This is a genomic window from Hymenobacter sp. BT18 (genome assembly GCF_012273015.1).
Classification (GTDB): Bacteria; Bacteroidota; Bacteroidia; order Cytophagales; family Hymenobacteraceae; genus Hymenobacter; species Hymenobacter lutimineralis.
On record NZ_CP050954.1, the window covers coordinates 2,210,001 to 2,323,181 of the forward strand.

107 protein-coding genes (2 of these 107 running past the window's edge) are annotated in these 113,181 nt (G+C 59.4%); 52 read left to right on the top strand and 55 right to left on the bottom strand.

Translation table 11 applies throughout. From position 1 onward, the window contains the following. A protein-coding gene (locus tag HER32_RS09240) for a BamA/TamA family outer membrane protein (protein WP_168681672.1) crosses the window boundary here: on the bottom strand, nt 1–402 show its start. 1,458 nt of this gene lie to the left of the window's left edge; the window shows 402 of its 1,860 coding nt (coding positions 1–402); its start codon is at nt 400–402; its stop codon lies off the left edge, out of view. Nucleotides 403–527: 125 nt separating this feature from the next. On the opposite strand from HER32_RS09240, the gene hemW reads away from it, so the two are divergent. From hemW to HER32_RS09260, 4 genes are all read left to right on the top strand, one after another. Next, nucleotides 528–1,667, top strand: a complete 1,140-nt coding sequence (gene hemW, locus HER32_RS09245) for a radical SAM family heme chaperone HemW (RefSeq protein ID WP_149071271.1) — start codon at nt 528–530, stop codon at nt 1,665–1,667. A 142-nt stretch (nt 1,668–1,809) separates the two neighbouring features. Continuing rightward, complete coding sequence (locus HER32_RS09250) at nt 1,810–2,286, top strand: hypothetical protein (protein WP_168681673.1); 477 nt, start codon at nt 1,810–1,812, stop codon at nt 2,284–2,286. A 12-nt stretch (nt 2,287–2,298) separates the two neighbouring features. Next, a complete protein-coding gene (locus tag HER32_RS09255; RefSeq protein ID WP_168681674.1) occupies nt 2,299–3,024 on the top strand; it encodes an alpha/beta fold hydrolase in 726 nt (241 codons plus the stop codon). 30 nt (nt 3,025–3,054) lie between these two features. Further along, nucleotides 3,055–3,834: a cyclase family protein gene (locus HER32_RS09260; protein ID WP_168681675.1), complete on the top strand. Its 780-nt coding sequence runs from the start codon at nt 3,055–3,057 to the stop codon at nt 3,832–3,834. Nucleotides 3,835–3,899: 65 nt separating this feature from the next. Here HER32_RS09260 and rpmA read toward each other — a convergent pair whose 3' ends face one another. Together rpmA and rplU are read right to left on the bottom strand one after the other, a co-directional pair. Continuing rightward, a complete protein-coding gene (gene rpmA / locus HER32_RS09265; RefSeq protein WP_149071267.1) occupies nt 3,900–4,202 on the bottom strand; it encodes a 50S ribosomal protein L27 in 303 nt (100 codons plus the stop codon). A 99-nt stretch (nt 4,203–4,301) separates the two neighbouring features. Continuing rightward, nucleotides 4,302–4,607 (bottom strand): 50S ribosomal protein L21, encoded by a 306-nt coding sequence (gene rplU, locus HER32_RS09270; protein WP_149071266.1) that lies wholly within the window; start codon nt 4,605–4,607, stop codon nt 4,302–4,304. A 431-nt stretch (nt 4,608–5,038) separates the two neighbouring features. On the opposite strand from rplU, the gene HER32_RS09275 reads away from it, so the two are divergent. Beyond that, complete coding sequence (locus HER32_RS09275; protein ID WP_149071265.1) at nt 5,039–6,001, top strand: ribonucleoside-diphosphate reductase small subunit; 963 nt, start codon at nt 5,039–5,041, stop codon at nt 5,999–6,001. 145 nt (nt 6,002–6,146) lie between these two features. Here the strand turns inward: HER32_RS09275 and HER32_RS09280 are convergent, their stop codons facing one another. Continuing rightward, entirely contained in the window at nt 6,147–6,431 is a 285-nt protein-coding gene (locus HER32_RS09280) for a GIY-YIG nuclease family protein (protein ID WP_168681676.1), read from the bottom strand. Between the two features lie 424 nt (nt 6,432–6,855). Here HER32_RS09280 and HER32_RS09285 point away from each other — a divergent pair, with 424 nt between their 5' ends. From HER32_RS09285 to HER32_RS09315, 7 genes are all read left to right on the top strand, one after another. Continuing rightward, nucleotides 6,856–9,228 carry a ribonucleoside-diphosphate reductase subunit alpha gene (locus tag HER32_RS09285; protein WP_168681677.1) on the top strand — a complete coding sequence of 791 codons (2,373 nt, stop codon included), beginning with the start codon at nt 6,856–6,858 and terminating at the stop codon, nt 9,226–9,228. A gap of 63 nt (nt 9,229–9,291) precedes the next feature. After that, nucleotides 9,292–9,840, top strand: coding sequence for a hypothetical protein (locus HER32_RS09290; RefSeq protein WP_168681678.1), 549 nt, complete (start codon nt 9,292–9,294; stop codon nt 9,838–9,840). Between the two features lie 154 nt (nt 9,841–9,994). Continuing rightward, nucleotides 9,995–10,432 carry a hypothetical protein gene (locus HER32_RS09295; protein ID WP_168681679.1) on the top strand — a complete coding sequence of 146 codons (438 nt, stop codon included), beginning with the start codon at nt 9,995–9,997 and terminating at the stop codon, nt 10,430–10,432. A 103-nt stretch (nt 10,433–10,535) separates the two neighbouring features. After that, on the top strand, nt 10,536–10,928 hold the full coding sequence (locus HER32_RS09300) for a hypothetical protein (RefSeq protein WP_168681680.1): 393 nt from the start codon (nt 10,536–10,538) through the stop codon (nt 10,926–10,928). A 265-nt stretch (nt 10,929–11,193) separates the two neighbouring features. Next, nucleotides 11,194–11,892 (top strand): hypothetical protein, encoded by a 699-nt coding sequence (locus tag HER32_RS09305; protein WP_168681681.1) that lies wholly within the window; start codon nt 11,194–11,196, stop codon nt 11,890–11,892. Nucleotides 11,893–12,096: 204 nt separating this feature from the next. After that, a complete protein-coding gene (locus HER32_RS09310; protein ID WP_168681682.1) occupies nt 12,097–12,657 on the top strand; it encodes a hypothetical protein in 561 nt (186 codons plus the stop codon). A gap of 53 nt (nt 12,658–12,710) precedes the next feature. Beyond that, complete coding sequence (locus HER32_RS09315; RefSeq protein ID WP_149071257.1) at nt 12,711–13,517, top strand: hypothetical protein; 807 nt, start codon at nt 12,711–12,713, stop codon at nt 13,515–13,517. A gap of 122 nt (nt 13,518–13,639) precedes the next feature. On the opposite strand, the gene HER32_RS09320 is transcribed toward HER32_RS09315, so the two are convergent. Next, nucleotides 13,640–14,074, bottom strand: a complete 435-nt coding sequence (locus HER32_RS09320; RefSeq protein ID WP_168681683.1) for a hypothetical protein — start codon at nt 14,072–14,074, stop codon at nt 13,640–13,642. 350 nt (nt 14,075–14,424) lie between these two features. Beyond that, complete coding sequence (locus tag HER32_RS09325) at nt 14,425–14,916, bottom strand: DUF4126 family protein (protein WP_149071255.1); 492 nt, start codon at nt 14,914–14,916, stop codon at nt 14,425–14,427. Between the two features lie 347 nt (nt 14,917–15,263). Between HER32_RS09325 and HER32_RS09330 the strand changes: the two genes are divergently transcribed. Next, complete coding sequence (locus HER32_RS09330; protein WP_149071254.1) at nt 15,264–15,653, top strand: group III truncated hemoglobin; 390 nt, start codon at nt 15,264–15,266, stop codon at nt 15,651–15,653. Between the two features lie 187 nt (nt 15,654–15,840). Here the strand turns inward: HER32_RS09330 and odhB are convergent, their stop codons facing one another. Both odhB and HER32_RS09340 read right to left on the bottom strand, forming a co-directional pair. Further along, nucleotides 15,841–17,493 (bottom strand): 2-oxoglutarate dehydrogenase complex dihydrolipoyllysine-residue succinyltransferase, encoded by a 1,653-nt coding sequence (gene odhB / locus HER32_RS09335; protein ID WP_168681684.1) that lies wholly within the window; start codon nt 17,491–17,493, stop codon nt 15,841–15,843. A 122-nt stretch (nt 17,494–17,615) separates the two neighbouring features. Continuing rightward, nucleotides 17,616–20,462, bottom strand: a complete 2,847-nt coding sequence (locus HER32_RS09340) for a 2-oxoglutarate dehydrogenase E1 component (RefSeq protein ID WP_149071252.1) — start codon at nt 20,460–20,462, stop codon at nt 17,616–17,618. Between the two features lie 952 nt (nt 20,463–21,414). Between HER32_RS09340 and HER32_RS09345 the strand changes: the two genes are divergently transcribed. Beyond that, entirely contained in the window at nt 21,415–21,774 is a 360-nt protein-coding gene (locus tag HER32_RS09345) for a hypothetical protein (RefSeq protein WP_168681685.1), read from the top strand. A 20-nt stretch (nt 21,775–21,794) separates the two neighbouring features. Here HER32_RS09345 and HER32_RS09350 read toward each other — a convergent pair whose 3' ends face one another. Both HER32_RS09350 and HER32_RS09355 read right to left on the bottom strand, forming a co-directional pair. Beyond that, nucleotides 21,795–22,805, bottom strand: a complete 1,011-nt coding sequence (locus HER32_RS09350) for a hypothetical protein (RefSeq protein ID WP_232066459.1) — start codon at nt 22,803–22,805, stop codon at nt 21,795–21,797. Between the two features lie 67 nt (nt 22,806–22,872). After that, on the bottom strand, nt 22,873–23,274 hold the full coding sequence (locus tag HER32_RS09355) for a hypothetical protein (RefSeq protein WP_149071250.1): 402 nt from the start codon (nt 23,272–23,274) through the stop codon (nt 22,873–22,875). Between the two features lie 242 nt (nt 23,275–23,516). Between HER32_RS09355 and HER32_RS09360 the strand changes: the two genes are divergently transcribed. Then, nucleotides 23,517–23,810 carry a hypothetical protein gene (locus HER32_RS09360; protein ID WP_168681686.1) on the top strand — a complete coding sequence of 98 codons (294 nt, stop codon included), beginning with the start codon at nt 23,517–23,519 and terminating at the stop codon, nt 23,808–23,810. 69 nt (nt 23,811–23,879) lie between these two features. On the opposite strand, the gene HER32_RS09365 is transcribed toward HER32_RS09360, so the two are convergent. Beyond that, entirely contained in the window at nt 23,880–25,442 is a 1,563-nt protein-coding gene (locus tag HER32_RS09365) for a hypothetical protein (protein WP_149071248.1), read from the bottom strand. A 190-nt stretch (nt 25,443–25,632) separates the two neighbouring features. Here HER32_RS09365 and HER32_RS09370 point away from each other — a divergent pair, with 190 nt between their 5' ends. Together HER32_RS09370 and HER32_RS09375 are read left to right on the top strand one after the other, a co-directional pair. Next, nucleotides 25,633–25,851 carry a CsbD family protein gene (locus tag HER32_RS09370; protein ID WP_149071247.1) on the top strand — a complete coding sequence of 73 codons (219 nt, stop codon included), beginning with the start codon at nt 25,633–25,635 and terminating at the stop codon, nt 25,849–25,851. A 121-nt stretch (nt 25,852–25,972) separates the two neighbouring features. Beyond that, a complete protein-coding gene (locus HER32_RS09375) occupies nt 25,973–26,803 on the top strand; it encodes a DUF1206 domain-containing protein (RefSeq protein ID WP_149071246.1) in 831 nt (276 codons plus the stop codon). Nucleotides 26,804–26,884: 81 nt separating this feature from the next. Here the strand turns inward: HER32_RS09375 and HER32_RS09380 are convergent, their stop codons facing one another. After that, nucleotides 26,885–28,102, bottom strand: coding sequence for an NAD(P)-dependent oxidoreductase (locus HER32_RS09380; protein WP_149071245.1), 1,218 nt, complete (start codon nt 28,100–28,102; stop codon nt 26,885–26,887). Between the two features lie 255 nt (nt 28,103–28,357). On the opposite strand from HER32_RS09380, the gene gcvP reads away from it, so the two are divergent. Next, the gene (gene gcvP, locus HER32_RS09385; RefSeq protein WP_168681687.1) at nt 28,358–31,282 is read left to right on the top strand and encodes an aminomethyl-transferring glycine dehydrogenase; all 2,925 of its coding nucleotides are present in this window, start codon (nt 28,358–28,360) and stop codon (nt 31,280–31,282) included. A 116-nt stretch (nt 31,283–31,398) separates the two neighbouring features. Here the strand turns inward: gcvP and HER32_RS09390 are convergent, their stop codons facing one another. Further along, on the bottom strand, nt 31,399–31,692 hold the full coding sequence (locus HER32_RS09390) for a hypothetical protein (protein ID WP_149071243.1): 294 nt from the start codon (nt 31,690–31,692) through the stop codon (nt 31,399–31,401). 226 nt (nt 31,693–31,918) lie between these two features. On the opposite strand from HER32_RS09390, the gene HER32_RS09395 reads away from it, so the two are divergent. Then, the gene (locus tag HER32_RS09395) at nt 31,919–32,509 is read left to right on the top strand and encodes a DUF4136 domain-containing protein (protein ID WP_149071242.1); all 591 of its coding nucleotides are present in this window, start codon (nt 31,919–31,921) and stop codon (nt 32,507–32,509) included. Nucleotides 32,510–32,586: 77 nt separating this feature from the next. Here HER32_RS09395 and lipA read toward each other — a convergent pair whose 3' ends face one another. Both lipA and HER32_RS09405 read right to left on the bottom strand, forming a co-directional pair. After that, nucleotides 32,587–33,483, bottom strand: coding sequence for a lipoyl synthase (gene lipA / locus HER32_RS09400; RefSeq protein ID WP_373281617.1), 897 nt, complete (start codon nt 33,481–33,483; stop codon nt 32,587–32,589). Between the two features lie 90 nt (nt 33,484–33,573). Continuing rightward, nucleotides 33,574–34,377 carry a hypothetical protein gene (locus tag HER32_RS09405; RefSeq protein ID WP_168681688.1) on the bottom strand — a complete coding sequence of 268 codons (804 nt, stop codon included), beginning with the start codon at nt 34,375–34,377 and terminating at the stop codon, nt 33,574–33,576. A 101-nt stretch (nt 34,378–34,478) separates the two neighbouring features. Between HER32_RS09405 and HER32_RS09410 the strand changes: the two genes are divergently transcribed. After that, the gene (locus HER32_RS09410) at nt 34,479–34,886 is read left to right on the top strand and encodes an OsmC family protein (protein WP_168681689.1); all 408 of its coding nucleotides are present in this window, start codon (nt 34,479–34,481) and stop codon (nt 34,884–34,886) included. Between the two features lie 103 nt (nt 34,887–34,989). Here the strand turns inward: HER32_RS09410 and ytxJ are convergent, their stop codons facing one another. The 4 genes from ytxJ to HER32_RS09430 form a co-directional block, all read right to left on the bottom strand. Then, nucleotides 34,990–35,334, bottom strand: coding sequence for a bacillithiol system redox-active protein YtxJ (gene ytxJ / locus HER32_RS09415; protein WP_149071239.1), 345 nt, complete (start codon nt 35,332–35,334; stop codon nt 34,990–34,992). Further along, on the bottom strand, nt 35,331–35,681 hold the full coding sequence (locus HER32_RS09420) for a hypothetical protein (protein WP_168681690.1): 351 nt from the start codon (nt 35,679–35,681) through the stop codon (nt 35,331–35,333). The genes ytxJ and HER32_RS09420 overlap by 4 nt, the downstream gene beginning before the upstream one ends. 91 nt (nt 35,682–35,772) lie before the next feature. Next, complete coding sequence (locus HER32_RS09425; protein ID WP_168681691.1) at nt 35,773–36,084, bottom strand: hypothetical protein; 312 nt, start codon at nt 36,082–36,084, stop codon at nt 35,773–35,775. A gap of 141 nt (nt 36,085–36,225) precedes the next feature. After that, nucleotides 36,226–38,214 carry a thiamine pyrophosphate-dependent enzyme gene (locus tag HER32_RS09430; protein WP_168681692.1) on the bottom strand — a complete coding sequence of 663 codons (1,989 nt, stop codon included), beginning with the start codon at nt 38,212–38,214 and terminating at the stop codon, nt 36,226–36,228. 144 nt (nt 38,215–38,358) lie between these two features. Between HER32_RS09430 and HER32_RS09435 the strand changes: the two genes are divergently transcribed. The 4 genes from HER32_RS09435 (at nt 38,359) to HER32_RS09450 (ending at nt 41,280) form a co-directional block, all read left to right on the top strand. Next, on the top strand, nt 38,359–38,781 hold the full coding sequence (locus HER32_RS09435; RefSeq protein WP_168681693.1) for a hypothetical protein: 423 nt from the start codon (nt 38,359–38,361) through the stop codon (nt 38,779–38,781). A 161-nt stretch (nt 38,782–38,942) separates the two neighbouring features. Beyond that, nucleotides 38,943–40,223: a M16 family metallopeptidase gene (locus HER32_RS09440; RefSeq protein WP_168681694.1), complete on the top strand. Its 1,281-nt coding sequence runs from the start codon at nt 38,943–38,945 to the stop codon at nt 40,221–40,223. 217 nt (nt 40,224–40,440) lie between these two features. Then, a complete protein-coding gene (locus HER32_RS09445) occupies nt 40,441–40,707 on the top strand; it encodes a hypothetical protein (RefSeq protein WP_149071233.1) in 267 nt (88 codons plus the stop codon). 348 nt (nt 40,708–41,055) lie between these two features. Then, complete coding sequence (locus tag HER32_RS09450) at nt 41,056–41,280, top strand: hypothetical protein (protein ID WP_149071232.1); 225 nt, start codon at nt 41,056–41,058, stop codon at nt 41,278–41,280. Between the two features lie 180 nt (nt 41,281–41,460). Here the strand turns inward: HER32_RS09450 and HER32_RS09455 are convergent, their stop codons facing one another. Together HER32_RS09455 and HER32_RS09460 are read right to left on the bottom strand one after the other, a co-directional pair. Next, nucleotides 41,461–42,816: a CehA/McbA family metallohydrolase gene (locus HER32_RS09455; protein WP_168681695.1), complete on the bottom strand. Its 1,356-nt coding sequence runs from the start codon at nt 42,814–42,816 to the stop codon at nt 41,461–41,463. Between the two features lie 446 nt (nt 42,817–43,262). Further along, nucleotides 43,263–43,682 (bottom strand): carboxypeptidase regulatory-like domain-containing protein, encoded by a 420-nt coding sequence (locus HER32_RS09460; RefSeq protein ID WP_149071230.1) that lies wholly within the window; start codon nt 43,680–43,682, stop codon nt 43,263–43,265. Nucleotides 43,683–44,377: 695 nt separating this feature from the next. Between HER32_RS09460 and HER32_RS09465 the strand changes: the two genes are divergently transcribed. The 4 genes from HER32_RS09465 (at nt 44,378) to HER32_RS09480 (ending at nt 47,216) form a co-directional block, all read left to right on the top strand. Then, nucleotides 44,378–45,109, top strand: a complete 732-nt coding sequence (locus tag HER32_RS09465) for a hypothetical protein (RefSeq protein WP_168681696.1) — start codon at nt 44,378–44,380, stop codon at nt 45,107–45,109. 210 nt (nt 45,110–45,319) lie between these two features. After that, a complete protein-coding gene (locus tag HER32_RS09470) occupies nt 45,320–45,802 on the top strand; it encodes a hypothetical protein (protein WP_168681697.1) in 483 nt (160 codons plus the stop codon). A 99-nt stretch (nt 45,803–45,901) separates the two neighbouring features. After that, nucleotides 45,902–46,951, top strand: coding sequence for a hypothetical protein (locus HER32_RS09475; protein ID WP_168681698.1), 1,050 nt, complete (start codon nt 45,902–45,904; stop codon nt 46,949–46,951). A gap of 13 nt (nt 46,952–46,964) precedes the next feature. Next, entirely contained in the window at nt 46,965–47,216 is a 252-nt protein-coding gene (locus HER32_RS09480; protein ID WP_168681699.1) for a hypothetical protein, read from the top strand. A gap of 113 nt (nt 47,217–47,329) precedes the next feature. Here the strand turns inward: HER32_RS09480 and asnS are convergent, their stop codons facing one another. Next, nucleotides 47,330–48,733, bottom strand: a complete 1,404-nt coding sequence (gene asnS / locus HER32_RS09485; RefSeq protein WP_149071225.1) for an asparagine--tRNA ligase — start codon at nt 48,731–48,733, stop codon at nt 47,330–47,332. A 286-nt stretch (nt 48,734–49,019) separates the two neighbouring features. Here asnS and rpoN point away from each other — a divergent pair, with 286 nt between their 5' ends. From rpoN to HER32_RS09500, 3 genes are all read left to right on the top strand, one after another. Beyond that, complete coding sequence (rpoN, locus tag HER32_RS09490; protein ID WP_232066463.1) at nt 49,020–50,603, top strand: RNA polymerase factor sigma-54; 1,584 nt, start codon at nt 49,020–49,022, stop codon at nt 50,601–50,603. Nucleotides 50,604–50,683: 80 nt separating this feature from the next. Beyond that, nucleotides 50,684–51,307, top strand: coding sequence for a hypothetical protein (locus HER32_RS09495; protein WP_168681700.1), 624 nt, complete (start codon nt 50,684–50,686; stop codon nt 51,305–51,307). 195 nt (nt 51,308–51,502) lie between these two features. Further along, nucleotides 51,503–51,862: a hypothetical protein gene (locus HER32_RS09500; protein WP_168681701.1), complete on the top strand. Its 360-nt coding sequence runs from the start codon at nt 51,503–51,505 to the stop codon at nt 51,860–51,862. Between the two features lie 65 nt (nt 51,863–51,927). Here the strand turns inward: HER32_RS09500 and HER32_RS09505 are convergent, their stop codons facing one another. After that, nucleotides 51,928–53,301 (bottom strand): FAD-dependent oxidoreductase, encoded by a 1,374-nt coding sequence (locus tag HER32_RS09505; protein ID WP_168681702.1) that lies wholly within the window; start codon nt 53,299–53,301, stop codon nt 51,928–51,930. Between the two features lie 384 nt (nt 53,302–53,685). Here HER32_RS09505 and HER32_RS09510 point away from each other — a divergent pair, with 384 nt between their 5' ends. Continuing rightward, on the top strand, nt 53,686–56,418 hold the full coding sequence (locus HER32_RS09510) for a TonB-dependent receptor (protein ID WP_168681703.1): 2,733 nt from the start codon (nt 53,686–53,688) through the stop codon (nt 56,416–56,418). 79 nt (nt 56,419–56,497) lie between these two features. Here the strand turns inward: HER32_RS09510 and HER32_RS09515 are convergent, their stop codons facing one another. The 11 genes from HER32_RS09515 to HER32_RS09565 form a co-directional block, all read right to left on the bottom strand. Continuing rightward, nucleotides 56,498–57,103 carry an alpha-ketoglutarate-dependent dioxygenase AlkB family protein gene (locus HER32_RS09515; protein WP_168681704.1) on the bottom strand — a complete coding sequence of 202 codons (606 nt, stop codon included), beginning with the start codon at nt 57,101–57,103 and terminating at the stop codon, nt 56,498–56,500. A gap of 3 nt (nt 57,104–57,106) precedes the next feature. Then, complete coding sequence (locus tag HER32_RS09520) at nt 57,107–57,745, bottom strand: hypothetical protein (protein WP_168681705.1); 639 nt, start codon at nt 57,743–57,745, stop codon at nt 57,107–57,109. 113 nt (nt 57,746–57,858) lie between these two features. After that, complete coding sequence (gene kynU / locus HER32_RS09525; RefSeq protein WP_168681706.1) at nt 57,859–59,136, bottom strand: kynureninase; 1,278 nt, start codon at nt 59,134–59,136, stop codon at nt 57,859–57,861. A gap of 39 nt (nt 59,137–59,175) precedes the next feature. Next, complete coding sequence (locus HER32_RS09530) at nt 59,176–59,766, bottom strand: hypothetical protein (RefSeq protein ID WP_168681707.1); 591 nt, start codon at nt 59,764–59,766, stop codon at nt 59,176–59,178. Further along, nucleotides 59,738–60,508 (bottom strand): hypothetical protein, encoded by a 771-nt coding sequence (locus HER32_RS09535; RefSeq protein WP_168681708.1) that lies wholly within the window; start codon nt 60,506–60,508, stop codon nt 59,738–59,740. The genes HER32_RS09530 and HER32_RS09535 overlap by 29 nt, the downstream gene beginning before the upstream one ends. Then, complete coding sequence (locus HER32_RS09540) at nt 60,508–61,044, bottom strand: hypothetical protein (RefSeq protein ID WP_168681709.1); 537 nt, start codon at nt 61,042–61,044, stop codon at nt 60,508–60,510. The genes HER32_RS09535 and HER32_RS09540 overlap by 1 nt, the downstream gene beginning before the upstream one ends. Nucleotides 61,045–61,094: 50 nt before the next feature. Next, the gene (locus HER32_RS09545) at nt 61,095–62,399 is read right to left on the bottom strand and encodes a hypothetical protein (RefSeq protein ID WP_168681710.1); all 1,305 of its coding nucleotides are present in this window, start codon (nt 62,397–62,399) and stop codon (nt 61,095–61,097) included. Between the two features lie 52 nt (nt 62,400–62,451). Next, nucleotides 62,452–63,033, bottom strand: a complete 582-nt coding sequence (locus tag HER32_RS09550) for a hypothetical protein (RefSeq protein WP_168681711.1) — start codon at nt 63,031–63,033, stop codon at nt 62,452–62,454. Nucleotides 63,034–63,124: 91 nt separating this feature from the next. Next, entirely contained in the window at nt 63,125–64,159 is a 1,035-nt protein-coding gene (locus HER32_RS09555) for an amidohydrolase family protein (protein WP_168681712.1), read from the bottom strand. Between the two features lie 129 nt (nt 64,160–64,288). Continuing rightward, a complete protein-coding gene (locus HER32_RS09560) occupies nt 64,289–64,678 on the bottom strand; it encodes a GxxExxY protein (RefSeq protein WP_168681713.1) in 390 nt (129 codons plus the stop codon). A 74-nt stretch (nt 64,679–64,752) separates the two neighbouring features. After that, nucleotides 64,753–65,310 (bottom strand): 3-hydroxyanthranilate 3,4-dioxygenase, encoded by a 558-nt coding sequence (locus HER32_RS09565; protein WP_168681714.1) that lies wholly within the window; start codon nt 65,308–65,310, stop codon nt 64,753–64,755. A 155-nt stretch (nt 65,311–65,465) separates the two neighbouring features. Between HER32_RS09565 and HER32_RS09570 the strand changes: the two genes are divergently transcribed. The 6 genes from HER32_RS09570 (at nt 65,466) to HER32_RS09595 (ending at nt 72,744) form a co-directional block, all read left to right on the top strand. Then, nucleotides 65,466–66,257 carry an SDR family oxidoreductase gene (locus HER32_RS09570; protein ID WP_168681715.1) on the top strand — a complete coding sequence of 264 codons (792 nt, stop codon included), beginning with the start codon at nt 65,466–65,468 and terminating at the stop codon, nt 66,255–66,257. A gap of 153 nt (nt 66,258–66,410) precedes the next feature. Next, the gene (locus tag HER32_RS09575) at nt 66,411–67,136 is read left to right on the top strand and encodes a glycosyltransferase family 2 protein (protein WP_232066465.1); all 726 of its coding nucleotides are present in this window, start codon (nt 66,411–66,413) and stop codon (nt 67,134–67,136) included. A gap of 28 nt (nt 67,137–67,164) precedes the next feature. Continuing rightward, nucleotides 67,165–69,507: a hypothetical protein gene (locus tag HER32_RS09580; RefSeq protein ID WP_168681717.1), complete on the top strand. Its 2,343-nt coding sequence runs from the start codon at nt 67,165–67,167 to the stop codon at nt 69,505–69,507. A 37-nt stretch (nt 69,508–69,544) separates the two neighbouring features. Beyond that, nucleotides 69,545–70,294 carry a class I SAM-dependent methyltransferase gene (locus tag HER32_RS09585; RefSeq protein WP_168681718.1) on the top strand — a complete coding sequence of 250 codons (750 nt, stop codon included), beginning with the start codon at nt 69,545–69,547 and terminating at the stop codon, nt 70,292–70,294. Nucleotides 70,295–70,320: 26 nt separating this feature from the next. Continuing rightward, nucleotides 70,321–71,268 carry a glycosyltransferase family 2 protein gene (locus tag HER32_RS09590; protein ID WP_149071205.1) on the top strand — a complete coding sequence of 316 codons (948 nt, stop codon included), beginning with the start codon at nt 70,321–70,323 and terminating at the stop codon, nt 71,266–71,268. A 33-nt stretch (nt 71,269–71,301) separates the two neighbouring features. Next, a complete protein-coding gene (locus HER32_RS09595; protein ID WP_168681719.1) occupies nt 71,302–72,744 on the top strand; it encodes an aldehyde dehydrogenase in 1,443 nt (480 codons plus the stop codon). A gap of 231 nt (nt 72,745–72,975) precedes the next feature. Here HER32_RS09595 and HER32_RS09600 read toward each other — a convergent pair whose 3' ends face one another. Beyond that, nucleotides 72,976–75,267, bottom strand: coding sequence for a S9 family peptidase (locus HER32_RS09600; protein WP_168681720.1), 2,292 nt, complete (start codon nt 75,265–75,267; stop codon nt 72,976–72,978). A 143-nt stretch (nt 75,268–75,410) separates the two neighbouring features. Here HER32_RS09600 and HER32_RS09605 point away from each other — a divergent pair, with 143 nt between their 5' ends. Continuing rightward, nucleotides 75,411–76,346 (top strand): hypothetical protein, encoded by a 936-nt coding sequence (locus HER32_RS09605; RefSeq protein ID WP_168681721.1) that lies wholly within the window; start codon nt 75,411–75,413, stop codon nt 76,344–76,346. Nucleotides 76,347–76,428: 82 nt separating this feature from the next. Here the strand turns inward: HER32_RS09605 and HER32_RS09610 are convergent, their stop codons facing one another. After that, a complete protein-coding gene (locus tag HER32_RS09610; RefSeq protein WP_168681722.1) occupies nt 76,429–77,952 on the bottom strand; it encodes an OmpP1/FadL family transporter in 1,524 nt (507 codons plus the stop codon). A 51-nt stretch (nt 77,953–78,003) separates the two neighbouring features. Continuing rightward, complete coding sequence (locus HER32_RS09615; protein ID WP_149071200.1) at nt 78,004–79,248, bottom strand: hypothetical protein; 1,245 nt, start codon at nt 79,246–79,248, stop codon at nt 78,004–78,006. A gap of 196 nt (nt 79,249–79,444) precedes the next feature. On the opposite strand from HER32_RS09615, the gene proS reads away from it, so the two are divergent. Continuing rightward, nucleotides 79,445–80,920, top strand: a complete 1,476-nt coding sequence (proS, locus tag HER32_RS09620) for a proline--tRNA ligase (RefSeq protein WP_149071199.1) — start codon at nt 79,445–79,447, stop codon at nt 80,918–80,920. A 104-nt stretch (nt 80,921–81,024) separates the two neighbouring features. On the opposite strand, the gene HER32_RS09625 is transcribed toward proS, so the two are convergent. Together HER32_RS09625 and HER32_RS09630 are read right to left on the bottom strand one after the other, a co-directional pair. Continuing rightward, complete coding sequence (locus tag HER32_RS09625) at nt 81,025–81,609, bottom strand: DinB family protein (RefSeq protein ID WP_168681723.1); 585 nt, start codon at nt 81,607–81,609, stop codon at nt 81,025–81,027. A gap of 90 nt (nt 81,610–81,699) precedes the next feature. Continuing rightward, a complete protein-coding gene (locus HER32_RS09630) occupies nt 81,700–82,296 on the bottom strand; it encodes a Crp/Fnr family transcriptional regulator (RefSeq protein ID WP_149071197.1) in 597 nt (198 codons plus the stop codon). Nucleotides 82,297–82,409: 113 nt separating this feature from the next. On the opposite strand from HER32_RS09630, the gene HER32_RS09635 reads away from it, so the two are divergent. Both HER32_RS09635 and floA read left to right on the top strand, forming a co-directional pair. Next, the gene (locus HER32_RS09635; RefSeq protein ID WP_149071196.1) at nt 82,410–82,874 is read left to right on the top strand and encodes an NfeD family protein; all 465 of its coding nucleotides are present in this window, start codon (nt 82,410–82,412) and stop codon (nt 82,872–82,874) included. A gap of 210 nt (nt 82,875–83,084) precedes the next feature. Next, on the top strand, nt 83,085–84,086 hold the full coding sequence (gene floA, locus HER32_RS09640) for a flotillin-like protein FloA (protein ID WP_187632098.1): 1,002 nt from the start codon (nt 83,085–83,087) through the stop codon (nt 84,084–84,086). Between the two features lie 257 nt (nt 84,087–84,343). Here floA and HER32_RS09645 read toward each other — a convergent pair whose 3' ends face one another. Then, on the bottom strand, nt 84,344–86,395 hold the full coding sequence (locus HER32_RS09645) for an OmpA family protein (RefSeq protein ID WP_168681724.1): 2,052 nt from the start codon (nt 86,393–86,395) through the stop codon (nt 84,344–84,346). 288 nt (nt 86,396–86,683) lie between these two features. After that, complete coding sequence (locus HER32_RS09650) at nt 86,684–87,508, bottom strand: hypothetical protein (protein ID WP_149071194.1); 825 nt, start codon at nt 87,506–87,508, stop codon at nt 86,684–86,686. A gap of 142 nt (nt 87,509–87,650) precedes the next feature. On the opposite strand from HER32_RS09650, the gene HER32_RS09655 reads away from it, so the two are divergent. From HER32_RS09655 to HER32_RS20415, 3 genes are all read left to right on the top strand, one after another. Beyond that, nucleotides 87,651–88,628: an isopenicillin N synthase family dioxygenase gene (locus tag HER32_RS09655; protein WP_168681725.1), complete on the top strand. Its 978-nt coding sequence runs from the start codon at nt 87,651–87,653 to the stop codon at nt 88,626–88,628. A gap of 137 nt (nt 88,629–88,765) precedes the next feature. Then, nucleotides 88,766–89,698 carry a chromate transporter gene (locus HER32_RS20410; RefSeq protein WP_410503894.1) on the top strand — a complete coding sequence of 311 codons (933 nt, stop codon included), beginning with the start codon at nt 88,766–88,768 and terminating at the stop codon, nt 89,696–89,698. After that, a complete protein-coding gene (locus tag HER32_RS20415) occupies nt 89,605–89,982 on the top strand; it encodes a chromate transporter (RefSeq protein WP_410503896.1) in 378 nt (125 codons plus the stop codon). Before HER32_RS20410 ends, HER32_RS20415 begins: the two co-directional genes overlap by 94 nt. A gap of 167 nt (nt 89,983–90,149) precedes the next feature. Here the strand turns inward: HER32_RS20415 and rfbA are convergent, their stop codons facing one another. The 7 genes from rfbA to prmC form a co-directional block, all read right to left on the bottom strand. Continuing rightward, entirely contained in the window at nt 90,150–91,037 is an 888-nt protein-coding gene (gene rfbA / locus HER32_RS09665) for a glucose-1-phosphate thymidylyltransferase RfbA (RefSeq protein ID WP_149071191.1), read from the bottom strand. A 93-nt stretch (nt 91,038–91,130) separates the two neighbouring features. After that, nucleotides 91,131–92,138, bottom strand: a complete 1,008-nt coding sequence (locus HER32_RS09670) for an SDR family oxidoreductase (RefSeq protein WP_168681726.1) — start codon at nt 92,136–92,138, stop codon at nt 91,131–91,133. Nucleotides 92,139–92,221: 83 nt separating this feature from the next. Then, nucleotides 92,222–93,277, bottom strand: coding sequence for a dTDP-glucose 4,6-dehydratase (rfbB, locus tag HER32_RS09675; protein ID WP_168681727.1), 1,056 nt, complete (start codon nt 93,275–93,277; stop codon nt 92,222–92,224). 94 nt (nt 93,278–93,371) lie between these two features. Continuing rightward, complete coding sequence (gene galE / locus HER32_RS09680) at nt 93,372–94,391, bottom strand: UDP-glucose 4-epimerase GalE (protein WP_168681728.1); 1,020 nt, start codon at nt 94,389–94,391, stop codon at nt 93,372–93,374. Between the two features lie 88 nt (nt 94,392–94,479). After that, nucleotides 94,480–95,775, bottom strand: coding sequence for a nucleotide sugar dehydrogenase (locus HER32_RS09685; protein ID WP_149071187.1), 1,296 nt, complete (start codon nt 95,773–95,775; stop codon nt 94,480–94,482). 11 nt (nt 95,776–95,786) lie between these two features. Further along, complete coding sequence (locus HER32_RS09690) at nt 95,787–96,428, bottom strand: acyltransferase (RefSeq protein ID WP_168681729.1); 642 nt, start codon at nt 96,426–96,428, stop codon at nt 95,787–95,789. A 166-nt stretch (nt 96,429–96,594) separates the two neighbouring features. After that, on the bottom strand, nt 96,595–97,455 hold the full coding sequence (gene prmC, locus HER32_RS09695; protein WP_168681730.1) for a peptide chain release factor N(5)-glutamine methyltransferase: 861 nt from the start codon (nt 97,453–97,455) through the stop codon (nt 96,595–96,597). 68 nt (nt 97,456–97,523) lie between these two features. On the opposite strand from prmC, the gene ribD reads away from it, so the two are divergent. From ribD to HER32_RS09720, 5 genes are all read left to right on the top strand, one after another. Next, nucleotides 97,524–98,564 carry a bifunctional diaminohydroxyphosphoribosylaminopyrimidine deaminase/5-amino-6-(5-phosphoribosylamino)uracil reductase RibD gene (gene ribD, locus HER32_RS09700; protein ID WP_168681731.1) on the top strand — a complete coding sequence of 347 codons (1,041 nt, stop codon included), beginning with the start codon at nt 97,524–97,526 and terminating at the stop codon, nt 98,562–98,564. A gap of 79 nt (nt 98,565–98,643) precedes the next feature. Then, the gene (locus HER32_RS09705) at nt 98,644–99,126 is read left to right on the top strand and encodes a GAF domain-containing protein (protein WP_168681732.1); all 483 of its coding nucleotides are present in this window, start codon (nt 98,644–98,646) and stop codon (nt 99,124–99,126) included. Between the two features lie 80 nt (nt 99,127–99,206). Continuing rightward, nucleotides 99,207–99,893 (top strand): hypothetical protein, encoded by a 687-nt coding sequence (locus HER32_RS09710; RefSeq protein ID WP_168681733.1) that lies wholly within the window; start codon nt 99,207–99,209, stop codon nt 99,891–99,893. A 106-nt stretch (nt 99,894–99,999) separates the two neighbouring features. Next, a complete protein-coding gene (locus HER32_RS09715; RefSeq protein ID WP_168681734.1) occupies nt 100,000–101,175 on the top strand; it encodes a glutathionylspermidine synthase family protein in 1,176 nt (391 codons plus the stop codon). 25 nt (nt 101,176–101,200) lie between these two features. Continuing rightward, the gene (locus HER32_RS09720; RefSeq protein WP_168681735.1) at nt 101,201–101,719 is read left to right on the top strand and encodes a dihydrofolate reductase family protein; all 519 of its coding nucleotides are present in this window, start codon (nt 101,201–101,203) and stop codon (nt 101,717–101,719) included. A 74-nt stretch (nt 101,720–101,793) separates the two neighbouring features. On the opposite strand, the gene HER32_RS09725 is transcribed toward HER32_RS09720, so the two are convergent. The 4 genes from HER32_RS09725 to HER32_RS09740 all read right to left on the bottom strand — a co-directional run bounded on the left by HER32_RS09725 (nt 101,794) and on the right by HER32_RS09740 (nt 106,203). Beyond that, nucleotides 101,794–102,474, bottom strand: coding sequence for a phosphatidylserine decarboxylase family protein (locus HER32_RS09725; protein WP_149071179.1), 681 nt, complete (start codon nt 102,472–102,474; stop codon nt 101,794–101,796). 186 nt (nt 102,475–102,660) lie between these two features. Next, nucleotides 102,661–103,950: a Glu/Leu/Phe/Val family dehydrogenase gene (locus tag HER32_RS09730; RefSeq protein WP_149071178.1), complete on the bottom strand. Its 1,290-nt coding sequence runs from the start codon at nt 103,948–103,950 to the stop codon at nt 102,661–102,663. A 208-nt stretch (nt 103,951–104,158) separates the two neighbouring features. Next, complete coding sequence (locus HER32_RS09735; protein WP_168681736.1) at nt 104,159–105,112, bottom strand: phosphatidate cytidylyltransferase; 954 nt, start codon at nt 105,110–105,112, stop codon at nt 104,159–104,161. Between the two features lie 41 nt (nt 105,113–105,153). Next, entirely contained in the window at nt 105,154–106,203 is a 1,050-nt protein-coding gene (locus tag HER32_RS09740) for a CPBP family intramembrane glutamic endopeptidase (RefSeq protein ID WP_168681737.1), read from the bottom strand. A 151-nt stretch (nt 106,204–106,354) separates the two neighbouring features. Here HER32_RS09740 and dusB point away from each other — a divergent pair, with 151 nt between their 5' ends. Beyond that, the gene (dusB, locus tag HER32_RS09745) at nt 106,355–107,344 is read left to right on the top strand and encodes a tRNA dihydrouridine synthase DusB (protein WP_168681738.1); all 990 of its coding nucleotides are present in this window, start codon (nt 106,355–106,357) and stop codon (nt 107,342–107,344) included. A 144-nt stretch (nt 107,345–107,488) separates the two neighbouring features. Beyond that, on the top strand, nt 107,489–108,451 hold the full coding sequence (locus HER32_RS09750) for a DMT family transporter (RefSeq protein WP_168681739.1): 963 nt from the start codon (nt 107,489–107,491) through the stop codon (nt 108,449–108,451). Between the two features lie 75 nt (nt 108,452–108,526). On the opposite strand, the gene HER32_RS09755 is transcribed toward HER32_RS09750, so the two are convergent. The 3 genes from HER32_RS09755 to HER32_RS09765 all read right to left on the bottom strand — a co-directional run. After that, the gene (locus HER32_RS09755; protein ID WP_168681740.1) at nt 108,527–109,528 is read right to left on the bottom strand and encodes a lipid A deacylase LpxR family protein; all 1,002 of its coding nucleotides are present in this window, start codon (nt 109,526–109,528) and stop codon (nt 108,527–108,529) included. A 65-nt stretch (nt 109,529–109,593) separates the two neighbouring features. Then, nucleotides 109,594–110,190, bottom strand: a complete 597-nt coding sequence (locus HER32_RS09760; protein WP_168681741.1) for a hypothetical protein — start codon at nt 110,188–110,190, stop codon at nt 109,594–109,596. Between the two features lie 101 nt (nt 110,191–110,291). Continuing rightward, nucleotides 110,292–113,181, bottom strand: partial view of an AAA domain-containing protein gene (locus HER32_RS09765; RefSeq protein ID WP_168681742.1) — the 3' portion only. Its footprint extends 1,760 nt past the window's final position; 2,890 of the gene's 4,650 nt are visible here — the last part of the coding sequence; the start codon falls outside the window, past its right edge; the stop codon is at nt 110,292–110,294.

The window sequence follows — 113,181 nt, forward strand, 5'->3', positions numbered from 1 at the left end:
ACGAAGCTGGGCCCAGCGGAACTGCTCGCCCACGTAGAGCGTCACCCGCACGGTGTCTTGCTGCCAGCGAAGCCGGTCGGCGGAGGCCAGCAGGTACGCCGCATTCTGCATAGCCAGCACCAGCTCGCGCACCTCGCGCACCACGCTTAGGGAGTCGGGCAACACCAGACGGGGCCGATAGCGGCGCAGCACCGGCTGGTCGGCAGCGTCGGCTTCCAGCACCAGCACCCACGGCTTGCGCGCGGCTACGGGCAACACCGCTGGTGGTTTGGCTACGGAATCGGGCGGCAAAGGCGGCGACTGTAGCGCCGGCAGGCTGGGGCTGCTTTGGGCCCATACTGCAGCCGTGCTACTCAGGAGCAGCCACCAGAATACCCCAAAAGCAAGCAAGCGGACGTACATTTGAGAAGGCAAACGCAAAAGCGCGCGTTTAATTTCCCGAAGGTAGGATGCTTTGCCAGCCTTTGTTGTTTCTCTTACCCCGCACGGCCTTGTGCTTACAATAAGGTCAGGTGCCGGCTTTTCTCATGCCTGGTCTTTACCTCCATATTCCTTTCTGCAAGCAGGCCTGCCACTACTGCGACTTTCACTTCAGTACCTCCATGGGGCTGAAAAGCCGCTTAGTGGAGGCCTTGGTGCAGGAGCTGGCGCTACGTCATTCCTACCTGGGCCCGAATGCTCAGGTAGACACCATCTACTTTGGGGGCGGCACCCCGTCCCTGCTCACGGCCGCCGAGCTGGATCAGCTATTTGCGGCTATATACCGGCACTTTGCGGTAGCAGCCGATGCGGAAATTACCCTGGAGGCCAACCCCGACGACCTTACGCCAGCCAAGGTGCGGGAACTGGCAGCTTCCCCCGTCAACCGGCTCAGCATTGGGCTGCAGAGCTTCCATGAGCCTCACCTGCGCCTGATGAACCGGGCGCACTCGGCTCAGGAGTCGGGCGCGGCCGTGCGGCTGGCCCAGGATGCCGGGTTTGAGAATATTTCGGTAGACCTGATTTATGGCGTGCCGGCGCCCGACCACCAGATCTGGCAGCAGGATATGGCCGCAGCGTTTGCGCTGGGTGTGCCCCACCTCTCCTGCTACGCCCTCACCGTAGAGCCAGGCACGGTGTTTGGATACCGCCAGGCCAAAGGCAAGTTCCTGGCGCCACCCGATGAGTTTGTGGCCCAGCAGTTCGAGCAGCTCCTGACCCAGATGCGCGCCCACGGCTACGAGCAGTATGAAGTGTCTAACTTCTGCTTGCCGGGCCGGGAGTCACGCCACAACTCGGCTTATTGGCGCGGCGTACCCTACCTCGGGCTAGGACCCAGTGCCCACTCGTTCAATGGCCATTCCCGGCAGTTTACCGTAGCCAACAATCCGGAGTACGTGCGCGCCGTGCTGGACCGGGGCGAGGTGCCAGCCACCGTGGAGCACCTGTCTAGGACCGACCGGGCTAATGAATACCTGATGACGAGCCTGCGCACAGCCCGAGGCTGCGACCTGGCTTACCTACGTGACGCTCTGCACACCGATTTGCTGACGCAGCAAGCCGACTACCTCCAGCGCCTGCAGGCGGACGGCTTGGCTACTCTGCAAAATAAGGTCCTGACCCTCACCGACCAAGGCAAGCTACTCGCCGACCACATTACGCTGTCATTGTTCCAGGCTGCCGAATAATCTGCGGTTTTCAGGCCGATGGTGGCGTTTACGGCCGTATAAGTTCTATTTTGTAGCCTTATCATCTGCCTTTTCCCGCGCTGCTACCTTCGGGCGAAGTGTGCCGCCGCGGGCAGAGGCCTTTTCTATTCCCCACCTTTGTATGAGACGACTGATTGACGCACTAGCGGACGACACGGACTTCTTTGTGGAGCATGTGCAGCTCACAGCGGTGGTGTTCGACAATACCGATGACGTCACCATCTGGGCCACGACGCTTTTCGATCAGGAGCTGCACTTCTTTCACCTGGGCCTGCAGTTTCAGCAGCTGGACTTGCTCCTGCGCCTGGCCGGCGACCGGGCCGAGGCCTTGCAGGAAGAAGTGGCGGAGGCCCTGGCCACCGTTACGGAGTGGCCCTGCCTGCTGGAATACACCCGCGAGGAAAAGCCCCCAATTGACTTGGATGGGGTAGCCCTCAAGCTTTCCTGCACCTACCCGGCCGATGCCCCGTTCGAGGAAGAGGACGAAGACGCCGAGCCCGCCGAAACCGAGGATGATAACGAGGATGCCGACTACGAAGCCTCTATGCCCCATAACATCTTCTACCTAGAAGACGTCTACCTACGTATCGAACCCTGAGTGCTTTTTGGTATGGCTGCGTCCTCGCCCCTATTCTACCTGCTTCCTGGTTTAGGCGCCGATGAGCGGGTATTCCAGAACCTGCAGCCCCTGCTGCAAGGTACCGCGCACGTGCTTCCCTGGCTTACGCCCACCACGGGGGAAACGCTGCCTCGCTACGTGGCCCGGATGGCGGAAGGCGTAGACCCCACGCAGCCCTGCATCCTAGTCGGCGTATCATTTGGTGGATTGGTGGCCCTGGAGATGCGCCGGATTCGGCCTTTAGCCCGGGTAGTTTTGATATCCAGCATTCCCGATGCCAGCTGCCTCCCTCCCCTACTCCGCCTGATTCGGAACACGGGTATTTACAAGCTGTTCCCGCCCCAGTGGCTTAAGCTGTTTCCCCGAGCCGGCCAGTGGTACTTTGGGGTAAAGAATGGGCGGGAGTATGAGCTGTTCAAGCAGATCCTCCGCGACATGGAGCCCGTGTACACGCGTTGGGCCATTGATCAGCTCCTGCGGTGGGACAGCACCGACACCGGCGGCCAAAGCCTGCAGATCCTGGGGACGCAGGACCGGGTGTTTCCCCCAGGCCCCATACCCGTTGATTATCTTATCCCCGGTGGCGGCCATTTCATGGTCGTATCTCATGCCCCCGAAATCAGCCGGATACTCAATACACTAGCAGAAGAGCCGTCGTCACAAGCACCAAGTCGGCTGCCAATTTCTGATGGTTCGACCACAGCCCAGAGCCGCTAGCGCCCTATCTCACCTACGTTCTTCTTTACAATGCTCCCCACCTACCCTTATCAAGGCCGCACTTACCAGTTTGACCCAACCCAGCCCCTGGATATTTCGCTGCCGCTTGCGCCCGGCGAAGACCAGGTTAACTGCTTCTGGGCTGAGCCGGTGCAGGTCGACGTCATTCGGGTAGGCAACTTTGTGGGGAGTGTGGCCCAGGGTGGTAGCACCAACTACCAGCGCGTACACCTCACCCCCCACGGCAACGGCACCCACACCGAGTGCTACGGCCACATCAGCCCCGACCCTACGGCCACGTTGGACCGCCACCTGCGCCGCTTTCTGTTCGTGGCGCGGGTAGTATCGGTGGAACCACGCTTGCAGCCCAACGGCGACTTGGTGGTCTTGCTGGCTGATGTGCAGCGCGAGTTGGCAGGCGCCGTAGCCGAAGCCCTAATTCTGCGGACGCTGCCCAACGATTTGGCTAAGCGTACCCGTCATTACTCCGGTACCAACCCTACTTACCTAGAGCCTGCTCTGGCCCATTGGCTGGCCACTGAGCAAGTCGAGCATTTGCTTGTCGACCTTCCCAGCGTTGACCGGGAAGAGGATGGGGGCGAGTTGTTGGCGCACCATGCGTTTTGGCGGTACCCCCACGCTACGCGGCAAGCCGCAACCATCACGGAGCTCATCTTTGTGCCCGAGGCCGTGGAGGACGGTCTTTACCTACTAAATCTGCAGGTCACCAGCCTAGTGCTGGATGCCAGTCCGAGCAAACCGGTTTTGTATCGGCTTATTGATCCGGAAAATACCACTCGCAATAGCTGAACGCACAAAAGGGCCGTCCTTGCGAACGGCCCTTTGTCCTTATTTCGTAGGCGGTGACGCTTACCTTACTCGGCCGAAACCGTAGCCGACGTGGTTACGTCAGCGGCATCTCCCTCAACGGGAACAACCGATACAAACGAACGGTCTTTGCGGCCCTTGCGGAACTGCACCGTACCGTCAATCATAGCGAACAGCGTATGGTCCTTGCCGATACCCACGTTCTGGCCGGGGTGGTGCTTGGTGCCGCGCTGACGCACGATGATGTTGCCGGCAATGATATCCTGCCCGCCGAAGATTTTCACGCCGAGACGCTTGGAATGCGATTCGCGGCCGTTGTTGGAGCTACCGACGCCTTTCTTGTGTGCCATGGTATTTGAAGAGAAATGGTTATTTGGTGGTTTTCGCCTGCCGGTTTCTCTGTGCTAGCGAACCAGCAACCAGAAACTCGCGCCTAAAAACCTATCCAATTAACCGATGCTGTTAATCATTACTTTGGTGAAGTGCTGACGGTGACCGTTCAGCTTGCGGTGGCCCTTGCGGCGCTTCTTGTGGAACACCAACACCTTGTCGCCCTTCACGTGCGCCAGGATAGTGCCCGTTACGGCTACGTCCAGCAAAGGCGCGCCGATGGTCAGCGTACCGTTGTTGTCAGTCAGCAGGGCCTTGCCCAACTCTACCTTGTCGCCGACGTTGCCAGCCAGCTTGTGGGTGTAAACAAATTTATCGGCTTCGACCTTGGTCTGCTTGCCAGCTATGGTGACGATTGCGTACATCGGCGTCTTCGCGGTTTCTAAAAAATGGGAAGGCAAAAGTAGAAGGTCCCTTCCACATTTCCAAACCTAACTCATTAATCGTCATTGCACCAAGTCATTTAAACCCCGTCGAATACCGCTGAAGAAGACGCGCTGGCAGGTACGCGAATAGTAAATTTGTGGATAAGTTGCATTGTCCACACCCAAATTGTGGAAAACTTTTCCTGACAGCCAGCGGCTCATCCCCGCCTTCAATACTCAGCTGCTTAGCGTCATGCGCAAAATTTAACACACAAAAAAGGGCGCTGAGGGTTTACTCCCGGCTTATCTTTGGCTTCCGGCCCCTGGCTCCCGCACACCGCAACGGCTTAAAACAATCTGGCCTGGCGCGGGGTTGGCAACCCGACCTGCGTGGGTTCATTTTCTACGATCTACTTCCTACTTGCTTGCCTATGGAACCGCTACTCACCGAAAACCCCAACCGCTTTGTGCTCTTCCCGATTCAGCACAACGACGTGTGGCAGATGTATAAAAAGGCCGAAGCTTCGTTCTGGACAGCCGAGGAAATCGACCTTTCCCAGGACCAGAAAGACTGGGAAAACCTCAATGATGGGGAGCGGCACTTCATCTCCCACGTGCTGGCGTTCTTCGCCGCTTCCGATGGCATCGTGAACGAGAACTTGGCCGTGAACTTCATGCAGGAAGTGCAGATGGCCGAGGCCCGCTGTTTCTACGGCTTCCAGGTGATGATGGAAAACATCCACTCGGAAACCTACTCCCTGCTGATTGACACCTACATCAAGGACCCCAAGGAGAAGGACCGCCTCTTCAACGCGCTGGAAACGGTACCCTGCGTGAAGAAAAAGGGCGAGTGGGCCCTCAAGTGGATCAACTCCGAGAACTTCACCGAGCGGCTGATTGCCTTTGCCGCCGTGGAAGGCATTTTCTTCTCGGGCTCGTTCTGCTCCATCTTCTGGCTGAAGAAGCGTGGCCTGATGCCGGGCCTGACGTTCTCCAACGAGCTGATTTCCCGCGACGAAGGGCTGCACTGCGACTTCGCCTGCCTGCTCTACGAAAAGCACCTGCAGAACAAGCTGCCCGAAAGCCGCGTGCACGACATTATCAAGGACGCCGTGCAGATTGAGCAGGAGTTCGTGACCGACGCGCTGCCGGTGAACCTCATTGGCATGAACGCCAAGAGCATGAACCAGTACATCGAGTTTGTGGCCGACCGCCTGCTGCAGAGCCTGGGCTACAGCAAGATCTACAACGCCACCAACCCCTTCGACTTCATGGAAATGATTTCGCTGCAGGGCAAAACCAACTTCTTCGAGAAGCGCGTGGCCGAGTACCAGAAAGCTGGTGTAATGAGCGAGCGGACCGAAAACGCTTTCTCGCTGGACGAGGATTTTTAAGCGGATCAACTCGAAAAAACGCCTGTCATCCTGAGCGCAGCGAAGGACCTTTTCACGTCAGCACGACTTCGTACCAACGACTCGTTCTAGCGTGAGAAGGTCCTTCGCTGCGCTCAGGATGACAGGCGTTTTTTATGGACTTTAATTAACCTGCTCCCAAGAATTCCCACTGTGCATTCTGGGTGGCTATCAGCGCTTCTTTCTTTGCCCTTGTCCAGCCTTTCAGCTCCTTCTCTCGGTCAATAGCAGCCCTGCTGTCCGTGAACTCTTCGAAGTAGAGCAAGTGGTAGCAGAAGTATTTACCGGCAAAGGTTTGGTTGCTTCCCCGGCTCTCGTAGTGCTGGGTTATCCGGTTGGGTAAGCTGTTCGTGATGCCAATGTACAGCACAGTGCGAGCGGGGTTGGTAGTGATATAGACGTAGTAAGGCATAAGTAAGCTGGACGTTATCCTCTTAGGATCTGTCATCCTGAGCGCAGCGAAGGACCTTGCCACGTTGAGCTAGTTTGCCTCTTGCGACTCGTTCCAGCGTGAGAAGGCCCTTCGCTCCGCTCAGGATGACAGGTGGGGTTTTAATCTTCACCTAGCCTACCGAATTCCCCGCACAACCGCAACCCAATTTTGCCCCGGTGCGGAACCTTTTTTATGCCTTTTCGGCGCGGGCAAAATCTGCGAATTTGGGGGTGCCAGGGCCATGTGGAAAACTTTCTGTTGGACTATAGCTTGAGGCATGTGACAAGGCTGGGTATATTCCGGTCCACATCGACGCGAGCCCGGCAGCACCGGGTGCCAATAGCAGCTTAACCGCTGCCGGGCCCGCGCCGCAGTATCCTTCACAACCTCACACACTTCGCCCATGCTGGTAATTAAGCGCGACGGTCGGCGCGAATCCGTCAAGTTCGATAAAGTCACGGCCCGCATCGAAAAGCTCTGTTACGGGCTCAACATGCTGTTCGTCTCCCCCATTGAAGTGGCCAAGAAGGTCATCGACGGTATTTACGACGGCGTGACGACCGTGGAGCTCGACAACCTGGCCGCCGAAACGGCTGCCTCGCTCACCACCCGCCACCCCGACTACGCTATCCTGGCTGCCCGCATTGCCGTGAGCAACCTGCACAAGGTGACCTCGAAGTCATTTTCGAGCACCATGAAGCGCCTCTACACTTACGAGGACCCCAAGACCGGCGAAAACGCCTCCCTCATTGCCAAGGACGTGTGGGAAGTGGTGCACAAGCACGCTGCCCAGCTCGACTCGGCCATCATCTACGACCGGGACTACTCGTACGACTACTTCGGCTTCAAGACCCTGGAGCGGAGCTACCTGCTGCGCCTCGACGGCAAAGTGGTAGAGCGGCCCCAGCACATGCTCATGCGCGTGGCCGTGGGCATTCACAAAGAAGACATTGCCTCGGCCATTGAGACGTACGAGCTGATGTCGGAGCGGTGGTTTACGCACGCCACGCCTACCCTCTTCAACGCCGGTACGCCCAAGCCCCAGCTGAGCTCCTGCTTCCTGCTCACGATGAAGGACGACTCCATCGAGGGCATCTACGACACGCTCAAGAACTGCGCACTGATTTCGCAGAGCGCCGGCGGCATCGGGCTGGCCGTGCACAACGTGCGCGCCACGGGCTCCTACATCAAGGGCACCAACGGCACCAGCAACGGCCTCACGCCCATGCTCAAGGTGTTCAACGACACGGCCCGCTACGTGGACCAGGGCGGCGGCAAGCGCAAAGGCGCCTTCGCCATTTACCTGGAGCCCTGGCACGCCGACATCTTCGACTTCCTGGATCTGAAAAAGAACCACGGCAAGGAGGAGATGCGCGCCCGCGACCTGTTCTACGCCCTCTGGACGCCCGACCTGTTCATGAAGCGCGTGGAAGCCAACGGCGACTGGACGCTGATGTGCCCCCACGAGTGCCCCGGCCTCGACACCACCTTCGGGGCGGAGTTCGAGAAGCTCTACCAGAAGTACGAGAAGGAAGGCCGCGGCCGCAAAACCATTAAGGCGCAGGAGCTGTGGTTTGCCATCCTGGAAAGCCAGACCGAGACCGGCACGCCGTACATGCTGTTCAAGGACGCGGCCAACAGCAAGAGCAACCAGCAGAACCTGGGCACCATCAAAAGCTCCAACCTCTGCACCGAGATTATGGAGTACACCGACGAGAACGAAATTGCCGTGTGCAACCTCGCCTCGCTGGCTTTGCCCCGCTTTGTGAAGGAAGAAAACGGCTCCTTGGTGTTCGACCACCAGAAGCTGTACGACGTGACCTACCACGCCACGAAGAACCTGAACAAGGTCATCGACATCAACTACTACCCCGTGCCCGAGGCCGAGCGCAGCAACCGCCGCCACCGCCCCATCGGGCTGGGCGTGCAGGGCCTCGCCGATACCTTTATTGCCCTGCGGATGCCCTTCGAGAGCGACGAGGCAGCGGGCCTGAACAAGGACGTGTTTGAAACCATCTACTTCGCGGCCATGACGGCCTCCAAGGATTTGGCTATCAAAGACGGGCACTACGAAACCTTCCCCGGTTCGCCCCTAAGCAAGGGCCAGTTCCAGTTCGACCTCTGGGGCGTGACGCCCAACTCGGGCCGCTGGGATTGGGAAAGCCTGCGCCAGGAGGTTATCAAGCACGGAGCCCGCAACTCCCTGCTGGTAGCGCCCATGCCTACGGCCTCCACGGCTCAGATTCTGGGCAACAACGAGTCGTTTGAGCCTTACACCTCCAATATCTACGTGCGGCGCGTGCTGAGCGGGGAGTTTATGGTGGTGAACAAGCACCTGCTGAAGGACCTGGTGAAGCTGGGCATCTGGAACGAGCAGATGAAGCAGGCCATTATTGCCGCCAACGGCTCGGTGCAGGATATTCCCAGCATCCCGCAGCACATCAAAGACCTGTACAAGACGGTGTGGGAGATTTCCCAGCGCCGCATCATCGACATGTCGGCCGACCGCGGGGCGTTTATCTGCCAGAGCCAGAGCCTGAACCTGCACGTGCAGAACGTGAACTTCGGCAAGCTCACCAGCATGCACTTCCATAGCTGGAAGAAGGGCCTGAAAACCGGCATGTACTACCTGCGCACCAAAGCCGCCGCCGACGCCATCAAGTTCACGGTGCAGAAGCAAGCCGCCGAAACCCTGGAGCCCGTCTACACCGACCAGGCCGCCGCTATGGCCTGCTCCCTGGATAACCCCGACGCCTGCGAGGCCTGCGGTTCGTAGAAGGAAAAGCCGGTAGTCGTTGACTACCGGCTTTTTCAATTATACAAGGTTATAAAGATGGAAATGAGTGATTCCGAAGAATATTACAGTTGGCTTAGGCAGCAAGTTATTGAAGGCAGAAAAAACGCGGAGGAGCATTTTGAAAAGCTACTTGTAAGCCTGAATGCGGGTGGTCTTACGCTCACGGTCGGATTTGTTAAAGACTTAGTTCCTCTCGGCAGTGCAGTCTACTTACAATTGCTTCCGATTACTTGGATACTCTTTGTCTTATCGTTAATTCTCAATTTGCTTTCTCACCGGTCAACAGTAAAAGCTGCGGATATATATATAAGCGAAGCATCCAAAGACAACCCATATCCCAGTAGTTTTGATCATCATAACAAGAAAACACACAAGTACAATTTAATCTGCGCGAGCTTATTTGTGCTGGCAGTATTAACTTTTCTTACCTACGTAACCTTAAATTTTAACCTCATGTCTCAGAACCAAAATCACCAAACGAAGCCAGGACAGAGACCAGAAGAAATCAGGGGTTTAACATTTCCTACGCCACGGAATCCTGTTCAGAAACCTGCTCAACCAACAATGCCACAAGAGAAGCCTAAACAGTAGAATAGCTGTTCAAAATTGTCAGCTGAGCGCATTCGAAGCATCTCTACCATTCCGAGCTAAAATTGCAACGAAGCAGTAGAGATGCTTCGAATGCGCTCAGCATGACGTTCTAGCAATATTTAATGCAGCTATAATAACTTCGATTTATAAAACCATGAAATGGGTTTTGACAATAATATGTGCCATTGCTATAACCAATTGTAGTTACATACACAAAACAGCAAGACCATTGCCGGAGCGCTGTACCAATGTGGACACTTTCAAGTTTACGCATAAAGAAGTGAAGATACTTTCTAGATTTATCACGGAACACAATAGAATGAATTGGCTAGTTGATATTCGCCGACATGATGTATGCTTACAAGAAGTCATTACCCAAAATCACTTAGGGCTTATACGAATTGAAAGCGCCGTTTCTTCCCACTGGGTTAGCCAATACTTCATCAAAGGCAGCACAGGTGTTTCCACAATTAACTTGGCTCAAAGCATTGAGGTAACGAAAGCCAACGTTAAGGCTGCTCTTGATCAGCATGGAGGAGACTTCAGTTCAGAAGAACAAGGGCGTATCATCAGTTACTTTGAACATCATTGACATTTCCCTAGCCTCTCCCGCACTTGCGTCAGCCCTAGAATTCCGCCTACCGGATTTCCGAACATCGTCGGAGCGGAATTCTTCTATCCCTATATCCCCTGATATGAGCACCGAGTGGCATTTCCCCTTCATGATTCTGGCGTCGCTGGTGGTCTTCTGGCTAATGGCTTGGGTGATTCTACCCCGGGAGGCGTTTCGGGCCCGGCAGCGCCAGATTGGGCTGCTGGCCCTGGTGGTCGTGGTGTTAGGGATGCTGTTCGGGAAGTATGGCGCCACGCTGGGCCTGCCCTGGTGGGTGTATTACCCCATTCCCATGCTCATCACCGTGCTACTGCCCCCACTGGTGTGGCAGTTGGATAAGCGGCGCACGGCGGCCTACCTGGCGCTGAGCTTCTTATCTGCGCCCGTTATCCACGTGCTCTTTTCCTTCTTCCTCGGCTGGACGGAGTACATGCCGTTCTGGGAGATTCCATCCCTCAGCAGCTACCTCGCCTAGCTCCCCCGCCTCTCCCGCACCCGCGGCAGCCCTGGTTTCCCGCGCCCCGGCTTTCCGAACATTGTCGGAGGGGTGAGGCGCAGTTTCCCGGCCTTCCGACCATCGTCGGGAGCCTGGGGCGCAGCAACCCAGGGCTCCGACCATCGTCGGAAGGCCGGGGCGCATTTTCCTAGCTCTCCGACCATGGTCGGAGCCCTGAGGCAACTTGCTATTGGATAGGCGGCCCGCTATATTCCCTTATTCCATTACTTAATCCATTCGTATTATGTCTACTACCTCCCCCGCGTCGGTAGCCCCGAGCCCGACGCCCGCTCCCAAACCCGTCCGCCGCGCCAAGCAGCTGCCCGATGTAGCCCTGGCCCTATCGGCTCTGGCAACCACGGCGGCCAGCAAGTGGCAAACCGACGAGCTGCCCGCCCTGCTCTGGCTCACCAAAACCGACTTTGCCGCCCAGGCCGCGGCCTTTGCTACCGCCTGCACCGCGGCCGCGGCCGCCGGCGACACCCGCGCCCCGCAGGCCGCCCGCCTCAAGGCCCTCGATCAGCTCCTCGACAAAGGGCTGGGCTTCGTGAAAAACTACCTGGAGGAAGAATACGAGAATCCGAAGGCCTATTACCCCGAGTTCGGCATCGAGAAGTTCAACAAAGGCTACCGCCTGCCCAAAGACCGCACCGAGCGCGCCGCGGCCCTCACCAAGCTGCTGGCAGCCCTCGTCAAGTATACGTTCGATAAGAAAAAGTACGGAACCGCCTACTGGCAGCCCCTGGCCACCGAGTATGCCGCCCTGGTGAAGGCCAGCACCGACGCCTCCGGGGCCCGTAGCATGAAAGTAGATACCAGGGTGCAGGGCGAGGAGAAAGTCCGCAAGGCCCTGCGCGCCCTCATCCACCACATCAAAGCCAACTACCCCGACTCCTTCGAGGCCAAGCTGCGCGAGTACGGCTTTCAGAAGGAAAGCTATTAAGGAGCCGTAAGGAGCAGTGCGTGTTTATGAACCGTCATGCTGAGCGCAGCCGTAGTCGAAGCATCTCTACCGCTTCATTGCAGTGGTATTTCTACGAAGCGGTAGAGATGCTTCGGCTGCGCTCAGCATGACACGATTCGCTCAGCAGGACCCGAATAACATGGCCCTCACCGAAACCCAGGCGGCGGCAGCGTACTTTGGGGAATGGTACCCGCTAAGCACCCTAGGCAGCCCTCGCCGACCCGGCTGGCGCTCTACAACGCCGTGCCTTCGGTGCTGTGGTCGGCGCTGAGCTTAGGGCCCCTGAGCGTGTTTTGCTACCAGCACCTGCCCCGCCCCTGGCTGTACGGGCTGCTGGCCTTCAGCCTGCTGGCATATGCCGTACCCAAAGCGTGGTTTAGCTGGTGGCAGCTGAGCCGTGCCCCCGCCGCGTACCGGCGGCTGGGCGTGCCCCTGGTCAACCGCCTGGCCCAGCACGGCAGCGTGGTAAACGGGTTGCTACGGCGGCGCTACCCTGGTTATCGGCGCGTAAGCACCGGGCAGTCGGCGGCTGCGGTGCGGGCCGGCAGCTACCACATGGAGCGGTTTCACGTGGCGGCTGGGGTGTTCTTTTTATTGGTGAGTGTGTATGCCGCCGTGCAGGGGTATGGGGGCTGGGCAGCCGGACTCACGCTGCTCAATGTGAGCTACAACCTCTACCCCATCTGGCTACAGCAGTACCTACGCCTGCGCCTGGAGTTGGGCAGGCGAGAGTTTCGCCCCTAAAAGACCAGGACCCGCCTATCTTTGGCTGATTTACTTCCCTATTCAGCTACTCTATGCGCTTTCCTAGTCTATCTGCGGTGGCCTTCGGCCTGCTACTGGCCGGTGGCCTGCTCTCCAGCTGCGACGAAAAAGACCCCGCCACGCCGGCGCCCCAGCAACCGGTGGAGCTGGCCGTGCTCAGCGGGCAGATTACCCCGGCACAGGCCGTCAGCACCGTTACCGCCACCGACAAGAGCGGCCGCACCCTCACGGCTACGCCTGGCAGCACGGGGGCCTACGCCTTTGCGGCGGCCGCCCCAGGCGAGTACACCCTGCGCTTCGCCCCCACCGCCGAGTACCTGGCCCCGGAACCCGTGCAGGCTACCCTGGTGCGCGGGGGCACCGTGGTGGCTACTACCGCCCAGCTGGCCCCGGCCTCGGCCACTATTGAGGTAGATGGGGTGCCCGTCACGCACCAGATTACGGTAGAGCACTTGTGGTACAGCACCATCGGCGACGACAGCTACATCTTCTACCTGGCCGAAACCGACCGGACCGGCGACCATTACCCCTACGTGCAGCTCTCGCTCAACTATACCTTCGACAACCACAGCGGCCCGGATACCAATCGGGTGCTGCCACTGGGGGATGATGGCTACGGCGCCCTCTACAACGACGACGTCCTGATTATAGATGCCGAAAACGACTATCCCCGTCGCACGGGTGGCACCCTCACCACTACCTCCGTCAACCGGGAGAAGCACGTGTTTTCCGGCTACTTCGAGTTCAAGGCCGGCAACTACAACAAGCAGCAGAACTACGTAACGAAGACCATCAAAGGCCGTTTCGTGAACCTGCCCTACGAAGTAGCGCGACGCTAGGGCCGGGCCCGGCGCCTGGGCACCAGCGGCAACAGACACCAACGCCTCCGGGTTGGCCAGGAGCGACTCCTCGACCAGCCCGGAGGCGTCTGGCTTTGTAGCTAGTTGCGCGCAGCGGCGGCCTATTCGGCGGCCAATGCTATGACCGTTTTGGGCAGGCGCGCCTTCACGGTGCGCACTACCACCCCGGAGGTGGCACTGGCGGGCTGCATGTGCACCGTGTAGCGGTACTGTGCGCGGCCCAGGCGCAGCACCACGCTATAGTGCCCGCCGGCCAGGTTCCGGAAATCGAAGCGGTTGGCGTAAACTGGGGCCGTGTAGGTTTCGCGGAACAGCGACTGGCCCGTGCGCAGGCTCACAATCTGGACGGAGCCGGCTTGCTGGGCAGGGTTCTGCACGCGCACCCGCAGCGTTTCGGGCGTAGGCGTTTCGAGCGTCACCGGCGCTGCTTGTTGGGCCTGGGCCGGCTGGGTCAGGCCTAAGGTAACCAGGGTGAACAGGGCCAAGCAAGCGGACCGAACACGTGCCGAGGAGGGAGAGGAGAACAGGGTTTTCATAGCAGAAAAGAGAAAGAGTGGATGGACAGATGGCGGCGGCCTCCCGGGAAAGCACGCCGGGTAGCCAGTGTACACTTCCGAACGGTTGAGGCTGCCGTCCTGGTAAGAGAAGCCAAGCCGCGTGCCAATTCACTAACCTTCTTCTTTTCAGATATTTATCTAACACAAGGCCATTTTTGAATTCTCAGATTGTGTCCGATGCCGGGCAATATGTCCGCTTGCAGACTATGCCTGGGGCGGCCAGCAAAAAAGGTTGAGCGTGGCCGCTACGTTAGCGCCCACGCTCAACCCTAGCTATTTTTCATTTCCGTTGATACCGCGGCGAAAGAAACCCCACCACAGGGCCTCGTCTACCGGCGGGGCCGGTAGTTGGCCAGCAGCTGGCCGCCGCCGGCTACCACCAGCAGGTCCTCCACGAAGCCGGGCAGGGGCTCGGGAAAGCGGGTGGGGTCGGCGGCCAGCTTTCGCAGGGTGTAGGCCCCGAACGTGCCCGCCACCGCGCCCACGGCACCCAGCACCGCCCCACCCAGCCACGACTGCCGGTTGAGCTTGTAGAGGGAAGCGCCTACTAATGCCCCCGACATGGCCCGCCCGGTTACGCTGATGGGTGCAGTGCGGTCGGGGGCGTTGGGCAGCTTATCCCCCAGCATTTCGGCGCCGGCCAGCAGCTTTAGGCCTTTGCCCACGGCGGCTTCCTGCAGCCAGTGCAGCCTTGAGTGCCGAAGGCCGGCCGAGGGGCGCCGCTGCAGGGCGTGGTTGAGCAAAGCCGGGGCTGAGGCGCTGCGCATACCCGCGATGACGCCCATTCCGATAGTTTTCCAGAAAGCCGAAGAAGCTGCCATAAGACGAAGAAACTAGGTGAAGCCCTTCTAACGGATATGCATGGGCAAATGGCTGTGTCGTATTCCGTCCGGCTGCCGTGGCTCAGTGAGGCGCAGTAGCTCCCATGCCTGGCTCAACCCTGCCGCCGGAACTACGTATCTGCCCACCCGCGCAATCGGTTGCCGCCCGACCTGGCATCGTTTGCTAGCAGGCTGGGCCAGAATCGTGCTTTTGCAGCCCAATCGGCCATTTTTGTTCGCAGGATAAAAGTTTGTCAGAAAAAAATACCACCGACTAAAGCGAATATCACGAAACCTGCGTAAATTCGCTACGTATTGCGGTACCCACCCGTTATTCGCGTCTCCCCATGAAAACAGCTGCTACTCTCCCCGATATTCAGACCGAAGGCGACATCAAAAAACTGGTAGATACCCTGTGCTACAAGGCCAATAACGATACGCTGCTGGGGCCGAGCTTTGGCGCTGCCTCGCGCATTCACTGGCCCTATTTCCTGACTTCGCAGTACCGCTACTGGAGCACCACGCTGCTGGGCAAAAAGGACATAGAGGGTGAGCCCCTGCCCGAGCAGGTTGTGCTACCCCAGGGCGGCCACCACGTCAATCATTGGCTGGACCTGTTTTCGTCCACCGTCGAAGAATATTTTTCGGGCTCCAAGGCTGAAGAAGCCAAGCAGCTGGCCCGTCAGCTAGCCACCCGGCTAAGTGCTACGCGCCTGCGCGAGCTACCGGTCGACTAGCTTTTCCTTTGCACCCACCCAGGTACAATTCCGCTCCCACCCAACCCCACCACCCCGAAAAGAAAACGCCCCGTTCTGCGGGGCGTTTTTTTGTGCCCATCCGGTGCAGAACTGCTACCCTAAACGTCACAAAAAAACCCTTCCCAGATGCGGCATCCGGGAAGGGGCTTAAATTTTAGGGGCTTGCTTACACGCCCAGCAGCAGACGCGTGGGGTCTTCGAGCAGCTCCTTCACGCGCACCAGGAAAGACACTGACTCGCGCCCATCAATGATGCGGTGGTCGTAGCTCAAAGCCAGGTACATCATGGGCCGGATTACCACCTGCCCATTCTCAGCTACAGGGCGCTGCACGATGTTGTGCATACCCAGAATGGCCGACTGCGGGGCGTTGATGATAGGCGTACTCATCATGGACCCGAACACGCCGCCGTTGGTGATGGTGAACGTGCCGCCGGTCATCTGCTCGATGGTGAGCTTGTTGTCGCGGGCCAGGGTAGCGAGGCGCACAATCTCCTTCTCAATGCCATCAAACGACAGCTCCTCGGCGTTGCGAATTACGGGCACCACCAGTCCTTTCGGGGCCGATACCGCAATGCTGATGTCGCAGAAGTCGTTGTATACGATGTCGGTACCATCGATCTGGGCATTCACGGCGGGCCACTCTTTCAGAGCCACACACACGGCTTTGGTGAAGAACGACATGAAGCCGAGGCCCACGCTGTGTTTCTCCTTGAACTTGTCTTTGAACTTGTTGCGCAGGTCCATGATGGGCTGCATGTTCACCTCGTTGAAGGTGGTGAGCATGGCCGTCTCATTTTTCACCGACACCAGGCGGCGGGCCACCGTCTTGCGCAGGTTGCTCATCCGCTCACGGCGCTGCACGCGGTTGCCGCTGGCGGCCGGAGCAGCCTGGGGGACCGGATTTGCAGCCGGAGCGGGCGCCGCGGGGGCCGCCGGAGCAGGAGCAGCCGGACGAGCCTGAGCGTTCTGAGCATCTTCTTTGGTGATGCGCCCATCCCGGCCGGAGCCTTGCACGTCGGCGGGGTTGATGCCTTTTTCGCCTAGAATCTTGCCGGCCGCCGGCGAAGGCGTACCCGTAGCGTAGGAGCTGGCACCCGCTGGGGCAGCGGCGTTGCTCGGGGCTGCTGCCGTGGTGGTGGCAGCGGCCGGGGCAGCTGGCGCGGCCGGAGCTGCGGCGGTACCAGCTCCGCCTTCGATGCGGGCAATGGTAGCTCCAATACCGATGGTTTCGCCTTCCTTGGCGGCGTGGCGCAGCGTGCCGGTGCCCTCGGCGGGCAGTTCAAACGTGGCCTTATCCGACTCCAGCTCGGCAATGATTTCGTCGCGCTGCACCTGGGCCCCGTCCTCTTTCAGCCACTTGGCTACTGTTACTTCCGTGATGGACTCGCCCACGGCAGGAATCTTCATTTCCACGGTGGCGCCGCTGCCCGCAGCGGCGGGAGTAGGCGTATTAGTCGAGCCCGCCTGCGAGCCGCCGTAGCCGCTTTGGTTGCTGGCCTGGGGGTTTTGCTCACCCTGGCTGACGGGGTCGGGGGTGGCCGGAGCCGCACTTGGCGCGGGTGCCGAAGTGGCGCCGGGTGCTCCGGCTCCATCGATATCGGCAATGACTACTCCGATGCCGATGGTTTCGCCCTCGGCTACCCGGATTTTCAGAAATCCATCGGCTTCGGCGGGCAGCTCAAACGTGGCTTTGTCTGATTCCAGCTCAGCAATTACTTCGTCCCGCTTTACGGCGTCGCCGTCCTTTTTCAGCCATTTGGCAATGGTAACCTCGGTGATGGACTCGCCGACAGCGGGGATTTTAATTTCCAGACCCATAAGTGGGAATATTGAGGGTTTCGGTGGGAGATGTTTAGCTGTTAGCCAAGAGCTGCTTGCTGTTGGCTTATTAGAGAGCAAAACCAACGGCTAACGGCCATCAGCTCACTGCTCAAAGACGGCTAGTCGGTTTTCTGGGCGCTGGCCGCAGTCTGCTTGATGGTGGTATCAGCCACTTCTTCGCGGGGTTTGTCGAAGGCGCGGGCGACCAGCTCCTTCTGCTCCTTTACGTGCACCTTGTTGTAACCGGTCGCCGGCGACGCGGAGGGCTTGCGCGAAATCACGTCTTCCAGCTCGCGGCGCATAAAGCGCAGCAGGTAGTTCCAGTAACCCATGTTCTCGGGCTCTTCCTGCACCCAGTACACTTTTGCCTTGGGGTACTTGGCCAACTCGGCGGCCAGCTGCTTCTGCGGGAAGGGGTGCAGCTGCTCCAAGCGTACAATGGCCACGTCGCGGCGCTCCGACTTCTGCTGTTCTTCCAGCAGATCGAAATACACCTTGCCTGAGCACAGCAGCACGCGCTTTACCTTCTTGTCTTCGGCGTACACGTCGCCGAGCACCTCGCGGAAGGTTCCGGAAGTAAACTCCTCTACCGGCGACACGCACAGCGGGTGGCGAAGCATCGACTTGGGCGACATGACCACCAGCGGCTTGCGGAACTCCCAGGTGAGCTGGCGGCGCAGGGCGTGAAAGAAGTTGGCCGGCGTGGTCATATTAGCCACGACGATGTTGTGCTCGGCCGCCAGTTGCAGGAACCGCTCGGGGCGGGCGTTGGAGTGCTCCGGGCCCTGGCCTTCGTATCCGTGGGGCAAAAGCATCACCAGCCCGTTCATGCGCTGCCACTTGCTTTCCGACGACACGATGAACTGGTCAATCATGGTCTGCGCGCCGTTGGCGAAGTCGCCGAACTGAGCTTCCCACACTACCAGAGCAGTGGGGTTGGCCATAGCATACCCGAATTCAAAGCCCAGCACGCCGTATTCGCTCAGCAGGGAATTGTAAATCCGCAGTTGCTCCTGGCCTTCCCCGATGTAGTTCAGGGAGTTGTAGGGGGCTGAGGTTTCGGCATCGTGGAGTACGGCGTGGCGGTGCGAGAACGTGCCCCGCTGCACATCCTGGCCACTCAGGCGCACAATGCGCTTTTCCGCGAGCAGGGAGCCATAAGCCAGCAGCTCGCCCGCCGCCCAGTTAAGCACGCGCGTTTCGAAGAACATCTTCTTGCGCTCCTCCATCAGCTTTTCGATCTGCTTGAGGGGGCGGAAGCCTTCGGGCAACGTAGTCAGCGCCTTGCCGACTTTGGTTATTACTTCCTCACTGATGCCCGTAGCCGGGGACTGATCAAAGTCATCGGGCTTGGAGCGGCGCAGGCTGCGCCACTCGTTTTCCAGGGCCTGGTAGTTGTAGGGCAGGGGCTTCTGCTTCACCATATCCAGGCGGGCCTGCAGGGTGTCGCGGAATTCCTTGTCCATCTGCGCCGCCAGCTGGGCATCTACGTCGCCGCGCTCTACTAGTGCGGCGTTATACACTTCCCGGGGGTTCTGGTGCTTGCTGATAAGGTTGTAGAGCGTGGGCTGCGTGAACTTAGGCTCGTCCGACTCGTTGTGCCCGTGGCGGCGGTAGCACACCATATCAATAAAGATATCGGCGTTGAACTGCTGCCGGTACTCCGTAGCCAGCTGCACCGCGAATACCACGGCTTCGGGGTCGTCGCCATTCACGTGCAGCACAGGCGCGTCGATAATCTTGGCCAGGTCCGTGCTATAGATCGAAGAGCGGGCATCCTCGAAGTCGGTGGTGAAGCCTACCTGGTTGTTGATCACGAAATGCACGGTGCCGCCGGTCTTGTAGCCTTCCAGCTGCGACATCTGCGTTACTTCGTAGCCAATGCCCTGCCCCGCCACGGCGGCGTCGCCGTGAATCAGGATGGGCAACACCTTATTATAGTCGTTGCCGTAGCCGTGGTCGAGCTTGGCCCGCACAAAGCCTTCCACCACGGGGTTCACGGCTTCCAGGTGCGAGGGATTGGGCGCCAGCTTCAGGTTGACGGTGCGCGTGCCGGCATCTACCTGGCTGCTATAGCCCATGTGGTACTTCACATCCCCGTCGCCCATGGTCAGGTCGGGTACGGCCGTTCCCTCAAATTCCGAGAAGATCTGCTCGTAGGTTTTCCCCATGATATTGGCCAGCACGTTCAGACGCCCCCGGTGAGCCATGCCAATCATCACTTCCTCTACCCCTAGCTCGGCGCCTTTGCGAATAATGGCATCAAGGGCAGGAATAGTCGTTTCACCGCCTTCCAGGGAGAAGCGCTTTTGCCCCAAAAACTTGGTATGCAGAAAGTTCTCGAAAACAACGGCTTCGTTGAGCTTGCTCAGAATCCGCTTTTTATATTCTATTCCAGGATTAAAGCTCAGGGAATCCTTTTCTACCTTCTCCCGGAACCAGTCGAGTACCCGCGGGTCGCGGATGTACATGTACTCGAAGCCGATAGTCCGGGTGTAGATCTTCTGCAACGCGGCTACAATGTCACGGAGAGTGGCTTTGTCACCCAGCCCCAGGACTTCTCCGTTTTTAAACGTGGTATCGAGGTCCGTCTCACTTAGCCCGAAATCAGAAAGGCTAAGCCGGGCCTTCCGGTCTTTCCGCTCCCGCACCGGGTTGGTGCGCGCTACCAAATGGCCGCGGCTGCGGTAGGCATGAATCAGGTTGCGCACCTGCGTTTCCTTATCGGCAGCAACCGTATCGACGGCCCGGATGGTCCCGGCACCATTGGTGCTGGCAGACGTAGTTAGTACGCCTTCGCCATCGGCTTGAGCTACACCGTTTTCGGAGTATTGCTGAGAGAAGTCGAATCCTTCGAAAAACTTACGCCAGCCAAAATCAACCGATTCCGGGTTGCTTTTGTAAGCCTGATAAAGCTGGTCGATGTATTCGCCATGGGCATTGGCGATATAAGAGTAGGCGTCCATGCGGTGGGAGCTAGAAGTGTCGATGTAAAAGTAATGCGTTAGGCGAGTAAGTTAAAACCCATATTTGCATGTTCAAATTAACTTCGTAATCAACCTGTTGCTTCCGTAGTGAATCAAATAGTTCTACCTCAATTGTCAATCTATTAAATAATAGGCAGGCTTTTGCTTATAGCTGAACGATAATGAAGGTGTATAAGGTTATCATATACCCTGAAAAATGCTTCCGGCGTCAGAATACGTTTGCTTATAATAGAACATGCCCGGCACGTGAGGTCTTTGTTCCCGCGTGGGCCTAATTTATTTGATGTCCGCCAGCAAACGTTAGGCGCCTTTCTTGTACTAGTTCAATTGCAGAGGCAAAGACGCCGAACTGCTACAGGCAGTTCCTGTGTTAAGGCGGAGCGGCTGTTTCCATCTTACAAGTACCAACCCTCCCAAAGTTCAGGTTGACTGGCAGGAGGAAAAAAGTGTTTGTGAAAAAATCCCGTAATTGCACTTTATTAAATCAGCTACTCATTATCCAAATGCCATAGGCGGCAACCAGAAATACCACAAAAAGAAGCTATAGCCTATATAACCTGAACAAATTCTAATTATTATCGGTTTAAAACAATTATTCGTATTTTAAAGCAGTATTTTCACCTTGTTCGCAACCTTTCGGGGGCTTGCGCTGTAGGGTTCATCCTAACTGAATGTCCAACGAATTTGGACGAAGCTTATACTCCCAGGCTTTAACAGGGAGCCCACCAGCCTAATTGCCATGTCTATTGCCCTATTTCTTCTGAATCTCATTTTCGCTCCCCAAACAGCCCTTCTTCCTGCTGCTACGCCCTCTCCGGCGGTATTTACGGTAGTGGCGCCCCCTATTCTGGAGGCACGCCCAATCTCGGTTCAATCCAATAAATTATCTAATCTTCCCTCACGCTTACCGCACTACACGGTTACCGCTACGGTGTACACCCCTTCGGTTGATCAGACCGACGATGAGCCTTTCATCACGGCCGACAATTCGCGGATTCCCCGCAATCATTCGAGCAAAACCCGCTGGGTAGCCCTATCGCGCGACCTGCTTCAGCGGTGGGGAGGCCCACTGGATTACGGTGATGCCGTCCGTATCAGCGGTCTTTCTCCGGAGTTAGATGGCGTGTATACCGTCCACGACACCATGAACCGCCGGCACCGGCACTGCATCGATGTGCTGATGAATGAGCGCGAAATCGAGGGCCGTATGGACGACATCGATTTTGGCCGGTGGGAAAAAGTAAAAATCACGAAGGTAACTTCATCTAGTTCCGAGTGGAGTGAGGGCTAATCACCCAATCTCTCCGCGTTTTACTCCGGAACAGGATACGAGGTAATGGTGCGGGGCTCCCCCGCCTCGGTGTAGAGAAAACTGAGGGGCTGCGCCGGATTACGAATTATTTCCGGCAACTCCAGCCGCCAGCGTTTCCACATTTCCTGCAGCGACCTAGCGTAGCCAGTGTTTTCCCAGGGATTGAAAATTTCCCGCGTGACATCATCGATGAGGGTGTCGTACACCAAGTGTGTATCACCGGGTTTTACGGCCCGCACGTAGTAGTCAGGCACTACATTGAACAGATAGGCAGCGTAGTACACCCGCGCCTTAAATTCGGCTACCTGGATGGGATGCAGGGCTTTGCCTTGCACGTCTTCATATACGCGACGCATGGCTTGCCGGATAATGCCATTGTCCAGCAGACAGGCCACCAGCACCACGTCATCGAGTTTGATGCTGAACATCATCGTGCTCAAATCATCATCGTACTCGAAAGGCAGGGTGTCTTCCTCGGGAGCGACCTCCAGCATGAATACCGAGGCCGGAGTGAAGTCTTCGAAGACGATGGGTACGCGCAGGGCCTGAAAAACCTGGTAAAACGACTGCAGCTTGCTCAGCATCTGCCCATTCTCCGACAGCGGGTACTCAGGCTTGATCAACGGGTCCAGCTCGGTGAGCAGCTCCGTCAGCAGAATGCCGTAGTACATCTTAGCCAGCCACAGAAACAGCGTTTGCTCATCCAACTGCTGCCAGGAAGCTAAGCCGCCCACAGCCGCTACTGCAGCCACTTTAGCTTCTAGAGGCTCCACAGCCTGCGTGCGGCAGCGCGGACAGCACGGAACCCGCAGGTCTTCGAAGCTTACCACACTTTGGTCCAGCAGGCGCATCTGGCGCCCGTGCAGCTGATACCGCTCCAGCAGCCAGGGAGCTAGCACTGACACTGTATCTACCGAAGGCTGCGTGGGGAGGCCGCACAAAAAGCAGATGTGCCGCCCGAAGCGCATGCCATCAAAAGGGTCGTACAGGGTTAAATCGGGCGTTGGCATAAGCAAAAAGCTGGCGGAGCCGCAAAGGTAGCGTCCCTTGCTTACTCCCACCAGCAGTCGGCTTAGGCTAACGTGACAAGGAAGACCCCAGCTTAATCAGGAGCTTGCCCAAGTGCGTGAGTGGAGCCGTGTAGCCGTTTGCCGCTTCTTCCGCTACTTTGATGGTTTCGGCGCCCAGGCTGGCCAGCGTTTCGGCAATGGCATGGGCTTCGGTATCGGTAGCCGCTAGCTGCTCTTGCAGCAGCACAATTTCCTGCTTGATTTTGGCCAGCCCAGGCCGCTCACTGGCCAGCAGCACTTCTTTCCAGCGCGCAATTTCGGAAGCGCCCCGCTGGTTTTCCTGGCTAGGCACACCTTCGTTGAGAAGCGCCAAAGTATCTTCTACTAAAGCAGAGTTTTGTTTATCGGTTACTTCCAGCGGAATGGTGGGCGCAGGAACCGACTGGGGGGTGGGTGTGGTAGAATCCATGAGATATGCGGGAAAGGTCAGACTGAATGTCTGCATATACCCAGGCTGCAGCGGAAAGGTTGAGTGCCCCGTGGGCTCGAGTAGAGCCCCATCAGCTAAAACCGTACGCCCGGCCCTTGCTCTCCACCAGATCCAGAGGGACACAAGAACTGCTGGCTTTTCTTCGCTGCGAAACGGATGGGTTACCTTTTTCGCCTTGCCGGATGAAAGCTGAATCTTTCACCAGACTTTACCTTTTTGTCATGAAATTCTCTGTTAAATCTGCCCTCGTAGCCATTGCTTTCGCCGCTGTAGCCACTTCCTGCTCGCAGGCTGAGCAGAACAACGCCGAAGCTGCCGCCGACAACGCCGCTGCAACTACCGAAGCTGCTGCCGATACGGCCGCTGCCGTGACCGACGACGCGGTAGAAGGTGCTGGCCAGGCTACGGAAGCTGCTGCTACCAACGCCGCCAATGCTACCGAAGCGGGTGTGGAGAAAGCTGCTGCCGAAACGCAGGAAGCTGCTGCTGCTGCCAAAGAGGAAGCTGCTCACTAAGCACTTTCTCTGTTGACAGGGAAACTACCTACCGAAAAGTCCCTCCTGCCTTGGTGCAGGAGGGACTTTTTATTTCGTGGCTATGGGGCCGTCTGCCACCGTTGGGGCAGGACTGCTTGGATTTACCAGTTCTAGAAGCACAGAGTAGTACGGCCGCCCCATCATGCGGGCCCGCAGCCAGCCGTAATAGCTAAGGGCCTGCAGGTCTTCGCGCACTAAGGGTAGAAAGGCGGGCAGGGCTTCCACACGCGCCGCAAAAGCGGGCTGACGGGCCACCTCGGGGTCGAGCAGGATACAGCGCACCAGCTGCAGGTAGCTGGCCACGTAGGCATAGGGATGCGGCTGGCCGGCGAACCGCTCGTGCAGCAGCCGCTCGATGGAACGGATGCGGTTGAGGGCCAGATCCGGGTTGCCGAGCTCTAGTTGAATGAGCATCTCCCCCATGTTCTTGTTCAGCAGCCACTCCAGGCCCATTTCCTGCTCGCACCAATGGTCGGTCTGGCCAATGGTTTGAAGAACCTGGTTTGCCTTGGAAAAGAGACCTTCCGCAAAGTAGTGGAAGCTTAGCCCCAACCGGGCCGTTAGTTCGTCGCGGTGCGTGAGTGTGGCTTCGGCCAGCAGCTTTTCCAGCAGCACAATGCTTTCGGCGTTGCGGCGCAGGAAGGCGTAGATGGCGGCTTGCAGGAAGGTACAGCGCGGCAGCCACTCCGAGGTATAGCTGCGCCCGCCTGCCAGGAGCACCGTATGCATCTGAGCCAGATAATCGGCGGCTTCTGTGAAGCGGCGGGTGCGGTAGAGGCCATGCGCAATCATGTACAGCAGGCCCAGCTGGTAGTAGCGGTGCGCCGGCGCAAAGCCGTGGCGCTTTTCCATGAGGTGGTAGCAGCGCATCACAAAGGGCGTGAACGTGCTGAAGTCGCGGCGCACCAGCATGGCGTTGCGCGCAATGGACATCAGGCGGTAAAGCACAGCTGGGCGGCGCGCAAAGGCTTCCTGCAGCTCATACTCGCGCAGCACTTCCTGCAGAATTCCATCGAAGGACTCGGCTGCGCGGCCTTTCACCCGAGCCTGCCGCAAGCGGTGACGGATGATGCTATCGGCAATGCCGGCCCGCTCCTCCTCGTCGGCCAGCTTCTTGTTGAGGTGGCGCCGCCGGATAATCTCGTCGAGGTCTTCGGTAGCTTCCCGGCTAGCCTGCGCAATCTGCAGGTTATACACCGCGTTCAGCAGCTCGAACTGCTCGTTTTGCTGGGCCTGCTTTTCGGCTTTGTGCAGGGTTGTCCAAGCCAAGCGTGGTACGCCCGCCTCAAATAGGTACTGAGCCAGCGTGAGCAGCCCCCGCACCGACGAGGCTGTGGTAGGGTCGCGCTGGTGCTGCCGGAGTAGCAGATACTCCGTCAAATGGCGCAACAACCGCTTGCGCAGGGCATAGTAGGCCGTGGCGTTGGGCTCCTGGGGATACAGCCGAGCCAGCAGCTGCTCGGTGGTCAGTGGCTGGGGCAACAGCAAAAGCTCGTACAGACGCAAATCCATCCGGCCTTTGTCTTTGCGCCGCTGCCGCTGGATAAACTGGCCAAACTCCCGGCGCTCATCAACAGAGAAGGTAGATAAGGTGGTGCGCAAATCGTCCATAGCCAGGCTAAATCGTATATAATTCCTCTCTCAATAATAGGTAGAATAGTGGAGCATTCACCTTGTCCGGGGCCTTCTGCTCTCCCAGATCCGGCAACGCCTCCTGCGCCTCGACGCCGGGCACCTAACCCTGTCAGCGCCCCCGCGTATAGCCCGACAGTACCTCACCCACCTAACGACTCTTTCACGCATGGACCTGAATAACAATAACCTAAACGACCGCACGGAGCTACGCGCCCGGGGCAACTGGAACGAAATCAAAGGCGAGGCCAAGCAGAAGTGGGGACAACTCACCGACGACGACCTGAACTACCGCGAAGGCGAGCAGGACGAATGGTTTGGCCGGATGCAGCACAAAACCGGTGAAACCCTGGACGATATTAAAGCTTGGTTTCAGCGCACGTTCTAGGGCTTTTGGCCCGTAAAGAAGTAACGCCTCGCTCCCGGTTTCGGCGGAGCGGGGCGTTGCTACGTAGCCCCGGTGGGCTTTTCACCGTAGACAGAACCCATTCCTACTTCACCTTCCTTCCATGACACTGGCAAATACTATTTCTTCGGCGGCCTCCGGCTCGGCCTCTGCCGGCATTCGGGCCCTGGCGCGTTTCGGCTTTGCCGCCAAAGGCGTGGTCTACCTGCTGATGGGCACCCTGGCCCTGCTGGCTGCCACGGGGCAGCAAGGTGGCCAGACAGCCGATAAAAAGCAGGCCGTACAAAGCATTCAGAGCTTGCCGGGCGGCCAGATCCTCCTCGGCCTTATTGCGGTAGGGCTTCTGGGCTACATCATCTGGCGCTTTACGCAAGCCTTCCGCGACACCGAAAATAAAGGCAACGGCGCCAAAGGTATTGGCCGGCGCATTGGATACGCGGGCAGCGGCCTGCTGTATGCCAGCGTAGCCTGGTACGCGGCCAAGCTGGCCTTCACTGGGTCGGCCAGCAGCGGGGGCAGCACCCAACAGAGTCTGGTAGCTAAAGTGCTGGGCTGGCCCGGTGGGGAGTGGATAGTAATCCTGATCGGCCTCATTACCATTGGGAGCGGCTTGTACCAGATCTACCGGGCCTATTCCGGGGCCTTCCACAAGCACGTAAACGACAGTGGGCTGCCCGCCAGCCAACAGCAGCTGGTGTACCGCACGGGGCAACTGGGCTACACCGCGCGCGGCATCGTTATGGCTATTATTGGGTACTTCTTCGTGCAGGCCGGGCGTCATCACCAGGCTGCTGATGTGGGCACTACCGATGAAGCCTTCGATTTGCTGGCTGCTATGGGACCTTTTGCGTTGGGCATCGTAGCCCTGGGCCTGATGGCCTACGGGGTGTACATGCTGGTGCAGGCCAAGTACCCGGTTATCCGCGGGGTGTAAAGGCTGCGTAGTCCACGTAACAGAAAAGGGGGCTGAAACCATTGGTTTCAGCCCCCTTTTCTGTTACGCTAAGATGCTAACTTAATCGGCTACATAGTCGGCCAGGTATTGATACCGTTCAGTAAGCTGGCCGCTGCGGGTGATGGTAGCGCGGGCTACCACGTCATCGGCACCTTCCTCCCCTAACAGGTGGGGAAATACATTGTCGATGAGCTGGCGGCCAAAGTCCCGGCTGGCGTTGCGGGGCAGCTCGCAGGGCAAATTATCCACGGCCATGATGGTGATGTTGCGCGGCCCCGAGTAGGCCGGCTCCAGCTCCCCGGTGGCCGGGTTGTAGTCGAAAGCCGGCTCCTGAATGGTGCTACTGCGCTTGGTAGTGGGAATAGAGCCGGCTACGTCGCAGGTCACGTCGGCAATGGTGTCGATGCGGAAGTGGGCCCGGCGCGTGTCTTCCTCCGTGAACAGATGGGGGGCCGCCGGGTGCCAGTAGGCGCAGGCAATCAGCAGGTTGGTCACCGGCAGGAAGTTCTGAAACGTTGACTCGTACTCCTGCGGGTTGCGGTGAAAGTCGGGGGTATCCCACACGCGCCCGTCGCGGCGGCGGTTGTAGTCGGAGGAGCGCAGCTGGGTGTACACCGGCTCGTTGAAGGTCAGGTATAGGTAGTCGTACACGCTCACCCGCCGAATGCCCATGCGGTCCAGTACTTCCACGGCCCCCTGGGCTACCCGGCCGGTGCCCGTCACGGCCATCTTAATGGGGGGCAGCTGCTTTACTTTGAAAAACTCCTCCTGCATATCCTCCATGTCGATGCACTCGTAGGCGGGCTTCAGGCGGAAGAGGTTGTGCTTGCGGCCGTAAGTAAGCAGCCCGTTGTAGGCCCCCACAATGCCGGCCCAGCGCCCGAAGGCCACTATCCGCTCCCCCTGCTCGTTGGTGAGCAGCTCGTAGTCGATAAGGGTAATGTTCTTTTGCAGCACCTGACGCAGCAGCTCCCGGTTGGCGGGCTGCTTTTTCACGGTGTGGGAGAAGAACAGGTAGGTCTTATTGGGAATCAGCTGGGGAATCGGTACCTCCTTCACGCCCATGAGAATGTCGCAGTCCGCAACGTCGGGCTGTACCGGTACGCCCAGGTCCTGGTACTCCTGGTCGGCAAAGCAGCGGATGGGGCTGGCTTGCACCACGATGCGCAGCCCGGGATACTGGGCCAGGGCCTCGACGCACTTTTTGGGGGTGAGCGGAACGCGCTTATCGGGCGGGGTTTTGCCTTCGCGAATCAGGCCAATGGTAACAGGACGCATGGGAATGAAGAGGTGGGTGGGAATAAGGCTTCAAATCTGAGCAAATTATTTCGGCTCACCGCAGCAATACACAATGGCACCGCTACATAGTACCATCCCACGGGCCTACCAACGAAGCCCGACCCCGACCGGCGCGGCCGGTGGAACAAGCCGAAACTTTTGCGGGTTTTCAGGCTTAAGCATGAAGCCTTTTCGCGCTACCTTTGTTGGGGCTCTTCGCCGGGCCTGCTTGTTGCCACCCTCACCCATCCTTTTATGTTGCTGAAAACCAAGCCCGCCGACGTATTCGTGGACCGCCACAACGGCCCCGACAGCGCGGCCGTGGCCGACATGCTGCGCACCATCGGCGTAGAGTCGATTGACCAGCTCATCGACGAAACCGTGCCGGCCGCTATTCGCCTGAAGAAGCCGCTGAACCTGCCCGCTGCCCTCACGGAGCGGGCTTTTTTGGCGAAGTTCAAGCAGATTGCCGGCAAGAACCAGTTGTTCAAGAATTACATCGGCCTGGGCTACCACGATACCCAGCTGCCCCCCGTTATTCAGCGCAACATTCTGGAAAACCCGGGCTGGTACACGGCTTACACGCCTTATCAGGCGGAAATTGCGCAAGGCCGCCTCGAAGCTCTCATCAATTATCAGACGATGATAATTGATCTGACGGGCCTGGAAATTGCCAACGCCTCCCTGCTCGACGAAGGCACCGCCGCCGCCGAGACCCTGCACATGTTCCACTCCCTGAGCAAGAAGAAGAATGCCACCCGCTACTTCGTCTCGGAACAGGTGCTGCCCCAAACCATCGACGTGCTGCGCACCCGCGCCACGCCCCTGGGCATAGAGCTGGTGGTAGGTGACCACCGCACCTTCGACCTCACCGACGAGTCCCTGTTCGGGGCCATCCTGCAGTACCCCGCCGCCGATGGCGCCGTGTACGACTACACCGACTTCATCTCGAAAGCCCATGACAACAACCTGTTTGTGACCGTGGCTGCCGACCTGCTGTCGTTAACCCTCCTGACCCCTCCCGGCGAGATGGGCGCCGACGCTGTCGTGGGCAACTCCCAGCGCTTTGGGGTGCCCATGGGCTACGGCGGACCGCACGCCGGCTTCCTGGCTACCAAAGATGCCTTCAAGCGGGTCATTCCGGGTCGCATCATCGGCCAGAGCATTGATGCCGCCGGCAACAAGGCCTACCGCATGGCCCTGCAAACCCGCGAGCAGCACATCCGCCGCGAAAAGGCTACTTCCAACATTTGCACCGCCCAGGTACTGCTGTCGGTGCTGGCAGGCATGTATGCCGTGTACCACGGGCCGCAGCGCATCCGGCAGTTTGCCAGCAACGTGCACGCTCTCACCCAAACTCTGGCGGGTGCTTTGGCAAACCTGGGCCTGAACCAGCGCAACGAGTTCTACTTCGATACCCTGGACCTCAAGCTGGAAAGCGCAGAGCTGCAGCAGGCCATCCGGCAGGAAGCCGAAGCGGCTGGCATCAACTTCCGCTACTTCGAGGAGCATGGCACCCCGCGCGTGGGGATTTCCCTGCACCAGAACACCGAAATTGAGGACGTGCGCGCCATCGTGGCCGTGTTCAGCAAGGTGTTGGGCAAAGAAGCTGCTGCCGTAGAGCTGCCGGCTGAGGTGACGGTGAACTGGCCAGCTGGCCTGATCCGGACCAGTGAATACCTGACGCATCCGGTCTTCAACACGCACCACTCCGAAACGGAAATCCTGCGTTACATGAAGCAGCTGGAAAACAAGGATTTGAGCCTGGCTCACTCCATGATTCCGCTGGGCTCCTGTACCATGAAGCTGAACGCCACCGCCGAAATGATTCCGGTGACGTGGCCGGAGATTGGCGGCCTCCACCCGTTTGCCCCGCGGGAGCAGGCCCAGGGCTACGCCGAAATCTTCACCGACCTGGAAAAGTGGCTCTGTGAAGTAACCGGCTTTGCCGCCGTGAGCCTGCAGCCCAACTCGGGTGCCCAGGGCGAGTACGCCGGTCTGCTGGCCATCAAGGGCTACCACGATGCCCGTGGCGACCAGCACCGCAACGTGGCGTTGATTCCGGCTTCGGCCCACGGCACCAACCCCGCTTCGGCCGTGATGGCCGGCATGCAGGTAGTGGTGGTGAAAAGCACGGAAGAAGGCAACATCGACGTAGAGGACCTCAAAGCCAAAGCTGCCCAGTACGCCGACAAGCTGAGCTGCCTGATGGTAACTTACCCCAGCACCCACGGGGTGTACGAGGAAACCATTATCGATATCTGTGAAACCATTCACCAGCACGGCGGCCGGGTATACATGGACGGCGCCAACATGAATGCCCAGGTAGGTCTTACCTCGCCTGCCACCATTGGGGCCGACGTGTGCCACCTGAACCTGCACAAAACCTTCTGCATCCCGCACGGCGGCGGCGGACCCGGCGTGGGCCCCATCGGCGTAGTAGCCGACCTGGCCCCCTACCTTTCCGGCCACGTGCTGATAGATGCCGATGGCCGCACGGCGGGTGCCGTTACATCTGCTCCCTGGGGCTCGGCCAGCATTCTGCCGATTTCCTATGCCTACATCAACATGATGGGCGGCGAAGGGCTAACCCAGGCTACCCGCATAGCTATTCTGAACGCCAACTACATCAAGGCCCGCCTCGAAGAGCACTACCCGGTGCTGTACACGGGTGCCAACGGCCGGTGCGCCCACGAAATGATTCTGGACTGCCGCCAGTTTAAGAAGGCCGGCATCGAGGTAGAAGACATTGCCAAGCGTCTGATGGACTACGGCTTCCACGCGCCTACCGTCTCATTCCCGGTGGCTGGCACCCTGATGGTAGAGCCTACGGAGTCGGAAAGCAAGGAGGAGCTGGACCGCTTCATTGAAGCCATGATTAGCATCCGTAAGGAAATTGCCGCCGTGGAGGCGGGCCGCGCCGACGCTAAGGACAATGTGCTTAAGCACGCCCCGCATACGGCCGCCGCCGTGCTTGCCCACGAGTGGACCCGCCCCTACACCCGGGAGGAAGCGGTGTACCCTACTGAGTATGCCCGTGCCCACAAGTTCTGGCCCACCGTGGCCCGCATCGACTCGGCCTACGGCGACCGGAACCTCATTTGCTCGTGCACCCCGCTGGAGCAGTACGTAGATGCCGAGGAGCAGCTGGTATCCACCGACAAAGGCCCCTCCTACTAGCCGAAGGATTTCTTTCACTTAGTAGCCCATACAGAAGAAGCCCGCGCAACCTGCGCGGGCTTCTTCTGTATGGGCTACGTATGACGACGAAGAATAGTCAGGTATTCCTGGCTGAGCTATTTGCCGAAGCACTGCCGCTGCAGGTACCCGCTATAGGTTTTCCCGTCCTTCACCACGCGCGCCTTCATGAAGTAGTAGTCTACAGTATCCGTAATCTGCACTTCCGTGCCGGCCGTCACCGTCACGAGCTGAGGCGAGGTCTTGGTCATGCCATCGTACAGAATACACTCCACAATGGTACTGTGAGCTACAGGGTCACGATCGGGCTTGGTAGAAGTGGTACTTTCGGAAGCCGTGGTGCAGGAAGCAAGTGCTCCTACGAGCCCGGAAAACAGCAAAAGTCGACGCATAACGGCTGGAGTAGGTGTGGAATATCGGTGAAAGATAAGAGGAAAGGTATTTTCTGAAAAGAAATTGTTGCATTCCAAGACAATGGCATAGGCCAAGCGGAACGCAGCCCCGGGCAGAATTGTTAGAAAACAGCAGCCTGAAGCCACTTCACCGCCTTCGGGCGCGGTTTTGACTTTATGCTGATTTTCTGAAAAACATTTCTTGTTTCTTCTCACTGTCGTTTATATGAACTCGTTCTCACGATTTTTCTCGCGGCCGGTGGCATTAGCCGCCGTGGGGCTGGCTTTGCTGCTGGGCAACGCGGGCTGCGCTTCTTCCAGCCGGGTGGGCGTTTCCTCCGACTTCGACCATGGCATAAACTTTCGCGCCTACAAAACCTGGGCGTGGTATCCGCAGCAGCCGGTGGATGTTGAAGGTGGTCCGGCTCAGGGCTACAACTCTTTTCTCGACCAGCGCATCCGCAAGGCCGTGGAAATAGAAATGAATAAAAAAGGCCTCACCCTCACGGACAAAAAGCCCGATGTGTATGTGGCCTACAGTGCTAAGGTAGAAGACAAGCAGCGGCTGGACCCGGCCTTCACTTCGCCTTACAGCTACCGGTGGTACAGCTACGGCACCATGCCTACTCGGGTAAATGACTACAAGGCTGGTACCGTCATCATCGACATTGTGGACGCCAATCGTAAGCAACTGGCGTGGCGCGGCCACGGTCAAGCACAGGTAGACCAGCAGTCTATTTCGGAGGAGGAAGTTTACCGCATTGTGGGCAGTGTTCTGGGCACCTATCCGCCCCAGGACAACCAGGCCCAGCGGTAATTCTGCTTTTCCTGTTCGCGCATAAAAAAGCCTGCTCTATACGGAGCAGGCTTTTTTTATTGGAGGAGTTCCAGCGCTTAGATAGGAACATTCACGTGACGCTCGGCGTGGTAGCTGGAGCGCACGAGCGGCCCGCTTTCCACGTACTTCAGACCGCGGCGCAAACCTTCTTCCCGGTAGTGGGCAAACACGTCGGGGTGGATGAACTCGGCCACCTCCAGGTGGCGCTTGGTGGGCTGCAGGTATTGGCCCAGGGTCAGAATATCAAGGCCATTGGCCACCAGGTCGTCCATAGCCTGGTACATTTCGGCCGGCGTCTCGCCCAAGCCCAGCATAATGCCCGACTTCGTGCGCTTGCCGGCTTCTTTCGTGCGGCGGATTTGCTCCAGGCTTCGGTCGTACTTGGCCTGGGGCCGCACCAGGCGGTAGAGGCTGCCCACCGTTTCCATGTTGTGCGATACCACTTCCTGCCCACCCGAAATCATCACGTCCAGCGCGTCCCAGTTGGCTTTCACGTCCGGAATCAGCGTTTCGATGGTAGTTTCGGGGCTGAGCTGCTTGATGCGCACCACCGTTTCGTGCCAGATGCTGGCGCCCCGGTCTTTGAGCTCATCCCGGTTGACGGAGGTGATAACGGCGTGCTTCACGCCCATCAGCTGAATGGCTTCTGCCACCCGCCGGGGTTCGTCGGTATCGTATTCGGTAGGGCGGCCCGTGGCTACGGCGCAGAAGGAGCAGGAGCGTGTGCACACATTGCCCAGAATCATGAAGGTAGCCGTACCAGCACCCCAGCACTCCCCCATGTTGGGGCAGTTGCCGCTTTCGCAGATGGTATGCAGCTTGTGCTCGTCTACGAGGCGGCGCACGTTGGCATATTCGCGGCCCACGGGCAGCTTCACCCGGAGCCAATCGGGTTTGCGGGGTTTGGCGGGAGCCACGGCTTCGGGCTGCACGATGGGCAGCGTCAGCAACATTTCATCCATAGAGCAAAGGTAGGAGGCAGCAGGCAGTTGTCAGCAACGCAGTGTTGCTTTCCAGAGAACAGGCCAGCCCTAAGACCGGGCTTACTTGCGGGTGCCGAGGTAAATCGTGAGGTAAACCGAGGTGAAGTATTTATTGTTCAACTGGTCAGCCGACACGGCGTTGGAGCCCAGAATGGGCAGGTTTTGGGGGTAAGCCTCAAACAAAAACCCGGTTTCTACCCCGGCTACGGCATCCCGGTAGCGGCCGTACTCAAACGTGAGGGCGCCGCGCACATGACCGCCAATCTGCGGCTTGGTTTCGTTGGCCCCGGAGAAGAGCGGAGCGCGGTCGTAGATGAAGATATCATCCGGCGAGTGTTTATTCGGATCGTACTGCTCGGTGCGAATATCGGTAGGCCCGATGGGCTGGTTGTCTGGGTCGCGCTTGGTATAATCGTAGTAGATGTAGTAAGGCATCATCAGGGCTACCGAGGGGCCGATTCCGGCCAAGCCGCTGACCTGCACCCCGGAGTCGGGGGCTTTCCGGAAGATGACGCGCTGGGCGCCTATGGAAGGCCGCAGCACAAACGCGTAGTTGGTTTTGCCCGGCACGTAGATGCCGCCGGAATAATAGTTTTGGACCCGCTGTTCCTTGGGGTGTTTTACTTCCACGACCTCCAGCATCCAGAACCGCGACCAATCGGCCGACAGCGACCGGGTGGAGCGGAACATGGCGCCGCCAATCATGCCCCCGTTGGTGTTGAAGTTGATGCCGTACGTCAGCTCCCGCTGGTAGGTGGGGGCGTCAGCGGCCGCGCCGCTACCCGAGCGACGCGCCTGACCTAGTGCCGTTTGGCTCCCCAGAGCCGCCAGCCCGGTTAGACCCAGTAAGATTCGGAAACGCAAAGCGCCCATAGTACAGCGAAAATCACTCATCGGATGACGGCTGCCGGGCAGCCCTTGTCGAAAGTACGTAAATTTACCACCTTTCAGCTAGCCTTTTTCCTATGCCCACTGCTTCCGTCCGGTACGCCGGCCATCTGCGCACCGAAGCTACCCACGTAGCCTCCGGTACCACCATTCTGACCGATGCCCCCCTCGATAACCACGGCCGCGGGGAGGCCTTCTCCCCTACCGACCTGGTAAGTGCCGCCCTGGGCTCCTGCATGATGACCATTATGGGCATCGTAGCCGAGCGGCACGGGCTGGAACTGGCCGGCACCACGTTTGAGGTGACCAAGCACATGGTGGCCGAACCCCGCCGTATTGCCCAGATTGACGTGCAGTTTCACCTGCCTGCCGCCCTGGGTGCCAAAGAACGCGTGATGCTGGAAAACGCGGCCCGAACTTGTCCGGTAGCGCTAAGTCTCAACCCGGAAGTACGGCAGGAGGTTCAGTTTATTTACGACCTATAAGACCTTAGCTACCCAGCGGGTTCAGGTACCACACACCGCCGCCGCGCCGCCGACCTTTGTCAGCAACGCGGCGGCGGTGGATTGTGTGCGAAAATGGGACGCGCTAGCCGATGGCCTGCTGCACGTCGCTGAGGCGGATGCCCATGTGGGAGGCGTGGTAGCGGCACTCCCCCTGCTGAATGAGCAGCAGCTGGGGTGACTCGTGCTGGACGCGAAACTTCTGCGCGATTTCGGCGGAAATAGGCCGAAAGCGCAGTAAATCGAGGTAGTAGAACTTGGCGTTGGCCGGAGCAGCATCAGCCCACTGCCGCTCCAGGCGGCTCTTGGCCGTGGCGCTGATGGAGCAGGTAGTGCTGTGCTTGAAAATCAGTACCGGCTGCTCTTCCGATTCGCGGACGATGTCGGTGAGCTGTTCGGGTGTGGTAAGCGGAATCCAGGAAGCAATCATAAAGCAGGAGTAGCAGGTTGTTTTTTGGGCGCGCGTCGGATGGGCCGCAGCTTCGGAATCATGTTTTGCGCCGTAGGCAGTACGCGCGGAACGCCTTCGTGGTCGTACTTGTACTTGTTACGGCCGTCCTTTTTGCGGGGCTGGTTGGTGCTGTTGCCTGCTTGCAGCGACTGGCGCGTGACGCCCAGGTGGGAATCCTGGTACTGGTTTTTCTGCTTTTCCGCGTCCTTCAGGGCCTTACGGTTGGCGGCCCGCTGCTGGGCTGGGCTGGAGTATTCCGTTTGGGCCCGCAGGGGGCCGGCCAGCCACAGTACGGCAAGCAGTGCGAAAATAACCCGAAACATCATCTCCTTATTTGTAGAAAACCCCAGCCAAGTGCGTGCAGAAAAAACGGTTGATTCCCTTGGGCACCTCAACCGTAACCATAACGCCCGTGGCTTAAAAAACAATTCCAAATATTTTCCGCTGCCCCACTTTGCGCGTCAGCTTGCGGCGTTCGTATTTCTTTTGCTTGAGCAAGCCCTGCTTGTCGTAGCTCTTCTTGTCGGTTTTCAGCGACGACACGGCTTCCGACATCCCGGAACCGTTGCTATCAGCTTTGCCCAGCTTCACTTTGGGCTGGGGCGGCCCTTTGGGGTCGGGAATGCGGTAGCGGTGGCAACCCGTGCTCAAGGCCAGACACCCAACCAACGCCAGGGTGCTCACCAAAGAAAAAAACGTACGCGGGAATCCCAGCATCAGACTACGCATTGCGCCGCGGGGCGGCATTCAGACAAGGAAGATAAGTATTAGTTGTCAGTTGCCCGTTTTCAGTTACCAGTTGCTGAGGTAGACTTCACGTGCTTTACAGTCTTGCGCTAGTAACTGAAAACGGGCAGCTGACGACTGAAGTTAATAGGCCAGCAGCTTTTCTACGGCCGTGCGCAGGCGCTGCTGGGGCAGGAACTGCTTTTCCAGGGAAGGCGCGAAGGGAATGGCCGTATCCAGGGAAGCCACGCGCTGAATGGGCGCATCGAGGGCAGTAAAGCATTTTTCGGCAATCCAAGCGGCAATTTCTCCCCCGATGCCGCCCGTGAGCGTGTCTTCGTGGAGGATGAGCACGCGGCCGTTCTTCTCCACAGTCCGACGCACGGCTTCCTCGTCCCAAGGCAGCAAGGTGCGTAGATCCAGAATGTCGGCGTCGAGGCTCAACTCTTCGGCCAGCTGGGTAGCCCAGTGCACGCCCATGCCGTAGGTGATGATGCTGAGCGTGTTGCCCTCCCGAGCCAGGGCCGCTTTGCCAATGGGTGTGGTATAATAGCCATCCGGCACGGGCCCGCTGATGCTGCGGTAGAGCATCTTGTGCTCGAAGTAGATAACCGGGTTGGGGTCTTCAAAGGCGGCGCAGAGCAGGCCCTTAGCATCGACAGGGTTACTGGGGTACACCACTTTCAGGCCGGGCGTGTGGGTAAACCAGGCCTCGTTGCTCTGCGAGTGGAAGGGGCCGGCCGCCGAGCCCGCCCCGGTGGGCATGCGCACCACCACGTCGGCATTCTGCCCCCAGCGGTAGTGGCTTTTGGCCAGGTTATTCACAATCTGGTTGAAGCCGCAGGTCACGAAATCGGCGAACTGCATTTCCACCATAGCCTTTTTGCCTTTGATGCTGAGGCCCAGGCCCGCGCCTACAATGGCCGACTCGCACAGGGGCGTGTTGCGCACCCGCTCCTTGCCAAACTGCGCCACGAAGCCTTCCGTCACCTTAAATACCCCGCCGTAGTCGGCAATGTCCTGGCCCATAAGCACCAGCTCGGGGTAGCGCTCCATGCTCTGCCGCAACCCGTCGGAAATGGCATCGACGAAACGCTTATCAGTGGCCGGTTGCGAGTTGCCGGTTTCCAGTTGCAGGGCAGTATCCGGCTCGAAGGGCCGGTACATGTCGGCTACTTCCTCTTCGAGGCTGGGCGTGGGCATGGGCACGGCGTCGGCCACGCGCAGGCCTTCTTCGATTTCGGCCTTGATTTGCTCCCGGAACTGGTGGCGCAGGGTTTCGCTGAGCACGCCCTCGTCCAGCAGCCACTTTTCGTAGTTGACTACCGGGTCTTTCTGGGCCCACTCCTCAAATAGCTCCTGGGGCACGTACTTGGTGCCGCTGGCTTCCTCGTGCCCGCGCATGCGGAAAGTGAGGGCCTCGAGCAGCACGGGGCGCGGGTTCTGGCGCAAGTCCTCGGCCAGGCGCTTTACCGTGTCGTACACTTCCAGTACGTTGTTGCCATCCACCTGCACGGCTTCCATGCCGTAGGCAGGGCCTTTGTCGATGAAGTAGCGGAAGCGGAACTGCTCCCGCGAGGGCGTGCTCAGGCCGTAGCCGTTATTCTCGATGATGAAGATGACGGGCAGCTGCCACACGGCCGCCACGTTCAGGGCCTCGTGAAAGTCGCCCTCGGAGGCGCCGCCGTCGCCGCTGTAGGTCACGGTTACCTTGTGGCGCTTTTCCAGCACGTCGGCTAGGGCAATGCCGCCAGCCACGGCCAGCTGCGGGCCCAGGTGCGAAATCATGCCCACGATGTGGTGCTCGTTGGTGCCGAAGTGGAAGCTCCGGTCGCGGCCTTTGGTGTAGCCGGTGGTTTTGCCCTGCCACTGCGCGAAGAGGCGGTCCAGCGGAATGTGGCGGCCCGTGAATACACCCAGGTTGCGGTGCAGGGGCAGGATGTACTCGTCCTCGTGCAGCGCCAGCGTGGAGCCCACCGAAATGGCCTCCTGCCCAATGCCCGAAAACCACTTGCTGACCTTGCCCTGGCGGAGCAGAATCAGCATTTTCTCTTCAATCAGGCGGGGTTTCAGCAGCCCTTTGTACAGGTGCAGCAGCTCGTCGTTGGCGTAGTCCTTGCGGTCGAAATTCATGGGATTCAGGCGGGTGGGAAGGTGTTGGGGGCCAAAAGTACGGGTTTGGGCTGGAAGGAAAATTATGCGCTTTCCTTTATGCAATTGGGGCAGCACCGGCATCTATCTTCGCAGCCAATCAGCCCAGTACTATCCTATTCCTGTATGACCCGATTGTTACTCCTGGGCTTTTTGGCCTGCCCCGCGTTGGCGCTGGCTCAGCAGACTAATCTACTGGAAAGCCGCCGCGCAACGCCGCAGCTAGCTTCGTCAGTTAACTTTCAGACTCTTGCTGATACAGCAGCGCCACAACATCATACGTTCGGCTGCCCAGCTATTGCAGAAGCTATTATAACAATACCCCGCCCGATTAAGCCTTATCTCTCCCTGCAGGAAAACCTGCGCCAGGTAGCCGGGATTCAGGTAACGCCCTATTCCGGTGCACACAACCTGCTGGTGCTGTCCAAATACCGCGGCTACGACCCCAACATCAGCAGTGCCGGCGCCGGCGCCCAGCAAGCCGGCCTCGACCACGCCACCTACCCCACCGCCCGCACCATCCTGCTGGGCGTGCAAGCCACTTTATAAGCGGACAGCAATTTTGGTTGGCCGCTACTCTTAAGCGTTTCGCGGCTGTCGCGCCACCTGATATAGCCAGCCTGTTCGACGGCGCGAAACTTCCCCTTCGCTTCCGAAGTTTTATCTTCACCCCGACGGGCCCGGTTTACTGCCGGCCACTTCATTTCTTTATGATTCAATTCGAAGAATTCACCCTCGCCAACGGCCTGCGCTGCATCGTCCACGAAGACCACAGCACGCCGATGGCCGTGCTCAACTTGCTCTACAACGTGGGCTCCCGCGACGAAGACCCGGCGCACACGGGCTTCGCGCACCTGTTCGAGCACCTGATGTTTTCGGGCTCCGTCAACATCCCCAGCTACGACGAGCCCCTGCAACGCGTGGGCGGCGAAAACAATGCCTTCACCTCTCCCGACATCACCAACTACTACCTTACCCTGCCGGCGGCTAATATTGAGACCGGCTTCTGGCTGGAATCGGACCGGATGCTGAGTTTGGCTTTCTCCGAAAACGGGCTGGGAGTGCAGCGCAAGGTGGTGGTGGAAGAGTTTAAGCAGAACTACCTCAACCAACCCTACGGCGACGTGTGGCTGAAGCTGCGCCCCCTCGCCTACCAGACGCACCCCTATAGCTGGGCCACCATCGGCAAGGAAATCAGCCACATCGAAAATGCGGTAATGGACGATGTGCGCGCTTTCTTCCAAAAGCACTATGCGCCCGCCAACGCTATCTTGGTCGTAGCTGGCGCCGTAACCCGGGCTGAGGCTCAGCGCCTAGCTGAAAAATGGTTTGGCCCCATTCCCGGTGGCACCCGCTACGAGCGCAGCCTTCCCCAGGAGCCCCGCCAAACGGCCCCCCGCTTCCTCGACGTTACGGCCGACGTGCCGGTATCGGCTTTCTACCAGGTATACCACATGCCCGCCCGCGCCGATGCCACTTACCACACCGTAGATTTGCTGAGCGATGTGCTGGGCCGGGGCAAGTCGAGCCGCCTTTACCAACGGCTGGTGAAAGAGCAGCCGCTCTTTAATTCTATTTCTGCCTCTGTATCCGGCTCCCTGGAGCCTGGCCTGCTGGTAGTGAGCGGCAAGCTCAACGCGGGCGTAACGCCGGAAGCCGCCGATGCAGCTGTTCGGCAGGTTATAGAAGAGCTGCGTACTACCCTTGTGCCGGCTGAGGAGCTGGAAAAGGTTAAAAACCAGGCCGAAGCCAGCATTGTGTTCAGCGAAATAGAGCTGCTGAACCGGGCCATGAACCTGGCTTACTGCAAGCTGCTGGGCAACGCCAATCTGGTAAACGAGGAAAGCGCCCGGGTGCAGGAAGTATCGGCCGAAGCCCTGCTTACAGCCGCGCAGGAAGTGCTGCGCCCCGAAAACAGCAGCACGCTGTATTACCGCGCCCGCGCTACGGTAGCGGTGCCGGCGGAGCAGTTAGCGCCATCGGAAGTATAGGCAGCCCGCTTCTGCCGCACACAGCGCTGGGCACAAGCAGCGAAGCCGTCTGCCGGATACCACCTCTCTGTCCTGGCTTGGACAAGGAGTCGGGGCAGGCGGCCCGCTTTTCTTGCGCGGGCAGGCAGGCAGGCAAGGTGGGCTTTCGTACCAGGCCACTGCAACCCGTACCCGCGCGGTCCGTATTTCCTGAACGTCTTTCTTACTCACCTACACTATGAGCACTGAACTAACCCAGGATCTGGAAAAAATAATGCCCGAGGATATTGCCCGCACTTTTGAAAGTGCCTACCACGTCTTCCAAGGCAATACCGAACACGTAGAAGAGCTTCTCAAGCACGGGGGTGTGCTGTTGCGCAAGGCTACGCAGCGTTTCACGCCTACCCAGGTAATTTTGGGTATTGCCGTGCTGGCAGCCGGTGCCGTGCTGTTAGCCAACCGGGCCGCTGCTCATCAGGACGATGAGCAGGACCAGCCAGCTTAACTAGCTTGTTGTTTTTGCCAGGGCCGCCCAGCTGAACTCAGCTGGGCGGCCTTATGCTGTACTGCCCACCCTTTGCATCGTTGGTCTTGTCCAGCAACGTATCTGTAGAGCACCAGCCAGCGTTGGCCGACAAACTGCGAAAAACCTACCCGCAAAGTACCGTAACAGATTTAGGATGGAGCTCAATAGTAGAAATCTACTATTGATCAAAATAACGACTTGATAAACAATTAATTATGATTTATTTAGCTCTTATCACACAATTATGTGAGGTCATTTTTTAGCACTTATGCAACAACGACCGTACAATTGCATCAGCAAAGTATCAACTAAAATTACTTAAGTACCATGAAAAATTTATCCGCATTTCTGCTCATCGGTGCTTTTGCTTTCGCCCTGCCCTTCGAAGCGGCCTGTGAAACCGTAGGGGCTCCCGAATCAAGCAAACCCCTGACCCGACTCAGCACCGACCTACACCCCGGGAAGCTGTTTTCCTCCCTGAACAAGCGGAAGAAGCAAAATAAGCGGCACAAAGCGGCAAAGCGCCGGACCCGCTGGGCCGTCAATGGCTAGCGGCACGCCAGCACGGATGGAGCGTAGTTGACTCAGGCCTTGGATAGGGCCCTGGAACGCGCTTCTCCGCCACAGGAGTAGGTTATTTTTCCGCTATGGAAGTTGGCCAGCAGCAAAAGACCTCCGGGGCTGTATACTGTGGAGTATACGACCCCGGAGGTCTTTTGCTGCTGGCGGAGGCTATTGCAGCACGACTAAGCGCCGGTACGTAGCAACCCCATTCTGAACCAGCCGAACCGTATAGATGCCCGCGGGCAGGCGGGCAACCTGTGGACTGATTTGCACCGTATGCGGGCCAGCCGCCTGCCGGCTGTCGGCGGCCAGCTGGTGCACGGGGCGTCCTACTCCGTCCAGCACGTCCAGCGTTACCTGGGCCGGTACCGGGAGAAAGTACGACACCGAGAGCGGGCCGTTGGCCGGGTTAGGGTAGATATCGAGCTGAGCGGAAGCCAACCGGGCCGTTTGGCCAGCAGTAACTACGGCGCGGGTGTACCAAATGGGCGACGTTACCATCCGGTCGCCGTCGGCTTGCACGATTACTGCGTAGTAGTACGCCGTCTCACCGGGAGCAAGGGCGGTTTCGGTATAGCTGAGGGCATTGCCCAAGTTGGGAGCGGTAGCCACCACCATGGCCAGCGTGCCACTGCCTGGCGTGCCACGCAGCAACGTCAGGCTCTTTATAGCTTCCCCGTCACTATCCGTCACTGCTACGCTAACTGCGGGGGCCTGCTCTCCCTCGGCTACACTGCCCATCAGGTGCTCATTGACTTGGAAGTGCACCTCGGCATTCCAGTCGTCGGAGGCGTAGAAATGTCGGGCACGCAGGGCTTCGAGCAGGTGCTGGCGGGTCAGTTCCGGCGCCAGCACCACGAGGCGACCCGCCGTACTCCGGCCAAAGGTGGTGTAGTGGTTGTCGTGGTCGAGGGATATGCCTACGTGGTAGCCCTTGGCCAGCAGCCGCTGATAAGTGCCCTCGTAGTTGCTGCGGGAAGGGTCGAGGTAGCTTATGTTGGTAGACATAGCCGGACCAGAGCGCATCACCGTCCCCACAACCGCGCTATCGGCCCGGGCGCTAAAGGGCGCCGTGCCGGCTAGGTTGCCATAGTCGCCGGAGCTGGGGTGAGCCAGCGTAGCAAAGGCCCCGGGGCGCTTGTTGATTTGTCGGAACAGGGCCTGATAGTCGTTTTTGGGCACGTACACATCGTAGTTCCCCGACTCCCAGTTCAGCAACTGATCAACCCCATATACCAGCACGTGGCCGCCGCCCGAAATGGTGCCCCACTCCATGCCGTAGAGCGCGACGAAGCTGCCAGCCACCGTTACACTATCGGCCTGGCGCAGGCCGCGGGCATAGTTGGCCCGCTGCATACCAGCCGTGGCGTGGTTGTGCTCCGAAATACCTAGGAAGTCGAAATGCTCGGAGGCGGAAGCAAAGCTAAAATTCTGCCCGGGTGTACTGTACTTGGTAGTTCCTGCGTCCTTGTTGCCATCGGAATAGGCCGAGTGAGCGTGCAGGTTTCCGTAGTAGTAATGCACGGTCTGCGTTTGGGGCTGCTGGGCCCATGCAAGACCCGACCAGCAGCAGGCTGCCAGGAAAAGAGTACAAGTTTTTTTCACAAAGAAGCAATAGGGGTGAGGCAACAGAAGCGCTGAGCAAAGCTACGCAATAGGCTGCATTCGTGGTTGATTCGTCTGCCCCCACCGGCTCAATTATTTACAGAGCCAGCGGTATTATCCAAAAACCAGTCCCAATACCTGTTTTTTACTTCCTGCGCGCCCAGCCAGTCGTGAGGCGGGCAACGCGGCTGTGCTATACAGGGCCCCGACAACGCGCCCAGTCATGGGGCAACCGAAGTCTCCTCCCAGAAACTGGACGCATAAAAGTCAGTTCCGGGAAACAGTAAAAAAGCCGGCGGCAGAAGCATTACTTCTGCCGCCGGCTTACCCCAAACAAATGACGTTATCGTATCGAACCTGACTGCCTACCAGATCTTACCGGTAGAGGACGTTTTCTTGATGCGTCCATCCCGCTTAAAGCGGGTACCGGGCAGGGTATGAAGCGCTACGCTGGTAGCTTCACAGTTTACGAGGACCAGTTCCTGGGCCTCGTAGCCGCCCGCACTCACTTGCAAGCGGGCATTGCGCGGCAGCGGCGTTTTGGTCATGATGATATACCGCCCTTCGGAGTTGGTGATAAAGGCATCTTTGATACCTGGCACCTCCACCGTGGCTCCGGTCAACGGGTTGTTCGACTCATCGGTAACGGTGCCCGTCACGATGGCGCATCCCAACGCTTGCGCCGGAGCCGCCGTCGGCTCGGCGACGGTAGTCTGGGCAAACAGGGATGCCGGCGTCAGCAGAAACAGGCCAAGCCCAAAAAAGAAAGTAAAAGCGCGGTGCATAGGGCAAACAGAGAAAGGCAAGCTACAATATTTCCGGCAACTCCGGAGGGAATACCAAGGGCTGGGTGCCCAGCGTTGGCAAACACTGTACCAATACTGTGCATGCGGTTGCCCACGGCGGTGGTACAGGCCCGCCACACAGGTCTCAAGGAACGACTACATCCACGCGGCCGGAAATGTTCGCCCTACGTTAAAAAGATACCGCTCCCAGCCTCGCCCCATTTTGCAGCCTGACGTAACGGGGCTGGACTACCCCACGATCTGCGAGTTACCTTCCCCTGGTAGCCAGGGATATGGGGCAGCTTAGCCGACCAGTTGCTTGGCGTCTGGCCGGGCCAAGAAGATACCGGGTTTGTTTTCAATGGGATGATCGGCCTCTGCTTCACTTTTTCACCTCAGCAGAGGCTGCTTTCGTTTATGCGGGGTGCTATCTTGCCTGGCAACGCTATCCTGGGCGCTGGCACTGTGCACGGCGTGTGATAGTTCAGAGTTGGCAATGCTTGCTGAGCACCAGCACCAGGGTGGTGCTGGTGCTCAGCAAGCCATTTCCCCTAACCCACTATCAACCAGAACCCAGCCTCCGTTTTCGCGGCAGCTCGACTTCTTTTAAACCTTCCTGCCTATTTTGGTCTAAGGGCCAAATTATGGTGCGGCTTTTGCCTTAGCTTCAGCCTACCTCCTTTTCCCCTTATTCCATGAAAACGCTGCTGAAATCGGGCTTGTTATTGGCACTGGCGCTACTGCTGCACGGCACCCGCGCGCAGGCCCAGGTACACATTGATATGAGTGCCCCGTATTGGGGTCCTAGCGTAGGCCCGGATGTGCAGTACTACTACATCCCGGAAATAGATGGCTACTATGATCTGTATAACGAGCTGTACCTGGTTTTTGACCCGGTTTACGGGGCGTGGGTGAGTTCTCCGTACCTGCCCCGTGCCTACGCCGCCTACGACCCGCGCTTTTTTCACCCGGTCGTGATTCAGTACGTGGGCCGGCGGCCCTGGGGCTACCACCGGGAGCACCGCGCCTACTGCGACCGGTGGGGCGTACGGCCCGGCCGCTATTATGGAGCCCGCTGGCCCGGTCGCAACTACGTGGCCTACCCCCAGGACCGCTATGAACCAGGTTATTACGCCAGCCGCCCCCAAAACCAAGGCGGCTATACCCGCGACGACAACCGATACTCTCAGGAAAACCGTGGCACCTATGGTTCCCGCAGTGATAATCGTCGCGAAGAGCGTGCTGATGAGGGCCGCAACGGCAGCCGGAGCGAAAACCGCGGCGGCTACGCACAGCCCAATCCTTACGAGCGGGGTACCAGCCGAGGCAGCTACTCGGCTCCGGAAAGGCCGCAGAACTCAGGTGGCCCGGGCCGGCCTACTTCCCCCAACTCACATGGGGAAGGTCGGGGCCGGGGCCGCATGTAATATGCTGAACGTCGCTCCAGGAAAAGCCTCCGGCCTGCCGGGGGCTTTTCAGTATCTGCTCCGGACCTTTTCACGTACCCCAGTAACAGCCTAGCCGCACAGCGGCCTACGACTCATAAGATCATGTCTTCGGCTTGAGCCAGATAGCACTTGGCCTTATTCTTGTGAACTGCCGCGCATCCCCTTCCTTCTTTTAACCCACCTCTCCGTATGAAACTGCTTTCGAAACTGGCCCTTACGGGCACATTCGCTTTATTGCTGGCAGGCGCTGCTAACACGGCCCAGGCCCAGATCAACATCAATATCAACACACCCTCGTGGGGCCCGGCGGCACCCAGGGGTACGCAGTACTATTATATTCCCGAAATAGGGGGCTATTATGATCTGCCAGCCCAGCGGTACATTGTTTACCGCAACAACTCCTGGACGCGGGTGGCCTCCGTCCGGGGCTATAACCCCGTAAATTTTCACCCGGTTATTCTTGATTACCGGGGAGGCCAGCCCTGGGTTCTGATTCGGGAGCACCGCGTGAAGTACCCCAAGGGGGGGCATCCGCACGGCATGCCTCCCGGGCAGGCCAAGAAAATGCGGGCCGTAGCGCCAGCCGGCCGCCCAGTGTATGTAGTGCAAGGCCAGGGCCGGGGCAACAATGGCAACGGCCATGGCAAGGGTCACGGCAAAGGCAAGCACTAATTCCTGATCTACATTCTCAAGAAACCTTTCCGGCTACCTGGAAAGGTTTTTTGCGTTATTGCGGGGCATGCTTACTTCGTTGGCAGCGTACCTTTCGATATGATCTTTTCCTCTGCTGCCCAGCTTGGCCGTGCGCGCCACGAGGCGCCAGTAATCTTCCTGCTTGCCTTAGCCATGCTTACCAGCACCGGGTATGTGCTGCTGGTCAACCACGACGCCCATTTCGCGCCCGATGAGCTCAGCTACCTCCAACTGGCGCAGGGTGAGTTTACCAACGTCCCCGCCATTCACCGCTACCGCGTTGTGATGCCTTGCCTGGCCCGGCTGGTAGCCGAGGCTGCTGTAGCCCTCCCCCGGCTCCTAGGCTCCGCCAGGCCCCTGCCGCTTGGCGCCAGCTTCTACCTGGTGAATAGTGCGGCGCTGGCCGGCGCGGCTACGCTGAGCTACCTGGCATCCCGGGCGCTGGGGGCCCGCCCGCTCCCTTCTGTGCTGGGCCTAGCTGCCGTGCTTACCAGTGGCATGGCCAGCTACCTTACAGGTCTGGCCCTGGTCGACAGCGGATTTATTGCCATAATTAGTTTGCTGTGGTTTGCGTGCTCTACCCGCACGCGCTGGCCCTTGCTGCTAGCCCTGGCGCTAGGGCCGGTGCTCAAGGAAACCTTCGTTTTCTTTCTGCCAATGGCCCTGCTCTACGGGCGCTTTGCTCCTTTCTGGCAACGCCTCGCGGCGGCCAGCGGCGGTCTGGCGCTTTGCTGGGCTGTTCGTGTACTGGTAGAGCACCTGACACCTGGCGCCAGCGCCACTGTGCCCCTGGCCACGCTAGCCGTCGAGCACCTGGCGGCCAGCCAGGCAAACGTGTCGGCTTTATTCTCGGGAGCCGGGCTGGTGGCGCTGGCAAGCGTGTTCGGGCTCTGGAACGGCGTGGTGCTGCTGGGTTTTCGTAGCCGGGCTGGGGTGCGGAGCTGGGGGCCACTCCTGCCTTCGGGCACCGGCCTTTTCTTACTGGCGGTGTGCCTGCACCTCATCCTTTCCGGCGACGCGGCGCGTATGCTCTACCTCACCTTCCCGGTGTTTGCCAGCACGGTTTCCCTGGTGTTGAACAGCCAGCCCTGGGTTGCCCGCTTGTTTAATCCTCCTACTGTTGCATAACTACTTCCTTCCTATGGCCACTCCCTCCTACACGCCCATCAGCTGCTCATTCTACGATGAGCTGGAAGCCCGCGCCACCACTGGCCAGCCCTGCACCCTCACCTACCGCACCGAGCCCGACACCCCACCCACTACCTACCAGGGCATCATCCAAGACCTGTTCATCCAGGACAAGGTGGAATATCTGCGGCTGCAGGATGGCTTCGAGCTGCGCCTCGATGCGCTGGTAGCCGTGGATGACAAGGAATTGCGGAATTACTGCTGAAACCCTCGATTAATTTACTCGCACACAACAAAGGCCGCCCTTGGGCGGCCTTTGTTGTGTGCGAGTAAATTGTCCTCAAAATCCGGGCGAATCCGTGGTTCAGAACCCGTGGGCTAAAACTCTGCGCTCTTGGGGAAGCGGGGAAAGGGAATAACGTCGCGGATGTTGGCCATGCCGGTGATGAACAGGATGAGCCGCTCGAAGCCCAGGCCGAAGCCGGCGTGCGGGGCCGAGCCAAAGCGGCGGGTATCGAGGTACCACCATAGGTCCTCCTCCGGCACGTGCATTTCCTGCATGCGCTGCTGCAGCTTCTGCAAATCATCCTCACGCTGGGAGCCGCCGATGATTTCGCCGATGCCGGGAAACAGCACGTCCATGGCGCGCACGGTGCGGCCGTCTTCGTCCAGCTTCATGTAGAAGGCCTTGATATCCTTGGGGTAGTTGGTGAGGATAACCGGCTTCTTGAAGTGTTTCTCCACCAAATACCGCTCGTGCTCCGACTGCAAGTCGGTGCCCCAGTCCACGGGGAATTCGAACTTCTGCTTCGCGCCTTTCAGGATTTCTACGGCCTCGGTGTAGGTGAGGCGCTGGAAGTCGTTGTCCACCACAAAGCGCAAACGGCTGAGCAGCTCCTTGTCGTACTGGTCGTTGAGGAATTGCAGGTCGTCGGGGCAGTGCTCCAAGGCGTATCGCACCAGGCTCTTGAGAAAGTCCTCGGCCAAGTCCATGTTGTCCTGCAGGTCGAAGAAGGCCACTTCCGGCTCAATCATCCAGAACTCGGCCAGGTGACGGGCCGTGTTGGAGTTTTCGGCCCGGAAGGTAGGCCCGAAGGTGTAGACCTTGCCCAGGGCCATGGCCGCCACCTCGCCTTCGAGCTGCCCCGATACGGTGAGGTTGGTGGCCTTGCCGAAGAAATCCTGGCTATAGTCCACCGCGCCCGCCTCGTTCAGGGGCGGCTTGGTGTCGGAGAGCGTGGTGACGCGGAACATCTGGCCGGCCCCCTCGGCATCGGAGCCGGTGATGATGGGCGTGTGGATGTAGAAGTAGCCGTGGCTGTTGAAGTACTGGTGCACCGCAAACGACATGGCGTGCCGAATGCGCAGCACGGCCCCGAACGTGTTGGTGCGGGGACGCAGGTGGGCAATTTCCCGCAGGAACTCCAGGGAGTGGCCTTTCTTCTGCAACGGGTATACGGCCGGGTCGGCCGAGCCGTACACCGTGATTTCCTCGGCCTGAATTTCAACCGTCTGGCCTTTGCCCTGGCTGGCTACCAGCTTACCGCGTACGGCAATTGCCGCTCCATTTTCCACGCCGTCGGCCTTCAGCTTTTCCTCCGGGAACAACTCGGCATTGGCAACTACCTGAATAGAATTAAAGCCGGAGCCGTCGTTCACGGCAATAAACTGCACGTATTTGTTGCCGCGGCGGGTGCGTACCCAGCCTTTTACCAGCACTTCGCGGTCCAGCTCGGTGCTGCGGAGCAAATCCTGCACGCTGGTTCTTCGGAGGTCGGACATGGGAAAATATGGTCTGCTAAAGAATGGAATGGCCGCAAAGGTAGGAGATTTGCGAGGCGGATTTTGCACCTCCTATCATCCTGGGCGAAGCGAGGCACCTTCTCGCATTAGCACGGCCAGCACATCAAAGGCTCCTGCTGACGTGAGAAGCTCATTCGCTCCTCGGGCGACAGATGGGGGATGATGGGCAAATCCCAACATTTTCCCCCGAACCGCAGTACAGAAAGGGCTATATTTGGCCTAACCACCCCGTTTTATCACCGGCGGGGCGTACGCACTTTGGAGTATGCAACGACTGGACATGAAGCAGCTTCTCCAGCAGAAGCTCTCCCCCCAACAAATACAATTCATTAAGCTGCTGCAGATTCCGACGGCAGAGCTGGAAGCGCGCATCAAAGAAGAGCTGGAAGTAAACCCAGCCCTGGAGGAAGGCGACGACCAGGACGAAGAGTTTGAGGAGCAGGACCGAGACGACGATTCCGACGAAGACTTCGACAACGACCCCGATGCTGAATTCGACAGCGACAACAGCACCCTGGACGAAGACTTTGACGAGCCCCGCGATGAGCAGCCCGAGGTAGAGCTGCCCGTGGCCGAAGCCCCGGAACCCGAGGAGCGCCAGCAGGACAACGACGACCTGGACCTGAGCGACTACCTCAACGACGACGAAATAGCCGGCTACAAAATGCAGGGCGACGGCCCTGGCGAGGACGAAGACGACCGGGAAATGCCCCTGGCCGATACCAGCGGCTCCCTGATTGACTCCCTGCTCGACCAGCTAGGCTTTGCCAGCCTCGATGAAAAGCAGGAAGCCATTGGCCGCCAGTTGATCGGCTCCATTGATGGCGACGGGTACATCCGCCGCGACTTGTCGGCCATTGCCAATGACCTGGCTTTCTCGCAGAACCTGGAAGTCTCGGTGCCGGAGATTGAGGCCGTGCTGCGCGTGATTCAGAGCTTCGACCCGGCCGGTATTGGGGCCCGCGACCTGCAGGAGTGCCTGCTGCTCCAGCTGGAGCGCCGCCACCAGGACGACCCCGATGTGGAGCATGCTGAGCGCATCATCACCGATACGTTCGAAGAATTTACCAAGAAGCACTACTCCCGCATTCAGCAGCGCCTGGACCTGGAAGACGATGAGCTGAAAGACGCCATTGCCCTGATTCTGAAGCTGAACCCCAAGCCCGGCGGCACCGGCCCCGTGGGCATGGGCAAGGTGCAGTACATCATCCCCGACTTTATCCTGACCAACGACAACGGCCAGCTGAACCTGACCCTGAACGCCCGCAACGCCCCGGAGCTGCGCGTGAGCCCCGCGTACACAGAAATGTTTCAGGCCTACGACAAGGCGTCGAAGAAAGACGCCAAGATGAAGGAGGCTGTGACCTTCGTGAAGCAGAAGCTGGACTCGGCCAAATGGTTTATCGACGCCATCCGGCAGCGCCAGAACACGCTCCTGCGCACCATGGATTCTATTGTGAGGTACCAGCACGACTTCTTCCTGGAAGGCGACGAAAGCAAGCTGCGCCCGATGATCCTGAAAGACATTGCCCAGGAAATCGGGATGGACATCTCGACGGTGAGCCGGGTGGCCAACTCCAAAGCCGTGCAGACGGAGTTTGGCATTTACCCGCTCAAGTACTTCTTTTCCGAAGGCATTGCCACCGACTCGGGCGAGGATGCCTCGAGCCGGGAAGTCAAGCATATTCTCAAGGAAATCATTGAGGGCGAAAGCAAGTCCCGCCCCCTCTCCGACGACAAGCTGGAGAAAATGCTGAACGCCCGCGGCTACAACATTGCCCGCCGCACGGTAGCCAAGTACCGAGAGCAACTCAACATTCCGGTAGCGCGTCTTCGCAAAGAGCTCTAAGAAAAAAGCCGGCAGCTGCCGGCTTTTTTCTGGCCTCCCGCCGGGGGTGTATCTTGCGCAGTCTGCTTACTCTGCCTTCTTTGAAGCACGCTGCTGCTACCTTCCTTTCCGTTGTATTTCACCCGCTGCTGGTACCCACCTACTTGGCAGCTCTGGTAGTTATTGGCTCAACGCCAACCCAGTCTTCGGGGAGCCTGACCCTAGGGGTAGTAGCCGGATGCACGTTTGGGCTGCCGGCTCTAGGCACCGGGCTGCTTTACTACCGGGGGCGGCTGGAGTCATTTATGTTGCAGGAGCGGCGCCAGCGGTACGGGCCGCTTCTCCTTACAGCCTGCTGCTTTGGGCTGGCAACCTACCTGGTTACGAATTCCCCCGGCGTGCCTCGCCTGCTACCGCTGCTGCTCGGGGGCATGACGGTAGCTGTGCTGCTTACTTTTCTGATTACGTTCTGGTGGAAGATCAGTGCCCACGGCGTGGGGATGGGCGGTGCTTTGGCAACCTTGCTAATGCTGGGGCGGCCCTCGTGGGGGTGGGCGGCTCTGTTTGGCTTGGCGTTAGGGCTTACTGCCGCCGCCGCCGTGGCCTGGGCTAGGCTTGCTCTACAGGCGCACACGCGTGCCCAAGTATGGGCAGGACTACTGCTGGGGCTAACTACCGGGCTTGCGGTAATACTATTAGGCGGTGCTTTTTCGTTTGGCTCCTAGACTGGTTCTTGCGCTACTCAGCAAAGACACACAGAGAGAATTACGGAAGAATAGCCTAAAAACCCGAGCTGATCCAAACAAAACATTAACTTTGTAAAGTGCAAGGGAAGTTCTCTTGTTGCTCCTTCAACCGCTGCTATGCCTTTGCTTCGCTCATTTTCCTTGCTTTTGCTGGTTTTGGGAAGCCTGTTACCCATGGCAAGCCGGGCCCAGACTGTTGGGCCGCCCACATTCATCAATCAGCCAGATGCCGCGCCCCAACCGGGTATTTCGCGGCAGCGGGCTCATCAGCTGGCCGCCTACTTGGCCGATGCGCTTGATTTAAGCGCTGAGCAGCGCCGACAAGTGGAACGCTGCACCTACGTGCACCTGCGCCAGCAGCAGCGCACCGCCCACCACTTACTAGACCGGCTACCGGGTGCCCAGCGCCGCGCCGAGCGCCGCTATCTGGCTTCGCTGGGCCGGGTACTGCGCCCCAGCCAACTGGCTACCTACTTCTGGCTGGCCGATCAGCAGCCGATGGCCGTGGTGCGGCTTAGCTCCCCCCGATTCTAAGCATTTTCGCTACAAAGCAGCTTTTGCGGCCCGGTTGGCAATGCGCCAGCCGGGCCGTACCTCTTTTACTGCATAGTGGCCATCTCCCGGGCAATGAGTTGCTGCACCTCCGGGCGGTCGTAGTCTTGCTCCGCCTGAATGTGCGGCATCAGGCGGGCCATGATGCGGTCCTGACGCTGGCCACTGGTCCAGGCTTCGGCGTAGGGCGTGTGCGAGAACGTGACCTGCGGATACAAGGGCACCCATTGGTCGGGGTACTGCGCCGATAGTTTGCTTTCGATTTTCTTCTGCAGCAGAAACCGGGGGTCGGCCACCCGGTCGCGCATCTCCTCAAAGTTGTAGATGGCCATTTCGGCCATAGCGTCGGTGTTGGGCTTGCGCTGCTGCTCAAAGGCCTTGAATACGGCCGCCCAGTCGGGGCCCAGCTGGCCGAGCAGCTCGTTGAGTACAGTGCAGTCCTCGAAGCCGGCATTCATGCCCTGGCCATAGAACGGCACAATGGCGTGAGCAGCATCGCCCAGCAGCAGCACGGAGTCCTGGTACGACCAGGGAAAGCAGCGCACCGTTACCAGGGAACCCGTGGGGTTCTGAAAAAAGTCTTCCACCAGCTCCGGCATCAGGGGTGTGGCATCGGGGAATACTTCTTCGAAGAAAGCCCGCACCTGCTCTTCGGTTTGCAGAGCGGCAAACGAGTGGGGCCCTTCATAGGGAAAGAACAGCGTGCAGGTGAAGGTCCCGTCGAGGTTGGGCAGCGCAATCATCATGTACTGCCCCCGGGGCCAGATGTGCAGGGCGTGCTTTTCCAACTGCCAGGTGCCCTCGGGGCCAGCCGCAATGTTCAGTTCCTTGTAGCCATACTCCAGGTAGCTCTGGGAGTAATCGAACCGGTCGGTTTTCTGCAGGGCACCACGCACGGCGGAGTAGGCCCCATCCACCCCAAACAGGCGGGCATACGGCTGTTCCGCAACGGTGCCGGTAGCACCGTCGCGCACTTCCAGCAGTTGGTTGCGCACGTCTACGCTCAGGCACTGCTGCTCGAAGCGCACCTGCACGCCCGCCTCCTGCTCTACCAGGTCCAGCAGCGTCCGGTTGAGTCCGGCCCGGGAAACGGAGTAGATAGCCTGATCCTGCTTGCCGTAGGCCTGGGACGTGAGGCGGCCCTGCTGGTCGTGCATCACGCGGCCGTACATGGGAATGCCCACCTGCCGGATCTGCTCAGCAATGCCCACGCCCTCCAGGGCCCGCCACCCCCGGTCCGACAACGCCAGGTTGATGGAGCGTCCTTCCTGGGCCCCGGCCAGCCGCGGGTCGGGGCGCCGCTCCAGCATGTTTACAGTGTGCCCGTGCCGGGCCAGGTATAAGGAAAGCAACGAGCCAACGAGGCCGCCACCAAGAATGGTAACGGCCGCGGGAGCAGCAGGGTGGGCAATAGCAGGCATAGCGCGAGGCAAAAGTCGGAAACGCAATCTAAGACGAACCACAGGAACTTACGAGGTCCGAGCTACAACGGCCAGCCTGAGTGCCGAAAAGCATTCAAGTGCCGGAAGTATAATATTCGTTTCTAGTAGTTTTTTAATATATTTCTAGGCAGACCGACCGCAGCAGCTTTCCATAAGAGAAAGCAAACTTTTTCCTAGAAAGGTCCATATCAAGGAAATACCGGCAGGCTCCCGGGGGGTGCTAAGCGAAAAACACCGACGGCAACTTCAGGTAGAAATATAACGAAAGCAACAAGTCAAAACTCCTCAAGCCTTCCGTGCTGCGGTATATTCCCTTATCTTTGACCTCCCATTCCGGACGCACACCCACTTAACATCGTTGATATGAGGAAAATTTATTCCATCTGGCTGTTTTTACTTCTTCTGGGCGTGGCCCAAACAGCCCTGGCGCAGCAGGATGCCATTGTAAGCGGTTTGGTACAAACCGAAGTTGGTGAGCCACTACCCGGGGCCACTGTGTTCCTAAAGGGCACCTTTGTAGGTACCAGCACCGACCGGGACGGCCGCTTTGAGCTTCGCGCCGATTTCGGGGGCGGGCCGGTGGTTCTGTCCGTTTCGTTTATCGGCTACGAAACCAAGGAAGTTTCCCTCACCAGCCCCGATGCCAACCTTGCCGTGGGCCTGACGCCCACCGTGGCCTTCACCAATGAAGTAGTAGTTGCCGCTTCCCGCGTGGAGGAAGGCATTCTGCAGGCGCCGGTGACCATTGAAAAGCTGAACAGCCAGCAGATCGAGCGGATTCCGACGGCCGACATCCAGGCCGGGCTCAACCACTACAAAGGCATTGATGTAAACAGCGCCAGCTTGTTGATGACCAGCGTGAGTACGCGCGGCTTCAACTCGGCCAAGTCGGAGCGCATCATTCAGCTCACCGACTACTTCGATACGCAGAGCCCCAGCCTGAACGTGAATGCCGGCAACCTGACGGGCGTACCGGAGCTGGATATTGAAAGCATCGAAATCATCCACGGGCCGGCTTCGGCGCTATACGGGGCCAACGCCTTCAACGGCGTGCTGCTGCTCAACACCAAAGACCCTTTTGCCTCCGAAGGCCTGAGCGTGCGTCTGCGGGGCGGGCAGCGTAGCTACCTGGATGGGCAGCTGCGCTTTGCCAAGAAGCTCGGCGAGAAGTTTGCCTTCAAAGTGGTAGGTTCTTACCTGACGGCCGACGACTGGCTGGCCAGCAACTTCTCCGCTTCCAGCAGCAAAATTGAGCGCCGCAATAACCCCGAGGGCTCTGGCCTGGGCTACGATGCTGTAAACCGCTACGGTGACGTGGGCGGCTACACCTTCACCAACAACCCCGCCGACCCGAACTACGCCACGACGCCACCCTCTCTGCGTGGCAAAACCATCTTCATGCCGGGCTACGACGAAAAAACCCTAATTGGCGAAGACAACAAGGCCAAGTCGCTTAAGATCCAGCCCACCATTTCTTACCTGCTGACCAACAACATTAAGATGACGGTGGGTGCCAGCGTAGCCCGCGGTACCGCCAGCTACCAGAGCAGCAGCCGCTACCGCCTGCGCGACTTCGGCACCAACCAGTACCACGGTGAAATCAAAGGCACTAACTGGTTTTTGCGCGGTCAGTCGGTGCAGGACTTCGGGGGCAACTCTTATGACCTGACGTTCCTGGGCGCGTTCCTGCAGACCTCTACTATTTCTCCCGACGGAACGGGCCCGACTTATGCCCAGCGCTACTACGGCACCTACCTGGGTACACTGAAAGCCACGGGCTCCATCGAGCAGGCCAAGCAAGCTGCCGACAACACGCAGCTGCAGCCTTCGGACCCGCGCTTTCAGGAGCTGCGCAGCAAAATCATCAACGACCCTACCCCCGGTATTGGGGCTAAGCTTAGCCCCAGCTCTTTGCTGAACGAAGGCAACGCCCAGTACAACTTCAAGTTCGGTGATATGACGGACCTGATTGTGGGTGGCGCTTACCGTAAATTCCGCTTAGGCTCCAACGGCAACTTCTTTTCCGACGACGCTGAGCGTATTCAAAACCACGAGCTGGGCGGCTACACGCAGCTTACGCACAAACTGCTGGAAGAGCGCCTGAAGCTGGCCCTGGCTGTTCGGGTGGATGATTTCAAAAACTTTGATCCGGCCGTATCACCCCGGGCCTCGGTGGTATACTCGGCCGGGGAGCGGAAGCAGCACAACTTCCGCGCCTCCTATGGCCGCGCATTCCGCTCGCCCACCCAGCTCGACCAGTACGTACGCATCGATTTGGGCCAGGTGCGCTTGCAGGGCAACGTAGACAACGGCTACCAGGGCTACAGCCTAGTAAATGCCGACGGTCAGCCCTTTGGCACGACGGGTGCTGACCTCAGTTCCTTCGAAATGAACGCGCCTGCTTTGAAGCTGGAGCGCCTTAATACGGTGGAAGTTGGCTACAAAGGCATTCTGCTGGAGAAGCTGTACATGGACATCAACTACTACCGCAGCTCCTATAACGACTTCATTGGCGCTGTCCGCTTTATCGGTAACCGAGACGGCAGCCGGCCCTCCCCTACTCAATTGAACGCTGAGTACCAGCGCGTACAGCAAAACCCCTCCGGCGCCCCGGCCTTCCAAGACCGCACCTCCAATACCCGCATTCTGCAGGTGTGGACCAACGCCCGTCAGGAAGTAAACACGCAAGGTGCCGCCATCGGGCTGACGTATTATTTCAACAAGGCCCTCAACCTGACCACGAACTACTCGCTCAACATCCTCGACGACAAGGACCTTCCCGAGAACTTCCAGACGTTCTTCAACACGCCTAAGCACAAGTATAACGTGGGTGTGAACGGCATTGTAGTGAACAACCTGAACTACGCCGTAAACTACCGCTGGGCTCAGGGCCACCTCTACGAAATGCCCTTCGCCGTAGGCCAGCTTGAGGACTACAGCAGCCTCGACGCCTCGGTGGGCTACACGCTGTCTAAGCTGGGTACGACGCTGCAGCTAGGCGGCTCCAACCTCCTGGATCAGAATAACACCCAGGTGTACGGCGGTCCGAATATCGGCCGTCTGGCTTACGTGGGCTTGCTGGTGAACATCAAGTAGCCTTACGCCTTTCGCCCAAAAAAGCCCGGTTGCCTACAGAGGCAACCGGGCTTTTTTTGTGCTTCACCTATAGTTGGCGTTAGAGCTTACCCTGCACGCTACGGAAGGTCAGGTTGAGGCGCGGGCCCACGGCGCGGGCAGTTTTGGGAATGGCGTGCTGCCAGGTGTGCTGAGTGGCACCCTGCATGAGCAGCAGGCTACCGGCGGGCAGGTCCAAACCAAACGGCGCTGCATCTGGCAGCAAGCTCAAGCGAGGCCGGAACCGCATGCGCCGGGTGGCTCCCAGGCTCACGGAGGCAATGACGGGGTTCGGGCCCAGCTCGGGCTCATCGTCGGCGTGCCAGCCCATGCTGTCCTGGCCCGTGCGGTAGAGGTTGAGCAGAACGCTGTTGAAGGCCTGCCCGGTGGCGTCTTCTACTTGGCGGCGCAGACGCTGCAGGGGCTCCGTCCAGGGTTGGGGCCTGAGGTACAGCCCCGAGTAGCTGTAGGCCGCGTGTTCGTCGCCATACCAGGCCGTGAGGCGGGGCTGCGGCACTTGTTTCCCAAATAGCTGAATGGAGTCCTGCCGCCACGCTACCGTAGCCGTCAACTCACTAAACAGCGCCGTCGCTTCAGGAATGGGTAGAAAGGCCGGCTGGAAATACACCTCAGCCTGCGCCAAGGGCAGCAACGTCAGAGCAGCCATGCACTACTTTGCCATGTCGACCATATAAGGAGCGGCCAGCTTCACCAAACCGTATATCACGACCAGGCAAATTAGCAGGGCTGGCAGCCACTGCCGGCTCACGTAGGGCCGGGCGCCCACGTAGCGGGGCCAGAAGTACAACAGATAAACCAATACCGCCACAAAGTTCACCCCCACGGTGCTAAAGAGCTGCATCTCCGGGCCATACATACCCGTCAGCCACCGAAGGCCAAAGTACTGGCCAGCCAGCACTGCCACCAAGAACAGGATTAGGCGAACTGCCTTACCCGATTCCTTGAGCCGGAACATGTTGATCACAAACAGAATGCCTCCCACAAAAAAGGAGAACAGCATGGAGAACAGCACAATAGTACCGGGCGAGTACAGGGCGGGCCCTTCGGCATCGGCCGGGGCATAGGGCGTAGGCACTGCCGGCTCGGCGGTGGTGCGGGCGGCCGCCTGCCGCTTTTCTTCGTGCTGCTGCGCTACAATGGGTAACAGCTCTGTACGAATGGCGGCAGCTTCGGCCGGTTCTTCCCCACGCCGGGCCAGCTCGTCGAGGGCGGCCAGCACGGCATCTTCACGGTATTCCTGACGCTTGTGCACGTACAGGAACAGCTCGGGCAGGGATTTGCGGCTCATTTTGTCCGCATACTCTTCATACATGGCGCGTTAGCTCAGGTGGAGGTTGCCCTCCCGGGTTTCAATTCTATCAACGTAAAACCACGGGCAAGCGGTGAAAGTTGCCCGGAATGTTACACGCCTGCCCAGTCGGCCAGCACTTGTCCCACGCGCTGCACATCCTGAAAGGAGTTGTACAAGGGCACTGGGGCCAGGCGGATGACGTTCGGCTCGCGCCAGTCGCCGATGATGCCGGCGGCCACCAGATGGTCGAATAACGCGCGCCCGCCCTCGTGCACCAGAATGGACAGCTGGCAGCCGCGCTGGGCTGGGTCGGCGGGGGTAATGATTTCGAGGCGGGAGGCAGGCAAATTCAGCCGCTTGATCAGGAACTCCAGGTAGGCCGTGAGCAACTCACTTTTCTGCCGCAGCGCCGGAATGCCCCCGGCTTCATCCACCACGGCCAGGGCCGCCCGGTGCAGGGCCAGCGGAAAAACCTGGGAGTTGGAGAGCTGCCAACCCGCGGCCCCCGGCATGGGCCGGAAGCCTTTTTTCATTTGAAACCGCTCGGAGGCATCGTGGCCCCACCAGCCGGCCAGCCGGGGCAGCTCGGGGCTATGGGCAAACCGCTCGTGCACAAACACCCCACTGGTACCGCCAGGCCCGGAGTTCAGGTACTTATAGGAGCACCAGCAGGCAAAATCTACGTCCCAGTCGTGCAGGTGCAGCTCAATGTTGCCGGCGGCGTGGGCCAGGTCGAAGCCCACGGTAGCCCCCACGGCGTGGCCCGCGCGGGTAATGGCCGCCATGTCGAACACCTGCCCGGTGTAGTAATTGATACCACCGAGGATGATGGTAGCCAGGGAATCACCCAGCTCCCGAATGGTGGCTTCAATATCCTCAGTGCGCAGGGTATGCTCGCCGGGGCGGGGCACCAGCTCCACAATAGCGTCGTTCGGGTCGAGGCCATGCAGCTTTACCTGGCTTTCCAGCGCGTACTGATCGGAAGGAAAAGCGCCCCCTTCCATGAGCACCTTGTAGCGGGTGGCCGTGGGCCGGTAAAACGTGAGCAGCAGCAGGTGCAGATTCACCGTGAGGTTGTTCATTACCACTACTTCTAGGGGCTTGGCGCCCACTACCCGGCCGGTAGCTTCGGCCAGGGTTTCGTGGTAGTGCATCCACGGGTCGTTGCCGAGGAAGTGGCCTTCCACCGCCCGTTTTTCCCAGGAGGCAAACTGCTCTTCGGCGGCGGCCCGGGCCGTGCGGGGCTGCAAACCCAGGGAGTTGCCGCAGAAGTACACAGCTTCCTGGCCTTCAGGGGTAAGGGGAATATGAAAGCGGGAACGGAATAAACGGAGCGGGTCCTGCGCGTCGAGGTGGGCCGCAAACTCGAGGGTGGGTTCGAAGGTCATTGGGCAAATATAGCCAGCCCAGCCGAGGGAAAAGCTGATCTAGCCAATCCAGCTGAATTCCAGAAACAAATCCAGTAAATGAGCCAGCATGACCAAGTTGAGTATGTACAGTCCGGTGGCTATTTCGCGGTACCAGGGGCTGGTTTCTTTGACGACGAAAAGAAAGGCCAGCACATAAGCCGCGTATAGACCAAAGTACCAAGTGGCCTCGTAAGGCAGGAAGTTTTCGAAGCGAAACGGAAACCCCAGCGCCAGGGCAACAGCCAGGCTCCCCACGGCGCCAACAAACACCGCCCGCCAACGCGCACGGGGCACCAGCTGCCACAGCTGCCACAGCAGCACCCCCGCAAATGGGGTAGCCAGTATATACCGGTTGCTGTTAGCCAGGTCGCCACCCTGGTACAGCAGCAGGTAGGCACCCGTGCCGGCGGCGTAGCCCAGGGAAAACAGCACCGCCTTCGACAGCGCGGGCGGCGCGGTCCGGACTATGCCCAGCAGCCGCACCAGCCACCAACTGCCTAGCAGCAGGCAGGCCACCGTGGAAAGCCAGGCTATCAGCAGCGCCACGGCATCAAGCCACAGCACATCGATACCGGCGGTACTATGCAGGGGAAAAACGGGCAGGCGCATAATATGCTCCCACTGCGCCTGCACATGATAAAAAGCCAGGGCGTCGCCTGTTTGGGTGTGCAAGACCAGCATCACGAGGGCCATGGCGGCAGCCATGGTAAGCAAGCCCCCCCCATAGGCTCAGCCACTTCCGCGTGCCACCCTGGTTCCAGGTCAGTAGCTCCGCAAACAGGTAGGCCGGCACAAACAGCGTGGCGGCAGCACGCGTAAGGCAGCACAGCAGTAGAGCCACCAGGGTAAGGGACAGGTTGCGACGGTGCATGCCACAGAGCAGCAGCGCCGCCCACAGGTAAAACAGTCCTTCACTGTACGGCACCCAGGTAAATACCATAGCCGGTGCCGAAACCAGCAGCACGGTCTGGCGGCCCGTTAGCCGAAACGTGCGGGCCAGCACGGCTGCCCCCAACAGCGCACAGCCCGCCAGAAAAAGGCTCATGCCAACCGGCCCCAGGTGGAGAACACGCCACAAATAGGGATATAGGGGGAAGAAAGCACTTTTCCCCTGCGTGGGGTCGTCGTACCCGGCGGCCGCTACTCGCTGGTAAATGCCCGCGTCCCAGCTGAGCAGCCGGTCGGCTGTGGGCAGGTGATGGACAAACCCAAAGCAGTAGAGCCCGGCATACACGCCTACCAGCAACAGCACGTGAACTATCAGCGGGAAAAGCTGGGCTTGCTGTGCCCGGGCGTACCAGGCTGAGTTGGGGCCGGCAGCCAAGGCAAGCCGAATCTGGGAAAGTGCCATCAAGGAGCTACTTTTTCAATGGTCCAGTCGTCGACATACAGGATTTGTCGCTCCCCCGCCTGCCACAGGTACACTTTGATTGTATCGTCGGGGCCTATGTCGCGCGGGAGCACAAAGGTCTTCCAAACCAGCTCCCACTGGTGAAAGCGTTTCACTACCTCGTTGACGCTGAGCGTGCGCCAGTACCGGGTGGCGCCGTTGCGCGCCACTTCCACGACAACGGCCGTTTTCTGTCGGTTGCCGGGCAGGTTCAGCCAGGCTTTCACGCGCAACTTCTTTGGCTGACCGGCCGCGTCCCAGGTAGCCTGCCAGCTGGGGCCATAGGCGGAGGCCAGCGCCACTTTGTAGGAGAAGGAGCCGGAATGCGCGCTTTCCGAGCTGATTTCCGGGGGCCGGGGTACGGCCGCTCCCGCCTGCTCAAAATCATCCTGCAGGATGACCGTGCCTGGCACCGGCTCGCACGCTACCAGTCCCAGCAGCCCGGCAACCAACACGTTACGGCACAGCCCGAAATAAGACCAAGGTTTCAGGAGCATTTCGACGGAGCGCCTCAACTGTATCAAACTGTATATCAACAGAAAAAGAGCTACTGCACTACGTAGTACTGCAGCCAACCTTCCAGCATGTGTAAAAGCATTACCAGGTTGAAAACGTACAGCAGCATGGTGATTTCGCGCTGCCACCGCAGCTGCCGCCACGCTAGGTACGCTACCAAATAAGCCGTGACGAGACCGAAATACCAAATAGCCTGCCCCGTGCTAAAGGTGTCGAAGTTAAGGGAATAGATGCCGAACACCTGCCAGAAGAGCATAGTGCCTGCGGCTATAAGCAGGTAGCGGCGCCAGGGCCAAGCAGGCAGGGATGCCTGGTACGCCACCAGCACCACGAAGAAGGGCGTGGCAAAGATGTAGCGGCCGATGTTCCAAAGGCTGCCGCCCTGGTAAGACAAAATGAACAGTGTAACGCCCACGCAGTAGCCCAGCGCGAAGATTACCTCGGGAGCCAGTATCGGGAAGGCTCGTTGTTGCCGCCACTGCAGCAGCCAGCGCCAGGCCAGCCAGGTGCAGAGCCCCGCGGCGGCTACCCCCAGCCACAGGGCCTGGGCATCCAGCCAGAGCACGTCAATGCCGGATGGGTCGCTGAAGGGGAAGTTGAGCGCGCGCAGGGTGTGGCCCCAGTGTTTCTGGGCCCGGATAAACCCGAGGGGCTCCCCCGTCTGGTACCACTGCGTGGTGGCTACCAGGCCTATCGAAAGCAGCAAAGCTCCCAATCCCGAAGCGCCCCAGACTATGGCTGTTTTGCGCTGACCGGGCTGCATGGCCCACATGAAGACCATAAACACCAATGCCGGGGTAAACATGGTGCTGGCCGAGCGTGTGAGTCCGCACCCCAGCAGCCCGAGCAGCCACCACCAGAGTCGCCGCCGCCGTAGGCCCAGCACCAGCAGCGTACTGAACACAAAGAAGAGGGCCTCCGTGTACGGCACCACCATGAACAGCAACGAGGGCGTGGAAAGCAACAGCAGCTGCAGGCGGGGCGGCAAGCGCAGCTGGTGCGCCAGCCAGGCCGAGGCGGCCAGAAACAAGCTGGCATTCAGGAGGCTCATGCCCAGCAGCCACAGCCCCGAAAGCCGCCACACGTAGGGCAGCATTGGGAAGAAGGCCGCGTTGCTCATTTGCGTCTCGGAATAGACGTAGCCACTCTCCCGGATCTGGTTGTACCAGATGACGTCCCAGCGAAACAGGGTGTCGTTGGAAGGCAGGTAGCGGATAATGCCGAAAGCGTACAGCGCCGAGGTAAGGCAAGCCAGCAGCAGCACGTGCAGCCCTACCACCCACACGTTGCGGTAGCGGACAATAAAACCAGGAAGCGGCGCTACAGAATCGGGCACGGGACTATACATAAGCGGCAGCCGGGCTGCGTTCTACTCCTCATATAATGGGCTACTGCCACCCTTCCACTTTCAGGTCGTCGAACAGGATGATTTCCCCATTGGGGTCGGCATGCCACACGTACACTTTCAACTCATCGGAGGCGTTCAGGTCTTCGGGCAGGCGAATGTATTTCTCCACCGATTCCCAGGTCTGGTAGCGCTTCACTTTCTCAGAAAGCTCCAGGCCTTCCCACACATCGGGGCGGCGGCCGTGGCACAACACCTGCACTACCAGCACGGTAGACCGTATGCGCCCGTTGGGCAGGTACACCCAACCGCTCAGGCGCAGCCGGCGCGGCACGGTGGCGCATTTCCCGAGCGTAGTCACGTAGTTCCCGCCATACTCAGCCCCCTGCGGCAGCCGAAAGGAATAATGGCCGGAATGTGCCTGCTCCTTCGTCAGGAAAGGCGGAATGGGGGCACCCCAGGCCTCAAACTGCTCAAAGTCAGCGTCGAGCAGCACGCAGCGCTCCTGCTCCCGAACCTGGCAGGCACTCAACAATATGAGCAGGCTACCCAGGGAGGTTAGTTGACGCAACAGGCGCAATAGGCGCTGGTTGAAAGCAGGGGCGTCGTTCACGTAAGGATTCAATATAGCAGGTAAGGGTATCGGCGTGGTACTACGCGGGTGCAAGCTACTTCCCCCTTTCCTTCCTTCCTAGCCTACGCCACCACCTCCTGCATTACCGACACAGATGGCCGTGAGCGTGCGAGGCAAAGTGCGTGCTTGGCAAACCCAGCCAGTCCAGGGCGTTCTGGCCCAGCATCCGGGCCTTTACCTCGTCGGAGAAAGGCATGGCGTTAATCAGCTGCCCGGGCACCTGTTCGCCCAGGGGAAAGGGGTAATCGGTGCCCAGCGTAATTTTATCGGCGCCCAGGGTTTTCACCAGGTAGTCCAGCATCAGCGGGTCGTGCACCAAGGAATCTACCCAGAACCGGCCCAGGTACTCACGCGGGTTCACTGGGTTGTCGACGGCGCAGAGGTCGGGGCGCACCTGCCAGCCGTGCTCGATGCGACCAATGGTGCTGGCAAAGGTGCCGCCGCCGTGGGCCACCGCTACGCGCAGGCGCGGCAGCCGCTCCAGCACTCCGCCAAACACTAACGAGCAGAGGGCCAGGGTACTTTCGGCGGGCATTCCCACCAGCCAGGGCAACCAGTACTTGGGCATTTTCTGCTGGCCCATCATGTCCCAGGGGTGGATGAATACGCAAGCGCCCAGCTCCTCGGCCGCCGCAAACACCTCGAATAGCTGGGGCGCATCCAGGTTCCAGTCGTTGATGTGGGAGCCGATCTGCACGCCGGCCAGGCCCAGCTCCTTCACACAGCGCTCCAACTCCCGAACCGCCAGATCAGGGGCCTGCATAGGTAAAGTGCCCAACCCCACAAAGCGCGTGGGGTAGCGCCGCACCACGTCGGCAATGTGGTCGTTGAGCAGGCAGCTCAGGTCCAGGGTATCGAGCGGCTTAGCCCAGTAGCTGAACATAACAGGCACGGTGCTGAGCACCTGTACCTGCACGCCCAACTGGTCGTACTCGCGCATCCGCACCTGAGGGTCCCAGCAGTTGTCCTGAATTTCGCGGAAGAACTTGTCGTCCTGCATCATGCGGGCGCAGCAGGGCTTGTGATGCTCGAGCCGCACGAAGCCGCCATAGCCGTACCGCTCCCGCAAGTTGGGCCAGGTTTCGGGCAGAATGTGGGTATGAATATCGATGACCACAGATGTTGACGGATGGGGAGACGGATGAAACAGACCGCGGATCAAACGGATGAAAGGATGGATGAAACGGACCGCGGATCAAACGGATATGAGACGGATCAAACGGATGGGGTCGGCGGCAGCTGGAAGCTAGGGGATTGGCTTATTTTTGAGCAGGCGCTTGTATTCCAGGCGGATAGCTCCAAAGTTCAGGAGCAGCCCTACCTGAATCCGGAAGGCTTCAAGGTAGCCTAATAGCTGTGCTTGGTGGGCACTGGTAAGAGCCGCAACAGCTTTCAGCTCAACCAACACCCGACTATCTACCAGAAAATCGGCGCGGCGTGCCCCTACTTTCTCGCCCTGATAATAGACAGACAATTCCACCTCCCGCTCACTAGCAATGCCCTGTTTCTGCAGTTCAATCTGTAATGCCCGCTGATAGATAACCTCCGGAAAACCACTACTCATTGTCCGCTGCACGCGCATAGCACACCCGATAATCTGATGCGTAAGCGCATCATAATCCGCCAGATTGATCATGCTAGTGACAAGGTTGTTGCTCCAACTCTAAAGCGCCTCTTGCTTATCCGTCTCCATCCGTCCTTTCATCCGTTTCATCCACGGTCCGTTCCATCCGTCCTTTCATCCGTCACAATCTGTGGTCTTTCCATGACGGTACAACAGTTCTGGCAGGTGCGCTTTTGCTCATCCTGCCAGAAGCGGTTCATAATAGGCGGCAGCTGGGCCACGATGTCCGTGATTTCGGCGTACTCCTCGTAGAGCTTGTGTCCGCAGTTTTCGCAGTACCACTGGAAGCCATCCAGCTCACCCGCGGAGCGGTACCGCTCCAGCACGAGGCCTACCGTGCCGGCCGGGCGGCGCGGGGAGTGGGGCACGCCGGGCGGCAGCAGAAACATGCTCCCCGCTTTTATCTCGATATCAACCGGCTTGCCGTCTTCGATGATCTTCACCACTATGTCACCTTCCAGCTGCAGGAACAACTCTTCGCCTTCGTCTACGTGGTAGTCCTTGCGGGCATTGGGGCCGCCCACCACCATCACAATAAAGTCTTTGTTGTCTTTAAATACCTGCTGATTGCCCACCGGGGGCTTCAATAAGTGACGGTGCTCTTCAATCCACTGCTGAAAGTTGAACGGGCGGGCGACGGGCATAGCGGCAACGGTAGAGGGTACAACGAGGGGCGGCTACCGGCAGCTACCCCGGCCTGCGGTACGTCCGCTGGCCGGTCTAAGTACGGAATTGCCCCGGCAATTTTCTGCCTACGGCCTTAAGTTTCTACCTTTCGGTTCGCTTAGCTCTTGTTTCCGTGAATCTTTCTCTCACTTCGCAGTATGCCCTGGTGGGCGGTAGTACCCAAGGCATTGGGCAGGCCGTGGCCGAAGAGCTGGCCCGTCTGGGGGCCACCGTAGTGCTGCTGGCCCGCAACGAAGCCCGGCTGCAGGAGGTAGCGGCGGCGCTGCCCACGCCCGTCGGCCAGACCCACACCTACCTCGTAGCCGACTACACCCAGCCCGTGCAAGTGCAGCAGCGCGTGGCCGCTTACCTGGCCGCCAACCCCGCTGGCATTGATATTCTGGTGAACAACACCGGCGGCCCGGCGGGCGGACCGCTGCTCGAAGCCTCGGTAGATGCGCTGCGGGCGGCATTTGAGCAACACGTGGTGTGCAACCAGCTGTTGGCGCAGGCCGTGGTACCCGGGATGCAGCAGCGCGGGCGGGGCCGCATCATCAATATTATCAGCACCTCCGTGAAGCAGCCTTTGCCGGGGCTGGGCGTGAGCAACACCATTCGGGGGGCCGTGGGCAACTGGGCTAAAACGCTGGCCAATGAGCTGGGCCCGGCCGGCATTACGGTAAACAACGTGCTGCCCGGCGCTACGCTTACCCAGCGGCATACCTCCCTCATCGAGAAAAAGACTGCCCAAACTGGCCAAACCACCGAGCAGGTGGAAGCTGGCATGCTGCGACTGATACCGGCCGGGCGGTTCGGGCTGGCTGCTGAAGTAGGCGCTGCCGTGGCGTTTCTGGCTTCCCCGGCGGCTGCCTACATCAATGGCATCAACGTGCCGGTAGACGGCGGGCGCACCAGTAGTCTGTAACTGCCTTTCCGGTAGGCACACCGGTTAGAAAAGTGCTGGGATCAGCAGGTGCAAATGGGACTTTGCCGGATGCCCGACTGCCGGATCATACAACCGTTCCGCCTCCCAGCGGCTCTAGCCTTACAGCCATTTACTCATTTACTCGCTCATTCATTGGTTAAGTTCGATACCCTTTCTATAGTCGTCCCGGTGTACAACGAGGCGCGCACCATTCACCAGATTCTGGACCGGCTGCGCGTGCTGGAGTTGATTCAGGGCATTCGGAAGGAAATTATTCTCGTCAACGACTGCTCGACGGATGCCTCGGCGGAAGCTCTGGCCACTTACGCGGCCCAGTATCCCGAACTCGACCTGCGTATCCTGCACCACGCTGTAAACCAAGGTAAGGGCGCGGCCCTGCACACCGGCATTCGGGAAGCTACCGGCGACTATGTCATCATCCAGGACGCCGACCTGGAATACGACCCCGAGGAATACAACATCATGTTCAAGCCTATTTTGAAAGGTTTTGCCGACGTGGTGTTCGGGTCGCGCTTCATGGGCGGCAACCCCCACCGCATTCTGTTTTTCTGGCACAGCATCGGCAACAAGGTGCTTACCTTCTTGTCCAACATGTTCACCGACCTGAACCTGACGGATATGGAAACGTGCTACAAACTGTTCCGGCGCGACATTATTCAGGGCCTGGCCCTGGAGGAAAAGCGCTTTGGCTTTGAGCCGGAGGTGACGGCCAAAGTAGCCCGGATTCCTGGCATCCGCATCTATGAAGTGGGCATCAGCTACTACGGCCGCACCTACGCCGAGGGTAAAAAAATAGGCTGGCGCGACGGGTTCCGGGCCATCTACTGCATTCTGCGCTACGGACTGCTGGGCAAATAATCTGCATCGTATTTTAAGCATTACCCGCGTGAAGTCCCCCCTGTTTTCGACGGATAAAGGCGTCCGCGTCCTGCTGTTGGCAGCCAGTGCCCTGGTGCTAGCTTTGAGCTTCGGCCGCGTGGTCTGGCACCCGAACGAGTATTTCTTCGGCAATGCCGGCGACGCTATCCGGGCCTATTACATCATCCTGTATTATGTCAAGTACAACGTAGGGCTGCGCTTTACGGGCATGAACTACCCCTATGGGGAGCATATCAACTTCCCTGATATGCAGCCTCTGCTGGCGTACCCGCTCAGCTGGCTCCAGCATCATGGCGTGCCCGTGGAAGGCCACGTTATCGGCATTCTGAACTGCTTTACCCTGCTGCTGCTCTGGCTCACGCCCCTGATGCTGTTTGCCATTGCGCGCCGCCTGCGACTGCCCCGCCTCTACGCGGCGGCGGTAGCGCTTTGCATTGCCTTTATGGCCCCCCAATTGGAGCGCCTGGACTCGCACGGCTCCATGGGCTACACGGTGCTGGTGCCCATGCTGTGGTACCTGCTGCTGCGGATGCAGGCAGCCCCGCGCCGCTGGCTGTGGCCGGTGCTGTATGGGGTGGTAAGCCTGCTGGGCGGTTTGCTGCACACCTACTTCCTGCTGGTGGGCGCGCTGTTTCTGCTGGCCTACGCCCTGGTGTGGGCCCTGCAGGAACGGCAGCGGCAGCCCGTGTGGCCCACCGTTATGCGTTGGGCGGTTACGGCCCTGCTCCCGCTGCTGCTGTTTCGCGGGTGGCTCTGGCTGACGGACCCCCTCACCGACCGGCCCGCAAACCCCTATGGCTTTTTCGTGTACACGGCCAGCCCTTTTACGGTCTTCCTGCCTACAGTAAGTCCCCTACGTGAAGCTATTCGCGCTGTTCTGCACACCCCAGAGCCTACCTGGGAAGGCTTTGCCTACGTGGGGCTGGTGGCTACCATCGTGGCGCTGCTGCTGCTGCTGCGCACGGGGCGTCTGCTTGGGAAAGGGAGGTGGCGGCAGGTGCTACGGCCTATAGCGCCCGTGGCCTTTCGTACCAGCCTGTGGGCAGCTATTCTGCTGCTACTGCTGTCCATGGCGCTGCCTTTTCGCCTGCCCGGGGGCGAGTGGCTGTTGGAGCGCCTGGGGCCGCTCAAGCAGTTCCGCTCCCTGGGCCGATTTGCCTGGGTATTCTATTACGTTTTCTCCCTTTACACCGCGTATTTCGGCTACCAGCTGTACCGCTATTTGGCCCAGCATAGGGCCGCGGGTGTGGGGCGCACCCTCCTCGGGGTGATGCTCCTGTTCTGGGGCTTGGAAGCGGGCATCCAGATTTCCACGAAAGGCCAGCAGATCCAGCAGATGCGCGGGGTGTCAGACTTTGTATCGGAAACGGGCAGCTACCGGGATAAGCTGCTAAGCGTAGGTCGAAAAGCTGAGGAGTTTCAGGCTATTCTGCCCCTACCCTACTTCAACATCGGCACCGACAAGCTCTCCTTCGCCAACAGCGCCAACGCGCAGTATGAAAGCGAAAAGGCTTCCCTAAATACCCAGTTGCCCCTGCTGGCCAGCCATATGGCCCGGGCTTCGGTAGGCCACACGCTACGGCTGGTGCAGCTGGTCAGCACCAACTTCGTGGATAAGCCACTGGTCCGGGCCCTGCCCTCTCGCAAGCCGGTACTGCTTGTCACCAGCCACGACGCCCTGCAATACAACGAGCAGCAGCTTGTAAACCGGGCCCGCAAGCTCTACGAAGATGCTTACGCCGTGCTCTACGAGTTGCCGCTCGACTCCTTGGCCGCGACGGTGCACGCGCGGCAGCTGCGCTTATTTGCCCAGCGGCGGCCCACGCTGCTACCCGGTCCAACGGGCACCCTGCGCACCACCCGCAAACCCGTTATCCGCGCTTCCTTTGCTGACCGTACAGCTACAAGGGCATTCCTCTCCCCTGGCGCCTTTACCTCGCCCGATGGGTTTGCCCAGCTGTACCGGGGCCCGCTTACGAGGTCGGCGGCGGATACGGGGCGCTACGAAGTATCCGTGTGGATAAATGCCCGGACGGGGTACGGTCTGGGTAACCTGCAGGTGAAGCAGTACAATGCTAAGGGTGAGCAGATTGACCACCAAGTGACGGACACCAGCCACAGCACCGAAATTGTGGGCGACTGGGTGCGCGCTACCGTGCATCTGCAGGTGCGCGACCCGCAGGCCGAGGTTGAGGTGCTCTACGAAAACCGCGACCTAGTCGCCGACGACCTGCTCATCCGCCCGCTCGACACCGACGTGTATTTCTACCGGGCTACCGCTCCCACCCGGCAGGTGGTGCTCAACAACTACCCCTTGGGCCCGGAGGCAGCTTCTGGCAGTCGGCCTTAGGCGGGCACCGCCCCATTCTTGTATCTTTAGGCCGCTTATGGATATTACTTACGAAGCCCGGTATCATCAGCTGGAAGAGCAGCACTGGTGGTTTGCGGGCCGGCGACACATCGTATTTGAGCAGATTCAGCAGCTGCAGCTTCCGCCCACGGCCGACATCCTGGAAATCGGGTGCTCGGGCGGCCCCTTGCTGCTCGCGCTGAAGGCCGCCGGCTACCAGCACCTCACGGGCATCGACGTAAGCGACAAAGCCATTGCGGTAGCCCAAGCCCGCGGCTTTGAGCAGGTGATGGTGATGGACGGGGCCCGCCTGGATTTCGCCGATAACTCCTTCGATCTGGTGGTGGCCTCCGATGTGCTGGAGCACATTGAAGACGAGGAAGCCGCACTGCGCGAATGGTGCCGCGTGCTACGGCCTGGCGGCCGCATTATTGTGTTTGTGCCGGCTTACCAGTTTCTGTGGAGCCGCCACGACGAAGTAAACCACCATTTCCGCCGCTACACCTTGGCGGGCCTGCGCCAGGTGATGCAGCGCACCGGCTGGCAGATAGAGCGGGCCTCCTACTGGAACTTTCTCCTGTTCTTTCCTACCGCCGTACTGCGCCGCCTGCAGCGCACCCTGCACGCCGCCGGCCTGGCCAGCGCAGGAGCCGGCGACCTGCGGCAGCTGTCAGTCCCGGCTAACAAAGCTTTGTTTAGCCTGCTGAAAGCTGAGAACCGCTGGCTGCGGAAGCTTAGCTTTCCGCTGGGTGTCAGCACGTTTGCCGTAGCCCGCAAACCCGCCTAATCTTCTCCGACTCTACCTTTCGCGCCGTGGATCTGTCCGTCATTATTCCCATCTACAACGAGGAAGTCAACATTCCTACCCTCTACGCGCGCCTGCGCTCGGTGCTGGACGCCATGCACCTGCGCTGCGAGTATATCTTTATCAACGACGGCTCGCGGGACCGGTCGCTGGAGCTCATTCAGGACCTGGCGGCCCGCGAAACCGACGTGCGATACATCAACTTCAGCCGCAACTTTGGGCACCAGATTGCCGTCACGGCGGGCCTCGACTTGTCGACGGGCGAGGCCGTGGTTATCATTGATGCTGACTTGCAGGACCCGCCGGAGCTCATTCCGCAGCTCTACCACAAGCTGCAGCAGGGCTTTGAGGTGGTGTACGCCAAGCGCCGGTCCCGGCAAGGAGAAAGCGCCGCCAAGAAGTTTACCGCCAAGCTGTTCTACCGTATTCTGGCCAGCATCACGCACATTTCCATTCCCGTCGATACCGGCGACTTCCGCATCGTGTCGCGCAAGGTGGTAGATGCCCTCAAGCAGATGCCGGAGCAGAACAAGTTTATCCGCGGTCAGATTTCGTGGATTGGCTACCGGCAAACCTACGTGGAGTACGACCGCGCCGAACGGGCCGGGGGCGAAACCGGCTATACCTACCGCAAGATGATTCGGCTGGCGCTGGATGGCATCACGGGCTTTTCCGACGTGCCCCTGAAAGTAGCTACCGTCAGCGGCTTTGTGGTCTCGGGGCTGGCGTTTCTGGTCATGCTCTATACGCTGTATGCCCGGTTCGTTGCGGGCGACTACCAACCCGGCTGGGCTTCGCTGATGGTGAGCATCCTGTTTCTGGGCGGCGTGCAGCTGATTGCCATTGGCATTATTGGGGAATACCTGGCCCGCCTGAGTGCCAACGTGCGCCGCCGGCCGCTCTACATCATCTCCGACACGAACATTCCCGTGCCGGAACTAACGCGGGTACCGTAACTTCCGGCTCTTTCAGCCGCCATTTCGCACCGTATGCTACAGCTCCAGAACTACATCCAGGGTCAGCTGGTGCCGCCGACGGCTGGCCGTTACCTGCCCAACATAGAGCCGGCCACCGGGCAGGTATTCAGCCAGATTCCTGAATCGGATGCTCAGGATGTGGCCCTGGCCGTGCAGGCTGCGGAGGCCGCCTTGCCCGCGTGGCGGCAGCTACCTGCCGAAGAGCGGGGGCAGCTGCTGGTGCGCATTTCGGAGCTTATTACCCGCGACCTAGAGCCATTGGCCCAGGCCGAAAGCCAGGACAACGGCAAGCCCGTAAGCCTGGCCCGCACCGTGGACATTCCGCGCGCGGCCAGCAACTTCGCCTTTTTCGGCACGGCGGCCCAACATTTCGCCTCCGAAACGCATTTTCAGGAAGGCGTGGCCCTCAACTACACGGTGCGGCACCCGCTAGGCGTAGTGGGTTGCATTTCGCCCTGGAACCTGCCGCTGTATCTGTTTACCTGGAAGATTGCGCCGGCCCTGGCGGCGGGCTGCTGCGTGGTGGCTAAGCCATCGGAAATTACTCCGTACACGGCTTTTCTGCTCAGCAAACTGTGTATCGAGGCCGGGCTGCCGGCGGGGGTACTCAACATCGTGCACGGAACGGGGCCCGCAGCCGGGCAGGCCATCATCGAGCACCCGACCATCAAAGCCATCAGCTTTACGGGCGGCACCAAAACCGGGGAGCATATTGCCCGCACGGCCGCGCCCCTGTTCAAGAAGCTTTCCCTGGAGCTGGGTGGCAAAAACCCCAATATCATCTTCGCCGACTGCGACCTGGCCGAGGCCGTGCGCACCAGCTTGCGTAGCTCCTTTGCCAACCAGGGCCAGATTTGCCTGTGCGGGTCGCGCATTTTTGTGGAGCGGCCCATCTATGAGCAATTTAAGCAAGAGTTTCTGGCGGGCGTAGCCAGCCTCACCGTCGGCGACCCGCAGGAGGAAGCCAGCCGCCAGGGTGCTTTGGTAAGCGAAGCGCACCTACAGAAAGTCCTGAGCTATATCGAGCTGGCCCACCAGGAAGGCGGTAGGCTGCTGGCCGGTGGGCAGCGCGTGCAGGTGCCGGGCCGCTGCGCCGGGGGCTACTTCCTGCAGCCCACCGTATTTGAGGGTCTGGCGCCCGACTGCCGCGTCAACCTGGAGGAAATCTTTGGGCCCGTGGTTACGCTCACTCCATTCGACAGCGAGGAAGAAGTACTGACCTGGGCCAACGGCACCGAGTACGGCCTGGCCGCCACCATCTGGACGCGCGACCTGAACCGGGCCCACCGTGTGGCCCACGCCCTGCACAGCGGCATTGTGTGGATAAACACATGGCTGCACCGCGACCTGCGTACGCCCTTCGGCGGCATGAAAAACTCCGGTGTGGGCCGCGAGGGCGGTCTGGAAGCTCTGCGTTTCTTCACCGAGCCGCAGAGCATAACGGTAAAGCTATAAGACCACGCGGTTTACGAGCCGTTGGACTAGTCCTTGCGCAGACTTCGCCGACGAAAACAGGCGTCGGTGAGGCCTACGTGGTTTTAAGAGAGTAGCCAAACCGACCCCGAATCAGGCAGCCCAGCAGAACTGGGTATGCCGTAGGCGGGAGCCCGGGGCCAAAACAAAACGCCCGGCGGTAGCCAAAAGCAGCTACCACCGGGCGTTGGCCGGCCAGTCAGGCCGGGGCCCTTACAGGTTCTGCAGCACGAAGTTGGTCATCTGGCGGTAGAGGTGCAGGCGCGTGTTGCCGCCCCCAATGCCGTGGTTGCGGTTGGGGTAATACAGCGTCTGGAAGTCCTTGTTGGCTTTCACCAGGGCATCCACAAAGGCAGTGGAGTTTTGAAAGTGCACGTTATCGTCGCCGGTGCCGTGCACCAGCAGCAGCTTGCCGCGCAGCTTGTCGGCGTGCTGCACGGGGGAGTTGTCGTCGTAGCCCTGGGGGTTTTCCTGCGGCGTTTTCAGGAACCGCTCGGTGTACACCGTGTCGTAGTAGCGCCAGTTGGTGACGGGGGCCACCGAAATGCCCATCTTAAACACGTCAGCGTTTTTGGTGAGGGCCAGGGCCGTCATGTACCCCCCAAAGCTCCAGCCCCAGATGCCAATGCGGCTCTTGTCAACGTAGGGCAGCTGCCCCAGAAAGCGGGCCGCGGCGGCCTGGTCCTCGGTTTCGAGCTTGCCCAGGTTGGCGTAGGTGCTTTTCTTAAAAGCCGCGCCCCGGGCCCCAGTGCCCCGGTTATCCACCGACACAATGATGTAGCCCTGCTGAGCCAGCAGCTGGTGCCAGAGGTAGTTGGTGAAGGCTATGCCCCCGCCCGCGTCGTCCTTCACCGTCTGGGAGCCGGGGCCACCGTACACGTACATCAGCACCGGGTACTTCTTGCTCGGGTCGAAGTTGGCGGGCTTGAGGATGGAAGCCACCAGCAGCTGGTCGCCACCTACAGCGCCGTTCAGGCCTATTTTCATGAACTCCAGCTTGCTGAGGGTATACTCGCTGAGCTTCTGGCGGAGCTTGGCGTTGTCTTCCAGTACCTTCACCAGCTTACCATCCTGACCCGTGCGCAAGCTCACCACCTGCGGGTCGCCGGCCTCGGAATGGTAGTTGAGATAGTAGCGGCAGTCGGGGCTCATGTTCACTACGTCGGTGCCCCGCGTAGCGTCGCTCAGCCGGGTTTTCTCTTTGCCTTTTAGGTTTATACGATATAGATGGCGCTCCAAAGGCCGGTTTTGGACCAGTCCCATATGGACATCTGAGTAGGTGCCGTGAAGCAGCAAGGCATTTTCGGTACTGGTGTAGTACACGAAACCCTGCTTCTCGTCAACCCCCTCAATGCTGGTAATTTCCCAGCCACCTTTGGTGAGCTGGCGCACCAGTTTGCCGTTCATATCGTAGAGATAAAGATGGCGGTAGCCGTCCTTTTCGCTCGTGAACAGGAACTGCTTGCCCCCTGCCAGGTAGCGCAAATCGTCGGTCAGCTCCACGTAGGCCTTGTCGGTATCGGTGAGGACGACGCGGGTTTTGCCGGTGGCCGCGTCGGCGTGCAGTATTTCCAGCTTGTTTTGGAGGCGGTTGAGGCGGCGGATGCTGAGCAGGTTGGGCGTCTGCGTCCAGCTTACCCGCGGCAGGTACTGGTCGGTTTCGGTGCCCACGTCCAGCTTTGTGGTGCGGGCCGCCGCTACGTCGTACACGGCCGCCGTCACCACCGAATTTTTTTCGCCGGCCTTTGGGTACTTATAGCGGTAGTCGGCGGGGTAGAGCGGGCCCCACTTCTGCATGTTGTACTCCGGCACCTGGCTTTCGTCAAAGCGCAGGTAGGCCAGCTGGCGGGAGTCGGGCGACCAGCTAAAGGCCTGCGACATGTCAAATTCTTCCTCGTAGACCCAGTCGGCCCCGCCGTTGAGGATGCGGTTTTCGGCCCCGTCGGTCGTCACAGCCGTTTCCTGCATGGTCGCCAGGTCGGTTACAAACAGGTTGTTGGCCCGCACAAAGGCCACGCGCTTACCATCGGGCGAAAACGTGGCGTACAGCTGCTTGCCCGGCGCCTGGCTCAACGGGGTCAGCTTTTTGGTGGCGCGGTCGTACACGAAGAAGTACGACTGGCTGCTACGCCGGTAAATTGGCTCGGTATCGGTGCTGAACAGAATTTTCTGCTCGTCGGCGTTGAAGCTGTAGCCATCCACCGGCAAAGGCTGGCTTTGGCCGGGTAGCTTCAGGTCCTGGGCCGCCACCAAAGTTTGCACGGGCTGGCCGGTGGTCACGTCGTTCTGCACCAGGTTGCCCTGGCTGAGCGAGGAGTAGTAGCGGCCGTCCCGCATCCAGTTGAAGCCCGGCACTGATTTGGCCGCGAAGGTGCCTTTCTGCCAGATGTCTTCGAGGGTAATGGTTTGTTTTTGCTGGGCTACGGCCGCAGGGGCCAGAGCAGGCACCAGCGCTGGGCTAGCCGTGGTGAGGAGCACGGCTAAGCCGAGAAGGCGAAAATTCATGCGGTGGGAGGTAAAATGTCGGCGGGAGTAGGCGCGTTAAAGGTAGCGGGGCGCGTGCCAAAGTCGCACAGGACAACGGGGCGTTGCGCCGACGCGTAAGTTTTCACGGCAGTTTCTCTTCTTCCTGCCACCTTTGCAGCACTATGCTTAGTCGTTTTTGTTTTTATGGGCTCCTGCTGAGTGGGTTGCTGGCTTCCTGCGCACCCGAGCCGGAATCTGGTCCGCGCATTGAGTTTATCGGGGCCACGGGCCTTACTTCCAACGACCGGGTGTTGAATACCCCCGGCGACTCCCTGGTGACACGCCTGGTGGCCGATACCCGCGACGGGAAAAGTGCCTCGCTCAGCCGCTTCACCATCACCGTTGACTATACGCCCTTCGACGCTGATACGGCCCGCAGCAACACCCCAGAAATTCTCTACTTCGACCAATCCCTGAATGGTAGTGACGCTTTCTACTACCAGCACCGCTTCAGCGCCCGCACGCTTTCGGGGCGGGAGCGGTGGACGTTCAAGATAGTAGACACAGAAGGTAAAACTTCCAGCCGCGGGTACCTACTCACGGTAAATAATCCAGACTCCCTCCGCACCTACCACCCGTACCAGGTCCCCCTGTTTGCGGCCCGTAATGCCACCAGCCGCAGCTCCCTAGCTGCCCGCGACGGATTGGTGTTCCCAGCGTTTCCGCTTAAAGCCAACCCGGGCTTGCAGGCTTCTGTTGATTTAGTCTTGGTACCAGCCGCGGGCGGCGCCGTGACCCTGGCCTCACCCACGGATGCCAGCGTACTAGCCGCCGCCGACGCCGTGGGGGCCGGCAGCTGGGTTACACGCAACGCCACTGCCTTGAAAACGACTAGCCTCAGCCCCACCCAGTTCGACCAGCTTACCACCAGCGCCCGCATCACCGCTGTATTCGACACAGTTTCTGCTCCCGCGGTAACGGCTACGGAGGCGCTTAGCAAAGATCAGGTGCTGGCTTTCCGCACGACTAACAACCGCACTGGGCTGCTGCACGTGAAAACCCTGTTCGGCACCACCGCCACACCGGCGGCTATCGTGCGGGTGAAAGTCAATGAATAAAGCAGTACACCGACACGAACAGGGCCCACCGGAAATCCGGTGGGCCCTGTTCGTGTCGGTGTACTGTACTAAAACGCTTAGATCAGAATAGGAAACCGGCCGTAATCGACGTGGTAAAGCGGCTGCTTTCCAGGTTCACGATGGGCGTGCGGTCGGTATCAAGATTGCCGGCGGCATCGGAGAAGCTGTAGGGGCTGTAGTACTGGCGGGTGGTGTTGTATACGCCGGCGGCATCCAGGAAAAAGTTCTTCTGGCGCAGGCCTACCCCACCCGTAATGTAATCCTGGGTACGAGACCCGTTGTCTACCTTGTATGGGTCACCATACCGGGCGAAGCCAGCCCGCAGCCGGAAAATGTCCACCCGCGCTTCCCCGCCAATGCGCAGGTTCACGGCCTGCTGGTAGCCGGTCCGCACGGCATCGTTGGCGTAGCTGAAGTCTGTCCCCGCCGTGGTTCCTTCGTTTTCACTGGTGTTGCTCAGCCGGGCCTGCCCGTAGTTCACGTACTCTACGTCACCGGTCAGGAAGCCAAACTTCCCGATAATCACGGCCAGCCCACCCGAAGCCCGAAAGGGCGACACCAGCGCGTAGTCGTATTCGCCTTCATTGCCAGCACTGGCCTCGCTGTACGTCTTCCCGTCCACGGTAATGGGCCGGTCAAACGTCGTGTTCATGGTGGAGCTGTAGCTCTCCGACAGCTGCATGTACGTAGGCGTCTGAATGGAGGCGCCCAGGCGCACGGCATCGGTGGGCTGGTATATAGCTCCTACCCGCAGGTTTACCCCCGTGCCTCGCACCTTCAAGGTTTCGCGGTATTCCAGCGTGCTAAAGGAAGTGCCTTCAGTGCTCGGGTCAGCTGGCGAGGGGTCGGTAGCCCCCAGCGTTTTGGTGGAGTTGAAACGCGTACTCAGAATACCTATCGAGCCACCCAGATATAGCTTGTCCCGGTAGCTGGCCCCGTAGCCAAAGTCAAACTGAGTTTGCGAACCAGTGTTTAGTACCGTCTCCGTCTGCGTGAGCGGACCGGTTTTGTCGTAATCAGCCGGCACGTAGATGCCCGCCGCGTCCTTCTCCGTCAGGAAAGCCTCATAGGCCAGATCGTCAAAATCGGTCTGCTGATCTATGCCAGGGTTCCGGTTTAGATAGGAAAGCAGATCCTGACTTTCCGCGGGCGTATGCCGGTAATGGAACCGGGAATTCAGGTCGTTTACCCGCGTAATGCTAAACGCCGCAGCGCCTCCGCGCCACGCATTCTGGTCAGTATCCGGTTTACGGTTGGCAAATACCAGCCCCAGGTTGGCAATGTGCAGACTATTGCGACTATCGGTTGCCGTAACCCCTTCAATCCGACTATCCGTGTTGCCGATGCCTAACCCCGGCGTGAACGTAAATTCGGAGCTACGGAAAAGACCCAGGCCAGCCGGGTTGGTGGCAACACTGCCGGCATCGGCCCCCAGAGCTACGCTGGCACCGCCTATACCGAGCGTGCGAGCAGTGCCGACCGGCTGGGTGCGGGAGTAACGGAGGGCATCAACTTCATTTTGGGCAAAGCTGTGGCTGGCAAGGCCCAAAAGAGCCATGCCCAGCCAATATTTTCGTTGTTTCATAGTGAGGGAGGAAGAGAGGGGAACGGTTTGGGAGTGGGGGCGCACACAGGGTTAGTTGCGGCCCCGGCCCCGGCCGCCACCAGAGTTGCTGGGAGCAGGTGCTGACGAGCGGGAAGGCGTGCTGCTGGGCTCGTAGGAGCGTGAGGGCCGCTCGTAGGAACGGGCTGGTTGCTCGGTACTAGCCGGTGCTGCTTCCCGGGTACGCGGGCGCCGTGGCTGGTCATCGCCGCTAGCTTCACCCAGGTCAAGCATCCGGCGACGGGGCCGGGCCTCGGGTTGCTGACTGGGAACATTTTCTGCGGGGCGTGCGCCAGTTGCGTCGGTCGTAGAGGCGGGCACTGCTTCGGTGGCGCGCTCGGTGCGGGTGGTAGCCGGCGTGCCTTCGTTGAAGCGGGTAGTGGCCTCGGTGCTTCGGCCGCGGGGATTGGCAGCATCCGGACGGCCCCGTCCGGAGGAAGGCTGCGCGGGTGCTGTGCTACCGCCCACCAGGCCGCCGTTGCCGGGAGGCGTAGTGGGCTGGGAGCCCCGCCCACCCGACGTACTCGTGCGGGTGCCATCCAGCCGGTCGCGCCCGATACCGGAGCCCGCCGTCACATTGGAGCTACGGTCGCGGCGCGGGCCGTAATTTATGCGGCGGCCCGAGCCACCATTGGCCCACCCGCCATTGCCCCAGTTGCCGCCACCGTAGTAGGGGTTGTCGTAGTAGCCATTGTAGTAGCCGTTGTAATACCCGGTGCGGTAGCCCCAGCCGTAGCCACCCCAGCCACCCCACGGGCGGTAGCCCCAACCCGTACCAATGTTGATGCTCACGTAAGGCCCACCATATCCAAAGCCGTACGGGTCGTAGCCGTAACGGTAGGCCCAGGGAGAGTAAGCATAGGGGTTATAGCCCCAGGGGTCCCAGGAGTTGGTGTAGGCGTAAGAGTAATAGCTGGGTGCGAAGCTCCAGTAGCTGGGCTGATGAAAACGCCGGATACGCGCCGCGTAGTCATAATCGTACGCGTCATAGTAGGCATCATCCGTGTACACTGTCGTACCGCTGGATGAATACGTACCGCCCTGGTCGTACTGCGTTTCCGGGGAAGAGGCCGGCGCGGTGGTAGACGACTGTTGATCCGCCACATCCGGCTGCCGGTTCTGCACCACAGCGGTGTAAGCCGGGTTTTCCGTCGTTCGGTCCTTGGAGGAATAGTATACGCCGTCGGTTTCCGTGGAAGTGACGGCCGGAATGCTTGCACAGCCGCCCAACGCCAGTAGCGCTACCGCTGATAAGCAGGAAGTAAGATACGTTTTCATAGTCTGCCTACGCAAAAAGTGAGTGGGTCAAAGAGTAGATGCCCGCCGAATGGTAACCGTTGCATGCCCAGGCTAGCCAACCGCACATTGCTCCGGTTTAATAACGTAATTTCGCCCCGAAACGGTGCCCTTTTTGGTAGTCAAATCTTGTACCAGATTCGGGAACTTTTCCTCCTTATTCAAATATACGCCCAACATGAGCAAAAGCCTACCGAAGCGGAGCGAAGATTACTCGCTGTGGTACAATGAATTGGTAAAGCGCGCCGGCCTGGCTGAAAACTCGGCTGTGCGCGGCTGCATGGTGATAAAACCCTATGGCTATGCTATTTGGGAGAAAATGCAGCGTACGCTCGACGACATGTTCAAGCGCACCGGTCACCAGAATGCCTACTTCCCGCTGTTCGTGCCCAAGAGCCTGTTTGAGGCCGAGGAGAAAAACGCCGAAGGCTTTGCCAAGGAATGCGCCGTAGTCACGCACTACCGCCTCCAAACCGACCCCGACAAGCCCGGCAAGCTGCGCGTGGACCCCAACGCCAAGCTAGAAGAAGAACTGGTAGTGCGGCCTACCTCGGAAGCCATTATCTGGAGCACCTACAAAGGCTGGATCCAGAGCTACCGCGACTTGCCTTTGCTCATCAACCAGTGGGCCAACGTTGTGCGCTGGGAAATGCGCACCCGCCTGTTTCTGCGCACGGCCGAGTTCCTGTGGCAGGAAGGCCACACGGCGCACGCCACCGCCGAAGAAGCCCTGGCCGAAACCCGCCAGATGCTGGACGTGTACGCTGAATTCGCCGAAGAGCACCTGGCCCTGCCTGTAGTGAAAGGCGTGAAAACGGAAAATGAGCGGTTTGCAGGTGCCGTGGAAACCTACTGCATCGAAGGCATGATGCAGGATGGCAAGGCCCTGCAGGCCGGCACCTCCCACTTCCTAGGGCAGAACTTCGCCAAGGCATTTGACGTGCAGTTTCAAACCAAGGAAGGCAGCCTGGAACACGTATGGGGCACGAGCTGGGGCGTGAGCACCCGCCTGATGGGCGCGTTGGTCATGGCCCACTCCGACGACGAAGGCTTGGTGCTGCCGCCTAAGCTGGCACCCATTCAGGTAGTCATCGTGCCCATCTACAAAACCGGCCAGCTCGACGAGCTGCTGGAGCGAATCCGTCCTATTCAGCTGGGCCTCATTGCCCGGGGAATTTCCGTCAAGATTGATGACCGCGACACGGAGCGCCCCGGCTACAAGTTTGCCGAATGGGAGCTGAAAGGCGTGCCCGTACGCCTGGCCGTGGGCATGCGCGACCTGGATGCCGGTACCGTGGAAGTAGCCCGCCGCGACACCAAGGAGAAAATGAACCTGCCCCTGACCGATATCGTGGCCAGCATCGACCAGCTGCTGCAGGATATCCAGGCCAACATCTACCGTAAAGCCCTGGAGTTCCGCAACACGCACACCACCCGCGTGGAGAGCTACGAGGAGTTTAAGCAGGTGCTCGATGGCAAAGGCGGCTTCGTGGTAGCCCACTACGATGGCACCTCTGAAACCGAGGAGCGCATCAAGGAAGAAACCAAGGCCACCATCCGCTGCCTGGCCTTGAATGAGCCCGATGAAGACGGCGTCTGCATCCTGACGGGCAAGCCCAGCGTACGGCGCGCCTACTTCGCCCGAGCATACTAACCAACGAATTCACGCGAATTTCGCGGATTTTGTGGTCAGCTTTCAGGAAAAAAACGGCGCTGCTTTCCAAGGAAAGCAGCGCCGTTTGCGTTATCAAGCTAGCTTCAAATCACCAAGCGTGGGGCCGTTTCGCGCTGGGCAACGTACTGCTGCAAGGCGCGTTGGGCCTGCTGCACGTGGCGTTCCTGGTGCGCTACCACGAAGAGTAAGGCTTCCCCGACCCGTAACTTCAGCAACCGAAAGAATTCTACCGGTACGCCTTTGCGGTTCAGATCGGCGTTTTCCGCCTGACGCAGAAGCTCCAGCAACGTTTTCTGGTGCTGCCGAAACTCCGTTAGAACTGCCTTCGGGTTTAGCGCGCTCTGGCTCGGGTTCATGTGCTTCAGGGTTTTCTGCAGCTTGCGGTTCTCGGGCCGCACCATTTCGTACGACTTGCGCCCAAGCCAGCTGAAGCCTACCTCTGCGTGAGTGGCTGAGCTAGGTTTCACGGCCAGAGCTTTGCGCAACGCGGGGTTGTAGAAGCGGCTGTAGCGGTTCAGGTGTTCCAGGCACTCCAGCACGCTCCAGCTGGCTGGGGTAGCCTTAAACTGCAGCGCAGCCGCTGCCCGGGGCTCAAATTCGGTAGATACTAACCGCAGTAAGTCACTAACCTGGGCGCAAAGCTGCTGTAGAAGCTCGGAAGAAGTCATGGTTTAGAAGAGCTGGAATTGGGGAGAAATAACAGCTCAAAAGTCCGCTTCCTGAAAGTGAGAAATCTTGATTTCACGCAAGATTTCTCCTTAGCGCAGGCGGCTCAGCGTCTCGGGCGTCATGCGTAGGTAGGAGGCAATGTACTTACGCGGCACCAGCTGAAACAAGTGCGGGCTCCGGGCCCGTAGCCGATCCAGGCGGCGCTGGGGCTCGGGTAGCAGCAGGTCTATTTCCCGCTCGATGCGGCCCACCACCGCCCGCTCCATCTCTGTGCGCCAGAAGCGCCCGATGTTGGGGTGTCGCTCCACCAAATCCAGCAAGTCGGCGCGGGTAATGGCCAGCAGTTGACTGGCTTTCAGGGTTTGGATACTGTAGGAGGAAGGTCGCCCTTCCACAAACGAGGGAAAAGAGCAGATCAGGGTGCTGGCGTAGCCAAAGCCCACGCAGATTTCCTCCTGCTGCGTGGGCAGAAAGATGCGCAGTACGCCTTCGTCGATGAAATACAGGTAATGGTCGGTTTGCCCGGCCTGAATCAGAAAGTCGCCGCGGCGCAGCTGCACCGGGCGCTGCCAGCAGCTAACCAACGCATCAACATCGGCAGCCAGCAAGCCTGGTACGCGGCCTAACAGCTCACGAAGGCGCTGCGCCGAAGCGCCGGCAGAAGGACGAAGGGTAGAGGCTGTCATAAATCAGGCAATAGCGCGGCGGAAGGGTTGCTGCGGTAAAATACGACCGGCAGCGCATTAGCCGGTGCTTTCTGCGTATCTTCCCCTTCCCTACCGCATTTCCCTTCTCTATCATGGACTGGCTCACGATTGCCCTGCTGTTGTTATTCGGTCTGCTGTTCGTAGCGGCGGAAGTCATTTTTATTCCCGGCACCACCATCGTAGGTATAGTGGGCCTCGGCCTGCTGATTGCGGGCATCTGGCTGGGCTACCGCGACCTAGGCACGCCCTGGGGGCATTATATGCTGGCAGGCTCGGCCGTGGTCATCGGCATTCTGGTGTACGTGGGCCTGCGGCCCAGCAACCTTTCCCGCGTGGCCCTCACCAGCGTCAACAGCGCTACCGTGCAGGACATCCGGCGGCCCGATGTGGCTCCCGGCACCGTAGGGCGTACCCTATCGGCGCTACGCCCGGCCGGTACGGCCCTGTTCCAGGAAGTGCGCCGCGAGGTTGTTACCCGGGGTGAGTTTGTGCCCGCCGGCGCCGAAATCCGCGTGCTGCGCATCGAACAAAACCGCATTCTGGTAGAAGCAGCGTAGGCACGCCTGTCTTTATTGCCGTGCGGTTCTGTCCTGTTTCTTTGCTCTATAAAGTAGCAGAGCCGAACGGCAAGAATAGCCTTCCCCCGTTTTCGCGGCTGAGTATACACGCCCAGGCTTTCGCCCAGGGCACAGGTGCTTCATATCTCGTTTTTTAGTTGTTAGTTGCTGCCTCCAATCGGCTACTCCTCCACTTCCAACATCTACTCAATGGACCTTCCCTTTTTGCCCCTGATTGTGGGGGCCGTGGCCTTGCTGGTGCTGCTGTATTTCTTCCCCATCAGCCTCTGGATTACTGCCCTGTTCTCCGGGGTAAGGGTCAGCCTGTTTCAGCTGGCATTCATGCGGGTGCGCAAGGTGCCGCCGTCCCTGATTGTGAATTCGTTGATTACCTCTACCAAAGCCGGACTGGAGCTGACCGCCAACGACCTGGAAACCCACTACCTGGCCGGCGGCAACATACCCAGTGTTATCAAGGCGCTGATTTCGGCCGATAAAGCCAACATTCCCCTCACCTTCAAGCAGGCTACGGCCATTGACCTGGCTGGCCGCGACGTATTCGAGGCCGTAACCACCAGTGTAAACCCCAAGGTGATTAATACCCCCAACGTGGCCGCCGTGGCGCAGGACGGTATTCAGCTGATTGCCAAAGCCCGCATTACGGTACGCGCCAACATCACGCAGCTGGTGGGCGGGGCCGGCGAAGAAACCATTCTGGCCCGCGTGGGCGAGGGTATTGTCACCAGCATCGGCTCTTCCAAATCGCACAAAGAAGTACTCGAAAACCCCGATAAAATCTCGAAGCTGGTGCTCAGCAAAGGCCTCGATGCGGGCACGGCGTTCGAAATCCTCTCCATCGACATTGCCGACATCGACATCGGAGAAAACATCGGGGCCAAGCTGCAGATCGACCAGGCTACTGCCGACCTGAAAGTGGCCGAAGCCAAAGCCGAAGAGCGCCGTGCCATGGCCGTGGCCATCGAGCAGGAGAACCGCGCTAAAACCCAAGAAGCCAAAGCCCGCGTGGTAGAGGCCGAAGCCGAAATCCCCAAAGCCATAGCCGAAGCCTTCCGCAATGGCAACCTGGGCGTGATGGACTACTACAAGATGCGCAACGTACAGGCCGACACCGACATGCGCGACTCCATTGCCAACCCCGGCGGCCAGAGCGGCAGCACTCGGCCCGGCCGCGACGAGCAGCGGCTAAGCTAATGTGGTTGAAGGTGCTTCGCTTCGCTAATGTGGAGGATGTGCTGATGGTGGGAATGTGTCACTGCGAGGAGGCACGACGAAGCAATCCGTCCTGAGCAACGCGCGAAGCCCCGAAATGCGAAAAGCCCTTTTCCGTGCGCACGGAAAAGGGCTTTTCGCATTTCGGGTTTGATGCCTCGCGCAATAACGCTGGCCGATCAGCGCATTCCCCCATCAGCACATTCTCCACATTAGCGAAGCGGAGCACACTAAATCCCTTATTTCTTCGTCACGGTAAATTCTACGCGGCGGTTGAGCTTGCGGGTCTCCTCTTGCTCGTTGCTGGCAATGGGCTGGGTGCCACCGTAGCCCTGCACGGTAATACGGGAGCCGTTGATACCCTTCGAAATCAAGTATTTGCGCACTTCGTTTACCCGATCAAGGCTGAGTTTCAGGTTCAGGGCCGGGTCGCCTTGGTTATCGGTGTGGCCCTCCAGCTTGATTTCTACCGTGGGGTAGGCCTTCAGGATCTTGATCAGGCGCTGCAGCTCGGGATAAGAGTTTTCGCGCAGGTAGTATTTGCTTTGGGCAAAAAAGATGTTGTTGAGCTTGATTTTCTGGCCGACCGCAAATGGCACCAGAAACAAGTCCTGCGTTATCTCCGAGTAATTTTCCCGGTCCGTCACGTCCAGGTTGGCGCTTTCGGAGAGGTAGTCGCGCGCCTCAGCGCGGTAGCCGTACTGTACGCCCGAGGGCAGCACAATGGTGTAGGAGCCATCTACCGGGTTGGTTTCGGTGACGCCCAGTTCTTCGCCCGTGAGCAGGTTTTCGTAGTGAATCACCGACTGAATGGGCTTCTGATTGGAGGCATCCAGCACCTTGCCCCGCACCAGCGTTACGGCCTCGGGCTTGAACTGGGGCGTGAGGCCGATGCGGAAGATGTCGCGCGAGTTATCGATGCCATTGCGTGATGACACCAGAAAGGCCTCGTCGCCCGCTGCCGACAGCGTGAAGTAGCCGTCGAAGTCGGGTGAGTTGATGCTGGGGCCCATGTTGCGCGGCGTAGTCCAGTTCGTCCAGGAGTTATCGAGGCGCTTGCTGTAGAAAATGTCGCTCTTACCATAGCCACCCAGGCCATATGAGGCAAAGTACAGGGTCTTGCCATCGGCCGCCAGGAAGGGAGCAAACTCCGCTTTTTTGGTGTTGATGGTTGGCCCCAGATTCAGCGGGCGAGTCCAGGATTTGCTGTTCGCCTTCATAAAGCTCACGTAGATATCCTGTTCGCCTTGCCCGTCCTTGCGGTCTACCGCCATTAGCAGCACTTTACCGGAGGTAGCCAGGTAATAGTCTACGTGCTCGGCATCGTCGTTGTAGAAGTCCTCGATGTCGATTTTCTCGGGTTTAGTCCAGCCCGTTTTCGTGCGCTTGGTAATGCTGGCACCTTTGGGATTCAGGGTGCCATCAGGGTTGTACACGTTGATGAGCAGGGCCATATTGCCATCGGAGGAAACTGAGGCCAGTCCGTTGGGGCCCGTGGTATTGATGGGGCTGCTGATGTTCTTGGCTTCGTTCCAGATTTTGGCTCCGGTGGTAGAGCGCGCCAGGGTGCTGTACCATACGTCCTGGGGGTCGTTGGCCCCCCCCGTATTCCGCGGATCTTCCTGCCGGGCAAAAAACAGGGTACGGCCATCCGGGGATATCACCGGGTGCGTATCCATGTACTTGGAATTCACCTTGGGCCCTAGGCTCACCATGCTTGAGTCGACCGTCACGGCCTTGGTGTCCTGCTTAAACTCCTGTTTTACCATCAGTTCGGCTACGTCGGCAATACCAATGGCGTCGATCTGGTTTACCCCGTTCACCGCCTTGGTGTTCATTGTCACCCCCACTCCAATGGTGCGGTAGTTGCTGGGTGAAAACGTGATAGTCAGCGTCCGGAAAGCTTCTGGAATAGGGCCCGGGTTGCGGTTCTCGTACACTTGGTGCCGGCCGCCGCGGGTATCGATAAGTTCAATTTTCGTGACGGAGCCCGGGTTGAAGTTTTCAATCACCGTTACCTGCTTGGCCACCAGGGAGCGGCCAAATTTTACTTCAATGTACTCGGCCGGCCCTTCCTTTTTCGGAATCCAGGCTTCGTTGCTGATCTGCCCGAGTGGCAGGGCATCCGGCTCGCCCAGCACCTTTTCGGGGGAAAAGGCTTCCTTGCCTTCTGCCTTCTGCGAAGATACATCCACAAGCTTGCTGGCCCACACGGCGTGCTGAGCCTGCACGGAGGCCACGCCAGCGCCCCAAACAGCAAAAAAGGTCAGGTAGTATTTAAGATGCCGCATACACGGAGCAGATAAAGTGAGGCGTAAGCAAAGACATAGTCTGTTGCGGAACAAGAAAGAAGCTACGGACAGATAATACCCCTCAGACGTAGAGCCCCGGTTGGATGTTGCACGGTGGTGGTTTCAGCCCAACGCCCGGCAAGGCCAGCCAATGCTTTCATCCAATCATTGAATAGTTCTATACCAGCCGGGCCTTTTTTCAAAGGTAGGCTAGATACAGAAAAAAAAGTGCCAGAACCAACTTCGAACTTGAAGTTGGTTCTGGCACCTGCTCTCCCGCGCCAGCCGTTATTGCTGAAGCGTGAACGTACGGGTAACTGAGTTGAACGGACCGGGAATGAGCGTACCGCTGGCATCCACGAGTTCCAGCTTAATCGTATTCTGCCCGTTGGGCAGGCCTTCCATCATGTAAGGCGCCCACTGCTCCAGCATAAACTCCGTGCCATTGATGGTAGCCCGCACCCGGTTGCCCTCGGGCGACAAGGTGGTATTCACCAGGTAGAAATCCAGCATTACCTTTTGCGCATCCTTGCCGGTGTAGGTATCCTTGGGCCGGCTGTAGAACAGGTGCGGCGCTTTCAGATCTACATTCAGGGACTTGGCCGTGGTGCTACCTACATTGATAATGCGCAGGTCGTGCGCGCCGGGGTGCTTCAGACTTTCGTGGTAGGAGCGCGACAGGAACGAAAGCACCACGTGCTGACCATCGGCCAGGGGCTTGGTGAACTCCGTGGTGTAGTGGGCCGTGTAGGGCTCATTGTCCACGATGTTGTGGATGTGCTGGCCTTTTTCCGAGTTAGCCATTTCACCGGCGTGCATGCCACCGGTCATTTTGGTCAGCTGAAAGTTGCTCAGGTCGTAGTCGAAGGCTACCGAACCCGAAGGCACGGTCGAGCCGCTTACGGGAGACTTCAATTGTAGCAGAGCCTCCGGGTTTTTCGGCGAGTCGGTGAAGGGCGTCAGGCGGATGCCGTTCTTTTCCATGTTCTCGGCCACGGGCGTGTTCACCTGTTCGGCCGTCGCAGCGCTGTTATCATTCTGCCGACGAGCCGAGTCGCAGGCGCCCAGACCCAGCAATAGGGTGCCACCAAGTAGTAAAGCAGGTACTTTCATAGTAGAGAGGTCGAAGTAATGTGGCAAAAAGGGAGTGTGTAGCAGCGTTTTTTTACGGGAACGGGCCCGGTAAGTATGCGCTATTTTTTGAGTACCTTGCGCAATACGTAAGGTTTGCCCAAAAGTATATTGATTTTTCACTATGGAGGAAAAATTGCTGGAAGAAATTCCATCCCTCGACCTCGCCGACTTCCGTTCCGGCGACCCGGAGCGCAAAGCCCGCTTTGTACAGCAGCTCGGCGAAGCCTACCAGAACATTGGTTTTGTTGCCCTGAAAAACCACGGCTTGTCTGATGAGCAGACAGCGAAGCTGTATTCCGACGTGAAGGCGTTCTTTAGCTTGCCCGACGACGTAAAGCAGCAGTACGAGAAGCCCGAACTGGCCGGTCAGCGCGGCTACGTAAGCAAGGGTAAGGAGCACGCCAAGGGCCGCAACACCGGCGACCTGAAGGAGTTCTACCACGTGGGCCAGGAGGTAGACGATGCCAACGACCCCATCAAAGCCGAATACCCCGACAACATCTGGCCTTCGGAAGTAAACAGCTTCCAGGACACCTCGTTGGTGACGTACAAAACCCTGGAAGCGGCCGGCAAAGACGTACTGCGCGCTATTGCTCTTTACCTGCATTTGCCGGAAAACTACTTCGACGATAAGGTGCGCAACGGCAACAGCATTCTGCGGCCCATCCACTACTACCCCATCGAAAATCCCGACAGCGTACCGGCCGATGCAGTACGCGCGGCTGAGCACGGCGACATTAACCTGATTACGCTGCTAATGGGGGCTTCGGCCGACGGTTTGCAAGTGAAGCGCCGCGACGGGAAATGGATTCCTATCACGGCCCTCCCCGACCAGATTGTGGTGAACGTGGGCGACATGCTGCAGCGCCTTACCAACGGCGTGCTCAAGAGCACCATTCACCGCGTGGTAAACCCGCCCCGGGAGAAAATGAACACTTCCCGTTACAGCATTCCTTTCTTTATGCACCCGCGCTCCGAAATGAGCCTGGCGGCCCTGGAGAGCTGCGTAACGCCGGAAAACCCTAAGCAGCAGGCCGACATTACGGCGGGCGAGTTCCTGAATGAGCGCCTGATCGAGCTGGGCCTGAAAAAGAAATAAAGCGCGGCTTTCGTTAGACAGGCCCACCGGTTGTTGTCAGTACCGCCCACAAGTACGGGGGAAGCTGCCAACAACCGGTTTTATTTTGTTAGGTTGCCGGCCCTTCCCTGCCTGACCGGCCACCTCTACCTGTGGTAATGGAAAGCCCACTGCTTACATCTGTGCCTCGTGGCCGCCGTACCCGCCGGGTGCGCGGCATCATCTTCCTGAAAGATGTAGCCATCCTGGGACTCACCGCCTTTGGGGGCCCGCAGGCACACACCGCCATGATGCTGCGCTTACTCGTGGACAAGCGCCGCTACCTGACCTCGGCGGAGCTGCTGGAGCTGATGGCCCTGTGCCAGGTACTGCCCGGACCAACGTCCACGCAAACCATTACCGCCATCGGGTTTCGGCTGGGTGGGCCCAACCTCGCCTACCTCACCCTGCTGGTCTGGATGCTGCCTGCCGTGATACTCATGACAGTGGCGGGCCTGTCCATGAGCTACCTCGACAAAGACACCGTGGCGCGCCTCGTGCGCTTCGTGCAGCCGGTAGCGGTGGGCTTCGTGGCCTATTCCGCGTATAAAATTGCGGAGAAGGTAATTCACACCAAAACGTCGGTGGCGCTGCTGGTGACGTCGGCGCTGGTGGCATATTTCTTCCAGCTACCGTGGGTGTTGCCGCTGCTGCTGCTGGGCGGCGGCCTGGTTACCACTTTCCGCTATAGCAAGCTACCCCGCATCGAGCACAAGGTGCCCTTGCAGATAGAGTGGTCCAACTTCGTGCTCTGGCTGGGGGTGTTTCTCACGGCGGCGCTGGTGGGCCAATACACTCGCTTACTGCCGGTGCGGCTATTCGAAAACTTCTACCGCAACGGCTCCTTGGTATTTGGGGGTGGCCAGGTGCTGGCCCCGCTGTTCTACGCTGAGTTCGTAGAGTTTAAGCATTACTATCGGGGCCAGAGTTTCTCTCGGGCTATGGGCTTACCCAGGCGCTGCCGGGTCCTAACTTCTCCTTTGCCTCGTACGTGGGGACGCTGGCCATGCGCGAGCATGGCCTGGGCGGGCAGCTGCTGGGGGCCCTGGTAGGAGCCGTGGGAATTTTCATGCCGGGCACCCTGCTCATCTTCTTTCTGATTCGTTTCTGGGACCAGCTCAAGCAATACCGCATTGTGAAAGCCTCCCTGGAAGGCATCAACGCGGTATCGGCCGGGCTGGTGGTGGCGGCCACGTTTCTGCTCTACCACCCCCTACCCGACACGCCGATAAACCTGGCGCTGGTGGCCGCTACGTTTCTGCTTCTCCTGTGGGAAAAGGTGCCATCCTATGTAATGGTGCTGGCGGCGCTGCTGGCCGGAGCGGTGCTGGCGTAACCCGAAGTACCCACCCCGGATTTCGGTTTAAGCTGTTGGGGAAATCAGGTTAATAACATTCACCGGTCATCCTGAGCACAGCGAAGGACCTGCTCATGTGAGAACAAGTCGTTCAGACGTGAGCAGGTCCTTCGCTGTGCTCAGGATGACGCTTTCAAACAGCTTTATTAGCTCTTCGCGCTTCTGGAGCCTTGCTGTTCGGGCAGGCGTAGCAGGTAGTCGCCGTAGCCGCTTTTGCGGAGAGGCTCGGCAATCTGGCGCAACTGCTCCCCGGTAATAAAGCCCTGGCGGTAAGCCATTTCCTCAATAGAGCCGATCTTCAGTCCCTGCCGCTGCTCAATCACGCGCACAAACTCGCCGGCCTGCATCAGGCTTTCAAACGTGCCAGTATCCAGCCAGGCCGTGCCCCGGCCCAGAATACCCACTTTCAGCTTGCCGCGCCGCAGGTACTCCTGGTTGATATCGGTTATTTCGTACTCGCCGCGGGCTGAGGGCTTCAGGTTGCGGGCAATGGTTACGACCTCGTTGTCGTAGAAGTAGAGGCCCGGCACGGCGTAATTGCTTTTGGGCTGGGCGGGTTTTTCCTCAATGCTTAGGGCGTTGTAGTGCGCATCAAATTCCACTACGCCGTACCGCTCGGGGTCATGCACGTGGTAGGCAAATACCACCCCGCCATCTGGGTCGCTGTTTTGCTTGAGCAGCGGCTCCAGGTAAGAGCCATAGAAGATATTATCGCCCAGGACCAAGGCCACTTTATCGTCGCCAATGAAGTCGGCACCCAGCACAAAGGCCTGCGCCAGCCCATTGGGCACTTCCTGAATGGTGTACTGGAAGTTACAGCCCAGGCTACGCCCATCGCCCAGCAGCTTCTTGAACTGGGCCTGGTCGTGGGGCGTGGTGATGATGAGGATATCCTTGATGCCGGCCATCATCAGAATAGACAGCGGATAATAAATCATCGGCTTGTCGTAGACGGGCATAAGCTGCTTGGACACTGCTAACGTGAGCGGGTGCAGGCGCGTGCCGGAGCCGCCGGCCAGGATAATTCCTTTCATCGGTTGAATGGTTAACTTGTTAAAAGGGTAAATGGCTGATGATTCAGAAGTAAGTGAACCACCAGCCATTCGACTATTCAGCCATTTGGCAAATTAATTTCTTTCGGCAATAAATGCCTGGTGGGTTTTAAACCACTCCAGGGTTTTCTGCAGCCCTTCCCGAATGCGGATTTGGGGGTTGTAGCCCAGCAGCGCCTGCGCCTTGCTGATATCCGCGAGGGAGTCGCGAATGTCGCCGGCGCGGTCGGGGCCATACTCGGGGGTGATATCGGAGCCCGCCTCTTCTTTGAGGATGTTGAACAGGTCGTTGAGCGACGTGCGGTCGGCCACGGCCACGTTGTAGACCTGGTTCACCGCCTCAGGATTCTGCGTCAGCGCCGCCTTGATGTTGGCCTGCACACAGTTTTCCACGAAGGTGAAGTCACGCGTCTGCCCGCCGTCGCCGTTCATGCGGGGGCGCTTGCCTTCCAGCACCGCGTCAATAAAGAGCGGAATTACGGCTGCGTAGGCGCCATTGGGGTCCTGGCGCGGGCCGAAGATGTTGAAGTAGCGCAGCCCGATGATTTCCATGCCATAGGTTTTGCCAAACACGTCGGCGTACAGCTCGTTGGCGTACTTGGTCACGGCGTAGGGCGAGAGAGGCTTGCCAATCCGGTCCTCTACTTTAGGCAGGGCCTTGTGGTCGCCGTAGGTGGAGGAAGAGGCCGCGTACACGAAGCGCTTCACGCCGGCTTCCTTGGCGCCTACCAGCATGTTCACAAAGCCGCCCACGTTCACGTCGTTGCTGGTGATGGGGTCGTTGATGGAGCGGGGTACGGAGCCCAGCGCCGCCTGGTGCAGCACCACATCAATGCCCTGGCAGGCGTCGATACAGGTTTGCCGGTCGCGGATGTCGCCCTCAATCACGCGCAAAGCCGGATTATCGGCAAACAGCTGCACGTTTTTGCGGAAGCCGTTGGAGTAGTTATCCAGCACGCGTACTTCTTTGGCGCCGTACTTAAGCAGGTATTCTACCAGGTTGGAGCCGATGAAGCCCGCGCCGCCGGTTACCAGAAAAGCGAGATTATCGAGTGGCTGGTCGTGAAAAGGGGTTTCGTACATCTTCTAATGTGCTAATGTGTTGGAATGTGAGAAATGGGCTGATGCCGCCTAATTAGAGCCTGGCAGACCAGCTCATTAGCACATTAACGTGCAGCGTACTGCTTCTGGTAGTAATCCTGGTAGGCGCCGCTGGTCACGTGGTCGAGCCACTCCTGGTTTTCCAGGTACCAGTCGACGGTTTGCGACAAGCCTTGCTCAAACGTCACGGACGGCTTCCAGCCCAACTCGTTCATGATTTTGCTGGAGTCGATGGCGTAGCGCAGGTCGTGGCCGGCCCGGTCCGTTACGAACTTGATCAGCTGGCGCGAAGTGCCTTGGGGCTTGCCGGTTTTTTGGTCCAGCGTATCGCACAGCAAATGAATCAATTCGATGTTGGCCCATTCGTTTACGCCCCCGATGTTGTAGGTGTCGCCGAGCTTGCCACGGTGAAATACGGCGTCAATAGCCGTAGCGTGGTCCTTCACAAACAGCCAGTCGCGCACGTTTTCGCCCTTGCCGTATACCGGAATGGGCTGCCCGTGCTGAATGCGGTGAATGGCCAGTGGAATCAGCTTCTCGGGGAAGTGGTTGGGGCCGTAGTTGTTGGAGCAGTTGCTTAGCTTCACGGGCAGGCCGTAGGTGTGGTGCCAGGCCCGCACAAAGTGGTCCGACGAAGCCTTCGAGGCGGAGTAGGGTGAGCGGGGGTCGTAGGCAGTGTCTTCCGTGAACATTTCCGGGCCGAAGTCCAGGGAGCCGTACACTTCATCGGTGCTCACGTGGTAGAAGGTTTTGCCTTCGTAGCCCAGGGGCTTCCACAGGTTCTTGGCCGCGTTCAGCAGGTGTACCGTGCCCAGTACGTTCGTTTTCACGAAAGCCAGCGGATCGGTAATGCTCCGGTCGACGTGGCTTTCGGCCGCTAGGTGAATAACCGCGTCCGGCTCTTCGGTTGCGAAGAGCTGATCAACAAAAGCTTGGTCGGTAATATCCCCTTTCACCAGCCGGTAGTTCGGGGCGTTTTCGATATCCCGCAGGTTTTCGAGGTTACCGGCGTACGTCAGCGCATCCAGGTTTAGAATCTGGTACTCCGGGTATTTCGTCACAAACAGGCGCACCACGTGCGAACCAATGAACCCAGCCCCGCCGGTAATGATGATTTTCATGAGGTAAATGTGCTGATGTGAGAAATGTGGAAAGTGTAGGAAATATGGTAAATGACCTCCTTGTCAATCTTTACCTTTTCCCCGTTTTCCACATTTATAAAGTCTGCTGCCACTTCCAGGCGCTGGCCAGCGCCTCTTCCAGGGTCGATGTTGTCTGGAAGCCCAGCTCTTCGCGGGCTTTGGTTACGTCGGCGTAGATGGCAGGCACGTCGCCGGTGCGGGCGGCTCCAATCACGTAGTTGAGCTTCTGGCCGGTAGCCTGCTCAAAGGCGTGCACTACTTCCAGCACGGAGTTGCCGCGGCCGGTGCCCACATTGAAGGTTTCCACGACTGCGCCCGTACCATCGAGCAAACGCTGCACGGCTATGACGTGCGCTTTGGCCAGGTCCACCACGTGTATGTAGTCGCGGATGTTGGTGCCATCGGGCGTGTCGTAGGTGTTGCCGTAGATAGTGAGCTTTTCGCGGATGCCAGCGGCCGTTTGCGTTACAAAGGGAATCAGGTTCTGGGGCACGCCCAGGGGCAGCTCCCCAATCTTCGCCGAAGGATGCGCGCCGATGGGGTTGAAGTAGCGCAGCAGAATGCCCCGCACGGTGCTACCCGGGGCGTGCACCACGTCGGTGATGATGTCCTCGCAAATCTTCTTGGTGTTGCCGTAGGGCGAGTTAGCCGGCTTGGTGGGCGTCTGCTCCGTTACGGGCAAGGCATCGGGAATGCCATACACGGTGCACGACGACGAAAACACCAAGTTCGGCACGCCAAACTCCTGCATCACGGTCAGCAGGGTGAGCAGGGAGCCCACGTTGTTCTGGTAATAGGCCAGGGGCTTCTGCACCGATTCGCCCACGGCTTTGAAGGCAGCAAAGTGAATGACGCCCCGCAGACTGCCTTCCTCCGCAAACACGGCGCGTAAGGCCTCCACATCGCCGCAGTCAATGCGGTGGCAGGCAATGCGCGTATTCAGAATGGCCTCGATGCCCTGGATAGACGACTCCTGGGAGTTGCTGAAGTCGTCGACAATCACGGGCTGAAAACCTGCCTCATACAGCTCTACTACCGCGTGGGAGCCGATGTAGCCCGCGCCGCCGGTTACCAGAATTTTCGTTCGTTCCATTTCTGACAATGAGTAAATGAGTAAATGGGTGAATGAGTGAATGACGTTCCGATTCGCTCATTCACCCATTCACTCATTCACTCATTGATTAAAGGCTCCAGTAAGCCAGCTCCTGAATTTTGTTGCGGAACAGGCCTTTGATGTCAACTACCACGGCCGGCTGGTTGGTGATGGACTTGAAGTAGGCCTCATCCAGCTGGGTGTAAGGTGTATGGCTCACGGCCACGACAATACCGTCATAGTCGTTCCGGATTTCACTTTCGGGCGTGAGCCGGAAACCGTACTCGTGGTGCAGCTCGTCACTATCAGCGTGGGGGTCGATGATGTCCACGTTCACGGAGAAGTTCTTGAGCTCCTGAATCACGTCGGCCACCTTGGAGTTGCGGATGTCTTCCACGTTCTCCTTGAAGGTAGCGCCCATCACCAGCACCCGGCTTTTGGCCACGTCCTTGCCCTGCTTGATCATCGTCTGCACCGTTTTGCGCGCGATGTAAGCACCCATGTTATCGTTGGTGGTGCGGCCGCTTAAAATCACCTTGGCATCGTAGCCCAGCTCCTTGGCCTTGTAGGTGAGGTAGTAGGGGTCTACGCCAATGCAGTGCCCGCCTACCAGGCCCGGGGAGAACTTCAGGAAGTTCCACTTGGTACCAGCGGCTTCCAGCACTTCGTAGGTGTTGATGTTCATGCGGTCGAAAATCATCGACAGCTCGTTCATCAACGCAATGTTCACGTCGCGCTGGGTGTTTTCGATGATCTTGGCGGCCTCCGCCACTTTGATGGACGAAGCGCGGTGCACGCCGGCCTTCACCACCAACTCGTAGGTTTTGGCAATTTCCTCCAGCGACTCAGCATCGCAGCCCGACACCACCTTCACGATGCTGCTGAGCGTGTGCTCTTTGTCGCCGGGGTTGATGCGCTCGGGCGAGTAACCTACCTTGAAATCCTCGGGGAACTTCAGGCCCGACAGCTCTTCCATCACTGGAATGCAGTCTTCTTCGGTGCAGCCGGGGTACACGGTGCTTTCGAACACCACGTAGTCGCCCTTCTTCAGCACTTTGCCTACCGAGCGCGAGGCGCCCAGCAGGGGCTTCAGGTCGGGCATGGCGTGCTCATCGATGGGCGTAGGCACGGCCACCACGAAGAAAGTGGCTTCGCGCAACACGTCCAGCGAGTCGGTGAAGGTGATATCGCAGCCTTCGAAGTCTTTGGCTTCCAGCTCCCCGCTTGGGTCGATGTTGTTGCGCATCAGCTCCACTCGCTTGGCATTGATGTCGAACCCAATGACGCTGATTTTGCGCGCAAACTCGAGGGCAATAGGCAGGCCTACATACCCGAGGCCGATGACGGCCAGCTTGGCCTGTTTTTGAAGAAGTTGCTCGTACACGATATCGGAACTTAGAAACTTGAAAACTTGGTAGAACCCGAGTGGTCGGCAGCGCTTTGCCCGGGGCTGATACGGCAAACCCGGCCGTCGGTTAACTCATACTGTTCCTGGCTTTCGGGGCAGGTGGCCCGGCCCGTGGCGTCAAAGGTAAGCCGGTGACCGTAGGCACTCAACCATCCCCGCTGCCGGGCCGGATTGCCGTACACCAGGGCGTAGGGCAGCACGTCTTTCGTGACCACGGAGCCCGCGCCCACAAAGGCGTACTCACCTAGGCTGATGCCGCACACCAGCGTACTGTTGGCCCCGATGCTGACGCCCTTCCCCAGCCGCGTAGGCAGGTAGTGGCCTTCGCCCCGGCGGGGCACGGCGGAACGCGGGTTCAGCACGTTGGTAAACACCACGGAAGGCCCCAGAAATACGTCGTCCTCGCACTCGACCCCGCTGTAAAGGCTCACGTTGTTTTGCACCTTCACGTTGCGGCCCAGCTTCACGCCATCGGCCACAAACACGTTCTGACCCAGGCTGCAGGCTTCTCCCAGCTCGGCGCCCGCGCTGACGTGGGTGAAATGCCAGATCCGACAACCGTCGCCAATGCGGCAGCCCTCATCGAGGACGGCGGTGGCGTGGGCGTAGTAACCGGAAACATCGGGCATATAGGAGAAACGGCGAATAGAATTTGAGCCCGCAAAGGTAAGAACTTTGACGCTTTAAGACTTTAGATAAGTATGCGTTTCCTACCAAGCCCGACAGCTACAGATTTCCGGGCCTGGTTTCAAGCAGATGAAAAGTGCATGAGAAGCCCGCTCGGCGGCTCATTTATTAGCCCGGCCAAGTAGCCTTCACCATGCGTTCCTTATCGAATATATCGACCTGGGCTGCCGCATCGGCATACCCTAACTGCTGCAGGAGGGCTACCGTGTCGCGGGCAAACTGCTCGTTGATTTCAAAGTAGATGCGGCCACCCGCGCGGAGCAAGGCGGTTCCCAGCTGAGCAATACGTCGGTAGAAAAGCAGTGGGTCGTGGTCGGGCACAAACAAGGCAGTGGCGGGCTCATACGCTAGCACGTTGGGCCGCATCAGGGGCCGCTCGTTTTCCAGTACGTAAGGCGGGTTGCTGACCAGCACGTCCAGCGGCCCGGCCAATGTCGGCTCGACGGTCAGGATATCCAGTTGCTGAAAATCCACGGCTACCTTATACTTGTGGGCGTTGCGCCGGGCCACGTCCAGGGCCTCAGCGGAAATATCAACGGCCGTGAGGCAGCTTCCCGGCAGAGCCTGCGCCAGGGCCAGCGGAATGCACCCCGAGCCCGTGCCTACATCCAGGACGTACAGGCCGACGCGGCCGCGCTGTTCCTGAGCAATAAGCGCAACCAGCTCCTCTGTTTCGGGGCGCGGAATGAGCGTGGCCGGGGTAACTTCCAGCTCCAGGCCCGCAAAGTGAGCCACGCCCAGCACGTACTGCAGTGGCTCGTGGCGGAGCAGGCGCTCCTGCAGGGCCGGCAGGGCCGCCAGCAACGCCTCGGGGGCCGCGTCCTGACTGCGCATGTGCCGTTGCAGCGGGGTGAGGCCTAGTTGGTGCTCCACCAGCTGGCTGGCTATGGCGCTGGCCTCGTCGGGGGGGTATACGGCCTGCAGCGCGGTGGCGAGGTCAGTGGTGAGCTGGCGGAGCGTGGTAGGCATGGGGCAAAGGTAGCAGCCGAAACCGCCGCGCCGCGTATCTTCACCGTCCCAACCCACGCCGCCCTGCTATGCCCTTTTCTGATTTCGATGAGCTGATGATGCGCCGGGCACTGGACCTGGCCCGACTGGGCGCTGGCTACACGCGCCCCAACCCCCTAGTGGGGTGCGTCATCACCCATGCCGGACGCATTATCGGGGAAGGCTGGCACCGGCAGTACGGGGGTGCCCACGCCGAAGTCAACGCGGTGGCATCCGTCACGGAAAAGCATTTGCTACCCCAGAGCCGGGTGTACGTCACGCTGGAGCCGTGCGCTCATTTCGGCAAAACCCCGCCCTGCGCCGACCTGCTGGTGGAAAAGCGCGTGGCCGAGGTGGTAGTCTGCAACCTCGACCCCAACCCACTAGTGGCCGGCCAGGGCCTGCAGAAGCTGCGCGACGCTGGCATACCAGTAGAAACAGGCCTCCTGGAGCAGGCCGGCCGCCGCCTGAACCGGCGCTTCTTCACCTTTCAGGAGCAGCACCGGCCCTACGTAGTGCTGAAGTGGGCCGAAACCGCCGACGGCTACCTGGCCGGTCCTTATTACCAGCCCGTGCCCATCAGTGGGGAACTGGCCCGGCTGGCCGTACACCAGTGGCGGGCGGAGGAACACGCCATCCTGGTGGGCACGCGCACGGCCCTGCACGACAACCCACGCCTGAACGTGCGGGAGTGGCCAGGGCAGGACCCCATTCGCCTGGTTATCGACAAAAACCTGAGTTTGCCGCCCACGCATAACCTGTTCGACGGCAGTCAGCCCACGGTAGTGTACACCTACCGCCACCGGGCCACCACCGACAATGTAGGCTACGTTACGCTTTCGGAGGCCGAGGATTTGTTTCCCCAGATTCTGGCCAACCTCCACCAGCGGCAGGTGCAGTCGGTGTTGGTGGAAGGCGGGCCTACGGTGCTCAACTCCCTGCTTAAAGATGGGCTTTGGGACGAAATTCGCATCATCCGCAGTCCCAAGCACCTGGGGGGCGGGGTAGCAGCTCCCCATCTAGGCCTCACGGGCTTGCAGGAGCAGTTTGCGCTGGGCGACGACCAGGTGTTTATTTACCGGAAAGGGTAATGACGTTGCGGAACGCTCTGGTCGCACTGCCACGCTTCGTCACAGCCACCATTTCATTTTAACCTTCATTTTACTCCTCATGGCAGAAGAACTGCACCTCGATACTACGCTTACCAAAGCCGAGCAATACCGGCAGCTCCTGCCCCAGATAGAAGCCCTAACGACCGGCGAGCCGGATCTGGTAGCTAACCTGGCCAATACCGTGGCTGCCCTGCGGCAGGCCTTCAACTTTTTCTGGGTAGGCTTTTACCTGGTGAAAGGCGACGAACTGGTGCTGGGGCCATTTCAGGGGCCTATAGCCTGCACCCGCATCCGGCACGGCAAGGGCGTGTGCGGCGGCAGTTGGGCCCAGGCCGTTACCCTGCTGGTGCCCGATGTAGAGCAGTTTCCCGGACACATTGCCTGCAGCTCCGAGTCTAAGTCCGAAATTGTGGTGCCGGTGCTGAAAGACGGGCAGGTGGTAGCCGTGCTGGACGTCGACAGCGACCAACTCGACGACTTCGACCAAGATGATCAGCAGGCGCTGGAGCAGCTTATGCAGCTGGCCGCCCGCTGGTTTTAGCGGCGACAGGCACCAGCTTCTTTCGGCTCACGCAGACCTTCTATTTTTCTCAAGTCTCTTTTTGCAAGCATCCTTCTGCTATGAATAAGCCTTTTTATTGCTTGGGCGACTGGCGCCGCAACGTGGTGCTGATGGCCGCGGCGGCCAGCCTGGGCCTGGGCGTGCTGCCCGCCTGCTCCTCCGACAACCGCGCCGACACCGAAGCAGCCACCGGCGACTGGAGCGGCGAAACCTACAGCCAGGGCGTCATCACGGAAATGACCGAGGTAAAGCCCGGGGAGTGGAAAATCACGGCCGAGCAGCCCGCCGGCAAAGAGGAAGTAGCCGCTATTCTCCACCATTTCGACGGAAAAGTGGATACCCTGCAGGGGGCGGCCCTACAAAAGCAGATGCAGGACTACAGCCGCCAGTACCCCGAAAACCGGGTAGCTGGCACCGGCATGATGGACGTGCTCATGTGGAGCGGCATCGGGTACATGGCCGGGCGCTTTCTCACCCCTAACCCGGGCTACTATGCCAACCCCGGCCTGTTCCAGCGCAACACGGGGTGGCGCCAGGGTATTACCCGGGAACGTGAAAACGAGGGTCGGGGCTTTTTCGGCCGAGGCTTCACGGGGGCCCGCAGTTCCCGCTCGGCTGGCGTGCAGGAAAGTCCCACATTCCGGCGCTCGGCCTACCGCACCGGCACCTTCCGCAACTCGGCCCCACGCATGAGCCGGAGCAGTGGCTTCGGCAGCCGCAGCAGTGGCCGGGGCTGGGGTGGGTAGTTTTTTGAATGTGCTGAGGTGCTAATGGCTGTTTTCTTACTTAGCACCTCAGCACATTCTAACACATCAGCACATTAAGCACATCACCTTAGCACATTCAACTATAATGATATCCTTACTGCCACTTTCCGGTGACGTGACGCCGGCCGTGCGGGCGCTGGGCTGGGACTGGGCCGTGGAAGATGCCTGCGCGGCCTACGTGGCCCGCGAAGCCGTGCAGGTGCCCGAAGCTGAGGCCGAAGCCCTGCTGGAGGCTACCGACACGCTCTACGAAATGCTGGTTCAGGCTATTCCCGACCCTATCCCCGACGACCTGCTGCAGCTACTGGCCATTCCCGCCAACCTGTGGGCCGCCGTGCGCCACTCCTGGAACGACGAGCGGCACTGGCACCTCTACGGCCGCTTCGACCTAGCCCAGACGCCCGACGGCATCAAGCTCCTGGAGTTCAACGCCGATACGGCCACCAGCCTGCCCGAAACAGCTGTGGTGCAGTGGGCCAGTTTGGTAGCTGCCGGCCAGGCCGATGAAGAGCGCCAGGCCAACGGCTTGTTTGAGGGCTTGCAAAGCCAGTTGGAAGAGTGGCGCCACCTCAACCCCGACCTCGACCCTACCCTGCTGCTAGTACATTTGCCCGACAGTGCCGAGGACGAAGCCAATTGCGCCATCTTGGCCGAAGCGGCGCGGGCGGCGGGCTTTACCACGGTGCACGTGTGCTCCGTCGATGCTATGCAGGTGTCGGTAGCCGGGGAAGAGCGGGGCGTTTGGGCCCAGGTGGGACCGGAGCAGTGGCAGCGGTTTGGCTTTCTGTTCAAGCTGGTGCCCTGGGAAATCCTGGTTGAGGAAGAACCAGAGCTAACGGCCGACCTCACCCATCTGCTGCTCACCCGCGACGTTATCATTGCCAACCCCGCCTATTCATTGCTGTTCCAAAGCAAGGGTCTGCTGGCTTGGCTGTGGAAGGTGTTTCCGCACCACCCGCTGCTACTGGAAGCTTCGCTGCAGCCCTTGGCCGGCCACTACGTGAGCAAGCCACTGCTGGGCCGCGAGGGCCAGAATGTGGTAGAGGTGCAGCCCAATGGCCAGCCCGGCGCCTCCAGCGAAGGCGAGTTCGGCGAGCAGCCCCAAGTGTACCAGCGGTGGGCCGAGCTACCCCAGGACGCACAGCAGCGCCGCTACCAGGCCGGTGTGTTCTGGGCCGGTGAGGCCTGTGCCCTCGGCTTCCGCCGCGACGCGAGCTTCATCACTAACCTCTCGGAGTTTGTACCACACCTACTGACGTAACCATCTTACTTTTGCTTTTTCTGTCATGCGCAAGGTCGTATTCTACATTGCTGCCAGCCTCGACGGGTACATAGCGTTGCCCGATGGGTCGGTTGACTGGCTGCCCGCGCCCCCACCTGGCGAAGACTATGGCTACGCCGATTTCCTGGCTACCGTAGACGCCACGCTGCAAGGCCGCACCACCTATGAGCAGGTGCTTACCTTCGGCGAGTGGCCCTACCCCACGCTCACCAACTACGTATTCAGCCGGCAGCTCGCGCAAAGCCCGGTTCCTTCGGTTCAGCTTGTAGCCGACGATCCTGTGCAGTACGTAACGGCGCTCAAGCAGCACCCGGGCGGTACCATCTGGCTTATTGGCGGCAGTTCCCTGGCTGCCCCGCTGCTGGCAGCCGGGCTAGTAGATGAGCTCATGCTGTTTGTGGTGCCCCAGGTGTTGGGCGCGGGCATTCCGCTCTGGCAGCCGGGCCTCCGCCTTCAACCTAAAACACTGCTACACACGCGCACCTGGCCCGATGGCATGGTCTTGCTGCACTACCAACTCTAGCGGGCCCTGCTTTAAAACAACCCGGCCACTCCTTAGTAGGAGTGGCCGGGTTGTTTTAAAGCCTATCTGAAAGCTTAGAACAAGCTGGGGGCGTTGGTTTTCAGTTGGGCGATAATGGTTTGCCCGCCTTTTACCTTTTCGCCGATCTGTACTTTCACCTCGGTATCCAGAGGAACGAAAATATCCACGCGGGAGCCAAACTTGATAAAGCCGAACTCTTCGCCCTGGCTTACTTCATCACCCTCATTCACGTACCACACAATACGGCGGGCCATAGCGCCGGCAATCTGCCGGAACAGCACAAACGGACCGGCTTCCGATTCTACCACCACCGTGGTCCGCTCATTCTTGGTACTGCTTTTGGGGTGCCAGGCTACGAGGTAATTGCCGGGGTGGTACTTGAAATAGCGCACGATGCCCGAAATAGGATTGCGGGTGATGTGCACGTTGATGGGCGACATGAAGATGCTGATCTGCTTGCGCACGTCGTCGAAATACTCGGGCTCGTGCACGTCCTCAATCACCACCACTTTCCCATCTGCCGGCGCTATCACCAGATCTTCGTGGGTAAACAGCCGCCGGGCCGGACTGCGGAAAAACTGCAGCAGGATCAAAAACACCAGCACGGAGATGACGGCGAATACCTTGTTGAATCCGTCGTTTTGCGCGTTGTAGCGGAATAGCAGCAGATTCACGGCCAGCAAAGCCAGCAGGGTAAAGAACAGAATACGTCGTCCTTCTTTATGGATCTTCATAGAGCGTTGATTTGCGCCGGGCCCGCTTCGTGCGGCGCGTCGGTCGTCAATTCAGGAAACGGGGCAAGTCCTGCCGAGGTTGGGTGTACGGGGTAATTCCGGGTTTAGCTTACCGCAGCGTACAAATATAGCCCGAGCCATGGGGCCCGGGCTATACACAAAGAAATTTATCGGTACCGGAGCTGCTTAGAAGCCGCCGCGGTACTTGTAGGTCTGGGCTACTTTGTCAATGGCTACTACGTAGGCAGCAATGCGCATCGGAATCTTATACTTCTGGCTGGTCTGGTACACCTTCTCGAAGGCGTCAGACATGATCCGGTCGGCCCGCTCGGTTACCATTTCTTCCGTCCACTTGAAGCCCTGGCGGTTTTGCACCCATTCGAAATAGGATACCGTTACCCCACCCGAGTTAGCCAGAATATCAGGCACCACCATGATACCCTTCTCATTGATGATAGGGTCGGCCGAAGCTGAGGTAGGCCCGTTGGCGCCTTCTACAATCAGGCGGGCCTTGATGTCGTGGGCATTGTGCTCCGTAATTACGTCTTCCACGGCGGCGGGCACCAGCACGTCTACGTCGGCCAGCAGCAGGTCGTCGGCGTTTTCCATCAGCGTGGCGCCGGTGTAGCCATCAAGCCGGCCTTTGTGGGCATTCTTGTAGGCAATGGCCTCGTCGATGTTGATGCCTTTATCGTTCCAGTAGGCCCCGCTCACGTCGGATACCGCCTTTATTTTCACGCCCTGCTCGCAGAGCAGCTTAGCCGCCCAGGAGCCTACGTTACCGAAGCCCTGCACAGCGGCCGAAGCCGTTTTAGGGTCCATGCCCAGCTTCTTCATGGCGGCCAGCGCCGATACCATCACGCCGCGGCCGGTAGCCTCGGTGCGGCCCAAAGAGCCCCCCATTACCAGGGGTTTGCCCGTCACCACGGCGGGCGAGGTAGCGCCTACCGTTTTGGAGAATTCGTCCATCAGCCACGCCATTTCACGCGGACCGGTGCCCATGTCGGGAGCCGGAATGTCGCGGTCGGGGCCAAAGACGTCTTTCATCGCCAGGGTATAGCCCCGCGTCATTCGTTCAATTTCCCCCGCACTCATGGTGGTTGGGTCGCAGATGATGCCGCCCTTCGCACCGCCGTAGGGAATGTCTACCACGGCGCACTTCCACGTCATCCAGGCCGCCAGGGCCTTCACCTCGTCGAGGTGTACGTTTTTATCGTAGCGGATACCGCCTTTCGAGGGGCCCAGAATGGTGTTGTGCACCACACGGTAGCCTTCAAATACGCGCACCTTGCCGTTGTCCATCGTCACAGGAATGTGCACGATTACCTGCTTGTCGGGTGCTTTCAGGACGTTGTAGGTTTCTTCGTCGAGGCCCAGGATTTCCGTGGCCACGTTGAAGCGCGACATCATGGATTCCAGCGGGTTTTCGGCATCGACGCGGGGGGCGGGTTCTTTGTACACCGTGGTGGCAGCCATACGGGTAAGAAATAAGGGTGAGGGTGGGTAGAAATGGCGCTGCAGCGGCAAGGGTGGAAGTTTGCCCGGCAACGCCAACGGAATTTAAGACGCCAAAGGTAGCAGTTTATGCCATACGCGGACCGCTACCGCTTGGATGTGACGCCCGCCGCTTTTGCCCGGTATCCAGCTATGCCGAAGCCGCCTCAGTAACTACGGCCGCGCCTTGCTACCCCAGCAGCAACTGCAGCAAAGCCAGCACCGGCAGAATAAACAGGAAGGCGTCGAACCGGTCGAGCAGGCCGCCGTGGCCGGGCAGGATGCGGCCGGAGTCTTTTACGCCCACGCTACGCTTAAGCATGGACTCGGCCAAATCACCAATGGGCCCAAACACAGCCACCACGCCGGCAACGATCAGCCGGTAGGTAAGTGGCAACTCGGGCAATAGGTAGCCCAATGCCCAGCCCGTAGCTAGGGTAATGAGGAAGCCGCCCACGGCCCCTTCCCAGGTTTTGCCGGGCGAAATCTTAGGCGCCAGCTTGTGCCGGCCGAAGGTTTTGCCCGCTGCGTACGCCCCAATGTCCGACGACCAGACCAGGAACAGCAGCGCGAAAATGCGGCGGTAGTCGTAGCCGTGCGCATCGAAGGCCAGCACGCTCAGCAGGCTCATGGGTAGGCTCACGTACAACAGCCCCAGCAAGGCCACGCCCACGTTGGCAAACGGGGCCAGCTGCTGATTTTCCCGCGGCCAGGCAAACATTTCCCGCAAAATGAGAATGGTGGGGAGCAAAAGCCCAATGCCGTACAGCACACCTTTTGCAATGGGCAACGCATCAAACCAAACTTCAGCGGCACCTACCGGATGTAGCGCGCTAGTCCGCTCAACCCCAGCATAGTGGTAAACACTATTTATGTAATGAATGGCCCCAAAAAGCCCCAGGCTTAAGGCTCCGCCCAGCAGCGCGGCCGGCTTGTAGTTGGCCTCCCGCATCATGCGGTAGAACTCCCACAGCATCCGCATCTGCACCAAGCCGAAAAACAAGGCAAACGTCCAGGCGCTGTACCAGATGCAGAACAGCAGCACGATGGCGCCCAGCACCCCGTAGAGCAGGCGCTGCGCCAAGTTAGACATGGGCTTTTTCTCGGAAGCAGCAGAAGGGGCGGGAGCGGGAGAGTCGGGCAAGCGGGAGCGAGGTGTAAAGGCGGAAACAGAAAAAGCAGGCGCTACAGCGGTGCCTGGGGCTGGGGCGCAGGCTCAACCCCGTGGCTGGTGAGGGTGTGGCCCGTGGGAGGCACGCTGCCACCCACCAGCACGCCCGCGCCCGTGAGCGTGTGGCTCACCACGGGCGCCCCGGTATAGCCAAACTTCTGGTAGGCCAGCCGCAGCAAGCCCAACGTGAGCACGGCCGAGAGCAGCATCCAGGGCCAGGGCAAAGCTTGCGTCGAGTCGGGGTCCAGCGTGGCGCTCAGGGTGCCGCGTTGCTGGGCGTAGAGGAGCAGAATCTGCACGGCGTTCTGGGCAAAGTGCGCGGCCATGGGCACCAGAATATTGCCGCTCCAGGCGAAGAGGTAGCCCAGTACCACGCCCAGCACCAGGCGCGGCACAAAGCCAAAGAACTGCATGTGAATGGCACTGAACAGAAAGGCCGCCAGCCAAACGCCCGCGTGGTAGGAGCCGAACAAGCGGGTAATCTGCTTTTGCACCACGCCTCGGAACACCAGCTCCTCACTGATGGCCGGCACCACGGCAATAACCAGCAGGCCCACTAGCAGCCGGCCCGTGGAGGTGAACTGGGTGAGGTACTGCGTCAGATCCTGGGCCTGGGTTTCCTTGTCGCGGGCCCACACCTCAAACTCGTGCATGAACGCGGGGAACTGCGCATTGGCGTTCCAGGCAATCAGCCCCGACATGGCCGGCAGGCTTAGCACAATGATGGCGGCTGCCAACAGCAGCCACCAGGCGGGCACCGGACGGCGCGGCGCGAAGTAGCTGGCCCAGCTACGCCCCTGAATGGACGCCAGGGCCAGCGCGGCCCCGGCAAAGCCCACAAACAGCAGTAGGACCTGTGACAACATCATCATACTCCAGCCGTGGGGGCTTAATTGTGGGTTTCGGAGTAGGGCTTCAAACTCCTGCATACTCCGAACCCCAAAAAAGGCAACACCGGCCAGTAACATAAAAAAATACCCTAGGCACACGGCCGCCAGCATCAACCCCACCAGCAGCAGCAGGGCAAGCAAGGGGTGTAGCCGGCTGGAAACGAAACCTTTCATATGTGTTCGGGGTCTTGGAGGCTTAGGATTCTGGGGACCGGGATGCCGTGCAACGTCTTTACGCAAGAACGTCAGCCAAGACCCAAAGCGCCCAAGACCCTAAGACCCTGATATAGTCGTAAATTTGCGCAAAATACTAGAATAGCCTGCCGTGGTACACATCCGCAACATTGCCCTGCCCGATTTCCCGCTTTTGCTCGCCCCCATGGAGGACGTGTCGGACCCCCCATTTCGGGCTGTGTGCAAGCAGGGCGGCGCCGATTTGATGTACACCGAATTCATTTCCTCGGAAGGCTTGATTCGGGCCGCGGCCAAAAGCCGGCAGAAGCTCGATGTGTTCGACTATGAGCGGCCCATCGGCATTCAGCTGTTCGGCTCCGATGTGGACACCATGGGCGAGTGCGCCCGCATCAGCACCGAGGCCGGCCCTGACCTTATCGACATCAACTACGGCTGCCCGGTGAAGCAGGTGGCCTGCCGCGGCGCCGGCGCGGCCCTGCTGCGCGACATTCCCAAGATGGTGCAGATGACGGAGGCCGTGGTGAAAGCCACCCACCTGCCCGTGACGGTAAAAACCCGCCTGGGCTGGGATGAGACGACCAAAAACGTGGAGGAAGTAGCTGAACGTCTGCAGGATATCGGCATTGAGGCCCTCACGGTGCACGGCCGCACCCGCGTGCAGATGTACAAGGGCGAGGCCGACTGGCGCCTGATTGCGGCCATCAAGAACAACCCCCGCATCCGGATTCCCATCTTCGGTAACGGCGACATCGACTCGCCCCAGAAAGCCGTGGAGTACAAGAACCGCTACGGCGTGGATGGCGTCATGATTGGGCGCGCCGCCATTGGCTACCCTTGGATTTTCCGGGAAGTAAAGCACTACGTCGCTACCGGCGAGCTGCTGCCCCCGCCCACCGTGGAAGAGCGGGTGCAGGCCTGCCGCTTTCACTTCGACAAGAGCCTGGAATGGAAGGGCCCACGGGCCGGTGTGTTTGAGATGCGCCGCCACTACGCTCAGTACTTCCGCGGCTTGGAAGGTGCCCGCCAGTGGCGCACCCGCTTGGTGGAAAGCAACGACCCCACGGAAATCCACGCCATCATGGACGAAATCATTGCCGCCGAGCCGGAGCTGGTGGGGTAACCTTAAAGTCTCTTTATCCATTTGTCATCCTGAGCAAAGCGAAGGACCTTATCGCGTTAGAACAATTTGTGTTCAGGCGTAATGAGGTCCTTCGCTCTGCTCAGGATGACAGGCGTTTTGTCTCTCCTGCTTTCTACTGCCGCTATGCCTATTGATACCCCCGCGCCGGCCGTTTCCGTTGCGCCCGAAAATACGCCCGTAGCCTCTCCCCCACCCCACCGCGTGCCGGCCTCGGCCTGGGGGCTGCTTATCTTATTGGCCGGTATCTGGAGCACGTCCTTTATCCTCATGAAAAAAGGCTTGGTAGTGTTTTCGGCCCTGGAGCTGGGCGCCACCCGCGTGACGGTAGCTGCCCTTATTCTGCTGCCGTTTGCCCTGCGCCACGTGCGGCAAGTGGAGCGCAGTCGGTTCAAGTGGCTGCTGCTGAGCGGCGTAATTGGCACGCTATTACCGGCCTTCCTGTTTGCCTACGCCGAAACCAAAATGGCCTCGGGCCTGGCTGGTGTGCTCAATGCCCTCACCGTGGCTTTCACTTTGCTAATGGGCGCCCTGTTTTTCGGGCAGCGCATAACGGGGCTGCGGCTGGCGGGTATTGGGGTGGGCTTTCTGGGTACCGTCGTGCTTATTGCGCTGGGCGGCAGTGGGGGCACGGCCACACCCACCGGTGAGGGCAACGCCTGGTACGGCCTCTACATCGTGCTGGCTACAGTGGGCTACGGCGTGAGCATCAACATGATCAAGCACCACTTCCACGGCATTCCGGCGGTGGCTGTCACGGCGCTACTGCTCATGCTCATCGGGGGCCCGGCGGTGCTGTACCTGCTGCTGGGCACCCAGTTCCTGTACAAGCTCCAGCACGTGCCAGGCGCCTGGACGGCCTTCGGCTACATCGCCCTGCTGGCCACCATGAGCACTGCCGTGGCTATGATCTTATTCAACAAGCTCATTCAGCAGTCTACGGCCCTGTTTGCTTCGTCCAACACCTACTTGGTGCCCATTATGGCGCTGGCCTGGGGGGTGCTTGATGGCGAAACCATCAACGGCTGGCACCTGCTGGGCATGGCCATTATCCTGCTCAGCGTATTCATCATCAACCGAGCGAAGTGAGAATCGGAGAGTAATGAAGAATGAGTACGCGGCTTGGCTTGGCGCGGGCTGTACCAATTTCTCTTTCTTCATTCCCTAAAACCCCACCAACAAGCTGAACTGCGTCCATTTATGGGAGCGGGCTCCTGCAAACTCCGGGGAAATCCAGAAGGCGGAGGTTTCCAGCCGCACACCGGCGTAGCCCAAGCCTAGGGTACCGGTGCCAATGGCCACCGTGCGGCTGATGGCTTGGGCAGGCAGCTCGTAGGGGTTATCACGGCGGAGCAGGCCACCTTGCAGGGTAGCATCATAGCCTACGACGCGGCCTTCAAGACGCGCTTCAGTGTATAGCTGAACGCGGCGCAGCTGCTGACGATTTGCGCGGCTGCTCACGCCCAGGTTCGCGAAATAAGGATTGAGCAAGCCTACACGAAGGCGGGCATCGGCGCCAGCATAGGTACGCAGGGTACCTATGCTGGCGGTGGCACCACCGATGAGCTCCACAGCCCGGCCTACATGAGCCAGCCGTCCTTCGAGGCGACCCATATAGCCCAGCACCAGGTCGTTTTGAATCTGGTAATCCCAGCCGCGCGGCGTGGGAGCACCTAGCCATTTGTGCAGCTTGGTTTGAAATCCTTTGGCTCCAACAGCTGGCCCAATCACGCCCAATTGCAGCCCGGTAGTCAGGCGCAGGTGGCGGGTGGGCCGGTTGAGAGTTCGAAAGAAATCGGCGTAGAGGTAAGAAGCGTAGGGCCGGTCGCCCACCCGAATAAAGGCATCCTGAATGCGCAGGGGCGTGAATCCATCGTAGTGCACCCGCAAACCGAAATACTCGGTGCCCTTGGCCCGCCCCAGACGCAGCAGGTGGTGGGTGGGCAACCGGGCCAGGGCGGGGTGTACCAAGGTGCCCGTCATGCCCTGGGTGAAGTAGTAGTCCGTGCGGAAATAGGCGTCGTTGGCGAAGGTGTAGCCGATGAGCCGGTCGGAGCCGAGGCGCAGGGAATCGGGAGGAACCGGAGCAGCCCGGGTCACAGCGTTTACCGGGCCCAAACCCAGCAGGCTGACTGCCGCTGCCCCCAGTAATTGAACGTTTAGCATCAGCCGTACATACGCGGTGCCTGGGGGTAGCGGGTTGGCGGGTGCCTTCTACTAGCCGCCTGTGCTTACAGCGCGGCATCATACACGTAGGGCCAGTTGTGGCAGCGGGCCGGCAAGTGGAGGCGCGTGGGGTGAGCCAGCAAGTACTGCCGGATGCGGGCCAGCTCAAGGCCGTTCAGCACGGGCAGCACGTGGAAGCCCGTTTGCCAGAAATCGGCTTCGGGCGGAAGCTGGCCGCGCAGCAGGCGGCGGGCCTGGGCAGTGGTGCGCTGGTGCAGCAGCTCCAGGGCTTTGTAGAGGGACAGGTTCGAGCTGGCCGGCAGATGCAGCACCGCATGGACGTGGTTGGTGGTTTGCACCATGCACGGCACCCGCAGGCCCTGCTCCTCCAGCATCAGCATCTCCCCGGCCACGGCTTCGGCAATTTTCTCCTTTTCCAGGTAGATGCCGCCCACTGTGGCTGCATCCAGAAGCGCGTCGAAGTCGGCGAAGAAGCGTTTGTCGGCGCGGCGGGTGGTAGCCTGAGCGGCTTCGGGGGTGGCAGCCGTGCGGGCGGCTTCCTGGGCGGCTATGCGCTGCTGCTGCAACTCACGGCCGGCGCGGGCCGGAATGGAGCCAGCCAGGCGCAGGGTAAGCAGGATGGTTTCGCCGGGTGGAAGCATAATTTTGTCGGCTATGGAGGGCGCAGCAGATTTTAAATAGGAGGCTCGTGTGTAGCCCCGTTCAGGGGCAGAATTCACCTGCAGATTTAGGGCAATGAAAGTCAGTTTTCGAAGAGCGGTGGAAAGGTCAAGGGCAACTGGCGGGGCGGGGTCTCGGCTGCCAGCGAAACCGTGGGTGGTGCCTGCAGTAAATCTGGGAATGCCACGTAACGACGAGCCAGAACGTGGCTGCTAGGGGCACTCCCTTTCGTTGTGGGCCTTATTCCCAGCTCAGCCAAGTGCAGCAGCAGGCTCTGTTCCGTTTCTGACCGCCAACGCACCCAGGCAGAGGCAAAACAGCGCCAAAAGCGCCAGCCAGCCCGCTCTAGCACCCGCTGCCGCCGTAAGTCATCGAACCACCGGTCAGGACCATGGTATTGGTCTCCGTCGCACTCCACGGCCAGCCGCTGGTCGTTTTCACCTTCGACTACCAAGTCGATACGGTATTGTCCTACCCTCACCTGAGGCTGTACCCGGTAGCCCCGCTCCGTCAGGAAATCATACACCTCCCGCTCAAACTCCGATTCACACTGCGTGCGCAAACTGCCTACCTGATGCTCGTCCTGGGTATAGGGACTCACAAAATGAGCCAGCAGCTTACGCCGCAGCTGGTCAGCGGGGCTCAGGTCCTCAACGTCTACGCTCCGTACCAGGTACATTCGGTCCCGGGCCCGTGATGCGGCCACGTTGAAGCGCCGCTCGTCGTCTTTATGCCCCAGCGCCTTCGGCTTCCCCGACACCACCAACGACAGAAATATAATATCGCGCTCCTTGCCCTGAAAGGTGTGTGCGTCGCCGCAGGCCACTTGGTGATGCAACATGGCTTCCAAACCAATTTCTCGTTCCAGCTCCACCCAGATCAGTTGCGCCTGCTTGTCGGCCAGCAGCGAAATCACCCCGATGGAGCGCCCGGCAAACAACGGGTCTGCTACCAGCGCTTTAATTTCGGCCACGATAAAGCGCGCCTCAGCCGGGTTGGTGTCGCCCGTTCGTATTCCATCCTCCACCAACACGTCTACCAGAGGCGGATCCAGTCGCTCGGAAGCCTTTGGCAGCCGCAAGGGATTCAGCCTGTGCTCATAAAACTCGCGCTTGGAATACTCGATAATTGGACCAACGCACCGGAAATGCTCCCGCAACGGCAGCTGCGAGTCGGAGAAAACCACCTGAAACAGCTGGTAAATAGAATGACTGGGCGAAAGCTGCGGCCGGTACAAGCTCGGCTGCGTGTTCAGGAACCGGTTCATGAGCTCGTTTTCCTTTTCCTGGGTAAGCCCGCTGAAGCCGGGCCCCACCTGCTTATCGTCGCCCACGATGAGTACTTTGCGCGCCCGTAGCAGTGCGGGCAGTGCCAGGAGGTTCGACTGCGAGGCCTCATCGATAATTACCAGGTCGAAGGCCCCCAATTCGGCTGGCAGGGACTCAGACACCCGGTAGTGCGGCATAATCCAACAGGGAATTGCGGCGTTGGCAACCAGAGCGGCGGCCCGTGCGTCGTGCCGATAGCGTACGCTCTTGCCGGTTCCCTTCCCTATTTTCACAACGGCATTACGGTAGGCTTGTAAGGCACTGCGTACCTCGGGGGTGGCATTCAGCGCCAGTTGCAGCCAGGTTTTCTGCTCTATGATTTCATGGTAAGCACGTGCTAGCTTCGCTTCCGTTCGCTCACGGTCGGCAGCCAGCTGTTGAAGCTCCGCGCGGGCATCCAGGGCGCAAAGGTGGTTATTGAGCCGGCGCAGCCGCCAACGTCGCTGCCAGTCAGCGGGCAGGAGGGCATCGGTAGGGCCGGTGGCGGGCTGTTCGCGTAGCTGGGTGGCCCACCGGGGCGCCCCGGAGCAGGCAATACGCTCGGTAACTACTGTAACCGTGTCCAGCCACTCGCGCAACTCGTGTACGCGCCGCAGCTCCTGCGCAAGCGTGGCCCATTGCTCCCTTAGCTCAGCATCGGTAATAGCGGGCTGGCCCAGAATCGTATTAAAAAAATGCCGTAATGCTTCACTAATGGGACCAGAGGCACCCTGCAAGGCCTGGGTATACTGCTCGCGTTCAGTCCAAGCTGCTTCGGAATGCAGCCGCAACTGGTGTTGCTGGAGTAGCTCAGCCGCCGCAGCCAGCGTGGCCGGCAGTAGCTTTGCAGCCCGCGCTGGCGGCCACGTAGGCAACAGCCGCTGCAGGGTTTCCCGCAGGCTAGCTTCAGCCGCCTGAATGGCGCCTAGCTCCTCGTATCTTTCGTAGTATCGAAGTGCCTCTTGCAAGGCAGGCACGGGCTCGGCCGTGGTCAGTGGTGGCAGCGCCAGCTCAGCGGCCAGCGTATTCCAGCGGATAACCAACTCATGTAAGTGTCGCAAAAGCAGCAGAAATTGCTCCACATGCTCCCAATCGGCCGACGTGGCAGGAGCGCCCGTAAGTATTTTTATTTCTGCCAGACGCTGTTTTTGCGTGGTTTTACCAAACCAGCCAGTCAGCCCAAAGGGTCGAAAGCCCTGCGCCAGGTTGCCTACGGCGGCTAGCAATTCTTCGTCAAGTTCGGCCTGATAAGGCAGGCGCACCGGGCGGGCTACAAAAGCCTGCCGCTTGGCCACCGCGGTCCGCAGGTCCTGACCTAACTCCTCCAATAATTCATAGAAGTCACCGTGCTGCGCGTCACTAAGCCGTTGCCATTGAACGGCAAGCCACGGCAGCGCAGCCGTAACCTCTAGCTGGTGCTGCACCTGCGTTATCTGGGCCAGGGCCTCCGTTACCTGCTCCAGCGGGTTGGAGCCCACCGACAGCGGAGGCAGGGCACCGGAGGCCACCGCCGCTTGTAGCGCTAGGGAGCGGCAAAGCTCGTGGTGAGTACGCAATAGCTCAGGAATTTCTGGTAGCTGCGCCAGCTCAGGCAGCTGCGCCATGCGGTACGGCAAATCGGCTCCTACCTTACACCGTGCGGCGCGCAAAGCCGTTATGTGTGTG

What these genes read in the sequence shown, in the direction of transcription:
- HER32_RS09565 (WP_168681714.1), bottom strand. Translation starts at nt 65,310, where the DNA reads ATGCCCGTCGCCCGCCCGTTCAACTTTCAGCAGTGGATTGAAGAGCAC.
- HER32_RS09450 (WP_149071232.1), top strand. Translation starts at nt 41,056, where the DNA reads ATGAAAAATTTATCCGCATTTCTGCTCATCGGTGCTTTTGCTTTCGCC.
- HER32_RS09420 (WP_168681690.1), bottom strand. Translation starts at nt 35,681, where the DNA reads ATGATGTTTCGGGTTATTTTCGCACTGCTTGCCGTACTGTGGCTGGCC.
- HER32_RS09635 (WP_149071196.1), top strand. Translation starts at nt 82,410, where the DNA reads ATGGACTGGCTCACGATTGCCCTGCTGTTGTTATTCGGTCTGCTGTTC.
- gcvP (WP_168681687.1), top strand. Translation starts at nt 28,358, where the DNA reads ATGTTGCTGAAAACCAAGCCCGCCGACGTATTCGTGGACCGCCACAAC.
- HER32_RS09310 (WP_168681682.1), top strand. Translation starts at nt 12,097, where the DNA reads ATGGTACCCGCTAAGCACCCTAGGCAGCCCTCGCCGACCCGGCTGGCG.
- rfbB (WP_168681727.1), bottom strand. Translation starts at nt 93,277, where the DNA reads ATGAAAATCATCATTACCGGCGGGGCTGGGTTCATTGGTTCGCACGTG.
- HER32_RS09710 (WP_168681733.1), top strand. Translation starts at nt 99,207, where the DNA reads ATGAATAAGCCTTTTTATTGCTTGGGCGACTGGCGCCGCAACGTGGTG.
- HER32_RS09370 (WP_149071247.1), top strand. Translation starts at nt 25,633, where the DNA reads ATGGACCTGAATAACAATAACCTAAACGACCGCACGGAGCTACGCGCC.
- HER32_RS09285 (WP_168681677.1), top strand. Translation starts at nt 6,856, where the DNA reads ATGCTGGTAATTAAGCGCGACGGTCGGCGCGAATCCGTCAAGTTCGAT.
- HER32_RS09305 (WP_168681681.1), top strand. Translation starts at nt 11,194, where the DNA reads ATGTCTACTACCTCCCCCGCGTCGGTAGCCCCGAGCCCGACGCCCGCT.
- HER32_RS09315 (WP_149071257.1), top strand. Translation starts at nt 12,711, where the DNA reads ATGCGCTTTCCTAGTCTATCTGCGGTGGCCTTCGGCCTGCTACTGGCC.
- HER32_RS09505 (WP_168681702.1), bottom strand. Translation starts at nt 53,301, where the DNA reads ATGCCTGCTATTGCCCACCCTGCTGCTCCCGCGGCCGTTACCATTCTT.
- HER32_RS09720 (WP_168681735.1), top strand. Translation starts at nt 101,201, where the DNA reads ATGCGCAAGGTCGTATTCTACATTGCTGCCAGCCTCGACGGGTACATA.
- rpoN (WP_232066463.1), top strand. Translation starts at nt 49,020, where the DNA reads ATGCAACGACTGGACATGAAGCAGCTTCTCCAGCAGAAGCTCTCCCCC.
- HER32_RS09445 (WP_149071233.1), top strand. Translation starts at nt 40,441, where the DNA reads ATGAGCACTGAACTAACCCAGGATCTGGAAAAAATAATGCCCGAGGAT.
- HER32_RS09275 (WP_149071265.1), top strand. Translation starts at nt 5,039, where the DNA reads ATGGAACCGCTACTCACCGAAAACCCCAACCGCTTTGTGCTCTTCCCG.
- HER32_RS09380 (WP_149071245.1), bottom strand. Translation starts at nt 28,102, where the DNA reads ATGCGTCCTGTTACCATTGGCCTGATTCGCGAAGGCAAAACCCCGCCC.
- HER32_RS09410 (WP_168681689.1), top strand. Translation starts at nt 34,479, where the DNA reads ATGCCCACTGCTTCCGTCCGGTACGCCGGCCATCTGCGCACCGAAGCT.
- rfbA (WP_149071191.1), bottom strand. Translation starts at nt 91,037, where the DNA reads ATGAAAGGAATTATCCTGGCCGGCGGCTCCGGCACGCGCCTGCACCCG.
- HER32_RS09725 (WP_149071179.1), bottom strand. Translation starts at nt 102,474, where the DNA reads ATGAAGATCCATAAAGAAGGACGACGTATTCTGTTCTTTACCCTGCTG.
- ribD (WP_168681731.1), top strand. Translation starts at nt 97,524, where the DNA reads ATGCCCTTTTCTGATTTCGATGAGCTGATGATGCGCCGGGCACTGGAC.
- HER32_RS09255 (WP_168681674.1), top strand. Translation starts at nt 2,299, where the DNA reads ATGGCTGCGTCCTCGCCCCTATTCTACCTGCTTCCTGGTTTAGGCGCC.
- lipA (WP_373281617.1), bottom strand. Translation starts at nt 33,483, where the DNA reads ATGTTGCTGACGCTGCCCATCGTGCAGCCCGAAGCCGTGGCTCCCGCC.
- HER32_RS09670 (WP_168681726.1), bottom strand. Translation starts at nt 92,138, where the DNA reads ATGTACGAAACCCCTTTTCACGACCAGCCACTCGATAATCTCGCTTTT.
- HER32_RS09440 (WP_168681694.1), top strand. Translation starts at nt 38,943, where the DNA reads ATGATTCAATTCGAAGAATTCACCCTCGCCAACGGCCTGCGCTGCATC.
- floA (WP_187632098.1), top strand. Translation starts at nt 83,085, where the DNA reads ATGGACCTTCCCTTTTTGCCCCTGATTGTGGGGGCCGTGGCCTTGCTG.
- HER32_RS09260 (WP_168681675.1), top strand. Translation starts at nt 3,055, where the DNA reads ATGCTCCCCACCTACCCTTATCAAGGCCGCACTTACCAGTTTGACCCA.
- HER32_RS09535 (WP_168681708.1), bottom strand. Translation starts at nt 60,508, where the DNA reads ATGGCACTTTCCCAGATTCGGCTTGCCTTGGCTGCCGGCCCCAACTCA.
- HER32_RS09425 (WP_168681691.1), bottom strand. Translation starts at nt 36,084, where the DNA reads ATGCGTAGTCTGATGCTGGGATTCCCGCGTACGTTTTTTTCTTTGGTG.
- HER32_RS09645 (WP_168681724.1), bottom strand. Translation starts at nt 86,395, where the DNA reads ATGCGGCATCTTAAATACTACCTGACCTTTTTTGCTGTTTGGGGCGCT.
- HER32_RS09475 (WP_168681698.1), top strand. Translation starts at nt 45,902, where the DNA reads ATGATCTTTTCCTCTGCTGCCCAGCTTGGCCGTGCGCGCCACGAGGCG.
- HER32_RS20410 (WP_410503894.1), top strand. Translation starts at nt 88,766, where the DNA reads ATGGAAAGCCCACTGCTTACATCTGTGCCTCGTGGCCGCCGTACCCGC.
- rplU (WP_149071266.1), bottom strand. Translation starts at nt 4,607, where the DNA reads ATGTACGCAATCGTCACCATAGCTGGCAAGCAGACCAAGGTCGAAGCC.
- kynU (WP_168681706.1), bottom strand. Translation starts at nt 59,136, where the DNA reads ATGACCTTCGAACCCACCCTCGAGTTTGCGGCCCACCTCGACGCGCAG.
- HER32_RS09755 (WP_168681740.1), bottom strand. Translation starts at nt 109,528, where the DNA reads ATGCTAAACGTTCAATTACTGGGGGCAGCGGCAGTCAGCCTGCTGGGT.
- proS (WP_149071199.1), top strand. Translation starts at nt 79,445, where the DNA reads ATGAGCAAAAGCCTACCGAAGCGGAGCGAAGATTACTCGCTGTGGTAC.
- HER32_RS09690 (WP_168681729.1), bottom strand. Translation starts at nt 96,428, where the DNA reads ATGCCCGATGTTTCCGGTTACTACGCCCACGCCACCGCCGTCCTCGAT.
- HER32_RS09715 (WP_168681734.1), top strand. Translation starts at nt 100,000, where the DNA reads ATGATATCCTTACTGCCACTTTCCGGTGACGTGACGCCGGCCGTGCGG.
- HER32_RS09465 (WP_168681696.1), top strand. Translation starts at nt 44,378, where the DNA reads ATGAAAACGCTGCTGAAATCGGGCTTGTTATTGGCACTGGCGCTACTG.
- HER32_RS09290 (WP_168681678.1), top strand. Translation starts at nt 9,292, where the DNA reads ATGAGTGATTCCGAAGAATATTACAGTTGGCTTAGGCAGCAAGTTATT.
- hemW (WP_149071271.1), top strand. Translation starts at nt 528, where the DNA reads ATGCCTGGTCTTTACCTCCATATTCCTTTCTGCAAGCAGGCCTGCCAC.
- galE (WP_168681728.1), bottom strand. Translation starts at nt 94,391, where the DNA reads ATGGAACGAACGAAAATTCTGGTAACCGGCGGCGCGGGCTACATCGGC.
- rpmA (WP_149071267.1), bottom strand. Translation starts at nt 4,202, where the DNA reads ATGGCACACAAGAAAGGCGTCGGTAGCTCCAACAACGGCCGCGAATCG.
- HER32_RS09325 (WP_149071255.1), bottom strand. Translation starts at nt 14,916, where the DNA reads ATGGCAGCTTCTTCGGCTTTCTGGAAAACTATCGGAATGGGCGTCATC.
- HER32_RS09395 (WP_149071242.1), top strand. Translation starts at nt 31,919, where the DNA reads ATGAACTCGTTCTCACGATTTTTCTCGCGGCCGGTGGCATTAGCCGCC.
- odhB (WP_168681684.1), bottom strand. Translation starts at nt 17,493, where the DNA reads ATGGGTCTGGAAATTAAAATCCCCGCTGTCGGCGAGTCCATCACCGAG.
- HER32_RS09615 (WP_149071200.1), bottom strand. Translation starts at nt 79,248, where the DNA reads ATGAAAACGTATCTTACTTCCTGCTTATCAGCGGTAGCGCTACTGGCG.
- HER32_RS09500 (WP_168681701.1), top strand. Translation starts at nt 51,503, where the DNA reads ATGGCAAGCCGGGCCCAGACTGTTGGGCCGCCCACATTCATCAATCAG.
- HER32_RS09595 (WP_168681719.1), top strand. Translation starts at nt 71,302, where the DNA reads ATGCTACAGCTCCAGAACTACATCCAGGGTCAGCTGGTGCCGCCGACG.
- HER32_RS09515 (WP_168681704.1), bottom strand. Translation starts at nt 57,103, where the DNA reads ATGGCTGCTCTGACGTTGCTGCCCTTGGCGCAGGCTGAGGTGTATTTC.
- HER32_RS09430 (WP_168681692.1), bottom strand. Translation starts at nt 38,214, where the DNA reads ATGAATTTCGACCGCAAGGACTACGCCAACGACGAGCTGCTGCACCTG.
- HER32_RS09330 (WP_149071254.1), top strand. Translation starts at nt 15,264, where the DNA reads ATGAAAACAGCTGCTACTCTCCCCGATATTCAGACCGAAGGCGACATC.
- HER32_RS09295 (WP_168681679.1), top strand. Translation starts at nt 9,995, where the DNA reads ATGAAATGGGTTTTGACAATAATATGTGCCATTGCTATAACCAATTGT.
- HER32_RS09655 (WP_168681725.1), top strand. Translation starts at nt 87,651, where the DNA reads ATGGAGGAAAAATTGCTGGAAGAAATTCCATCCCTCGACCTCGCCGAC.
- HER32_RS09390 (WP_149071243.1), bottom strand. Translation starts at nt 31,692, where the DNA reads ATGCGTCGACTTTTGCTGTTTTCCGGGCTCGTAGGAGCACTTGCTTCC.
- HER32_RS09280 (WP_168681676.1), bottom strand. Translation starts at nt 6,431, where the DNA reads ATGCCTTACTACGTCTATATCACTACCAACCCCGCTCGCACTGTGCTG.
- HER32_RS09365 (WP_149071248.1), bottom strand. Translation starts at nt 25,442, where the DNA reads ATGGACGATTTGCGCACCACCTTATCTACCTTCTCTGTTGATGAGCGC.
- HER32_RS09740 (WP_168681737.1), bottom strand. Translation starts at nt 106,203, where the DNA reads ATGAAAGGTTTCGTTTCCAGCCGGCTACACCCCTTGCTTGCCCTGCTG.
- HER32_RS09730 (WP_149071178.1), bottom strand. Translation starts at nt 103,950, where the DNA reads ATGGCTGCCACCACGGTGTACAAAGAACCCGCCCCCCGCGTCGATGCC.
- HER32_RS09360 (WP_168681686.1), top strand. Translation starts at nt 23,517, where the DNA reads ATGAAATTCTCTGTTAAATCTGCCCTCGTAGCCATTGCTTTCGCCGCT.
- HER32_RS09470 (WP_168681697.1), top strand. Translation starts at nt 45,320, where the DNA reads ATGAAACTGCTTTCGAAACTGGCCCTTACGGGCACATTCGCTTTATTG.
- HER32_RS09600 (WP_168681720.1), bottom strand. Translation starts at nt 75,267, where the DNA reads ATGAATTTTCGCCTTCTCGGCTTAGCCGTGCTCCTCACCACGGCTAGC.
- HER32_RS09705 (WP_168681732.1), top strand. Translation starts at nt 98,644, where the DNA reads ATGGCAGAAGAACTGCACCTCGATACTACGCTTACCAAAGCCGAGCAA.
- HER32_RS09300 (WP_168681680.1), top strand. Translation starts at nt 10,536, where the DNA reads ATGAGCACCGAGTGGCATTTCCCCTTCATGATTCTGGCGTCGCTGGTG.
- HER32_RS09630 (WP_149071197.1), bottom strand. Translation starts at nt 82,296, where the DNA reads ATGACAGCCTCTACCCTTCGTCCTTCTGCCGGCGCTTCGGCGCAGCGC.
- HER32_RS09320 (WP_168681683.1), bottom strand. Translation starts at nt 14,074, where the DNA reads ATGAAAACCCTGTTCTCCTCTCCCTCCTCGGCACGTGTTCGGTCCGCT.
- HER32_RS09625 (WP_168681723.1), bottom strand. Translation starts at nt 81,609, where the DNA reads ATGACTTCTTCCGAGCTTCTACAGCAGCTTTGCGCCCAGGTTAGTGAC.
- prmC (WP_168681730.1), bottom strand. Translation starts at nt 97,455, where the DNA reads ATGCCTACCACGCTCCGCCAGCTCACCACTGACCTCGCCACCGCGCTG.
- HER32_RS09480 (WP_168681699.1), top strand. Translation starts at nt 46,965, where the DNA reads ATGGCCACTCCCTCCTACACGCCCATCAGCTGCTCATTCTACGATGAG.
- HER32_RS09585 (WP_168681718.1), top strand. Translation starts at nt 69,545, where the DNA reads ATGGATATTACTTACGAAGCCCGGTATCATCAGCTGGAAGAGCAGCAC.
- HER32_RS09650 (WP_149071194.1), bottom strand. Translation starts at nt 87,508, where the DNA reads ATGAAAGTACCTGCTTTACTACTTGGTGGCACCCTATTGCTGGGTCTG.
- HER32_RS09760 (WP_168681741.1), bottom strand. Translation starts at nt 110,190, where the DNA reads ATGCTTCCACCCGGCGAAACCATCCTGCTTACCCTGCGCCTGGCTGGC.
- HER32_RS09610 (WP_168681722.1), bottom strand. Translation starts at nt 77,952, where the DNA reads ATGAAACAACGAAAATATTGGCTGGGCATGGCTCTTTTGGGCCTTGCC.
- HER32_RS09340 (WP_149071252.1), bottom strand. Translation starts at nt 20,462, where the DNA reads ATGGACGCCTACTCTTATATCGCCAATGCCCATGGCGAATACATCGAC.
- HER32_RS09460 (WP_149071230.1), bottom strand. Translation starts at nt 43,682, where the DNA reads ATGCACCGCGCTTTTACTTTCTTTTTTGGGCTTGGCCTGTTTCTGCTG.
- HER32_RS09355 (WP_149071250.1), bottom strand. Translation starts at nt 23,274, where the DNA reads ATGGATTCTACCACACCCACCCCCCAGTCGGTTCCTGCGCCCACCATT.
- HER32_RS09435 (WP_168681693.1), top strand. Translation starts at nt 38,359, where the DNA reads ATGACCCGATTGTTACTCCTGGGCTTTTTGGCCTGCCCCGCGTTGGCG.
- HER32_RS09560 (WP_168681713.1), bottom strand. Translation starts at nt 64,678, where the DNA reads ATGATCAATCTGGCGGATTATGATGCGCTTACGCATCAGATTATCGGG.
- HER32_RS09510 (WP_168681703.1), top strand. Translation starts at nt 53,686, where the DNA reads ATGAGGAAAATTTATTCCATCTGGCTGTTTTTACTTCTTCTGGGCGTG.
- HER32_RS09520 (WP_168681705.1), bottom strand. Translation starts at nt 57,745, where the DNA reads ATGAGCCGCAAATCCCTGCCCGAGCTGTTCCTGTACGTGCACAAGCGT.
- HER32_RS09375 (WP_149071246.1), top strand. Translation starts at nt 25,973, where the DNA reads ATGACACTGGCAAATACTATTTCTTCGGCGGCCTCCGGCTCGGCCTCT.
- HER32_RS09750 (WP_168681739.1), top strand. Translation starts at nt 107,489, where the DNA reads ATGCCTATTGATACCCCCGCGCCGGCCGTTTCCGTTGCGCCCGAAAAT.
- asnS (WP_149071225.1), bottom strand. Translation starts at nt 48,733, where the DNA reads ATGTCCGACCTCCGAAGAACCAGCGTGCAGGATTTGCTCCGCAGCACC.
- HER32_RS09350 (WP_232066459.1), bottom strand. Translation starts at nt 22,805, where the DNA reads ATGCCAACGCCCGATTTAACCCTGTACGACCCTTTTGATGGCATGCGC.
- HER32_RS09250 (WP_168681673.1), top strand. Translation starts at nt 1,810, where the DNA reads ATGAGACGACTGATTGACGCACTAGCGGACGACACGGACTTCTTTGTG.
- ytxJ (WP_149071239.1), bottom strand. Translation starts at nt 35,334, where the DNA reads ATGATTGCTTCCTGGATTCCGCTTACCACACCCGAACAGCTCACCGAC.
- HER32_RS09540 (WP_168681709.1), bottom strand. Translation starts at nt 61,044, where the DNA reads ATGCTCCTGAAACCTTGGTCTTATTTCGGGCTGTGCCGTAACGTGTTG.
- HER32_RS09530 (WP_168681707.1), bottom strand. Translation starts at nt 59,766, where the DNA reads ATGCGCCTGCCCGTTTTTCCCCTGCATAGTACCGCCGGTATCGATGTG.
- HER32_RS09605 (WP_168681721.1), top strand. Translation starts at nt 75,411, where the DNA reads ATGCTTAGTCGTTTTTGTTTTTATGGGCTCCTGCTGAGTGGGTTGCTG.